At 60.5% G+C, this 115041-nt stretch carries 96 protein-coding genes, 3 tRNA genes and 1 other RNA gene (1 of these 100 only partly in view); 44 read left to right on the top strand and 56 right to left on the bottom strand.

The genetic code is table 11. From position 1 onward, the window contains the following. From FY528_RS07980 to FY528_RS07965, 4 genes are all read right to left on the bottom strand, one after another. A protein-coding gene (locus FY528_RS07980) for a TonB-dependent receptor domain-containing protein (RefSeq protein ID WP_262383944.1) crosses the window boundary here: on the bottom strand, positions 1 to 1215 show its start. Its footprint begins 1263 nt before the window's first position; 1215 of the gene's 2478 nt are visible here — the first part of the coding sequence; it begins with the start codon at positions 1213 to 1215; its stop codon lies beyond the left edge, outside the window. Further along, complete coding sequence (locus tag FY528_RS07975) at positions 1196 to 2563, bottom strand: HTTM domain-containing protein (RefSeq protein ID WP_149070465.1); 1368 nt, start codon at positions 2561 to 2563, stop codon at positions 1196 to 1198. Before FY528_RS07975 ends, FY528_RS07980 begins: the two co-directional genes overlap by 20 nt. Beyond that, complete coding sequence (locus tag FY528_RS07970) at positions 2563 to 3675, bottom strand: imelysin family protein (protein ID WP_187632050.1); 1113 nt, start codon at positions 3673 to 3675, stop codon at positions 2563 to 2565. Before FY528_RS07970 ends, FY528_RS07975 begins: the two co-directional genes overlap by 1 nt. Before the next feature lie 86 nt (positions 3676 to 3761). Further along, positions 3762 to 4913 (bottom strand): DUF4856 domain-containing protein, encoded by a 1152-nt coding sequence (locus FY528_RS07965; protein WP_149070463.1) that lies wholly within the window; start codon positions 4911 to 4913, stop codon positions 3762 to 3764. Positions 4914 to 5353: 440 nt separating this feature from the next. On the opposite strand from FY528_RS07965, the gene FY528_RS07960 reads away from it, so the two are divergent. Next, complete coding sequence (locus FY528_RS07960) at positions 5354 to 8413, top strand: sensor histidine kinase (RefSeq protein WP_149070462.1); 3060 nt, start codon at positions 5354 to 5356, stop codon at positions 8411 to 8413. Positions 8414 to 8422: 9 nt separating this feature from the next. On the opposite strand, the gene FY528_RS07955 is transcribed toward FY528_RS07960, so the two are convergent. Further along, positions 8423 to 9055: a response regulator transcription factor gene (locus FY528_RS07955; protein WP_149070461.1), complete on the bottom strand. Its 633-nt coding sequence runs from the start codon at positions 9053 to 9055 to the stop codon at positions 8423 to 8425. A 338-nt stretch (positions 9056 to 9393) separates the two neighbouring features. Between FY528_RS07955 and FY528_RS07945 the strand changes: the two genes are divergently transcribed. Then, a complete protein-coding gene (locus FY528_RS07945; RefSeq protein WP_187632049.1) occupies positions 9394 to 15378 on the top strand; it encodes an FG-GAP-like repeat-containing protein in 5985 nt (1994 codons plus the stop codon). 444 nt (positions 15379 to 15822) lie between these two features. On the opposite strand, the gene FY528_RS07940 is transcribed toward FY528_RS07945, so the two are convergent. The 4 genes from FY528_RS07940 to FY528_RS07925 form a co-directional block, all read right to left on the bottom strand. Continuing rightward, positions 15823 to 15894: transfer RNA gene (locus FY528_RS07940), tRNA-Arg, on the bottom strand. Positions 15895 to 16087: 193 nt separating this feature from the next. Further along, complete coding sequence (locus FY528_RS07935) at positions 16088 to 16915, bottom strand: transglutaminase-like domain-containing protein (protein WP_187632048.1); 828 nt, start codon at positions 16913 to 16915, stop codon at positions 16088 to 16090. A gap of 269 nt (positions 16916 to 17184) precedes the next feature. Further along, positions 17185 to 18390, bottom strand: a complete 1206-nt coding sequence (gene sucC, locus FY528_RS07930; protein ID WP_149070457.1) for an ADP-forming succinate--CoA ligase subunit beta — start codon at positions 18388 to 18390, stop codon at positions 17185 to 17187. A gap of 154 nt (positions 18391 to 18544) precedes the next feature. Beyond that, the gene (locus tag FY528_RS07925; protein WP_149070456.1) at positions 18545 to 19657 is read right to left on the bottom strand and encodes a glycoside hydrolase family 113; all 1113 of its coding nucleotides are present in this window, start codon (positions 19655 to 19657) and stop codon (positions 18545 to 18547) included. 145 nt (positions 19658 to 19802) lie between these two features. Here FY528_RS07925 and FY528_RS07920 point away from each other — a divergent pair, with 145 nt between their 5' ends. The 3 genes from FY528_RS07920 (at position 19803) to FY528_RS07910 (ending at position 23666) form a co-directional block, all read left to right on the top strand. Continuing rightward, on the top strand, positions 19803 to 20468 hold the full coding sequence (locus tag FY528_RS07920) for an ABC transporter ATP-binding protein (protein ID WP_149070455.1): 666 nt from the start codon (positions 19803 to 19805) through the stop codon (positions 20466 to 20468). A gap of 390 nt (positions 20469 to 20858) precedes the next feature. Continuing rightward, positions 20859 to 21635: a hypothetical protein gene (locus FY528_RS07915; protein WP_149070454.1), complete on the top strand. Its 777-nt coding sequence runs from the start codon at positions 20859 to 20861 to the stop codon at positions 21633 to 21635. A gap of 102 nt (positions 21636 to 21737) precedes the next feature. Beyond that, positions 21738 to 23666 (top strand): RecQ family ATP-dependent DNA helicase, encoded by a 1929-nt coding sequence (locus FY528_RS07910; RefSeq protein WP_149070453.1) that lies wholly within the window; start codon positions 21738 to 21740, stop codon positions 23664 to 23666. 138 nt (positions 23667 to 23804) lie between these two features. On the opposite strand, the gene FY528_RS07905 is transcribed toward FY528_RS07910, so the two are convergent. The 8 genes from FY528_RS07905 to FY528_RS07870 form a co-directional block, all read right to left on the bottom strand. Continuing rightward, complete coding sequence (locus FY528_RS07905; RefSeq protein ID WP_149070452.1) at positions 23805 to 24485, bottom strand: type 1 glutamine amidotransferase domain-containing protein; 681 nt, start codon at positions 24483 to 24485, stop codon at positions 23805 to 23807. A 64-nt stretch (positions 24486 to 24549) separates the two neighbouring features. Further along, on the bottom strand, positions 24550 to 25548 hold the full coding sequence (locus FY528_RS07900) for an NADP-dependent oxidoreductase (RefSeq protein WP_149070451.1): 999 nt from the start codon (positions 25546 to 25548) through the stop codon (positions 24550 to 24552). A gap of 130 nt (positions 25549 to 25678) precedes the next feature. Beyond that, on the bottom strand, positions 25679 to 26116 hold the full coding sequence (locus FY528_RS07895) for an organic hydroperoxide resistance protein (protein WP_197748849.1): 438 nt from the start codon (positions 26114 to 26116) through the stop codon (positions 25679 to 25681). 36 nt (positions 26117 to 26152) lie between these two features. Then, positions 26153 to 26605, bottom strand: a complete 453-nt coding sequence (locus FY528_RS07890) for a MarR family winged helix-turn-helix transcriptional regulator (RefSeq protein WP_149070450.1) — start codon at positions 26603 to 26605, stop codon at positions 26153 to 26155. A gap of 198 nt (positions 26606 to 26803) precedes the next feature. After that, the gene (locus FY528_RS07885) at positions 26804 to 27103 is read right to left on the bottom strand and encodes a rhodanese-like domain-containing protein (protein ID WP_149070449.1); all 300 of its coding nucleotides are present in this window, start codon (positions 27101 to 27103) and stop codon (positions 26804 to 26806) included. A 95-nt stretch (positions 27104 to 27198) separates the two neighbouring features. Beyond that, the gene (locus FY528_RS07880; protein ID WP_149070448.1) at positions 27199 to 29061 is read right to left on the bottom strand and encodes a T9SS type A sorting domain-containing protein; all 1863 of its coding nucleotides are present in this window, start codon (positions 29059 to 29061) and stop codon (positions 27199 to 27201) included. A gap of 213 nt (positions 29062 to 29274) precedes the next feature. Further along, positions 29275 to 30060 (bottom strand): PASTA domain-containing protein, encoded by a 786-nt coding sequence (locus tag FY528_RS07875; protein ID WP_149070447.1) that lies wholly within the window; start codon positions 30058 to 30060, stop codon positions 29275 to 29277. A 134-nt stretch (positions 30061 to 30194) separates the two neighbouring features. Beyond that, complete coding sequence (locus tag FY528_RS07870; protein WP_149070446.1) at positions 30195 to 32951, bottom strand: D-alanine--D-alanine ligase family protein; 2757 nt, start codon at positions 32949 to 32951, stop codon at positions 30195 to 30197. Between the two features lie 176 nt (positions 32952 to 33127). Here FY528_RS07870 and FY528_RS07865 point away from each other — a divergent pair, with 176 nt between their 5' ends. Next, complete coding sequence (locus tag FY528_RS07865; protein ID WP_149070445.1) at positions 33128 to 34312, top strand: phosphoglycerate kinase; 1185 nt, start codon at positions 33128 to 33130, stop codon at positions 34310 to 34312. Between the two features lie 134 nt (positions 34313 to 34446). Here FY528_RS07865 and FY528_RS07860 read toward each other — a convergent pair whose 3' ends face one another. The 3 genes from FY528_RS07860 to FY528_RS07850 form a co-directional block, all read right to left on the bottom strand. Continuing rightward, positions 34447 to 35049 (bottom strand): hypothetical protein, encoded by a 603-nt coding sequence (locus tag FY528_RS07860; RefSeq protein WP_168682832.1) that lies wholly within the window; start codon positions 35047 to 35049, stop codon positions 34447 to 34449. A gap of 75 nt (positions 35050 to 35124) precedes the next feature. Next, positions 35125 to 36321, bottom strand: a complete 1197-nt coding sequence (locus FY528_RS07855) for a site-2 protease family protein (protein ID WP_149070443.1) — start codon at positions 36319 to 36321, stop codon at positions 35125 to 35127. Beyond that, positions 36296 to 36949, bottom strand: coding sequence for an HAD family hydrolase (locus tag FY528_RS07850; protein WP_149070442.1), 654 nt, complete (start codon positions 36947 to 36949; stop codon positions 36296 to 36298). The genes FY528_RS07855 and FY528_RS07850 overlap by 26 nt, the downstream gene beginning before the upstream one ends. A 161-nt stretch (positions 36950 to 37110) precedes the next feature. Here FY528_RS07850 and FY528_RS07845 point away from each other — a divergent pair. Next, a tRNA-Ile gene (locus FY528_RS07845) sits at positions 37111 to 37184 on the top strand. Between the two features lie 68 nt (positions 37185 to 37252). Here FY528_RS07845 and FY528_RS07840 read toward each other — a convergent pair. The 11 genes from FY528_RS07840 to FY528_RS07790 all read right to left on the bottom strand — a co-directional run bounded on the left by FY528_RS07840 (position 37253) and on the right by FY528_RS07790 (position 46607). After that, positions 37253 to 39298, bottom strand: coding sequence for a HelD family protein (locus FY528_RS07840; protein ID WP_149070441.1), 2046 nt, complete (start codon positions 39296 to 39298; stop codon positions 37253 to 37255). 337 nt (positions 39299 to 39635) lie between these two features. Then, on the bottom strand, positions 39636 to 40058 hold the full coding sequence (locus FY528_RS07835) for a hypothetical protein (protein ID WP_232066297.1): 423 nt from the start codon (positions 40056 to 40058) through the stop codon (positions 39636 to 39638). Between the two features lie 51 nt (positions 40059 to 40109). After that, entirely contained in the window at positions 40110 to 40790 is a 681-nt protein-coding gene (locus tag FY528_RS07830; RefSeq protein WP_149070440.1) for a carboxypeptidase-like regulatory domain-containing protein, read from the bottom strand. A gap of 79 nt (positions 40791 to 40869) precedes the next feature. Beyond that, positions 40870 to 41316 (bottom strand): hypothetical protein, encoded by a 447-nt coding sequence (locus tag FY528_RS07825; protein ID WP_149070439.1) that lies wholly within the window; start codon positions 41314 to 41316, stop codon positions 40870 to 40872. Positions 41317 to 41404: 88 nt separating this feature from the next. After that, positions 41405 to 41785, bottom strand: a complete 381-nt coding sequence (locus FY528_RS07820) for a hypothetical protein (protein WP_149070438.1) — start codon at positions 41783 to 41785, stop codon at positions 41405 to 41407. Positions 41786 to 42210: 425 nt separating this feature from the next. Further along, positions 42211 to 42324 carry a helix-turn-helix domain-containing protein gene (locus FY528_RS07815; protein ID WP_149070437.1) on the bottom strand — a complete coding sequence of 38 codons (114 nt, stop codon included), beginning with the start codon at positions 42322 to 42324 and terminating at the stop codon, positions 42211 to 42213. Further along, entirely contained in the window at positions 42321 to 42935 is a 615-nt protein-coding gene (locus FY528_RS07810) for a Crp/Fnr family transcriptional regulator (protein ID WP_149070436.1), read from the bottom strand. Before FY528_RS07810 ends, FY528_RS07815 begins: the two co-directional genes overlap by 4 nt. A 364-nt stretch (positions 42936 to 43299) precedes the next feature. Beyond that, entirely contained in the window at positions 43300 to 43803 is a 504-nt protein-coding gene (locus FY528_RS07805) for a cupin domain-containing protein (protein WP_149070435.1), read from the bottom strand. A 41-nt stretch (positions 43804 to 43844) separates the two neighbouring features. Then, complete coding sequence (locus FY528_RS07800) at positions 43845 to 44900, bottom strand: LacI family DNA-binding transcriptional regulator (protein ID WP_149070434.1); 1056 nt, start codon at positions 44898 to 44900, stop codon at positions 43845 to 43847. A 381-nt stretch (positions 44901 to 45281) separates the two neighbouring features. Continuing rightward, complete coding sequence (locus FY528_RS07795) at positions 45282 to 46214, bottom strand: MBL fold metallo-hydrolase (protein WP_149070433.1); 933 nt, start codon at positions 46212 to 46214, stop codon at positions 45282 to 45284. 33 nt (positions 46215 to 46247) lie between these two features. Next, positions 46248 to 46607 carry a hypothetical protein gene (locus FY528_RS07790; RefSeq protein WP_222931794.1) on the bottom strand — a complete coding sequence of 120 codons (360 nt, stop codon included), beginning with the start codon at positions 46605 to 46607 and terminating at the stop codon, positions 46248 to 46250. Between the two features lie 651 nt (positions 46608 to 47258). Here FY528_RS07790 and FY528_RS07785 point away from each other — a divergent pair. Next, positions 47259 to 47555: a KGG domain-containing protein gene (locus tag FY528_RS07785; RefSeq protein ID WP_149070431.1), complete on the top strand. Its 297-nt coding sequence runs from the start codon at positions 47259 to 47261 to the stop codon at positions 47553 to 47555. 113 nt (positions 47556 to 47668) lie between these two features. On the opposite strand, the gene FY528_RS07780 is transcribed toward FY528_RS07785, so the two are convergent. The 3 genes from FY528_RS07780 to FY528_RS07770 form a co-directional block, all read right to left on the bottom strand. Further along, complete coding sequence (locus FY528_RS07780; protein ID WP_149070430.1) at positions 47669 to 48553, bottom strand: cyanophycinase; 885 nt, start codon at positions 48551 to 48553, stop codon at positions 47669 to 47671. Between the two features lie 286 nt (positions 48554 to 48839). Beyond that, positions 48840 to 49289, bottom strand: a complete 450-nt coding sequence (locus FY528_RS07775) for a carboxypeptidase regulatory-like domain-containing protein (RefSeq protein WP_149070429.1) — start codon at positions 49287 to 49289, stop codon at positions 48840 to 48842. Positions 49290 to 49331: 42 nt separating this feature from the next. Then, positions 49332 to 49784 carry a hypothetical protein gene (locus FY528_RS07770; RefSeq protein WP_149070428.1) on the bottom strand — a complete coding sequence of 151 codons (453 nt, stop codon included), beginning with the start codon at positions 49782 to 49784 and terminating at the stop codon, positions 49332 to 49334. Positions 49785 to 50119: 335 nt separating this feature from the next. Here FY528_RS07770 and FY528_RS07765 point away from each other — a divergent pair, with 335 nt between their 5' ends. After that, a complete protein-coding gene (locus FY528_RS07765; protein ID WP_149070427.1) occupies positions 50120 to 50857 on the top strand; it encodes a LytR/AlgR family response regulator transcription factor in 738 nt (245 codons plus the stop codon). Between the two features lie 13 nt (positions 50858 to 50870). Here the strand turns inward: FY528_RS07765 and FY528_RS07760 are convergent, their stop codons facing one another. Then, positions 50871 to 53186, bottom strand: a complete 2316-nt coding sequence (locus FY528_RS07760; protein ID WP_149070426.1) for a hybrid sensor histidine kinase/response regulator — start codon at positions 53184 to 53186, stop codon at positions 50871 to 50873. A 237-nt stretch (positions 53187 to 53423) separates the two neighbouring features. On the opposite strand from FY528_RS07760, the gene FY528_RS07755 reads away from it, so the two are divergent. From FY528_RS07755 to FY528_RS07710, 10 genes are all read left to right on the top strand, one after another. Then, complete coding sequence (locus FY528_RS07755) at positions 53424 to 54734, top strand: family 1 glycosylhydrolase (protein WP_149070425.1); 1311 nt, start codon at positions 53424 to 53426, stop codon at positions 54732 to 54734. 63 nt (positions 54735 to 54797) lie between these two features. After that, positions 54798 to 55535 (top strand): SDR family NAD(P)-dependent oxidoreductase, encoded by a 738-nt coding sequence (locus FY528_RS07750; protein ID WP_149070424.1) that lies wholly within the window; start codon positions 54798 to 54800, stop codon positions 55533 to 55535. 546 nt (positions 55536 to 56081) lie between these two features. Beyond that, entirely contained in the window at positions 56082 to 56690 is a 609-nt protein-coding gene (locus FY528_RS07745; RefSeq protein ID WP_149070423.1) for an acyltransferase, read from the top strand. Between the two features lie 66 nt (positions 56691 to 56756). After that, a complete protein-coding gene (paaZ, locus tag FY528_RS07740) occupies positions 56757 to 58808 on the top strand; it encodes a phenylacetic acid degradation bifunctional protein PaaZ (protein WP_149070422.1) in 2052 nt (683 codons plus the stop codon). Positions 58809 to 58863: 55 nt separating this feature from the next. Then, complete coding sequence (locus tag FY528_RS07735) at positions 58864 to 59541, top strand: response regulator transcription factor (RefSeq protein WP_149070421.1); 678 nt, start codon at positions 58864 to 58866, stop codon at positions 59539 to 59541. Between the two features lie 117 nt (positions 59542 to 59658). After that, entirely contained in the window at positions 59659 to 61059 is a 1401-nt protein-coding gene (locus FY528_RS07730) for a sensor histidine kinase (RefSeq protein ID WP_149070420.1), read from the top strand. A gap of 122 nt (positions 61060 to 61181) precedes the next feature. Next, the gene (locus FY528_RS07725; RefSeq protein ID WP_308418672.1) at positions 61182 to 62798 is read left to right on the top strand and encodes a SulP family inorganic anion transporter; all 1617 of its coding nucleotides are present in this window, start codon (positions 61182 to 61184) and stop codon (positions 62796 to 62798) included. Between the two features lie 54 nt (positions 62799 to 62852). Next, on the top strand, positions 62853 to 63617 hold the full coding sequence (locus FY528_RS07720) for a carbonic anhydrase (RefSeq protein WP_187632046.1): 765 nt from the start codon (positions 62853 to 62855) through the stop codon (positions 63615 to 63617). Between the two features lie 296 nt (positions 63618 to 63913). Next, complete coding sequence (locus FY528_RS07715) at positions 63914 to 64711, top strand: PhzF family phenazine biosynthesis protein (protein ID WP_149070419.1); 798 nt, start codon at positions 63914 to 63916, stop codon at positions 64709 to 64711. Positions 64712 to 64796: 85 nt separating this feature from the next. Next, positions 64797 to 65873 carry a tetratricopeptide repeat protein gene (locus FY528_RS07710; protein ID WP_149070418.1) on the top strand — a complete coding sequence of 359 codons (1077 nt, stop codon included), beginning with the start codon at positions 64797 to 64799 and terminating at the stop codon, positions 65871 to 65873. A 13-nt stretch (positions 65874 to 65886) separates the two neighbouring features. Here the strand turns inward: FY528_RS07710 and ruvC are convergent, their stop codons facing one another. Next, entirely contained in the window at positions 65887 to 66525 is a 639-nt protein-coding gene (ruvC, locus tag FY528_RS07705; protein WP_149070417.1) for a crossover junction endodeoxyribonuclease RuvC, read from the bottom strand. 91 nt (positions 66526 to 66616) lie between these two features. Between ruvC and FY528_RS07700 the strand changes: the two genes are divergently transcribed. The 5 genes from FY528_RS07700 (at position 66617) to FY528_RS07680 (ending at position 71797) form a co-directional block, all read left to right on the top strand. After that, a complete protein-coding gene (locus FY528_RS07700) occupies positions 66617 to 67648 on the top strand; it encodes a lysylphosphatidylglycerol synthase transmembrane domain-containing protein (RefSeq protein WP_262383943.1) in 1032 nt (343 codons plus the stop codon). Continuing rightward, positions 67645 to 68793, top strand: a complete 1149-nt coding sequence (locus FY528_RS07695) for a glycosyltransferase (protein WP_149070416.1) — start codon at positions 67645 to 67647, stop codon at positions 68791 to 68793. Before FY528_RS07700 ends, FY528_RS07695 begins: the two co-directional genes overlap by 4 nt. A gap of 184 nt (positions 68794 to 68977) precedes the next feature. Next, positions 68978 to 69235, top strand: a complete 258-nt coding sequence (locus FY528_RS07690) for a MarR family transcriptional regulator (RefSeq protein ID WP_149070415.1) — start codon at positions 68978 to 68980, stop codon at positions 69233 to 69235. A gap of 2 nt (positions 69236 to 69237) precedes the next feature. Further along, positions 69238 to 70419 (top strand): ABC transporter permease, encoded by a 1182-nt coding sequence (locus tag FY528_RS07685; RefSeq protein WP_149070414.1) that lies wholly within the window; start codon positions 69238 to 69240, stop codon positions 70417 to 70419. Between the two features lie 136 nt (positions 70420 to 70555). Next, positions 70556 to 71797: a PP2C family protein-serine/threonine phosphatase gene (locus FY528_RS07680; RefSeq protein ID WP_149070413.1), complete on the top strand. Its 1242-nt coding sequence runs from the start codon at positions 70556 to 70558 to the stop codon at positions 71795 to 71797. A 51-nt stretch (positions 71798 to 71848) separates the two neighbouring features. Here FY528_RS07680 and FY528_RS07675 read toward each other — a convergent pair whose 3' ends face one another. Further along, the gene (locus FY528_RS07675; RefSeq protein WP_222931793.1) at positions 71849 to 73306 is read right to left on the bottom strand and encodes an O-antigen ligase family protein; all 1458 of its coding nucleotides are present in this window, start codon (positions 73304 to 73306) and stop codon (positions 71849 to 71851) included. Further along, the gene (locus tag FY528_RS07670; RefSeq protein WP_187632045.1) at positions 73303 to 74376 is read right to left on the bottom strand and encodes a GumC domain-containing protein; all 1074 of its coding nucleotides are present in this window, start codon (positions 74374 to 74376) and stop codon (positions 73303 to 73305) included. The genes FY528_RS07675 and FY528_RS07670 overlap by 4 nt, the downstream gene beginning before the upstream one ends. Positions 74377 to 74502: 126 nt before the next feature. Here FY528_RS07670 and FY528_RS07665 point away from each other — a divergent pair, with 126 nt between their 5' ends. From FY528_RS07665 to FY528_RS07630, 8 genes are all read left to right on the top strand, one after another. After that, positions 74503 to 75963 (top strand): oligosaccharide flippase family protein, encoded by a 1461-nt coding sequence (locus tag FY528_RS07665; RefSeq protein ID WP_187632044.1) that lies wholly within the window; start codon positions 74503 to 74505, stop codon positions 75961 to 75963. A gap of 38 nt (positions 75964 to 76001) precedes the next feature. Continuing rightward, on the top strand, positions 76002 to 76934 hold the full coding sequence (locus tag FY528_RS07660) for an FkbM family methyltransferase (RefSeq protein ID WP_149070409.1): 933 nt from the start codon (positions 76002 to 76004) through the stop codon (positions 76932 to 76934). Positions 76935 to 76960: 26 nt separating this feature from the next. After that, the gene (locus tag FY528_RS07655; protein ID WP_149070408.1) at positions 76961 to 78106 is read left to right on the top strand and encodes a glycosyltransferase family 4 protein; all 1146 of its coding nucleotides are present in this window, start codon (positions 76961 to 76963) and stop codon (positions 78104 to 78106) included. Between the two features lie 129 nt (positions 78107 to 78235). Beyond that, the gene (locus tag FY528_RS07650; protein ID WP_149070407.1) at positions 78236 to 78853 is read left to right on the top strand and encodes a polysaccharide deacetylase family protein; all 618 of its coding nucleotides are present in this window, start codon (positions 78236 to 78238) and stop codon (positions 78851 to 78853) included. 8 nt (positions 78854 to 78861) lie between these two features. Beyond that, the gene (locus FY528_RS07645) at positions 78862 to 79971 is read left to right on the top strand and encodes a glycosyltransferase (RefSeq protein ID WP_149070406.1); all 1110 of its coding nucleotides are present in this window, start codon (positions 78862 to 78864) and stop codon (positions 79969 to 79971) included. A gap of 121 nt (positions 79972 to 80092) precedes the next feature. Next, positions 80093 to 80860, top strand: coding sequence for a TatD family hydrolase (locus FY528_RS07640; RefSeq protein ID WP_149070405.1), 768 nt, complete (start codon positions 80093 to 80095; stop codon positions 80858 to 80860). A 157-nt stretch (positions 80861 to 81017) separates the two neighbouring features. Further along, a complete protein-coding gene (locus FY528_RS07635) occupies positions 81018 to 82091 on the top strand; it encodes an asparaginase (protein WP_262383942.1) in 1074 nt (357 codons plus the stop codon). Positions 82092 to 82172: 81 nt separating this feature from the next. Continuing rightward, positions 82173 to 82260, top strand: a tRNA-Ser gene (locus tag FY528_RS07630). Between the two features lie 140 nt (positions 82261 to 82400). Here the strand turns inward: FY528_RS07630 and FY528_RS07625 are convergent. From FY528_RS07625 to FY528_RS07610, 4 genes are all read right to left on the bottom strand, one after another. Then, on the bottom strand, positions 82401 to 82943 hold the full coding sequence (locus FY528_RS07625; protein WP_149070404.1) for a GNAT family N-acetyltransferase: 543 nt from the start codon (positions 82941 to 82943) through the stop codon (positions 82401 to 82403). Positions 82944 to 83089: 146 nt separating this feature from the next. Continuing rightward, positions 83090 to 83425, bottom strand: coding sequence for a hypothetical protein (locus tag FY528_RS07620; RefSeq protein ID WP_149070403.1), 336 nt, complete (start codon positions 83423 to 83425; stop codon positions 83090 to 83092). A gap of 295 nt (positions 83426 to 83720) precedes the next feature. Then, positions 83721 to 84785 carry a S8/S53 family peptidase gene (locus FY528_RS07615; RefSeq protein ID WP_149070402.1) on the bottom strand — a complete coding sequence of 355 codons (1065 nt, stop codon included), beginning with the start codon at positions 84783 to 84785 and terminating at the stop codon, positions 83721 to 83723. A 476-nt stretch (positions 84786 to 85261) separates the two neighbouring features. Continuing rightward, positions 85262 to 86773 (bottom strand): S8 family peptidase, encoded by a 1512-nt coding sequence (locus tag FY528_RS07610; protein ID WP_149070401.1) that lies wholly within the window; start codon positions 86771 to 86773, stop codon positions 85262 to 85264. Positions 86774 to 87116: 343 nt separating this feature from the next. Between FY528_RS07610 and FY528_RS07605 the strand changes: the two genes are divergently transcribed. From FY528_RS07605 to FY528_RS07590, 4 genes are all read left to right on the top strand, one after another. After that, positions 87117 to 88298 (top strand): XdhC family protein, encoded by a 1182-nt coding sequence (locus tag FY528_RS07605; RefSeq protein WP_149070400.1) that lies wholly within the window; start codon positions 87117 to 87119, stop codon positions 88296 to 88298. Further along, positions 88279 to 88914: a nucleotidyltransferase family protein gene (locus tag FY528_RS07600; RefSeq protein WP_149070399.1), complete on the top strand. Its 636-nt coding sequence runs from the start codon at positions 88279 to 88281 to the stop codon at positions 88912 to 88914. The genes FY528_RS07605 and FY528_RS07600 overlap by 20 nt, the downstream gene beginning before the upstream one ends. 81 nt (positions 88915 to 88995) lie before the next feature. Next, positions 88996 to 90411: an MFS transporter gene (locus FY528_RS07595; protein ID WP_149070398.1), complete on the top strand. Its 1416-nt coding sequence runs from the start codon at positions 88996 to 88998 to the stop codon at positions 90409 to 90411. Positions 90412 to 90499: 88 nt separating this feature from the next. After that, entirely contained in the window at positions 90500 to 91009 is a 510-nt protein-coding gene (locus FY528_RS07590; RefSeq protein WP_187632043.1) for a DinB family protein, read from the top strand. 212 nt (positions 91010 to 91221) lie between these two features. Here the strand turns inward: FY528_RS07590 and FY528_RS07585 are convergent, their stop codons facing one another. The 3 genes from FY528_RS07585 to FY528_RS07575 form a co-directional block, all read right to left on the bottom strand. Beyond that, complete coding sequence (locus FY528_RS07585) at positions 91222 to 92898, bottom strand: amidohydrolase (protein WP_149070396.1); 1677 nt, start codon at positions 92896 to 92898, stop codon at positions 91222 to 91224. Between the two features lie 34 nt (positions 92899 to 92932). After that, positions 92933 to 93358, bottom strand: coding sequence for a hypothetical protein (locus FY528_RS07580; protein ID WP_149070395.1), 426 nt, complete (start codon positions 93356 to 93358; stop codon positions 92933 to 92935). An 83-nt stretch (positions 93359 to 93441) separates the two neighbouring features. Further along, positions 93442 to 94215 (bottom strand): AMP nucleosidase, encoded by a 774-nt coding sequence (locus FY528_RS07575; RefSeq protein WP_149070394.1) that lies wholly within the window; start codon positions 94213 to 94215, stop codon positions 93442 to 93444. 210 nt (positions 94216 to 94425) lie between these two features. On the opposite strand from FY528_RS07575, the gene FY528_RS07570 reads away from it, so the two are divergent. The 3 genes from FY528_RS07570 to FY528_RS07560 all read left to right on the top strand — a co-directional run bounded on the left by FY528_RS07570 (position 94426) and on the right by FY528_RS07560 (position 97241). Further along, positions 94426 to 94881, top strand: a complete 456-nt coding sequence (locus FY528_RS07570; RefSeq protein WP_149070393.1) for a type I restriction enzyme HsdR N-terminal domain-containing protein — start codon at positions 94426 to 94428, stop codon at positions 94879 to 94881. A 109-nt stretch (positions 94882 to 94990) separates the two neighbouring features. After that, the gene (locus tag FY528_RS07565; protein ID WP_149070392.1) at positions 94991 to 96838 is read left to right on the top strand and encodes a PAS domain-containing sensor histidine kinase; all 1848 of its coding nucleotides are present in this window, start codon (positions 94991 to 94993) and stop codon (positions 96836 to 96838) included. Between the two features lie 7 nt (positions 96839 to 96845). Continuing rightward, positions 96846 to 97241: a response regulator gene (locus FY528_RS07560; protein WP_168682874.1), complete on the top strand. Its 396-nt coding sequence runs from the start codon at positions 96846 to 96848 to the stop codon at positions 97239 to 97241. Here the strand turns inward: FY528_RS07560 and FY528_RS07555 are convergent. The 4 genes from FY528_RS07555 to FY528_RS07540 all read right to left on the bottom strand — a co-directional run bounded on the left by FY528_RS07555 (position 97207) and on the right by FY528_RS07540 (position 102101). Then, a complete protein-coding gene (locus tag FY528_RS07555) occupies positions 97207 to 99153 on the bottom strand; it encodes an LTA synthase family protein (RefSeq protein WP_149070390.1) in 1947 nt (648 codons plus the stop codon). The two genes, FY528_RS07560 and FY528_RS07555, sit on opposite strands and share 35 nt — an antisense overlap. 9 nt (positions 99154 to 99162) lie before the next feature. Further along, entirely contained in the window at positions 99163 to 99762 is a 600-nt protein-coding gene (locus FY528_RS07550; RefSeq protein WP_149070389.1) for an SMI1/KNR4 family protein, read from the bottom strand. A gap of 160 nt (positions 99763 to 99922) precedes the next feature. Next, complete coding sequence (gene ald, locus FY528_RS07545; RefSeq protein WP_149070388.1) at positions 99923 to 101050, bottom strand: alanine dehydrogenase; 1128 nt, start codon at positions 101048 to 101050, stop codon at positions 99923 to 99925. Between the two features lie 274 nt (positions 101051 to 101324). Further along, a complete protein-coding gene (locus FY528_RS07540) occupies positions 101325 to 102101 on the bottom strand; it encodes a DUF1573 domain-containing protein (protein WP_149070387.1) in 777 nt (258 codons plus the stop codon). Positions 102102 to 102303: 202 nt separating this feature from the next. Here FY528_RS07540 and FY528_RS07535 point away from each other — a divergent pair, with 202 nt between their 5' ends. Continuing rightward, on the top strand, positions 102304 to 104718 hold the full coding sequence (locus tag FY528_RS07535) for an alpha-ketoacid dehydrogenase subunit alpha/beta (RefSeq protein ID WP_149070386.1): 2415 nt from the start codon (positions 102304 to 102306) through the stop codon (positions 104716 to 104718). An 89-nt stretch (positions 104719 to 104807) separates the two neighbouring features. On the opposite strand, the gene FY528_RS07530 is transcribed toward FY528_RS07535, so the two are convergent. Further along, positions 104808 to 105386 (bottom strand): hypothetical protein, encoded by a 579-nt coding sequence (locus FY528_RS07530; RefSeq protein ID WP_149070385.1) that lies wholly within the window; start codon positions 105384 to 105386, stop codon positions 104808 to 104810. 98 nt (positions 105387 to 105484) lie between these two features. On the opposite strand from FY528_RS07530, the gene FY528_RS07525 reads away from it, so the two are divergent. Then, on the top strand, positions 105485 to 106489 hold the full coding sequence (locus FY528_RS07525) for an acyl-CoA synthetase family protein (protein ID WP_149070384.1): 1005 nt from the start codon (positions 105485 to 105487) through the stop codon (positions 106487 to 106489). 62 nt (positions 106490 to 106551) lie between these two features. Here FY528_RS07525 and FY528_RS07520 read toward each other — a convergent pair whose 3' ends face one another. The 3 genes from FY528_RS07520 to rnpB all read right to left on the bottom strand — a co-directional run bounded on the left by FY528_RS07520 (position 106552) and on the right by rnpB (position 109892). Beyond that, positions 106552 to 107808, bottom strand: coding sequence for a S8 family serine peptidase (locus FY528_RS07520; protein ID WP_149070383.1), 1257 nt, complete (start codon positions 107806 to 107808; stop codon positions 106552 to 106554). Positions 107809 to 108030: 222 nt separating this feature from the next. Next, positions 108031 to 109209, bottom strand: a complete 1179-nt coding sequence (locus tag FY528_RS07515) for a sigma-54-dependent transcriptional regulator (protein WP_149070382.1) — start codon at positions 109207 to 109209, stop codon at positions 108031 to 108033. Between the two features lie 230 nt (positions 109210 to 109439). Continuing rightward, an RNA gene (gene rnpB / locus FY528_RS07510) (RNase P RNA component class A) lies at positions 109440 to 109892 on the bottom strand. 410 nt (positions 109893 to 110302) lie between these two features. Here rnpB and FY528_RS07505 point away from each other — a divergent pair. The 3 genes from FY528_RS07505 to FY528_RS07495 all read left to right on the top strand — a co-directional run bounded on the left by FY528_RS07505 (position 110303) and on the right by FY528_RS07495 (position 111231). Continuing rightward, a complete protein-coding gene (locus FY528_RS07505) occupies positions 110303 to 110617 on the top strand; it encodes an HTH domain-containing protein (protein ID WP_149070381.1) in 315 nt (104 codons plus the stop codon). Positions 110618 to 110738: 121 nt separating this feature from the next. Continuing rightward, complete coding sequence (locus FY528_RS07500) at positions 110739 to 110945, top strand: hypothetical protein (RefSeq protein WP_149070380.1); 207 nt, start codon at positions 110739 to 110741, stop codon at positions 110943 to 110945. A 100-nt stretch (positions 110946 to 111045) separates the two neighbouring features. After that, entirely contained in the window at positions 111046 to 111231 is a 186-nt protein-coding gene (locus tag FY528_RS07495) for a class IIb bacteriocin, lactobin A/cerein 7B family (protein ID WP_149070379.1), read from the top strand. Positions 111232 to 111575: 344 nt separating this feature from the next. Here the strand turns inward: FY528_RS07495 and FY528_RS07490 are convergent, their stop codons facing one another. The 3 genes from FY528_RS07490 to FY528_RS07480 are packed head-to-tail and all read right to left on the bottom strand — an operon-like array spanning position 111576 to position 114342. After that, positions 111576 to 111974, bottom strand: coding sequence for a hypothetical protein (locus tag FY528_RS07490; protein WP_149070378.1), 399 nt, complete (start codon positions 111972 to 111974; stop codon positions 111576 to 111578). Between the two features lie 38 nt (positions 111975 to 112012). Continuing rightward, on the bottom strand, positions 112013 to 112438 hold the full coding sequence (locus FY528_RS07485) for a hypothetical protein (protein ID WP_149070377.1): 426 nt from the start codon (positions 112436 to 112438) through the stop codon (positions 112013 to 112015). A 38-nt stretch (positions 112439 to 112476) separates the two neighbouring features. Continuing rightward, positions 112477 to 114342, bottom strand: a complete 1866-nt coding sequence (locus tag FY528_RS07480) for a M1 family metallopeptidase (protein ID WP_149070376.1) — start codon at positions 114340 to 114342, stop codon at positions 112477 to 112479. Positions 114343 to 115041 lie beyond the last annotated feature (699 nt).

Below are 115041 nucleotides of genomic sequence, written 5' to 3'. Positions count from 1 at the left end.
GTCATCGGCGCGCTCCACAAAGTTGGGGCGGTAGCCCAGGGATTTGCGCGAAGCTAGTAGCCCAAACGTGGTCAGGTTGATGTTGGCCCGGGAACTCAGTTTCCAGTCGGCGGAGAGGTTGAAGAGGTTCCAGTCCACGTCAAACCAGTTGCGCGCCCGGTTACTCTGGCGGGCGTCGCGCGCGAACTGCCGGTCGCTGAGGCCCCCGGGCTGCTGGGCCAGGTAGTTCATGTGCGTGAACTGGGCGCCCAGCTTCAGGTTTTCCGTAAGCTGGTAGCGCACGTCGGCGTAGGCGGTTTTGCTGTCGAAATGGGAATTGGGGCGCCACCCGTCCCCGCGCTTATATTGGGCGAAGGCATAGTAGCTCAGCTTCTTCACCGTGCCGCTCACGCTGTTGAAGGAGTTGAAGAAGCCGTAGGAGCCCACCGTCTGCCGGGAGACCACGCTGATGGTTTTGTCGGGCTCGGGCTTGCGCAGCTCGAAGTTCAGCAAACCGCCAAACTGGGTGCCGTACTGCAAGGAAGCCGCCCCGCGCACCAGCTGAATGCGCTTAATGGCTTCGATGGGAGGCGTGTAGTAGCTTTCGGGGTAGCCCAGGGCGTCGGCGGATATGTCGTAGCCATTCTGGCGCACGTTGAAGTTGGCTGTGCGGTTGGGGTCGAGGCCGCGCCCGCCGATGCTGAGCTGCAGGCCGCCCTGGTCGCTTTCCCAGATGTTGAGGCCGGCCACCCGGGCGTACACCTGGCGGGCGTTGTTGGTGGCCAGGTTGGCCACCAGGTTGTCGGGCACAATCACCTCCGTTTTTTTGGCCGCGAAGATGGCCGTGCCTTCCACCTCACGCAGGCGCGTTTGCCCGAAGCGGGCCTGGGGGGCGGCTACCACCACCTCCCCAAGCTGCCGCTCCCGGCGCACCAGCTCAAATTCAAATGTGCCGCCGCTGGCGGGCAGCTCTACCTGAGTGCGCAGCGCTTCGTGGTCGATGGAGGAAAGCTGCAGCTGCTGGCGGCCAGGCGCCAGCCGGGAAAGGGTAAACAGGCCGGCGCTGTCGGTGCGGGCAATCTGGCGGGAGCCGCGCACGTACACCTCGCACCCCGCCACGGGGCGGTTGGTAGTGGCCTCGCGCACGCGCCCCTGCAGGGTAGCCTGCTGCGCCACGGCGGCGCTGGCCGTGAGCACGCATACGGCCAGCGCCGCGCTATAAACCGGTAATCTCATCATCGAAGGGTAAAATCCAGGACTTAGGCCGCCAGTCGTCGCGGATGCGGGCCAGGTCCACGGTGGGGTCAATAAACGCCTTGCCCAGCCGGCCGTTCAGGCTCACGTAGGCATCGGCATATACCTGCGGGGCATGCATGCCTTGGCGGGCGTAGTAGTCGTGCAGGTAGTGGGCAAACTGCACCAGCATATCGGGCTGGGTGCTCATCATCTTTTCCTGGAGCACGCTCAGGTGCTCGTAGTTGTTCACGAGCCGGGCTTGTTTGGTTTGGCCGTCGACTACTTTAAACTGCACCTGTCCCATCTTCTCCATGAGCATTACCCGCCAGGAAAACCGGTAGCCCTCCTCGGTCCAGAACAGCTCGTGGGGGTAGAGCAGGTAGCGGAAAGGCACCAGCAGCTGCACCAGGAAAAATGCGCCTAGGCCCAGGAGCAGCAGGCGGCGCACGGCCGGCCGGTAAACCAGCGGGGCCGCAGGGCGGGGGAAGGACGGAGCCTGGCCGAACAGGCGGCGCAGCTGCTGCAGCACCCGCTCGTGCCACTCAGCGGGAAAGAAAATCAGCGCGGCCACCATCATCACGTAGGGAAACATGCCAATAGGGAACAGCACCGCCGTGAGCACGTGAAACACCACCACGGTGGCGTAGGCCCAGGCCCGGGTACGGCGCCAGAGCAGGAAGAAGGGCACTGTGAGGTCGTAGAAGGCGCCGAACCAGCTAAAAGCGTAGGCCACCCAGACTTGCCCAAGCAGCGGCCCGATAAGGGGTAGGTCGTTTTTGGCCGGCAGCCAAATGCGCAAGGGCATAGCGTGTATCAGCCAGTCGGAATTGAGCTTGGCCAACCCGGCGTACACATACACGATGCCCATGAGCAGGCGCAGGGCATCCACCGTCCAGCGGGGCACCTGATTGCGCCAGCGGCTGGGGTGCCGGTGCGCGTCGAGGGAGAAGTAGCGACCGACTGGCAGCACTACTAGCAGCAGGGCCACCAAGCTCACGAAGTAGTAGTGGTTGAGGTAAGTGCTTTTATCCATGAGCTCGATGTAGGTGAAGCTCAGAAACAACCCCGCCGCCGCTGTGCGGTACCAGTAACCTAGGGCCACCAGCAGGGCGCACACGCCGCACACCGCAAACAGCCCATAGGTGTAGGGTCCCAGGGGCTTTATCCACTCAAAGCCGTAGTAGCTGAAGAAGAACTTCGGCTGCAGATACAGCTCGGCTATCCAGCCCTTGGCCCAGAAACGCACAACGCTGGCCAGTACCAGCAGGCCAAAAGCCAACCGGAACGTAGCCAGCGGAGCCGCTGGGGTAAGCGCGTGCAGGGAGTACGGCAGCCGTCGTGCGGGCATTAGTCGCCGTCGTTGTCGACGTACGTTACCGTGATGCCCAGGGCCGAGGTCATATCCACCTTGATCATGCGCACGGCTTTCTGCATCTCGTTGTAGGAAGCCACGGCGTCGGCATTCCGGGCCGTGAGGGCCGTGTACAGGTCGGGGCTCAGGGAGTACAGCTGCTGGTATGAAGCATCAAACTGGGTGCTGATCAGGCTGCTCAGTGCCTGACCCGTGCGGCTGTCTTTGGCGCCCAGGGCATCCAGGTAGCTTTTCAGGGAGGGCTGCCCGGCGCGGCCATTGAAGAATTTCTGCACCGCCGTGTGGGCCGTGAGGGCCAGCTGCAGGGGCAGGCCCCCGCGGAAGTAGTACGCTTCCATCTTGGCGGGTAGGGGAGTGCCCGTCATCACACCAGCCGGGATGCCCACTTTGCCGGCGCGCAGGTAGCGCTCAAAGTACTGGGAGTAAGCATTGATAACCCGCGAAAGCGAGGAGCTGGCATCGGTGCCGGTGTTGGCGATGAAGGTGTCGCGGTAAGAGCCGTTCCACTGGGTGTACACAGTGCCGAAGGTCTGCTCCATCTCGGTTACCACATCGGTAAGGTAGCGGCGGTGGTTAGCGGAGGTGGCAAACAGCTGGGCAATGGCCGCGTCGTCGGCCGCCGAGCCGTTGAGCAGGTAATCCAAGGCTGGGAAGCCCTGCTGGGGAATAGCCGTAGACAGCTCGAAGTTGTAGCTGCCCGTGCTGATATTGTTGTTGATACCGGTTACATCGGCCGGGTAAATGTTGAAGTGGTTGCGCAGGCTTGCTTGCTCGGCCGGGCCCACCTCAAACATTTCTACTTTCTGCCACTCCACATACGCCAGCTGCCAGGCGTCGCGCGCTTCCTGCAGGGTAGCTTGGGAAGGCGCCGCCGTAAAGGCCGTTGTTTTGGCTTTCAGCACCACCAGCTTGTCGTTTAAGCGCTGGTAGCCCGGCTTCATCAGGCTGTCGGCCCAGTACGTGAGCAGGGCCCGGCGGTCTACGGCGGCATCGGGCCCGGGCGTATCAGTACCCGCGTTCTTCTCGCAGCTGATCATACCGAGCGCGCCAAGCAGAAGCGCAAAAGCAAACAAAACGGACTTTTTCATTGACAAGGCTTTTTTCCGGCCAAGGTCAGGAAGTAAAAGTTGTCTTACTTCCTGACCTTGCGTTCCTGGCATAGCAGGGCCGAAAGTTACTGAATATTGAACTTGGCTTTGATGGCGTTGACGGCCGCGTCGGCCTGGGCGTTGGTCAGGCTCCAGGCACCCTGGCTGCCCGACATGAGCCCGGCGAGCAGGTTGTCGGAGAAGGCCGCGTCGGCGCCGTACTTGGTGCAGAACCGCAGGGAGTAAATAAAGCCGAGGCCTTCGCCCAGGGCATGCGCCTTCACATCCAGCGCCGAAGCAGCCTTCCAATTGTTCAGGTAAGACACCGCAGCCAGGGCAATAGTTTTCTCCAGCTCCGTGCGAATAATCTCGGCCTGGGCTTTCACGCCGGCTGCGTCGTTGTTTACAATTGCGGCGCGCCCTTTCAGGAAAGCCATGTACACGGCGGGCGAGGCCTGGCCGTTCTTTTCATTCAGGTAGCCAGCCAGGAAACGTTCCCGCGGAGTGGCGGCAATGTCCGTGGTCATAATGGCGTTTTTCGTTAGGAAGCCGTAGGCCAAGTCCCAGTTGTGCTCCAGCTCCGAGTAGGTTTTGCCGGCTACCACTTTGCTGTTATCAGCCTTCAGGGCGTTGTCCGTCAGCAACAGGTTGTTGATCTGGTCGAGCAGTACCGCCCCAATCAGGGCTTTCTGGATAACCTGGTTGACTTCGTACCCATTGGCATCCACGAGGTAGCGGCCCAGGCGGCCGGCGTTGCCGGGAGTAGCCACGTTGTTTACCGACTGGCTGGCCGTAGCCAGCTGGCTGATGCTTTGCTCAATGTAAGTGCGGGCAGCTTCGGCGTTTGTAGCGGGGAAGGAGGCTGCCGTGCTGCCGCGCAAAGACAGACCCGAGGTATTCAGCTCGGCGGTGGTAAAATAGCCGCCGGTGTTGGCATACAGGCCGCGCAGCTTGGCCTCGTCCAGGGTAGCGGGTACCGCCGGTGCTGCTACGGCTACCTGTGCCATGTACGTATTAAACTCCGTAAACATGTCCAGGCGCTGGTTGGCGGCCGTCAGGTCCACCGTCGACTGGCCGCTGGCGTCCTTAAATGACTCCGTATACTTAGAAGAGGCCGTCAGTGTGCTGGTGTCCATCTTGGCGCGCAGGGCCGGGGCCGTCTCGCTATCATCCTTATCACAGGACGTAAAACCGAAACTCAGGGCCAGGAGGGCAACAGCAGCAAATCTGAAAGTCATTGGAAAGAGGATTGGGTGAATAGGAGCACAAAAGTAGTCTGCTATTTGGAATCATTACAAACAGTTGATAAAATTATTTAGACTATTTCTGAAAAAGGTAACAGAGCGCATCGTTCTCCTGTGCGCGCGACGTCCTGTTTCTTCCGGGGCAAGAAGCAGAAAGCCGTCAGCTACTGCTAAACCCGCAGCCGGCCGAAAGAGTTAATCCGGCCGCCAGCTCCGTGGCCGGTACTGCTGGCGGTTTCTGCCGGCAGTACCGGCCACAACCATTCAGACAAAAAGCCATGGCGCCAAACAAGGGCCTGCTGATGAGCTTTTTTATCCAGGTAATGGCCGCTTTTCAGCTGGGTATAATACCTTAGTATTAAAATTTTATAATATTCACCAGTCTCCATATGACGACTCAGTCGGCTTGGCCTGTCAAGCGCTATTGGGCACCGATGGTCTGGCTCTGGGGCCTGTTGCTGTTCGCCGCGACCCCAGCGGTGCGGGCGGGCAGCCCCGACTGGCAGCGCGACCCAGTGCTTAGCCCCTTGCTGATTCAGCAAATGGTGACCGACCCGACGGGCCTGCGCTGGGTAGCCACCGACGAAGGCGTATATCGCTACGATGGCTACGGCTTGGTATCCCTGCAAAGCCTGGTGCGCCAGGGGCCGCGCCTGCGGGTGGAACTGGTGACGGTGCTGGCCCTCGACCGGAAAGGGCGCCTGTGGCTGGGCTCGGAGTCGGGGCTGTTTCGGTTTGACGCGCGCAGCGGGCAATTGATGCCCGTGCCGCTGCCCCTGGCTTTGGATGAGCGCCCCCGGGTGAAAGCCCTGCAGCACGACCCGCGCACCGACCGCCTCTGGGTGGGCTACGGTGCCGGAGCTGTGGCCGTGCTGGCCGCCGCTGCCCCGCTGCACCCGCTGTTTCCCGTCAGCCGGGTGGCCGATACCGACTTTTACTTCACCCTCGAAACCGGCGGCTCCGGCGCTTGGCTGGCCAACGATCAGGCCACGCTCTATCACCTCGATGCCCGAGGCGCGGTATGCCAACGCCTGCAGGCACCTGAGCTGCTGCTGCCAGTGGCGGGTACCCGGCCCCAGCGCTTCTACAGCCATCGGGCCCTCTACGCGCTGGACTCGGCCGGTGCTCTGCGCCCCGTGTGCCGCTGGCCCCGGGCGTTGCCCGAAGGCAGCGACCGGCCCTACGTGACCGACAGCACCCTTGACGTGCTGGCGCAGGGGCAGTGGGTGCACGTAAGTGGCGTGCGTGGCCCCCGCCCGCGCCTGCGGGTGACCCCCGCAGCCCTGAGCCCCGATGATAACAATACCCGCAATTATAGCCTCGACCGCGACGCCTATGGCAACTGGTGGAGCTTTGCCCGCACCTGGCGCGGCTGCTACCGCTACCGCCAGGCGCAGGCCCTGGTACAGCCCCTGGCCCGCGCCGGTGGTCAGCCGCTGAGCAGCACCCGTTTAATTGCCCGCCTGCCCGATGGCCGCCTGCTGGTCTCCACCTACGGCGGCGCTTTCACCCAGGCGGCCGATTCGCCGACTGCCCGGCTGCGGCCCTTCCCGCTGTGGCTGCGCCTGCCACCCCAGCCGCGGACATACGCGGCCGTCTTCGATGCCATACACTGTGACCCTTCCTCCCGCACGGCTGTGGTGGCCGATGAGCTATGGGGTGTGGCCCGGCTTGACCTCAAGACGGGGCTGGTGAGCAACCTGGCCGGTGGTCCGGTAAACCAGTGGAGCCGTCTCACCAACGGCCCCACCCGGGCCTACACTCTGCTGGCCGACCACGGCGGGCGCCTCTGGGCCGGCGGCCACACCGGCTTGTTCCTGCTCAGCCCCGACCGGCGCGCGCTTCGCCGTTACCAAAATAACCGCCCCGACTGGCCCCTGCACAAGCTCGACATCGTGGGCCTGGCCGAAGACCCCCGCGACCACGCGCTGTGGGTAGCCACCAACGGCGGCTTGTTCTGGTTGCCACCCAACCAGCCGGGGCACCTACGCGTGTTTGCCGTGGCCGCGAGCCCCGGGCGCCGTCTGCCCACCGATGCCCTTACCGCGGTGCGCTCGGCCGGGCCCGGCCAGGCTTGGGTGGGCACCCGCGACCAGGGCCTGCTGCTGGTTGATGCCCAGGCTGGCTTGGTGCGTCAGGTGAGTGTGAACGAGGGCCTGCCCAGCCATAGCCTGGCCTCGGTGCTGCCCGATGGGCGGGGTAACCTGTGGCTGGGCACCTACGCCGGCCTGGTGCGCTACACCCCGGGCACGGAACACTTGGCGGTTTTTGGCGAATCCGAAGGCCTGCATGACACGGAGCTAAACCGCTACTCCGGCCTGGCTGAGCCGGACGGCGCCCTATGGTTTGGCGGCACGGGAGGGGTCTTCCAGTGGCAGCCTGGCTTGATGACGGCGAGTCTGAAACGAAAGCCGCGGCTGCTGCTTACCGAGCTGGGTTTGCCCGCCGGCGCTTCCGTAAGCGTCCGGCCCCTGCCCGCCGGCCTGGTGCTGTCCCTGCAACTGGCCGCGGGGCCTAACGCTTTCGTAGAGCTGCGCCTGGCGCTGACTAATTTTTTTGCCCCTGATCAGGCCCGCTATAGTTACCGTCTGCTTGAGGCCGATAGCCGGCGGCGCACCGCCTGGCTCAACACCCCCCGGCGGCTAGTGCTGCGGGGGCTGGCCCCCGGCGACTATACCCTGGAAGTGCGGGCCGAAACGGCGCCGGGCCAGCCTGCCCTCAACCACCTGTACCTGCCCCTGCACGTGGCGGCCAGCTGGCAGCAGCAGCCGCTGGTATGGCTCCTGCTGGCCGGACTGCTGCTGGCCCTGGGCTATGGCACCTACTGGCTGCGCTTGCGCCGGGCGCTGCGCGACGCCCACCGGCGCGCCGAGCTGGCGGCCAACCTCCACGACGAAGTGGGGGCCTTGCTCACCCGCGTCACCATGCTGGCCGAGGTGCTGCGTGATCAGCACCTGCCCTCGGCGGCCTCCGCTACTGGCCCATACCCCGACTCCCGCACGACCTTTGACCGTCTGCTCTATAATAGTCGGGCCGCCGTGCAAACCATGCGCGATGTGGTCTGGGGTATTGATTCGCGAACCGACTCGATGGGTGCCCTGGTTGACCGTATGCGCGACCATCTCGACCAAACAGCCGCCGCCGCTGGCCTCACGGCCACGTTTGATTGCCAGGGGGCGAATAAGGGCCAGGCCTTGCCCACCCTGGTACGGCAGCACGTGTACCTGCTTTTTAAGGAGGCCGTGACCAACACCGCCCGGCACGCCCGAGCGGCCACCGGCATCAGGGTGCTGCTGCGCCGTGAGCGAAAGGAGTTGCTGTTGGAAGTGTGCGACGATGGCCAGCCCCATATCGCCGGGCCCCGCTGCTCAGTGGGTATGGGCCTGCGCAATATGCGGCAGCGGGCACAGGCCATCGGGGCCGATTTGCGAACGGGGCCGCGCCCCGATGGCCAGCCCGGTTACTACGTAGGTGTGCGGCTGCCAATAGCGTAAAGACCGTTGTTAGAGCAGGCCACGGGCCGCCCGGCTCAGCAGCTCGATCCGGCCGCTAACGTGCAGCTTGCGGTATACCGTTTTGACGTAGCTGCGCACGGTTTCGGGGCGAAGCTCCAGGCGCTGCGCAATTTCCTTATCGGCCAGGCCATCGACTATGGCTTCGAGCACCTGCTGCTCGCGGGCAGAAAGGCTGTTGGGATGGGTAGCCGCCACCGGCTTGAAGTGGTTGAGCACCCGGCGGGCCACGGCCGGGCTAAACGTGCCTCCCCCGGCTGCTACGTCCCGAATGGCCTGTTGCACCTCAGCCAAGGGCAGGTTTTTGAGCAAATAGCCGCTGGCCCCCCGGCTCAGCGCCAGGTAAATGCGGTCGAGGTCGTCGAACATCGTTTGCACGATGACCTCGGCCTGGGGCAGGCGCTCCTTAATGAGCGGCAGCGTATCCAACCCGCTCAGGCCCGGCAAACCCAGGTCGAGCAGCACCACATCGGGGGGGAGCGAATTGCTTAGCTCGGCCAGAAAGTCTTCGGACGACTCGCACACCAGTACGCAGCGCATGCCCGGCTGCTGGTCGAGGTAATGACTGAGCAGGAAGCGTACCTCGGGGTCATCTTCAATAATGGCAAGGGCAAGTGGGAGCATGAACGTGCAAAAAGATTTCCTAAGCTCGACGCTTTCATACTACCCGCAACGGGGGACAGTGTTTTGGAATAAACCGTTTTGTGCGGACAGATCAAACGATAAGTTGGTTTTGGCGGACCGTTAGGGGCAAGGCGCAGTACCACTCACGGCCGGTGAGCAGCCGCTACGCCCTGCCTTTTTTTGCTCCGCCGCGCGAAGTGGGTACCCCCAAATGAGGGTAGTGTCGGAATTGTGACGGCTGCGGGAAACAGGGAGCTTTGCCCACTACTGACCAGGCTGTCCGGCCCCTCCCGTGTTGTTGGGAACGGTAGGCTGCCCGCTTCTTTCTTTTCAGCCTGATGAAACAAACGTACCCGCTTGCCGCCGCTCTTCGACTTCTTATTTCATCTATAAAGACCCGCTTACGGCCTGCAATTCGCTCCGGGCGGGGGGCGCGGGGCCTGGGCCGGTACTGGATTGGAATTCTGCTGCTGAGCCTGCCGCTAATGGGGTGGGCGCAACCCACTATTACGGGCTTCACACCCACCAGCGGACCAGTGGGCACGAGTGTGACCGTGACGGGCACCAACCTGGCAGGGGCCACGGCCATAACGGTAAATGGCACGGCTGGCACCCTCGTAGGCGTGCCCACAGCCACAAGCCTGACCTTCACGGTGGGTGTAGGTAGCAGTACGGGCCTCCTTAGGGTGACTACACCGGGGGGTATGGGCACCAGCAGCACCAGTTTCACGGTCCAGCCCAACATCACGGGGCTGAGCCCCACGCGCAACCTGCGCAACGCACCGGCCGCCAGCAACGTGGCCGTAACCTTCAGCCAGCCTATGGCTAACACCACCGCTACCCAGCAGGCCGTGCGCGTATTCAGCCCGCAGCGGGGCGGCCTAATGTTTGGTGGCACCCGGGGAACGGCTACGGTAAGCGGCAGCACCATTACCCTTAACCCCACTACGGACTTCCAGCCCGGGGAAACGGTTTTCGTGACGACCACCACCGGCGCCGGTAGCTCCGCCGGTCCAACGCTGGGCACGCCCCACGTACACCAGTTTACAACGGCCGTCGGCGGCACAGGCCGGGGCAATTTTGCCCGCTTGCCCAGCGCCCCAGCCGCCGATGCGGGCATCAACCCCAGCAGCGTGGCCATCGGCGACGTGGACGGTGATGGCGACCTGGACTACGTGACGGCCAACAACAACAGCCTCAACATTGTCGGGGAGCATACCGTCAGCGTCCGCCTCAACAACGGCTCGGGTACCTTTGCGCCGCCCGCCCTCAACGCCAACGTGCCCGTGGGCAACAACCCGCGCGGCGTAGCCTTGGGCGACCTCGACGGCGATGGTGACCTGGATTTCGTAAGCGCCAACTACAGCGGCAATTCGGCCAGTGTGCGCTTTAACGACGGCGCAGGCAGGTTCACCGGTACGGGTACCATCACCATGGGTACCAACCCCTTCGGTCTGGCTCTGGGCGACCTTGACGGCGACGGGGACCTCGACCTGCTCTGCGCCAACGGCAACGGCGGCATGGTGAGCGTGCGCTTCAATAATGCCAGCGGTACTTTCGGTGGGACTACCGACGTCCTGGCCGGGTCCGCCCCGGTGGCCGTAGCCATCGGCGACGTAGACAGCGACGGCGACCTGGACTTCGTGGCGGCCAACTACGCCAGCAACGTGAGCTTGCGCCTCAACAACGGCAGCGGCGTATTTACCAACGGCGCTAATACGGCTGTGGGCTCCGGCGCCAACGGGGTGGCCCTGGGCGACGTGAACGGTGATGGGACCCTGGACTTGGTGACGGTGAACGTGCTCAGCGGCACCGTCAGCATTCGTCTGAATAATGGCAGCGGCATCTTCAGTGGCGGCTCCGACCCGAGCGTGGGCAGCACTCCGTACAGCGTAGCGCTGGGCGACGTGGACGCCGACGGGGACCTCGACATTGCCGTGACGAACTACGTGCCCACCGGCATCGTGACGTTGCTGCTCAACGACGGCGCCGGCATCTTCACGGCGCCCACTACCAACCCCACGCCGGCCGTGGGCGGCTCCCGCCCCAACAGTCTGGCCCTGGGCGACCTCGACGCCGACGGGGACCTCGACATCATCAACACCAACGCCAACAACAGCTATCTGAGCACCCTGCTCAATCAGGGGGCGCCTACCATCACCAGTTTCACGCCTACGGCCGGAGCAACGGGTACGACCATTAGCATTACGGGTACCAACCTGTTGGGGACGACGGCTATTACCTTCAGCGGTACGAGCGGCAACGTGGTGACCACGGGCTTCACCGTGGCATCTGCTACGAGCCTTACCGGCGTAGTGGTGCCAGCCGGGGCCGTAACGGGGCCCTTGACCGTGACGACGGCCGGAGGCACGAGCGTGGCCAGCTCCGGCAGCTTTACGGTGGTGCCGCCGTTGCTCATCAGCAGCACCAGCCCGGTGGCCAACGCCCGGGCCGCTACGGCAACCGGGCCGGTCGCCATAACCTTCAACCAGGCCCTGACGACGGGCAGCATGGGGGCGCTGCGGGTGTTTAGCGCCCAGCGCGGGGGACTGCGCACGACAGCCAGCGGCAGCACCACGGTGACTGGGGCAGTGCTGAGCTTCGCGCCCACGTATGCTTTCCGGCCGGGTGAGACGGTGCAGGCTACGGTACGTACCACGGCTACGGCGGCAGTGGGCGGCAGCCTGGCCACGGCGCGGGTGCTTCAGTTCACGGCGGCCGCGGGCCCGGGGCCAGGTACCTTCAGCGGTACCGCCAACCCGGCCGTGGCCAGTAACCCCGAGAGCGTGGCGGCGGCTGACGTGGATGGTGATGGCGACCTGGACATCCTCTCGGCCAGCAGCAGCGGCAATACGGTGAGCGTCCGCCTCAACGACGGTAGCAGCAACTTCACCGGCACCACCAACGTGCCCGTCGGCAGCAGCCCCTTGAGCGTGGTAGCAGCCGACGTGAATGGCGACGGTGCCCTGGATATCCTCTCGGCCAACCAACAAGCCAACAGCGTGAGCGTCCGCCTGAACGACGGCAGCGGCAACTTCTCGGGCACCACCAACGTGGCCGTGGGTAGCCAGCCCTACAGCGTGGCGGCGGCCGACGTGAACGGCGACGGGAACCTGGACATCCTCTCGGCCAACTTTAGCAGTAACTCGGTGAGCGTCCGCCTCAACGATGGTAGCGGCAACTTTACCGGCACCACCAACGTGGCCGTCGGCACCAACCCTATCAGCGTAGTAGCGGCCGACGTGGATAGAGACGGCGACCTGGATATCCTGGCCGCGAACTTTAGCAGTAACAACGTAAGTGTGTGCCTCAACAACGGCTCTGGTACGTTCTCGGGCACCATCAATTGGCTCATGGGCAGCTTACCTCGGAGCGTGGTAGCAGCCGACGTGGACGGCGACGGCGACCTGGACATGCTGACCGCCAACCGACAAGCCAACAGCGTAAGTGTGCGCCGCAACGACGGCTTCGGCGACTTCTCGGGCGGTACCAGCAACGTAACCGTGGGTAACCTGCCCTACAGTGTGGTGGCGGCCGACGTGAACGGTGACGGTGCCCTGGATATCCTCACGGCCAACCAACAAGCCAATAGCGTGAGCGTGCGCCTGAACGACGGCAGCGGTGCGTTCAGCGGCACAACGAACGTGAGTGTGGGCAACAGCCCCGTCAGCATAGTGGCGGCCGACGTGGACGGCGATAACGACCTGGATCTACTCACGGCAAGCTATGGAGCCGCTAATGTGAGCGTGCGCCTCAACCAGGTGCCTCTGCCGGTGCTCACGTCTGTCAGTCCGGGCATTGGCGTACCGGGCAGCGTGCTGACCCTGACAGGCGCTAACCTAACGGGCACGACCACCATCACCTTCGCTGGCAGCGCCGGCCCTAAAACCGTCAGCAGCGGCTTCACAGCAACGGCCACGAGCATCAGCGGCATTGTGGTGCCGGCCGGGGCCCGGAGCGGACCCATAACTGTGACGACGGTCAATGGTACGAGCGTCGTAGTAGGAACAGTGTTCTTTTCCCGAGCCAACACCCTGGTCGCGGGCACCAACCACACGGTAGCAGTCCGGGCCGACGGTACGCTCTGGGCCTGGGGCCGTAATGCTTTCGGCCAGCTAGGCAATAATACTACTACCGACAGCGCCGTGCCCGTGCAGGTAGGCACCGGCATCACCTGGGTAAGTGCCTCAGCGGGCCTCTACCACACGGTAGCAGTCCGGGCCGACGGTACGCTCTGGGCCTGGGGTCGTAATGCTTTCGGCCAGCTGGGCAATACTACGACCACCGACAGCCCCGTGCCCGTGCAGGTAGGCACCGGCACCACCTGGGTAAGCGCGGCAGCGAACAACCTGCACACGGTAGCGGTCCGGGCCGATGGTACGCTCTGGGCCTGGGGGCGCAACAATTCCGGTCAGTTGGGTAATAACAGCCTCACCGACAGCGCCGTGCCTGTGCAGGTGGGGACAGGGACCAACTGGGGAAGTGCGGCAGCCGGTAATGGTTACACGGTGGCGGTGCAGGCCGATGGCACCCTCTGGGCCTGGGGCTTCAATGGAACCGGCCAGCTGGGCAACAACAGCACCACCAACAGCCGGGTGCCCGTACAGGTAGGAGCAGCCACCACGTGGGGGAGTGCGGCAGCCGGCGACGCGCACACGGTGGGCGAGCAAAGCTGCCGCGCTGTCTGGGCCTGGGGCCGCAACAGCACGGGGCAGGTGGGCGACGGCACCAACACCCAGCGCAACAGCCCGGTGTTGGTGTACAGCCCCATCAGCCTGCTTACGTTTACGCCCGCCAGCGCTGCCCCGGGTGCCACGGTAGTTGTAACGGGCACCGGCCTGAGCGGCCTGACCTCGCTCACCGTGAACGGGGCCGATGCCTTCGCCAGCCTCAGCAGTAACACGGCCACGGGCTTCACCTTCGTGGTGCCAGCCGGGGCCACCGCTACGGGTATCACCATGGTGGGCAACGGCTGCGGCACAGCCAGCAGCACCGACTTTACCGTAATCGTGGCACCGACCCTTACGGCCGTTAGCCCGGCTGCCGAGCTGGTAGGTTTGCCTGTTACGCTCACGGGAACAGGCTTCATGTCAGGTAGTACCGTTACTATTGGTGGAGTTGCCGCCAGCGTTACCTATAATTCCCCCACCAGCCTCACGGCTGTAGTGCCGGCTGGGGCGGCCAGTGGCAGCAGCGCGGTAGTCGTCAGTACGCCCGGCGGTAGCAGCCCCAGCACCCCAGCTTTCACTGTTCTGACGGTGTACGATGCCTCGGTCGCCACCTGCCCCGCTACGCTGCCCTACCTGGCTACCGGCGACGGGCAGTGGCACTACCTGTTGGCCAGCAACGGTCAGGTGGTGGCGGCCCTGCAGGATACCCGCGCCGCGCTGGGCAGCGTCACGGTGAACTTTCGGGTAATCGGCCCGACCGGCCCCGTACGCCAGGACGGCCGGGGCCGTTATTACCTTGACCGGAACTTCAAGATCAGCGCCAGCGGTGGCAACGACTTCGTCGGGGCCACCGTGCCCGTGCGCTTCTTTGCCTTGGCGTCGGAATTGGCCCGCCTAGCTGCCGTCGACCTTGGGACTACCCTGGCTGCCCTCACCACCACCCAGTACAGCGGGCCCAACGAGGACTGCGACTTCGCCAATAACGACATAGTAAGCGGCGAGTTTCGCACTCTGGCTGCCCCGGGCAGTACCGTCGGCAATGGCGTGCCCTGGTTGGTGAGCGAAGTAGCCGTGGCCGACCACTTCTCCGAGTTTTACCTTACGGCCAGCTCCGGCACGCTGCCGGTGGAGCTGACCAGCTTCACGGCTCAGACCCAGGAAGCGGCGGTGCAATTGCGCTGGCGCACGGCGTCAGAAACCAATAGCCAGCGTTATGATATTGAGCGCAGCGACGATGGGAAACGGTTTGAGAAGATCGGGGAGCAGGCTGCCCAGGGCACCAAAACCAGCGCTACTACCTATGTCTACCACGATGCCCGCGCCCGCCTGCATGCCTTCGCTCATGACCGGTATTACCGCCTGCGGCAGGTGGATACCGATGGCGCGTTCAGCTACTCGCCCGTGCGGGTAGTTACGCTCGGCAGCGCGTCTGCGGGCCTGGCGCTGTTTCCCAATCCTACTCGTGCAGCCGTCACGCTCACGGGGGCGGTGCCCGGTGCGCCAGTGCGTGTTTCCGATTCCCTGGGCCGCACCGTAGCCACCGCCACCGCCGATGCTGCGGGTACGGCACACTTGGTACTGCCTGCCGGGCTGGCGGCAGGCGTATACTCAGTGCGTAGCGGCGGACCGGCGCAGCGGCTGCTGGTGGAATAGGAGAGGAGGTACGCTTTGTTGCTGTGGGCTGGGCTTTCTGGGCTCTTTCCGGTTTGCTGCCGGGGTGCGTGCCCACTACGTCGTTTTCATCATTTTGCTCTACCGCGCTTCGCTATGCTTTCCCGCTTTTTTCGCCCTTTTCGTTTCGGCTCTTTTTTGGGGTGCTAGTCTTACTGCTACTGTTGGCAGCGGGTCGGGCGGTACGTGGCCAGGCCTCCTGCCCGCCGCCCGCCGGCTCTACCGGCGCCCACTGTCCGGCTGGGTGAAGCTCGTGCTCTGGCTGGCCAGTATGGTGCTTGCCGATATTGTCTGCCGCCTGCTGTTTGGGAGTATACCGTGGTGGTAGGGTAGAAGCAACGCCGCTTTTTCACTTCATTTTTGCGAGTTGTTTCACCTTATAAAAGAAAACCCCGCCAGAACGATTCTGACGGGGTTTATTCTGTGTGGTCGCGCCAGGAATCGAACCTGGATCAAGAGCTTCGGAGACTCCTATACTATCCGTTGTACTACGCGACCGGTCGGGTAGGTTTGGGGTGGCAAAACTAAGCAGAAAACGCTCGGTGCACAACTTCAATCCCGAATTCCCCCGTTTCGCGCAACGATTGTTCAGCGAAGCTGTAATATCAGCCCGCGTAAATTTTTGACTGCTAGGGAGTAGGCAACCTATGCCGGGCAAAGAATTTATGCATTGTTGCTTACTGCCTGGGCGCTACTGGCCACCACCAGCCGTAGGATATTCGGCTTTGGCAGCCGGCAAGGCGGTCGGGACCGGTGGTGCGTAGAATGTGGCCAGGGAACGGGTATAGCGCATGGCAGCCAGCTTTTGCCGCTGGAAGGCCAGCAGCTTGCGGGCGCCCTCCGGTAGCAGCATCAGCCCCGTAGCCGCCGTTTTTACACCGAAGCGGTTGTCGAGTACTGTATCAAAGTAATACAGGTAGCGGTGCAGCCATTTAAAGTAGCTTTTAGCGGAGGTGTCGGCTGAACCAAGGATGGAGAGGCCTTTCGTGTTGGAAGCCAGGGCCTGCTGGAGTTCCACTGCGTTGACTGGCTGCCCGTTCAGCAGTGGGACGATGTCAAACTGGCTGTCGACCATAATCCACTTGCCTTGGTCTGGTAGCCAGGCCTCCGTGAGAGCGTGGCCCGCAGCCGATGGCCGAGTATCCGCATCCGAAGCTTTGAGAAATAAGGGCCGGGCCGGAATGCCTACTGCGTTCAGGGCCGTGGTCAGTACGGCGCCAAACTCGACGCATTGCACCGATTTACCCAGCATGGCGGCCCGCAGGATAGCAAAAGCGTCCCGGGTTTGCAAGTCCTGCCGACCATCGTGCTCTAACCGATTGTGTACCCAGCGCGAGAGGGCAGTTACCCGCTCCAAGTCAGTGGAAGCAGTACCCATGGCCTCGTCCAGCCCGTACATTTCCCGGAAACGAACCAAATACTCCGTGTCGGAAGTACTGTACTGAAAGGTATAGGCTGTAACGTCGGGGGGCTCTTCAAACTCCAGTGGGGTCGAGGCAACTTCGGCAGAGGCAAACAACTGAGCTTCAGCGGGGAAAGAAACAGCCGAAGTAGAGAAAGATAAAAGTATGGTATAAATCAAATTTTTCATAAGACTGCTCGGTGAAAACTCCTTAACGAAGACAATTCGTTCTGGGTTAACCTCTATTTTCTACTTTCGAGTCAAAAGTAGTCGGCAGTGCTATACGATGATATCACATAAACGGGTGATACTATTTCTCTATAGAATACAAAAGCCCTTCTGGTTCACCAGAAGGGCTTTTGCCTGACAAAAGATGGGAGCAGTTATTACGAAATTCCCTGCTCGGCCAGTACTTCTTTTACTTTCTGGGCCGCATCCTTCAGCAGCACGGCTGAATACACCTTCAGGCCCGACTCGTCGATGATACGGGCGCCTTCTTCGGCGTTGGTGCCCTGCAGACGGACGATGATTGGCACTTTGATGTCGCCGATGTTCTTGTAGGCTTCCACCACGCCATTGGCCACCCGGTCGCAGCGTACGATGCCCCCGAAGATGTTGATGAGGATGGCCTTCACATTCGGGTCTTTCAGAATGATGCGGAAGCCTGCTTCTACGGTTTGAGCATTGGCTCCACCCCCTACATCGAGGAAGTTGGCCGGCTCGCCGCCGCTGAGCTTGATGATGTCCATGGTGGCCATGGCCAGACCGGCGCCATTTACCATGCAGCCCACGTTGCCGTCGAGCTTCACGTAGTTCAGGTTCGAGGCCGAGGCTTCTACCTCCAGCGGGTCCTCTTCGTTGGTGTCGCGCAGCTCTACGAAGTCTTTATGACGGTAGAGGGCGTTTTCGTCGAGGGTCACTTTGGCGTCAACGGCGAGAATCTTATCGTCCGAGGTTTTCAGCACGGGGTTGATTTCGAACATGCTGGAGTCCGTCTCGTCGTAGGCTTTGTAGAGAGCCTGCACGAACTTCACCATTTCCTTCTGGGCTGCGCCGGTGAGGCCCAGGTTGAAGGCAATTTTGGCCGCCTGGAAAGGGCGCAGGCCCACGCGCGGGTCGATGGTTTCCTTGTGGATTTTCTCGGGGTGCGCCTCGGCTACCTCCTCAATGTCCATACCGCCCTCGGTGGTATAGATAATAACGTTCTTACCGGAGGTGCGGTCCAGCAGCACGCTCATGTAAAACTCTTTGGTTTCGGACGCGCCGGGGTAGTACACATCCTGGGCTACCAGCACCTTGTGCACTTTGCGACCTTCGGGACCGGTTTGCTTGGTTACCAGCTGCATGCCGATGATGTTGCCGGCAATTTCTTTCACCTGGTCCAGGTTTTTGGCGAGCTTCACTCCGCCCCCTTTGCCCCGGCCACCCGCGTGAATCTGGGCTTTGATAACGTGCCAGCCGGTACCGGTTTCGGCGGTCAGCTTTTTGGCGGCCTCTACGGCTTCCTCGGCCGTGTCGGCCGTGTAGCCTTCCTGCACGCGCACGCCGTAGCGCTTGAGAATTTCTTTACCCTGATACTCGTGGATGTTCATAGAGGGTCGTTTTGAGGGAAGATTCGGGTGGGTGTTTGCGGCTGCGAAAGTAGGCAATTATCGGTAGTGCCACCTTATGCCCGGCGAAGTAACCCCGCAAGTCAGCTGTTGTTCAACGGTCATAGATCAGGTAAATAGGCCTCAGGCTTGTCATTTACCGCCCAAACCACTCCGTCATAATCTGTTCGGCGGGCTTGTGCTGGGGTGTAAAATCGAGGTGGCGCCGGGCTGAGCGGTCGGGAGCCAGGCCGGGGTACCACTTCCACACGAACAAGCCCCGGAACCACTTCTCGGGCCAGAAGGTCTCAAACATAGCGGCGTAGCAGGCCGCCTGGGTGGCCTCGTCGGCCGTAGTCAGTACTGCCATCCGGTCGGGCCAGGCCCAGGGCTCAATGGCCGCGTCGGGGGTGGTTTTGTAGCCGATTTCGGTGAATACCACGGGTTTCTTATAGCGTTTCTGCACGGCACGTATGCGGCGAAACGGCTCCTGCCAGGCTTTCAGCAGGGCGGCTTTGTCGGGGCTTGCCGTTTTGCTGAGCGGGAAATACGCTTGAATCCCGATGAAATCGAGGGCATCCCAGAACTGAATCTGCTCAAACTCCCCGCTCCAGTTGGCCGCGTAGGTGAGGGGGCCGTGGTACACCTGCCGAACCCGGGCAATGAGGGCGCGCCACTCAGCTTCGTGGCCCGCCGTAGCGTGTTGCAGCTCGGTGCCGATGCACAGCGCGGCCATCTTATGCGCTTCGGCCAGCTGGGCGTAGTGGAGAATAAACACCGAATAGCTGGCAAACCATTGCTGCCAGCCTGCCTCCGTGGTCATGTTGATGTCGCCGGGCCAGGAGCCCGTGCCACCGCGCAGCCACAGGTGGGGCTTGAGCAGGGTTTGAATGCCGCGCTGCCGGGCTTGTTTGGCCGTTTGTACCAGGCCGGCATCACTCTCACCCCAATAGTGGCGGCTGCCCCGGCCCGTGTGCAGGCGCACCTCGGGCACGGCGGCCCCGGCCTGCCAGCCGAAGGGCGTCTGGGCTATCCACGTGACCCGGGCCTGTACCAGCGGCTCCATATCGGAGGAAGAGGCCGAGTCGCCAGCCACCCAGCTCACGCCGCGTAGGCGGCCGTCGGCGGGCGGTGGGCCAGCCGCAGTAGCTGCCGAGAGTTGTGGTCGTGGGGCAGGGGGCGTTTGGGCTGCCTGGCGCTGCCACACGGCTATTCCTACGCTCAGCAGCAAGGCCAGCAGCAGCCAGCGGCGGGCAGAAAGGAAAGGCATGGCAACGGGGAGTAACGGCATGGCCAAGCAAGATAGCCTACCAGCGAATATGAGTACTACATCTGCCCAACGGATGCACCCGCAACGGCCGACATTACGTAGATTTGTTTTCCGTACCCCGGCTCACCCTATTTGCTCCCTGATTTTGCTGCAAGCCATTAACGTTCGTAAAAGCTATAATACCCTGGAGGTCCTCAAGGGCATTGATCTGACGATTGAAAAGTCCGAAATCGTGTCCATCGTCGGGTCCTCGGGCGCGGGCAAAAGTACGCTGCTGCACATCCTGGGCACGCTCGATAATCCCGACTCCGGCGAGGTGCTGTTCGATGGCGAGTCCATCAACTCCCTGAGCCGGTCTAACTTGGCCAAGTTTCGCAACCGGCACATTGGCTTCATCTTCCAGTTTCATAACCTGCTGCCCGAGTTCACGGCCCTCGAAAACGTGTGCCTGCCCGCTTACCTGGCGGGTCGCTCGGAAAAAGAAACCCGGGTGCGGGCCCGCGAGTTGCTCGGCATGTTGAACCTGGAGCGGCGCGCCGACCACAAGCCCTCGGAAATGAGCGGGGGCGAGCAGCAGCGCACCGCCGTGGCCCGTGCCCTCATCAACTCCCCGGAAATCATCTTCGCCGACGAGCCCTCCGGCAACCTCGACTCGCAGAATGCCCAGGAACTGCACCAGATTTTCTTTCTGCTGCGCAAGGAGCTGGGTCAGACCTTCGTCATTGTCACGCACAACGACCAGCTGGCCGAAATGGCCGACCGCAAGATTGTGATGAAGGACGGGCACATCTGGGAAGGGCAGCTAGCGTAACTTCCACTAGTAGCCCCGCGTAAAAAGCGCACCTGGAAGGCAACTTTCGGGTGCGCTTTTCTTTTGACCCCTGGTAATGCGTCCGGATCGAGCCGGACCATTCTGCTACGGCTGCTGCCGCGTTTTCGAGACGTGGCAGCAGCCGTTCTTTTATCAGGCAAAACCGGGAAGCATAAGGAGCTTTTTGGGCTTCCAGTATGTTCAGGAAGCTATGTTTGTTTGCTAAAAATATTGGCTGAGTAATAATTTTAGATTTAAGTGTTGTAAGATGCTGATAATCAATGAAAAAAAATCATAAAAAACTGGCTGGTATTTGCACCTTTTATTGGGGCGAGGCGTTATCTTCACGTAACACAATACGGTACTAAAGGACATAAAAGGAAAGACGCCATGAGCGAAGCAACCAAGAACATCAAAGAGCCAGTTCGTAAGACTAAAGTTGAGAGCTTTGATATCTCGCGTTCTGACGAGACGCTCCATCTGGCGACGGACCTGGCTAAATTCATTAAAGACAACAAGCTCAGCACCACGGTGCAGGGCAAAGAGTTTGTGAACGTGGAAGGCTGGCAGTACGCCGGTTCGCGGCTGGGCATCGTGCCCATCGTCGACCACGTTATCAACGTCTCGACCGACACGGAAATCAAATACCAGGCAAAAGTGACGCTCTTCGATATGCGGAGCGGCCACACGGTAGGGGCTGGCTTTGCCATTTGCTCCAATAAAGAGCAGGGCAAGAAGTTCTACCAGGAGTTTGCCATCATGAGCATGGCCCAGACGCGCGCCATTGGTAAGGCCTACCGTAACATCCTGGCCTGGATTATCCGGGCGGCCGGTTACGAGCCCACGCCCGCCGAGGAAATGGACTACGGTGGAAACACCACCGTAGCTGAAGCGAAGCCTGCCGCCGCTGCGCCCGTAGCGCCCATGAAGGCCGTGCCCGCTGAGCCACTGGCTCCCGCCGCCGAAGCTTCGGTAGCGTACGCCTCGGCTCCGCAGAAAGAGGAAATCATCCGGTTGCTGAACCATCCAGTCATCACGCGTCAGGAAAAGACCAAGATGCTGCTCAACATCAACCGCCTCGACGAAGAGCGTGCCACGGGTGCCATTGCTAAGCTGAAGAAAGCTATTGAAGACCGTGAAAACGGTCAGGCTGCCACGGCGGCCTAATCTTCTCCACTTCTTGTTCGAAAGCCCGGTTCCATTAGGAGCCGGGCTTTTTTGTGCGCCGCTGCCTGGGTATTGGGTGCCCCCAGCTAGTACCTTTGCCTCATGTCTTCCCTGCCGGCAACCGACGATATCGAGCACGTACTGCGCCAGACGTGGGGGCACACGGCTTTCCGGCCCTTGCAGGAGGATATCATCCGGGCGGTGCTGGCGGGGCAGGATGTGCTGGCTTTGCTGCCCACCGGTGGGGGCAAGAGCATCTGCTTTCAGGTGCCGGCCCTGGCCCGCCCCGGGCTGTGCCTGGTCGTGTCGCCGCTCATTGCCCTGATGAAAGATCAGGTAGACAACCTGCGCAAGCGCGGCGTAAAGGCCGAGGCCGTGTACGCCGGCATGAGCCACCAGGAAATCGACCAGACCCTGGACAACTGCGTGTATGGCCCGGTGAAATTCCTGTATGTGTCGCCGGAGCGCCTTTTGACGGATATTTTCCGGGCCCGCGTGGCCAAGATGAAAGTCAGCCTGCTGGCCGTGGATGAGGCGCACTGCCTCTCGCAGTGGGGCTACGACTTCCGACCCCCATACCTCCGCATTGCCGAGCTGCGGGAGCTGCTGCCCGGCGTGCCGTGCATCGCCCTCACAGCTACCGCTACCGAGCAGGTGCGCCAGGATATTGTGGAGAAGCTGCGGTTTGGCACTACGCACCGGGTGTTTCAGCAAAGCTTTGCCCGACCCAACCTTTCGTATTCCGTCCTGAGTACCGAGGACAAGCTCAAACGACTGCTGGAAGTAGTGCGCGGGGTGGGGCCCGACAAAACCAGCATCGTATACGCCCGCACCCGCCGCCAGACCGAAGATGCCGCCGCTTACCTGCAGCAGCACCAGGTGCAGGCCGCGGCTTACCACGCCGGCCTGCCCGCCGAGCAGCGCACCCGCATTCAGCAAGACTGGATGCAAAACAAAATACGCTGCATCGTAGCCACCAACGCCTTTGGTATGGGCATCGACAAGCCGGACGTGCGGCTGGTAGTGCACCTGGATGCCCCCGACAACCTGGAAGCCTACTACCAGGAAGCCGGCCGCGCCGGCCGCGACGAGAAGTACGCCTTTGCCGTGCTGCTGCAAGGGCCTAACGATGCTGATGAGCTCCGCCGCCGCACCCGGCAGGCTTTTCCGGAGCTGGCAGTAGTACGCCGGGTGTATCAGGCCCTGGCTAATTTTTCCCGCACGGCCGTGGGGGGCGGGGAGCTGGTGGCCTTCGACTTCGACCTGCAGCAGTTTGCCGAAACCTACCGCATCAAAGCCCTGGATGCCCATAACAGCCTGCGCCTGCTGGAGCGGGAAGGCTTTGTGCAGGTGAATGAGGCCGTCAATAACCCGGCCCGCGTGCACATCCCCATCGACCACACCGACCTGTACCGATTTCAGGTCGCCAACGCCCAGCACGACCAGCTCATCAAAAGTCTGCTGCGGTTTCACGGCGGGGAGCTGTTTGCGGGCTTCCAGCGGATTTCGGAAAACAGCCTGGCCCAGCACCTGCGCCTGAGCGTAGTGGAGCTGCGCAAGATGCTGCTGTTTCTGCACCGCTCGGGCGTTATTCAGTTTCAGCCCCGTCACGAGTCGCCGCAGGCCCTGTTCACGACCCCCCGCTTCGATGCCGACAAGCTTCCCCTGGAACAAAAGCGCCTGCACCAGGCCCGGGAGCTGGCCCTGCACAAAACCGAAGCGGTGGTACGCTATGGCGCCGGGGGGCGCTGCCGCCAGCAGCTGCTGCTAGAGTACTTCGGCGAGCTAAGTGCCCCGGCTTGCGGAGTCTGCGACTTTTGTTTAGCCAAAAAGAAGGCTGCGCAAGCGCCTACGCCCGTGCCGGCTTTGCGCGAACAGGTGCTGGCCTTGCTGAATGCGGTGCCCCAAACCCCGCGCGAAATACTTACGCAGTTTCTGCCCGGCCAGGCTACAGCCGTTACCGAACTGCTGCGGGAACTAGTAGACCTGGGCGAGCTGCGCTACGCCCCCGACGGGCGGCTGCTAGTCTAACCGGGTGCGTAGGCCCGGAAAACGCTTGGTCAGGTTGGTGAGGTGTAGCCGGCTTTTATAGTATGTCCCAAAATAGCCGCCCCGGTTGCGCCCGAAACAGGGGCAACCGGGGCGGCTGGGCTATGAGCATGCTCGAAGCTACTTCTGCAGCAGCTTAAGCAGCTCTTCGGCGGCCGGCTCCGATGAAGCGGGGTTCTGCCCGGTAATCAGGTTATCGGCTTTCACAACGTACGGAGCCCAGTCGGGGCCTTTGGAGTAGTGGCCGCCGTTCTGCTTGAGCATATTCTCTACCAGAAAGGGCACCACGTTGGTCAGTTGCACGGCTTCCTCCTCGGTGTTGGTGAAGCCTGCCACATGCTTGCCTTTCACCAGCGGCTCTCCGCTAGCGTCTTTCACGTGGCGCAGCACGCCAGGGGCGTGGCACACGGCCGCTACGGGCTTACCAGCGGTGTAAAACGATTCGATCAGCTCAATCGACTTTTTATCTTCGGCCAGATCCCAGAGGGGGCCGTGCCCGCCGGGGTAGAAAACGGCATCGTAGTCGGCGGCCGAAATGGTGTGCAGGGGCACGGTGCTGGCCAGGGCCTGCTGGGCGGCGGAGTCGGCTTTGAAGCGCTTGGTGGCGTCGGTCTGGGCGCTGGGGTCGTCGCTTTTCGGGTCGAGGGGCGGCTGCCCGCCCTTGGGCGAGGCCAGCGTGAGCGTGGCACCAGCATCCCGGAATACATAGTACGGCGCTGCAAATTCTTCCAGCCAGAAGCCGGTTTTGTGACCTGTCTCGCCGAGCTGGTCGTGCGAAGTCAACACCATCAGAATGTTCATGGGAATGGGGTAAAAAAGGTGGGGTAGAAACCCGGGACAACCGAGAAGCGCCCGGGGAAGAACGTTAAGCGACTTTCACCACGGCTTTGCCGGTATTCTCGCCCGCAAACAAGCCCAGGAAAGCGGCCGGAATATTCTCAAAGCCTTCGACGACGGTTTCGTCGAACTGCAGCTTGCCTTGGTTGTACCATTCCGTCAGCTGGCGCACACCTTCGGGCCAGCGCGGCAGGTAGTCGCTCACGATAAAGCCCTGCAGGCGGGCGCTGGTTTTGAGAAGTTTGGCTTCGGGGCGGGGCCCTACCGGCTCAGTGGTGCTATTGTACAGCGAAATCTGGCCGCACAGCGCAATGCGCGCGTGCTTATTGAGCAGGTTGTAGACGGCGTCAGTAATAGCGCCGCCCACGTTGTCGAAGTAGCAGTCGACGCCGTTGGGGGCGGCGGCCGCCAGGGACGCGGCTACGTCCGCGGTTTTGTAGTTGAAGGCCTCATCAAAGCCTAGCTGCAGCAGGCGGGCTACTTTCTCATCGGAACCAGCCGTGCCAATCACCCGCGCGCCCTGGAGCTTGGCCAGCTGGCCCACCACCATGCCCACGGCCCCCGCTGCCCCCGAAACCACCACGGTTTCGCCGGGCTTGGGCTGGCAGATGTCGAGCAGCCCAAAGTAAGCCGTGAGGCCGGGCATGCCCAGTAAGCCCAGGTAGTAGCTGGCCGGGGCCTGGCTTCCGGCCGGAATCAGGCTGACGCTTTTTTCTGGGGCCACGCAGTACTCCTGCCAGGGCAGGTTGCCCACCACCAAACTGCCCACCGGTAGGGTAGTACTCTGCGATTCTACCACTTCGGCTACCACGCCGCCACTCAGGGGCTCGTTCACCGCAAAGGGCGCCACGTACGATTTGGCGCTGCTCATGCGGCCGCGCATGTACGGATCAACGGACACGTAGCGCGTTTTGAGCAGCACGGTACCGGGCTGCAGCGCGGGCAACTCCTGTTCCTCAAAGCGGAAGTGGGCGGCCGTCGGCTCCCCGTGGGGGCGGCTGGCCAGTACCAGGGTGTTGGTTTTCATCGGCATGTAGAAAAAACGACCCTGCCGTGTGTGAGGAAGGCCGTAGGCTGGAAAAAACAAGGACTGAATACGGATTCCGACAGCGCAGGCCAGCGGATCCGTACTCAGTCCTTGCGGAAGGTGCCAGCTTTTACGCGGGGTTGTTCGTGGCGTTGAGGGTTACTTCAATGTTGCCGCGCGTGGCGCGGGAGTAGGGGCAAATGCCGTGGGCGGCCTCCACCAGCTGCTGGGCCTGAGCCTGCTCTACGCCGGGAATGTTCACGTGCAAGTCGGCCGAGATGCCGTAGCCACCGTCTTCAGCCTGGCCAAACCCGATGAAGGCCTCCACCGTCACGTCGTTCAGGCGCACGCCGGCCTGGCGTGCGGCCACGCCAAGGGCGCCTTCAAAGCAGGCGGCGTAGCCTGCGGCAAACAGCTGCTCGGGGTTGGTGGCGCCAGTCTTGCCGGGGCCACCCATAGCTTTGGGCGTGCTGAGAGCAATGTTCAGCACATTGTCGTCGCTGGTAACCTGGCCGTCGCGGCCGCCTTTGGCTTTTGCCTGAGCAGTGAAGATTTTCTCGATTTTCATGAGCAGCGTTAAAAAAGAAAAGTGAAAATGGCTGTGCTAAGTCAGCCGGGTAAGTAAGGTGTTCAATTGGAGGCGTAGGGCCTCAAACTCGGGTATCGACAGTTGCATGCGCTCCAGCAACTGTTCCGGAATCTGGCAGGCCCGCTGCTGCAGCGTGTCGCCGGCGGGCAGAATGCTGATAATAACGGACCGCTCGTCGTGGGGGGCCCGGCGGCGGCTTACCCACTGCTTTTGCTCCATGCGCTTGAGCAGGGGCGTGAGCGTCCCGGAATCCAGCAGCAGCTTGTCACCCAGCTCCTTCACCGTCAGCTCCCGGTGTTCCCAGAGCAGCAGCAACACCAGGTATTGCGGGTAGGTGAGGTCAAGCTCCTGCAGGAAAGGCTGGTAGGCCTTCGTCAGCATTCGGGAAACGGCATACAGGGGAAAACACAGCTGGTTTTCCAGCTTAAGCAATTCGGCTTTATCGGTGGGAGAAAGGTGTGAGTCCATGGTTTGTACTGGATTAACGTAATTGATTGTACAATGTTTAATTGTGGGCAATCAAAATTTTATAGAATGAGTAAGCAATTGGGAATGAGAAAGTAAATTTTTGTCAGAATGTTCAAAGTTCGTTTAGCCTACAAAGGCAGCGGGACCCAGCCTGTGCTGAGTCCCGCCCGAAATGGCAAGCTAAAGCCGTGCAGGAGCTCAGGCCTGCTGATACGCCTGCATTCCTCCCAGCAGGTTGCGCACGTTGCTGAAGCCTTGCTGCGTCAGGAAAGCTTTGGCGGAAGCGGAGCGGCTGCCGCCTTTGCAGTGCACAATGATTTCCTGGTCTTTGAGTTCGTCCAGCTCGTCGAGCTTACCCGGCAGCTCGCCCAGTGGAATGTTGCGGCTGCCATCAATGCGTACTTCCTCGTTTTCCCAGGTTTCGCGCACGTCGATGATGATGGGACTTTCGCCGTTGGCCTGGCGCTGCTTTAGTTCAGTAGGGGTAATATCAGCCATAAGGTGGGCAAGGTGAGGATGAGGAAAAAAGGCGGGCCGGGTCCGGCCGTTGATAAAGCAAAGTTGGGTATTTCAGCAGATAAATGCGCAGGCCGTTAGCGGGCCACTACCAAGCGGCGGCTGGTCCGCCCGCCCCCGGGTAGCTCCAGCTGCACCAAGTAAACGCCAGCGGGTACGGAAGCGGGCAGGCGCAGCTCGGGCTGACCGGCTTCAGCGGCTGGCTGCTGCCATACCGTCCGCCCCAGGGCGTCGAGCACCGTAGCCCGGGTGTAGCGCCCCTGCACCCGCACCACACCCGAACTGGGATTTGGATACAGGGAAAGTGCCCCCGCCAATTCGGCCGGCTGGCTGGCAGTTACCGTGCCTGTCATCACGGGGCGCATCATGGGGGCACCGGCCGGGGTTGTGCTGGTGGTGGTCCAGGCGCCCCGGGCCTGGTAATACAGGTAGTCGGTGGGCACGGGGCTGTTCAGGTCGAGCCCAAACCGGATAAACTGGCCCGTGGATGGCTGGCCGTAGCCCACCAGGAACGAGCCGCTGACGGGTACCGGACTGGCAAAGCTTGCTTCTACAAAGCCAGTGGGGCCTGCGGTGGCCGGAATGGTGAAGGTAGCCGAGGCCTTGGCTTGTTCCTTGGGCTTGCCCGTAGCATCCAGCTCCCAGATGGCCACCGTAATTGTGCGCCCCGCGCTGCTCGGCAGCTCAGGGTAGAGCAGCACGCCTTTCACCTGGTCGGGCCGGTTCAGATCAATGCGGTAAGCAAAGTAGGAGGGGGAGCCCCCCGACAAAGCCGGTAGGTTCACGCTGGCTTCGGCGGTGCCGTCGTCGTAGGCATAGTAGTCAGCCAGCTCGGTCACGCGCGAGATGGTGTCGTTGGGCAGCGTGAGCGGGTTAGTTTCCTTGGCATCAAGGATAATGCGGTGCCGGATGCGCTGCGGCGTGCCAGTCAGGAGCTGGTTAGCCACGGTTCGCAGGTCCCCGGTAATAGGCAACTGCCGGGAGTTGGCATCAATGGAGCGGTTGCCCACCAGGTACGTCAGCTCGGCACCGCTGGGCAGGGCCTTGACCGTGCCCGCCCACTCAATAGGCGTGGGCTCCTGCCCGATGGAAAAGCTGTTGATGGTAGTGTACGTCTGGTCGTTAAGCTCCTCGGCGGGGTTGGGGGCGGCGGCCAGCTGCACGGCGGGCATGCTGGCGTAGCGCTTCAGCAGGGACGTGAGTGGGGCACTGGTCGCAAAATCCAGAAATGTGAGGTCCGAGGCCGAGCGGTTGCGGTCCAGCTTCACGTAGTCGATGCTCCAGGAGTCGCGGGTGAAGGCCAGGTTGCCCTGACTGTGAAGGCGGAACCGGAAACCCGCGTGCAGGTAGCGGCTTTCGTTTACCGGAAAAAGCTCCTGGGCAAAATCAGTGCGCTGGCCGGTGCTGCGCTGGGTCCAGATGGTTTGCCAGGTGCCGGCATCATTCAGAAACTCGAGGCGCAGGGCTACCGTGCGCGAGGAGCTGGCGGCCGAAGGCGCCCCCACAATACTGCCCGCCTGCCAGAAAAAGCTCAGGAATACCCCGGAACCGGTGTTCAGCCCGCTTAAATCGATGGGGAGGGAAGTGAGCGTGTCGGTGTCGCCGTAGAAAGAGGAGCTGCCGTACGACTGCCCGTTGGCCCGGAGCCCGTCAAACGTGGCGGCATTCCGGGAAGGGGGCGCTACTGCAAACCGGTTGCTGACGAAGGTGCCCCCTGCGGGTTCCCAGTGCTCGGGGTTGGGTACGCCCTCGGGCTGCTGGGCAAAATCATCGAAAAAGGGCAGGGAAAGGGCCGCCTTGCGGGCCAGCGCGGCTTGGTGCTTAGGCGGCGCTACGCGGCTGGGGTCGGCCGCCAGGGGGCTGACCTGCTGCGCCCACGCGCCCACCGTGGCCAGCATCAACCCGAGCAGAATACCGAAAAAAGTAAGAATACGCTTCATCGTGGGCAAGTTACTGGTTGAATAGTTGTCTTCTTTAATAGCTAAACGGATGCGGATGACCAAGCAGCTTCCCTGCTCCTGGCACTGGCTGCAAGGCGGTGTAAGCAACCATCAACCGTCCAACCGGCAAATCATTCTGGCCTGACAGCTGCTTCAACGAAAAAAGCCCGCAACCAGTGCGGCCGCGGGCTTTTTTCGGGAGGTTTCTTACTCTTACGGGACTTCCTTAATGGGCGCCTCACCAGCCACCCACAAGTCCACCAACTGACCCGTGCGGATGGTAGCACCCGGTGCCGATACCGGCCGTTGCCGCACAACGGTGCCTTCGGTCTGGCCTTCTTCGGGAGCTTGGTAGAATGTGGCTCCTACCAGCAGGCCCTGACCGGCCAGTAGTGTAGCGGCTTCATCGGCGGGCATATTCACGACGTTGGGTACTGGAAACTCCTGGTTGCCTTGCCCGTCGCCTACCACCAAATCTACCTTGGTGCCTTTGGCAATGGGGGCGCCAGGGGCTATTTCCTTGCCATTAACCAGTTGCTTAAGCACGGCATTCTGAGCAAGGTCCGGCACCAACTGAATTTGCCCCACGGTCAGGTCGTAGCTTTTCAGAATCATCTGGGCGTTTTTCACCGAGCCATCCGTGAGCTTGGGCATTTTGATGACGGGTGGGTTTTTCATGGCCACCGCAATGTAGATTTTGCGGCCCTGCTTTACCCGGTCGCCGGGGCGGGGCTCCTGCGTGAGCACCGTGCCGGGCCGCACCGAGGCGTCGTAGCTGCTGTCGTCCACGAAGTAGGCTAGGTTCCGCTCGTCGAGGTAGTCCTCCAGGGCTTCCTGGTTCATGCCCGTGATTTTGGGGACCACAATCGTTTCGCCGTGGTTGGTGGTGAAGGGCAGGTATACGTAGAAAAAGCCCAGCACCAGCACGGCTACCAGCGCCGCAATGGCGGCCAGGTGCTTCACCACATCCAGGGGCGTATCCGATTTAAAAAAAGACATTTGGTGGAGAACTTAGAGGATAGAGCTTAGATCTGAGAGTTCAGAACGGAGAAGCAAAGCTAGCGAGAAGGGAAAAGTCCTGGGCTAAGCTAGGGGAAAAGCCAATTACGAGGATATCGGGACGAGCCGGCGCTTTATGATTTGAGGGCTGATTTCTCAACTCGCTGCTTGCCAAACTCCAGAATCCGGTCGATGAACTCGTAGGGCGTGTAGCCGGCCAAAGCCGTCTGGTGGAAGATGCAGGTGGCGGGCGTCATGCCGGGCAAAGAGTTTACCTCGATGATGAGTACCTCCACGGCCCCGTTCTGGCGCACCCGCACAAAGGCATCAATGCGGGCGTAGCCCTGAATATTCAGGATTTCGGCCACCCGGCGCAGTTCCTTCTTCACCTCTTCCGACACGCGCTGGCGCTCCGTGAGGTCGGCGGCATAGCGGGCCGGGGTAATATTCTGGCCTTCGCCGGCCAGGAACTTCTCCTCCAGGCTCAGCACCTCGCCGGTGGCCAGGGCTTCCGATGCCTCAAAGACCTCAATCTGCAGCTGGCCATTTTCGTCCCAGTGGGTGAGCAGGCCCCCGGTCACTTCCAGGAAGTGCGCGGCCCCGTCGCGGCTGATGAGGGTTTCTACCAGGAAGGCATCTTTCTGCGGAAACTCTTCCTTGAAGCCCAGGCTGAGCGTGGTAGCCTCGGCAGGCATCAGGTCTTCCTGGTTGCGGAAAATCAGGCGGGTGAAGGCTTCCAGCTCCGCGCGGTTCTTGATTTTCTTTACGGCCGAGGAGCAGCCGTCGTCGGCGGGCTTGGCAATGAAGGGGTAGGGAAACTGCGTCTCCAGGCTGCGGTAGAAGCCTTCGGCATCGGCTTCCCACTCCAGGCGGTTGGCCATGCGGTGCTCGGCCACGCGCAGGCCCGCTTCTCGCAGGCGCTTGTTGGTTTCGAACTTGTTGATGGTAATGCTGGAGCTTTCCACGCCCGAGCCGTTGTAAGGCAAGCCAAATGTCTCCAATTCCCGCTGCAGGGCGCCATCCTCGCCGGGGCGGCCGTGCAGGGCAATAAACACCTCATCCACCATGCCCGCCAGCTCCTCAAACGACACGCGCCGGGGCTGGGCCGTGGGTTGCCCGGCGTAGGTGCTGGTGATGCCCTGGGCCTCGCGGCGGATGCGCTCCAAAATGGGGTGCAGGCCGTGGCCCGCTTCCATGTACTCCACTTTCTCGCGGATGTCGTCGGCGTTGTCCTTCAGCATCACGTTGATGGGCAGCACGTAGAGGCGGAATTCCTCGCTGTTGCCGGTCAGGAATACCGGCACCGGCTCGTACTTGATGCTGGAGCTGAGCTTTTCGTAGATATTCCGGCCGCTTTCCACCGAAATGTGCCGCTCCGAGGAGTAGCCACCCATAATCACGGCCACCTTCGTGCGGGTGCGCTCCTCCGAAGCCCGGGCTGCCACGGCGGCATCCAGCTGCGTGAGCAACCCAGCCAGCTTCACGGGCCGTAGCCCGCCGCGCCGCCGCGCCGCCAGGGAAGTGTGAATCAGGAACGTCAGGAACTGCGACGGGTTGAGGCCGATTTCGGCGGCCTGATGGAAGAAGAACGAGGCCGGCAGCATGCCCGAGGTGGTATTCGGGTCGTTCAGGAACAGCTGGCCATTGGGGCCAATGAACCCATCTAGGCGGGCGTACACCTGAAAGCCGAACGTGCGGAACATTTCCTCGCAGGCTTCCCGGATGCGCTGAATGTCGGCTTCGGGCAAGTCGATGGGCGTGATTTTGCGGGAGAGGCCGGGCAGGTATTTCGAGCGGTAGTCGAACATTTCCTCGCCCTTCACAATCTCCGTAGGCGGTAGCGCCAGCGGCTGACCGTTGGCATCTTCGACCACAATGCACGAAAACTCGCGGCCCTGCACGAAGCTTTCTACCAGCACCTGGGTTTCGCCCTCCACGCTGGTCAGGCGCACGGCTTCGGCCGTTTGCAGCCGCTCGTTCAGCACGTTCAGCAACTGCTCGGGCTGGTAGATGAGTTGCGTTTCAGGTTCCGGGTTTTGGGTTTCGGGTTGGTCGTGCGAACCTGAAACTTGAGACTCGAAACCCGAAACTACCACGGGCAGGCCGATACCGTCGCGGATGTCAACCAGCTGCTGCAGCCACACCATTTTCTGGGTGTCCGACAGGCCATGCCACTCCGTTTGGGTGACGGTTTTGCGGAACAGGCTGCGTTCTACGGCAGCCTGAAATTTGGTCACGTCGGCTTCGCGCAGAATGCTGATGCCGATGCTGCTGCCCTGGCGCGGGGCCTTAAACACCAGCGGCAGGCCTAGCTCGCGCACCAGGTAGTCCAGCGTTGCCTGGGCATCGGCGGCGTCCCATTCTTCGGCCGTAACAAGGCGGAAATCGGGCGTCGGGCGGTTCAGGGCTTTGAGTAGCTTTTTCTGGGCAGTCTTATCAATGCCGAAGGCTGAAGGGAGAATGCCGGAGCCCGAGTACGGAATGCCGTACCACTCCAGCAGCCCCTGGATAGCCCCATCCTCGCCGGCAGGGCCGTGCAAAGCCAGGAAGGCGAAGTCAACCAGGCTGGCCAGCTCCCGGGGCTCCACGCGGCGGCCTACTTCCGCGATGATGCGGTCCTGCTCGTCCAGGCTCAGCTCGCCCAGGCTTTCGAAGTACATCTGCACCGGCAGCACCGCGGGCGGCAGCGCCGACACGGGCGGGTAAAAGTCGCGAATGGTGCCTTTGTAGATGTACTCCCAGTTGAGCAGGATGAAGTTGCCGCGGCTGTCCACAAACACGGGCACGGCCTCAAACAGGGACTTATCCAGATTATCGTACACGGTGCGGCCGCCCGCGAAGCTGATTTCCCGCTCGCGCGACGGGCCACCGAAGAAGATGCCAATTTTCATATCAGGGGCAAAGGTAGTATTTCAAGAGGTGAGGAGGGAATAAGCCGCCTGATGAAAACAAGCACGCGAGATTCCTCGCTCCGCTCGGAATGACGTTCTACCTTCCTCATCCGTTCCTTTATCCTCTCATCCCCTCATTACCTATCTTCGCCCCAGCCAAACCCAATTCCTGTTCCATGAAAACCCTCGATCAGTACAACTTCGCCGGCAAGCGCGCCGTGGTGCGCGTAGATTTCAACGTGCCGCTCGACAAAAGCTTTGCCATTACCGACGATACCCGCATCCGGGCCGCTACGCCCACGATCAAGAAAATTCTGCAGGATGGCGGCTCCGTGGTGCTGCTCTCGCACCTGGGCCGGCCCAAAGGTGGCCCCGAGGATAAGTACTCGCTTAAGCACCTAGTAGCCCGCCTGGGTGAGGAATACGGCCAGGAAGTACAGTTTGCCACCGACGCACTCGACGCTGAAGCCCAGGCTCAGGCGCTGCAACCCGGCCAGATTCTGCTGGTGGAAAACGTGCGGTTCTACGCCGAAGAAGAAAAGGGCAACGCTGAATTCGCGGCTAAGCTGGCCAAGCTTGGCGACGTGTACGTGAACGATGCCTTTGGTGCCGCGCACCGCAAGCACGCCTCCACGGCCGTTATTGCCGAAAACTTCGCCCCCGAGGACCGCGTGGGCGGCTACCTGCTGCAGGGCGAGCTGGACAATGCCAAAAAAGTGCTGGAAGAAGCCGAGCGCCCTTTCACCGCCATCATGGGCGGAGCCAAGATTTCCGACAAAATCCTCATCATTGAGAAGCTGCTCGACAAAGTAGACAACCTGCTCATCGGCGGCGGCATGGCTTACACGTTTGCCAAGGCCCAGGGCGGCAGCATCGGCAACTCGCTGCTGGAAGCCGACAAAATGGACCTGGCCCTGGAGCTTATCGAGAAAGCCAAGGCCAAGGGCGTGAACCTGGTGCTGCCCACCGACAGTCTCATTGCCGACAAATTTGCCAACGACGCCGAAACCAAAGTGACGCCGAACAGCCAGATTCCCGACGGCTGGATGGGCCTCGACCTCGGACCGGATTCCATCCAGGCATTTTCCGACATCGTGCGCCAGTCGAAAACCATCCTCTGGAACGGACCCATGGGCGTGTTTGAAATGAGCAACTTCGCCAAGGGCACCGAATCGGTGGCCCAGGCCATTGCCGATGCCACCCAGCAGGGCGCCTTCAGCCTCATTGGCGGCGGCGACTCCGCGGCGGCCGTCAACCAGCTGGGCTTCTCGGAGCAGGTAAGCTACATCAGCACCGGCGGCGGCGCCCTGCTGGAGTACATGGAAGGCAAAGAGCTGCCCGGCGTAACGGCCCTGGGCTAGGTTAGAACTTAGAACCGAGAGCCAAGAAAAGAGCGGGGCTTATCGTTTGCTGGCGCGTTGCCAGAACGATAAGCCCCGCTCTTTTCTTGGCTCTCGGTTCTTGATCCTATGCTCTAAGCTCTCGGTTCTAAGTTCTAATTCAGATACGGCGTTTCCAGGTCCTGACCCATGAGCTTGAGCGGGTCCAGGGAAAGCCGGCCGGTAAGGCGGGTGCTGAGCGTGCGCAGCTCTTGCTCCGACAACACGTTGAGGTGGTGCAGCCAGTGGAGGCGGTGCAGCTGCAACTCAATCGGCCCCAAGGGATTCACCTGGGCGTATTCACTGCGCAGGTAGCCGTGGGCGCGGTGGCGTAGCTCGTCGGTGAAAGCCTCGAAAGCGGCCCGCTGGCTGGCTCTCAGCGGCATGGTGATGCGCAGGCGGTTGGTGTACAGGGTAGTGGTAGCGCCATACCAGCGGCGCAAGGCTACGATACTGCCCACCACCAAGCCAAAGGCCAGCATAGCTACCCAGGCCTCCGGGTCGTCGGCCATGTGCAGCGCCGCCGAGGCTAGGTGGTACCCAAGCCACACCAGTACCCAAACCCAGGAAAAAGACCAGGTGGGCTGCGTGTGCTCCACCGACACCGGCAGCAGCTCTTCGTAGGGAATTTCACTTTCCAGCCACGCTACACCGTTCCGCTTCCGCTGGCTGATGTATAAGCCGTGTTGCCGCAAAACCAGCAGGCTGGTTCCGCGCAAAAAGTGCGTTTGAGAAAATTGGAGAAACGTCATCGTGCGTGCCGGCCCGGTGCAACGCCCTGGCCAGCGGATCCATTAAGTAAAGCTAAACGGCGAAGGCGTAAAGCACAGCACAAAAATAAGCAGCATCAGCCAGCCCAGCACCTTGCGGGCGGTACTAAGTGGCTGTTCGTTGGGCGCCGGGGGGTGGTAGATGCCCGTTACCGTGCCCAGCAGCAAGCCAAACGCCAGCCAGCCCGGCTGCCCCTGCAGGGTGGGCAGGGCCGAGGCCACGGCTATCTGGGCGGCCCACACCGCCAGGGCCAGCATGGCGCCCCGCCGTGGAGTAGGCAGGGCCCGCCGAAACACCAGAAACAGGTAAAGCCCATAGGGCAGGCCCCAGTACAACCAGGTGCTGGAACTGGTGCTCAGGGAAAACAGGCCCAGGCCCGCGTAGAAAATGAAGGCGATGAACAGGGCCGCCGACAGCCGGTTGGCCCGCCGGAACCCCAGCAGCCCGTACAGGATGTGGCCGCCATCCAGTTGTCCTATGGGTACTAGGTTCAGGGCCGTGAAAAACAACGACAGCGCCCCGGCCATCAGCACGGGGTAGTGCATCAGCTCATTAGGATGCGGTAGCCGCGCGGGGTCAGCAAACAGGTATTCCAGGCCCTGATACAATAGAGGCTTGGCCAGCGTAATGGTTTCGCCGGACTGCTGGTACACGTAGCGGGCATATTCGGCACCGTAGACGCGGTACTCCGGGTGAATGGTGAAGATATACTCCAGCGGCGGCAGGTGCGTGAAGCCGTAAATAAGCACGGGTATGGCTACCAGAAACCCCGCTAGCGGCCCCGCTAGCCCTACATCGAAATACTCCCGCCGCGAGTAAATGCGGTCCTTAATGCGGATGACGGCGCCAAACGTGCCCAGCGTATTGAAAAAGCCCGTGAAAAACGGAATGTAGTAGGGCAGCGAAGCGCGGATCCGGTTGTGGCGGGCCGTGAAGTAGTGGCCAAACTCATGCACCGTGAGCACACCCAGGAAGGGCACCGAAAACCACAGCCCCTGCACAACCTCGGCAACCTGGAAACCCGGCTCAGCAAAAGTAAACCGGCCCGTTATCCATTCGGCCCCGGCCAGAGTAGTGGTAGCAAGGGTGACCAGAAACAAAACCAGGTGTAGCAGGTAACGCTGCCACCGGGGCCGCGCGGGTCGCTCGTAGCGCCGGAAAGCAACCGGACTTTCGGCTGCGGGGGCATCAAAATCAGGCGGAAGGGGAGTCGAAGGCACGAAGGGCAGGGGGGAGGGCGTCGGTGAGGGTGAGGGGCGGGGCCAGAAACAACGTACGTAGGCCGAGCCGCCGGGCTGTCTCAATGTGTTGAGAACTGTCTTCGATAAAAAGGGTTTCGTCGGCGCGCCAGTTCATTTCGCGCAGGGCATGCCGGAATATTTCTTCCCCCGGCTTGCGCAGGCCCACTTCCTGCGAGTAAAACACGCGGTCCAGACAATCGGCAATGCCGTGCTCCAGGCCGTACTGGGTTTTCAGCCGCCGGTTGATTTCCTCGATGTGAATCTGGTTGGTGTTCGAGAGCAGGGCCGTTTCGTGGCCCTGGGCGCGTAGCTCGGCAATGTAAGCCAGTCGCTCAGCCGGCACGTCCAGGAGCATAGCATTCCAGGCAGCGTCCAGCTCCTCATCAGTGGCCTGCAGTTCGTAGTGCGTGCGCAGCCCGGCCCGAAAGGCCTCCGGCGTAAGCCGGCCGGTTTCCATCAGGTCGAACAGCTCACTTTGCGCGGCCTGGGTGAAGGCAATGGTGCTGCCATGCTGGTGCAGGCGGGCCATGGCATCGAGGGTGCGCTGGTAGTCGATGTTGATAATAACGCCGCCGAAATCAAATAGCAGGTGGGGTTTCTTTGCCATGAAAGCAGGGGGTAACGTATTGGTGGTTTGCTAATTGCCTGATGAGTTGCGCATGCAGACCAGCGTCAGCGGAAGGCAGAAAGCCAGGGCCGTTGCAAATTCGCCCGCAAAAGTCGAAGTTTGCAGGGCTGAAACCAACCGCACGCGGTAGGTTTCGCACCGGGCCCATAGCTCAATCGGTTAGAGCAACTGACTCATAATCAGTAGGTCACTGGTTCGATTCCAGTTGGGCCCACGAAAACCCGCTTCACGTTATCGTGAAGCGGGTTTTTCTTTTACAGTCATGGGGTTCTGAGAAGTTTTTTAGGCCTGCAGAAAGGCGGGCTGCTCACCCGTGTATGTAAGAGTAAGCTGGTGCATGGCCCGGGTGCAGGCTACGTAGAGCATACTCCGATCCACCTCCGTCTTGTAATTCCGGGCCGAAGCAAAGGGCACGATTACTTCGTCGAATTCCAGCCCTTTCGCCAGGTGGGCCGTGGTGATGATGATGCCTTCCTTGAACTTGGTCGACTCATCCGTGAGCAAATACACATCTGGGGCCTGTAGCGCTTCGTAGGTCTGCTCGGCCTGCCGCAGGGTTTTGCAGATAATACCGAGGGAATGGCGGCCCGAAGTTTGGAAGTTTGCCAGCAGCTGCTGAATAGCCTGCAGCTCCTCTTCCTTAGTGCTAAAAGCCTTTATGGCGGGCTCTGGGCCGTGTCGTTCCAGGGGGAGGATGTTCGGGTTGGGGGTGATGCGCTGGGCGAAGGCGGTAATTTCGATAGTGGACCGGTAGCTGCGGTAAAGCTTCACCACATCGGCCTGCGGAAACACCCGCTCAATGGTCTCGGCTGAGGACGCACTGTACGGATTCACCGTCTGGCTGACGTCGCCCAGAATCGTTTTGCGGCAGTGGAACAGGCGCGACAGCACCGCGTACTGCACGGGCGTGTAGTCCTGCATTTCGTCTACCAGCAGGTGCTTCACGTGGCCGTAAGCCGAGGCGCCTTCCAGGCGGATGCGCAGGTAAATCAGGGCAAACACGTCGGCGTACTCTAGGGGCCGGTGGTGGTCCAGCTTCAGCAGCTCCGGCCGCCCAAGCCAGCGGTAAAAATCCCGGTACAGGTCCAGCACGTTGTTGAACTTGAACATGCGCGGAATACCTTCCCCAATGGTGGCTTTTTCTTGGCCTGTGAGCTTGCGCCCGGCTTTATCGCGCACGTAGGCCCGCACATCGTTAGCCACCAGCGCAAACCGGTTGAGCAAGGGCACCCGGTGGTAGGCGCGAAACTTCTGCTGGGTGAAGGCCGCCGGTACCACGGTGCGGCCCACGCGCAGGTCGGCCACGGCGAAATAAGTGTTTTCGATATGCAGTAGATACTGGTTGAGCTGGCTTAGAAACTCAAACGACGACTTGAACTGAATGCGTGCAATAAAAGCCGCGTCGTGCTGCTCCAGCAAAGCCGCTACCTGGTCGAAAAACGTCTGGAACTGATACCGGCCTTCGAGCAGGTCGGCGGCCAGCTCTTCCATGCCCATTTCCGGAATGTGCTCTTCGCCCAGCTCCGGCAGCACGTTAGAAATGTAGTCGGCAAAAACCTTGTTAGGCGAGATGATGAGAATATCCTTGGCCGAAATGGTTTCGCGGTAGCGGTAAAGCAGGAAGGCAATGCGGTGTAGGGCAATGGACGTTTTGCCCGACCCGGCCACGCCCTGAATAACCATCACCGTAGCTTCCTCGTTGCGGATCACCGCGTTCTGGTCGCGCTGGATGGTGGCGACGATGTTTTTCATCTTATCGTCGGAGGACTTGGCCAGCTCCTGCTGCAGCACGTCGTCGTGGATGTTTACGGCGCTGTCGAGCAGGAACTCCAGGCGCCCATCCCGGATTTTGTACTGCCGCTTCAGGCCGATGCGGCCGTGCACGGTGCCCGAGGGCGTGGCGTAGGAAGCTTCCCCCAGCTCAAAGTCGTAGAACAACGAAGAAATGGGCGCGCGCCAATCGTAAATCAGGTTCTGGCGCTGCTGCTCGTCGAAAAAGGAATGCACCCCGATGTACACCGGCGCAGCGGCCTGGTTCTGAGGCGCAAAATCGAGGCGGCCGAAGTACGGGGATTGAACCAGCTTAATGAGGCGGCGCTTGCGGGCCACGGCGCCTTCGCCCGTGAGGGCCATGCGGTTGATGGATTGGTCGGCGGCCACCATGTCGGCTTCGTCCATGCCCGACTGGTGCTCGTGGATGTACTGCTTTTTCTGGCGCAATTCCGTGGAAAACTGCCGGACGGCATCATCCACTCGCCGCACTGCCAGCGTGAGTTTCTCCTTGATTTCTTCCAGGTATTCTCTTTCTTCTTGCTCGGTGGCGTTCATCGGGGGCGGCGCTAGGAAAACGGACCCCAAAGGTGCCAGCAATTTCCGAGCTACCGAAGCAACGGGCGTATTTTGTCGGGTGTTGCCGGGGGCAGAAGCGGCCGGGCCAAGCTCAAGGCTTACGGGTGACACGCGGAGCGCGCGGCCGTTGAGCCCGCCCCTCCAAGCAAAAAGTCGCCCGGGAACCACGCGGCTCCCGGGCGACTTTCTGCTTGGATAATTCGGTAAACGGTGTGTAGCGGCGTGTTGGCAAAAATTACGTGCCAAAGGGTACCGTCCGGCGGGTAGGGCAGGCCGGGTAGTTACTGCTTTGGTAAGGCATGCAGCCCAGGTTTCGCTATTCCAGCTCCTCCATACTGTTTCGAAGCGCTTCGCGGGCCATAGCCAGACTGGTTTGCCGGGCATCGGCCACCAGATAAATGAACTTACTGCCATCCGCCGTTAGCTTAATCAAGTGCAGCTGCGTGGTAAGGCTGATCAGAATGTCGTCGATGCTTTCCGTGGTCAGCTGCAGGGCGGCCAGGGCCTTCTGCTTTTGGCGGACCACTTCCGCGTTGTAAGCGGCGGCGGTTTCGGGGTTGAGGCTGCCCGCAGTAGAATGGTGGGCCAGCGTGTCGCCGGTATCGGCCTGGACTATGGCTACGGCTACCAGCGCTGGCAGGCTCTTGAGCAAGCCTGCCAGCGCCTTTTGGGCTGCCGCAGCGGCCATAGTTGCGTTGCGGGTGGCGGCCACCTGTTTTCGATACGTGCGGGCTTTCACATCTGCGGAATTAGGGTCACCCATGCCGGGCCGGCGCAACAACTAGAGCGGTTAGAAAAACAGCCAGCGACGTGCTTTTTTGGTGGCTTTCTGCTCGGCTACCATGTCGCGGGGCAGCAGGGTAACGTCCTGCGTGCTGCTGCTGGCGACCTGAACTTCGTCGTTGGTGTAGCCGCCGTAGCCGTACACGAGGGTGTTGGTGCCGGCGGGCACGCGCAGGGCGTAGGCGCCTTCGGCGTTGGTGCTCACCCCACGCAGGCTCCCTTTTTGCAGGACCGTAGCGCCAATCAGGGGCCGGCCGTTCTCATCCAGGATGCGGCCACGCACCGTAATCATGCGGGGGGCATTGGCCGCTTCCAGGGTAGCTGGCGCGGCCAGGGTAGTTATATCCTCATCGGAGTTATTGGTGAGGTTGGTGCCGGCAAAAACGGCTCCGGCCAGCAGGGCGCCGCCCATAACCAGCGTGGCCGCCCGCTGGCGGAAGCGTTTGGGTTCGGTGCGCATCAGCTCAAACTGGCGCTGCACCCACCCAATGGGGCGCACCTGCTCGCCCTGCTGCTTCATCTCGTAGAAGCGGCGCAGCGTATCATCGGCGTGGTGGCTGTTGGATTTCAGATACGCATCCACTGCTTGCGTATGAGGTTGGGCGAGGTCACCACGTAGGTAGGCGTCGCGGTATACGGGGAGAATTTCGCCAGTGGCGGGGTCGAAAGGGTAGGCAGTCAGTTTCATTGCTTCAAAGAATAAAGGTGATGGAGGAGAAGTGCGAGAGAAGCATAAGCAGCGTCAGCTTATGCCGGAAGTAGGCCGATTATTCTCCGGCGCAGGCGCGTATCACTGCCCGGGCCAGAGCCAGGTTGGTGTCGCGGCTATCGACGGCGAGGTAGAGCAACTGACGGCCTCCGGGTAGCGGGCGCAACAAGTGCAGCTGCCCACTAAGCGTGATGAGGATGTCGTCAATCTGTTCGTTGGGCAGGCGCAGGGCATGCAGGGCTTGCTTGGTCTGGCGCACCACTTCCGCGTTATAGCCACAGATTTTGGTCACGTTGGCGTCGCGGGAGGTGGTGTAACTCGCCAGTGGCTGGCCCGAGCTTAGCCCGATGACGGCTGCAACCAATACTTCCGGCAAATCGGCCAGCACGCGCTTGAGCATGGCTTCGGCGGCGATGCGCTCGGGGCCGGCGGCCGCATCCGAAACGATGCGGTGGGTGACGCGGCCCGCACCAAATGGCAGACGTTGCAGGAAATCAAGTTTCATGGAGGCGAAGGCGCCCCGACCCACAATCATCAGCTTCGCTGCCAGTGGTGGCGCAGCCGGACGGGGTCCGAGGGTTTAGGCAGTGCGCTTAGTTGAGCTGGCTTACATGGTCGCGCAATACCTCGCGGGCAATAGCCAGGTTGGTGTCGCGGGAGTTCACCACCAGGTAAATGAATTTGGTGCCGTTATCCGTCAGCTTCAGCAAGTGCGACTGGTTGCTGAGGGAGATGAGGATGTCCTCAATTTTCTCGCCCTGCAGCTTCAGCGCCGACATGGCTTTCTGCTTCTGCTTCACCACTTCCGTGTTGTAAGCGGCGGCCGTATCGGGGTTGATGGCGGGAGAGTTGGAGTGGGATGCCAGGCTCATGCCGGAGGTAACGTCAACGACGGCTACTGCCATCAGGCCGGGCAGATCGGATAGGATGCCCTGCACTACTTTACCAGCAGGAGAATTGTCAGAGTACGCCATGGTAGGGGAAGGTTGAGTGGTGGAAAAATGAAAAAAATAGAGTTTAGGAAGGGCACGCTCTGCCAGGGCTTCTGGCGAGGCGTTTTTTTTGATCAGTACCGGTGATGATGGATTGCAGGTTTAAACGATCAGGGCTTTTTTAGGGCTTTTAGGGCGTTTAAATGCGCTTTATGTGCAGACTTAAGCCAGGGCTTAAGCGAAGGGGAGCAGGGTACTAGCTGAGTAATAAGGGGTAAAGTATTGTAGTATAATTAGTTTTTATAGGGTTATGTGAATCATTGATAAGTTCAATTCATCTGCTTTTCATGTTATCAAATAACCAAGGTATCATCCAGGAAAAAAATGACGCACATCATTTTTTCTGTTGATAAATCTCAATTTCTGAAGCTGTTCAGGGTCCAATGCGCGGGTTCGTACGGCCGGGGCTAATCGTACTGGGTGCTGATATCAACCAGTTTTTTCGGATGGACCAGGGTGATACTACTGCCCTTGGCGGCTATAATACCCTCTTCCTTTAGCTCCGAGAGCAGTCGGCTCACGGTTTCCTTGGCGGTGCCTCCAGGGAAGCTAAGTCTTCCCGGGAAATGGCAATTGTAAAGGGCTGGGAGGCATCCTGTTGGTAGGTGTCACGCAAGAGGAGCAAGGCCTCGGCCAGCCGCTCGCGCACGGGCTTATAAGCCATGGTTAGTGTGCGGTGGTCGGCCATGTTCAGGGCCTGAGAAAGCTGCTTCATGATAGCGCCCACAAACTGCACATTCGATTGCAGCAGCGTCAGGATGTCCTGGCGCGGAATCAGACACGCCACGCAATCCTCCAGGGCTACTGCCGAGGTTTGGTAGGTAGTTTCACCCAGCAGCGCGCATACGCCCACCACGTCGCCGGTATTGGCCAGCCGAATAATCTGCTCTTTGCCGTCGCCCGCTATTTTGGTGATTTTGACTTTTCCCTGATAGATGCAATGTAAGCCCTGGCATTGGCTGCCTTGGGTGTAAATCAACTGGCCTTTGAGGTAGAACTGGCTGACTTTACTGGTGGAAAGCAGCGCCAGTTGCTCGTGCTGGCAGGCGCTGAGAAGGCCTTGTTGCGCGCAGGGGCAAGAAGAGCAGTTCGGAACGCCATGTTTTTTGGGTAAATGGGAACCGTATCTCATACCATAACTACCGTCAACATCAACAACACTGTTCAGTTATAAGTAAAGCTAACCTTTCAGCGGACTTGTTGATTAGGCTCCTCAATAAAAATATTAATTATTTTAATTTGATGCCCATTTGTGGGCTTGGAGTGACCTTCGGTATGATTATTTTAATTATATTATTAGTTAGATACTATTCCCAATAAGTGGAAGCGGCCCCTGTCTTTTCCCAGGTTGGGCCAGTAATTTCGGGTAGGCGTTTACGGCCCTGGGCTATACAGGCCAGGAGCCGCTGGCAGCCGAAGGCTTCGTAGCAGCGCAGGGCTCCTGCCACGCCTGAGAGACGACGCAGCAGCCCGGTAACCCGAGAAAAGAGCCGGGCTCAGCGGCCGAAATCGTCCTGCAGCCGCACAATATCGTCTTCATCGGAGGGCCAGCCGGCCTGCGTGTGCTGCCAGATTTCGGCTACTATTCCCCAGGTGGCCAGCCCTACGAGGCGGTGCCGCTCACCCTGGCGCAGCAGGAGAGACTGACCCGGCCCGTACGTCTGGAGGGGGCCTTCTTCGTTGGTGGAACTGGTAGCTACTCCAACCGGGCCCTGCACCACCCGCCAGATTTCGGCCCGGCGGTGGTGGTACTGCCACGATAGGCGCTGGTGCGGGGCCACGAGCAGCAGCTTGGGGCTTAGCTTGCCGGAAATACGGAGTTCCTCCACGCTCATACCCGCGAAGTAGGCGTCGGCGAAGGGCTGGGCCTGGGCCTCGTCGAGCACGAAGAATCCGCCCCAGGGCCGGGTTTGATCCTGCTGGGTGATGCCAAAACCCTGCTCTCGGAGTTGGTGCTCAACTTGTTGAAATAATTCCTGCCGGGACAACGCCGTACGCATAAACCTGGGAAAGATGAAGAAGCGGGTGGGAGTGGCTTAGTCTACGGGGTGGGCTGGGGTTCCCGGGAGCGGTGCAGGGAGGAATCCCGGATAACCAGCTCGGGCTTAAGCACTAGGTGCGGCGGGGCATAGGCGGGGCCGCGCTTGAGTAGTTGTAGAAACAAGCGCACAGCCGTTTCGCCCATCTGCTCGGCCCGCTGGTCTACTACCGTGAGGCGGGGCTGGGTCATAGTCGTAAATGGCTCGTTGCTGAAGCAGGCCAGGGCAATGTCCTGGGGCACCCGCAGGTTTTTTTCCCGCAACACTTCCAGGGCTCCTACCGAGGGAATGGCGTAGGCCGCAAAAATACCGTTGAGGTCAGGCTCCAGGGCCAGCAGGTGCTGCATTCCCAGGCGGCCGGCGTCGTGTGTGAGCGAGGGTAGCGCGTACACGGCGTGCTCGTGGAAAGGCAGACCGTGCGCCTCCAGGGCAGCCTGGTAGCCCAGAAAGCGGTTACGGCTGGTGTTCAGGTGCTGAGGGCCGGCCAAGTGCGCAATGCGCGTGCAGCCCTGCTCAATGAGGTGCTTGGTAGCTTGGTAAGCCCCTTGGTAATCGTCCAGAATCACGGCCATGCTGTTGGGTAGCTCCGGCATCCGGTCGAAAAAGACCAAGGGAGTGCCTTGCTGCCGGACCTGCTCGAAGTGCTGGGTTTCCTTGAACGTTGTGGCTGATACCGACATCAGAATACCCTCTACCTGGGCGGCTAGCAGGGCATCGATGTTCTGCTGCTCGCGGCGGAAGTCCTCATTCGACTGACACATCATGAGCGTGAAGCCCTCCTGGGTGGCTACTTTCTCGATGCCATTCATCACGGCCGGAAAAAAATAACCGTTGATGTGGGGCACAATCACGCCCAGCGTTTTGCTGTGGCCTTTGCGCAACGCCGCCGCCAGCTGGTTGGGGCGGTAGTTGAGCTCCTGGGCCACCTGCCGGATTTTTTCCTTGGTAGTTTCGCTGATATCCTTGTGGTTGGCCAAGCCGCGGGAAACCGTGGAGGTCGACAGGCCTAGCTGCTGAGCAATATCGCGAATAGAGGTTTTATGCTTGGAAGGAGGCATACGGCAGCGCTGAGGAAAAGAAAGGAAGTACCTGTTGACCCCAAATGAACGCAACAGATGGTTACCAACAAGCGCCGGTGCCCGATTATCTGTTGCCGGGGCTCCCTGAGGCTGCCTGCTCCTTGGCGTCAGCTACAGCTTTGCCCGGTGGCCAAAGCGTACCCGAGGAGTCCCTCGTAAAGACGATGCCGGCATCAAGTCAGCCGCAGTTGCTGCAGCCAGCTTCTTGGAAAAGTCTCCCGCATGGGTAAGAAACATGCTCCGGGAAGGGGCTCCGGGCCGGCTCGGATAAGGAAGCAGGGGCCCCGGCAGCCAACCAAAAAAGCCGCCCACCTACAATGCGTAGGTGGGCGGCTAAGCCAGCCAAGCACTACCGGGCCACTAACGGCGACGCAGCAGATATACGCTGCCGGCCACCGCTAGGCCCACACCCAGCGCCAGGCCAACCGGAAAATGGACGGGGGGTACGTATGTTACCCCGGTTTCATCGGCCTCAGCTGGGGTGTTCACGTAGCGCCCGTGACGGGGAACGGCCTGCTCAGCAAAATGCTCGGCCAGGTTGACCAGTGCCTGCCGGAGTTCCGAGCCACGCATAGGAATACCATGCCCGGTGGCTGCTACCGTCGGCTGCAAGGCGGCTAGTAGGCTAACGGAGCGGCTAGCCTGCGGCCAATCAGGGGTGAAATAGGCGGGTGGACCGTGTACTTCCTGCTTCTGGGCCAGGGTAGCCAAACCCGATTCGGCCCGTACGGTGACAAAGGCGTCGCCGGCAACCAGCACGCGCGAAGCTTCCTGGAAGAACGAGACGTGCCCGGGCGAGTGGCCGGGAGTGGCTAGCCACCGCCACCCGGGTAAGTGCGGACAACTCCCGTCCGCCGGCAGGGTATGTACCCGCGGGCCCAGATCAAGAGGCTGCTTGGGGTAAAGAAAGGACATGGCCGCCATCAGGCCACCGCCGACGGTGGGGTCGGGCGGCGGATAGGCCGATAAGCCCTTGAGGTAAGGTAGCTCCAGGGCGTGAGCATACACCGGCACCTCGGGCCATACCTGGAGCAGGTGCCCCAGGGCGCCCACGTGGTCGAAATGGCCATGCGTAAGCAAAATAGCGGTGGGCGGTACGTCTGCCCCGAAAAGTAGCGCCGCCTCGTGTACCAACTTAGGCCCCGAGCCGGGCAGGCCGGCATCAATCAGAACCCAGGAAGTGGGACTGGTGCGCACGTAGTACAAATTGACAAACACGTTGCGCAGCCCCCAGAGGCCATCCACGACCGGGAAAAGCGCGGGCGTATTAGCCCGGTTGGCAGAAGCAGTCATAGCAAGCTTGCTGAGATGAAAGACTGGACAGGCTTACTGCCCACCGGTAGTGCTGCCCGTGCTGCCGCTGGTGCTACCAGCCGGGGTGGTAGTTTCCACGCTGCCATTGTTGTTGCCCCCAGATGAGCTGCCGGAGGTCATGCCCGTTTCCATCGTGCCCCCCGAGGAACCCTGTTGATCTTCGAGGGTGCCACTGCCCGATTCCATGCCCATACCTGTAGAGTCGGACGCAGTGCCGGAGCTGCCGTTGATATCGGCGCTGCCGTTACCGCCAACGTCTGCCGTGCCAGGGTTGGAGGAATTGTTGGATTCGGTGTTGTTGCAGGCGCTAAAGGTGAGCATGGAGCTCAGGAGTGCGGTGGCCAGCAGGAACTTTCGGAACTTGGTCATCATAATCAAAAACGTGAGGTGAAGGCAAACCGGAGCGGCCGCCGTTATTCTACGTTGGCTATACGAGCGTTTCTGCCGATGATTAGCCGGAATTGCGTGGTGGTAAACTGGTATTTTCGGGGAGAAAAACGGAGGTGGTATCCGGGTTTTTCGCAAAACCAGTGCGGTGCGAGGGGGAAGGTTCTGCGTGGTTGTGCCCGGCAGTACGCTGTGGGAGCCAGAGCGGTCTGGCGGAGAAACGGGCTAACCTGCCACGCAGGCTGAAGGCGGAGTGCTACCGCTACGGGAAGTCCCCAACCTATGAGCAGTGAATAAACGTCTCTGGTACTCCCTCCTGACAGCACGGAGCCAGGAGCTGTTCTGGAACCAGGAAAACCCGTTTGCACGGACGCGTACGCCATGCTTACGTCCGAAAAAATCAGCATCCCGAAGAACTATGACTGAGTCTGGCGGCAGCGTAGAACTACCGGCTTGATAAACGATAGCTGAACAGTAAGGGTCTTTCGCGTTTGGTGGGAAAAACCCCGACAGTAACATCCGGGAAAGTCGGTAATTTAGCTGAAATGGGCATTTTTTGCTTGGGCAACAGCAACCCATTTCCCCTAGAGTTCCGTTCCTTTAGCTATCTACTTCATCCTCTTTTTTACGATACTCATGGCTCTTACGCAAGGAACTCAGCGTGGTGGTGCAGCCACCGCCGCCAGCGGCCGCAAAGGCACGCAGTCTACTGCTCCTGAAACCAAGAAAACCAGTCTCCGGGGCTTTGCCTCGATGGACCCCGAAATGCAGCGTCGTATTGCCAGCGAAGGCGGCCGGGCTTCTCACCTGAGCGGCCGCGGTCATCAGTGGACGTCGGAAGAGGCGCGGGCCGCCGGCCGCAAAGGCGGACAGGCCAGCCGCACGCAGACTAACGAGGAAAAAGGCAAGACCAGCACCAGCCGCAGCCGCTAAGCCCGGATTGCCCTCGGGCGGATCGGACAACCACGGAATTGCGAAGTAAAAAGCCCCGGAGAAGCACTCCGGGGCTTTTTGCTGGGCAGCCGGCGCGAAAAATGGCTCAAGGCTTAGGCATAAAGGCGAGGGGCCGTGGGCAGCGAGTACCGTTCGCCGCGAGCCAGCAGGTGCAGCTGCACCCCGCGCATGGTAAAGGGCGTGCCGGGCGCTACCTCGTGGATGTTGGTGGAGCTACAGTTGCGCGCGTCCATGACGACCACCAAGCCGCTGCTGAGTACTTCCAGTTCCCGGCCTTCCGTAACCAGCACGGCTGTGTCTTCTTCCAGCCCCAGGCCTATGCACGCTGGGTTGGTAGCGAGGATCTGGGCCATGCGCACTATGCGGCCCCGCGCAATGAAGTGCGTATCCACGGCCACGTCGTGCAGCAGCTCCAGGCCGGTGGTAATGTGGATTTCTCCCTTCAGAAACCCGGCATCGTCCCGGCCCTGGTAAATCATAGGCGTGCTCATAGCGGTGGCCCCGGCGCTGGTGCCGGCCACCACCAGCCCCTCGTGGGCGTAGCGGGCCTGGATGCGGCGCTGCAGGGCCGTGCCGCCCAGCAGGGTAGTCAGGCGCAGTTGGTCGCCGCCGGTGAAGAGGATGCCGCCGGCCTTATCGACCAGCGCCAGTGTGCTTTCCTCGTTGGCCTCCGTACGAGTTGCTATGTTCTGCACCACCACCTTAGGCCCACTGAGCTTCCGGAAAGCCTCTACGTAGTCCTGGCCGGATTCTTCGGGCAGGCCGGAGGCCGTGGGAATAACAAGCAGCGGCCCCCGGTTGCCAATCTCCTGGGCCAGGCGCTCCAAAATGGCTTCCGGCGCGAAGTTCACGTTCTGTGCCGATTCGGTCTGTTCATCGGCAGGCTTGCCCTTGTCTTCGTGGCCGCCGATAAGCAGCAGTTTGCCCGTGGGAAGAGGGCAGGTTTGCGCCGAAGGGTGTTGTTTTTTGGAAGGCATAGGCAGTACGAGTAAGGCTGAATTAAAGAAAAGCAAGGCCGGCAAAGCCCTGCCAGCTTGCTGCTACGGGCACATACGAGCCCGCCTGCGCTAAGGTGACGCCCCGCCGCACCAATACCCCGTCGCCCGCTACGCAACACCCCCGGCGTTGCCATCGGGCCGGCGTCGTCTGCGGCGTAGTGCAGCAAACCGTTGGCTACTACCCGGGAACAACTCCACCCTATGAGCACAAAAAAACGCCCCGGCTGGCTAAGCGGGGCGTTTTACGAACGAAGCAGAGTCGGGCTTACTGGTTATCGGTGGGCCGAAGCACAAAGTAAATGTCGTTGGGCTGGTGGCCGGTGCTGAGCTGCATGCCCTGCTGGCGGCAGCCCTGGGCAGTGCAGATCAGCGAAACCGGCCCGTTCGTGGGCAGCAGCAGGGCAAAGTCGCCCTTTTCATTGGTACGGGCGCAGGCCTCGCCTCCCTCCAGCCAGATGGTGGCCCCAGCCAGCGGCTGTCCATCAGCCCCCACTACGCTGCCCGTGAGGGTAATGGGCGTTTCGAAGTAGGCTGTGGCCGCGCGCCGGGGCTGGGCGGCCCGCCGGAACACGTTGCGCGCGAGTTGCCGGATGCCAACGGGCTTGCTAACGATGGGGGTGGTGCTGACAGCAACCGGGCTACTGTTAGCGGTGGCCGAAGTCAGAACCAGCAATACGAGGGCAAGGGTACTGGTGAGGGCGCGAAGGAGTTGCATGGTAGGGGCGTAGAAAAACGGGGCAAGTAGACAGTAGGGGGCTTACTGGGCGCTCATTTCCAGCGTCAGCAGGTCGGCGGCGGGCTGGCGGTCTTCCAGCAGGCGGAAGCTGTTGTACTGGCCGGCGGAGAGAATGCGCAGCATGGCCAAGTCGTAGCGGTGCAGGACCTGGGCAATGCTGGGCGTGGCCAGCAGCGTTTCGTCGTCGGCCAGCAGGGGCGAAACCTCCGACTGCTCGGTGGCCTGCTGCAGCGCCTGCAGTTTCGCCAGCGTGACCTTGTGCACGGCCAGGGCCTGCTTGTGCGAAAGGCGCAGTACGTCGGTGAAGTAGGCTGTTACCTCCTGCGAGCGGTTGGCTACCTGCTTGGCGTAGGCGGCGGGAGCTGTGCATTCCTTGTCCTGCAGGCCTTTGCTGTGCTCTTTGGCTGGGCCGGCCGCTAGTACCGAACCACTCAGGAGAGAGAAACCAAGCAGGAAAGTGAAGATCTTTTTCATGGCGGCAGGGAAGTTAAAAAGCAGTAGGAGAGGAGGATTAGCGGGAAGACGATGTAAACATACCCGCTGCCCGGAGCCCGGGGCCGGCTTTTTGTCTTAACCCTGCCGGGCGCTGTGTGAACGGTGGCTTTTTCTGTCTGAATGAAAAAGGGTAACTGGCTGCCGCATACTTTCGCTGCTAGTCGAGCTTATGGCGGGCTTCATCGAATGAGCTGGGCTATTCCCGCAGGGAAAAGTACCTTCGAAATCCAAGGCGGTGGCAGCCCGCCCGCGCCCGGTGCGTGGCTTGGCTACCACCGCAGCCTTGGGTCCTGCTCTCGCCCACACCTCATTGCATGCCTAGTCCCGCACCACTCACCTGCGTCATTGTCGACGACAACGAAATCAACCGCCTCACCCTGGAACACTTGGTGGAGCTTACGCCCACCCTCACGCTGGCAGCCTCGCTGCCGGGCAGCGTGGAGGCCCTGCAGTACTTCAGCCAAGGCAACCGTGCCGATCTGCTGCTGCTCGATATCGAAATGCCTCAGCTCTCGGGCCTGGAGCTGGTGCGCCTGTTGCCCAAGCCGCCGCCCGCCATTGTGGTTGTAACCAGCCACCGCGACTTTGCCGTGGATGCTTTTGAGCTGCAGGTGGCCGACTACCTGGTGAAGCCGATTGGTTTGGGGCGCTTCAGCCAGGCTATAGCCCGCGTGCTGGAGCAGCGGCAGCTGGCCGAGCAGGCTGCTGCCGCCCCCGAGGGTGGCCCCGTTGAGCCCCACGGGTCGGAGCTGTTTGTGAAAGTGGGCCCGCGCATGCTGCGCCTCAATTTTGAGGACGTGCTCTACATCGAAGCCCTGTCTACCTATTCGGTGCTCGTGACGAAAACGCAAAAACACATTGTTTACCTTACCCTGAAAGCCATTACCGAGCGGCTGCCGTTTGCGCACTTTGCCCGCGTGCACCGCAGCTACATCGTCAACACCCGCCAGATTGAGGCTATCGAAGACAATATGCTTAAGCTGGGGCCCTACGAAGTGCCCGTAGGCAAGTCCTACCAGGAAGCTTTTTTCAAGCAGCTGCGTGGGCTTTAAAATAGCCCGGTACTTACGCAGCCGGCAGCTCGCGGGGCAGTTCCTGCAGGGCCCGCTGGAGCTTGGCAACCAAGCGGGCAACCAGGCGGCTGGGCTCGGCCTGGAGGGCGGTTTCCGGCTGCTCCAGCTGGCTTACCACCTCAGCCACATCAGGAATGCCGAGGGCCTCGAGGTTGGGCTTGATGTGGTGTACCAACGAGGCTACCTGCTCCCAGTTGCCGGCTGTAGCAGCGGCTTCCAGCTGCGCGAGCGAGGCCGGAATGTTGGCCAGAAACGAGCGGATAATTTTGATTACGAACGCTTCGCGGCCGTGCGCCAGGGCCCGCAGCTTCTCCAGGTTATAGGCGGCGGGCGGAGCGGCCTTTTCTAATAGCTGCTTCAGCTGCTGATAAAGCTTTTCTTCCTCAAAGGGCTTGGTCAGACAGGCATTCATGCCTGCCGCCAGGTACTGTTCATTGTCCGCCCGGAATGCGTTGGCCGTGAGGGCCAGAATTGGAACGTTGGCCTTCGCCGCGTCGGGCAGCTGCCGGATAGCAGCCGTGGCCTCCAGACCGCTCATTCCCGGCATCTGAATATCCATCAGGACGATGTCGTAAGCCCGCTGGCGGTACAAGTCCAGGCCAATCAGGCCATTTTCAGCCTCGTCCACGTGCATACCCCATTCCTCCAGCAGCAGACGCGCTACTTCGCGGTTGATTTCGTTGTCTTCGAAAAGCAATGCCCGCCGGCCTCGCAGAATGCCGCTGTCGAAGGCTACCGGCGCAACCGGGGCGGGGGCAGCATGGGCGCGGGGTAAAGTAAGTGTAAAGGAAAAGGTGCTGCCCCGGCCTACTTCACTCTGCAGGCGCAGCTTGCCTCCATACTGCTCCACCAGGGCCCGCGAAATACTCAAACCCAGCCCGGTACCGCCAAAGCGGCGCGTGGTATCGGCATACGCTTGGGTGAAGCCCTCAAAAATGCGCTCCTGCTGGGCGGCATCAATGCCGATACCGGTATCTTCCACCGTTACTTCCACGGTGAGGGAGGTGTCGGTGCTGGCTACCTCGCGCGCAATAACGATGATGCGGCCGCCGGGCTCGGTGAACTTGATGGCGTTGCTGACCAGGTTGAGCAGGATCTGGTTGAGGCGGTACGGGTCGCCCAGCACCCAGGGGTAGGAGCAGGAGTTACGAAGGGGAGTACCGGCCACCACGAGGCCTTTTTCGGTGGCTTGGTGAATAAGCGGCTGCAGAGCCTGGGCAAAAGAGTCGCAGAGGTTGAAGGGCGTTTGCTCCATTTCCAGCTTGCCGGAGGTGATTTTGGCCATGTCCAGCACATCGTTGATGATGGTGAGCAAGTGCTGGCCCGAGCTGCGGATGATGCCCAGCCACTCCCGCTGGCGGCTGTCGAGCTGGGTTTTACTCAGCTGGGCGGCCATACCCAATACCCCGTTCATGGGCGTACGGATTTCGTGGCTCATGTTGGCCAGGAAATTCTCGCGGGCTTTCACGGCCGCTTCAGCTTCTTCTTTCGCCCGCAGCATGGCCTGCTCGGCCTGTACCCGCGCCGTGATGTTGACCAGGTAGATGTTGGCAAACCCGGATTCGGGCAGGGGCACGACAAAGGAAGCAAAGTGGCCCCGCGCTATGGCCAGGTCCATTTTCTGCTCGGTGCCCTCGGCCAGGGCCGCGGCCGCTATTTGCCGGGCCGCCGCCAGCAACTGCTGCTGCTCTTCGGGGCAGAGGGCCGCGTACAGACTATCGGCCGACTGATTGGTATAAATAAGCTCTCCGTGTAAATCTACCCGCAGAATAGGGTTGGGATTCTGGCCCGGAATACTGGCTATGGATTGCAGCTGCTGGTGCAGACGCTGGCGCTCCGTAACGTCGCGCAGGCAAACCAGCAGGTGCTCCGGGGCACCGGGTGCCTCCTGCATGGGCAGAAAGTCGCGCTCCAGCAACCGGCCATCTTTAAGTTCCACCAGCTCATTGTAGGCCGGCTGCCTGTCGACCAGAAGTTGGTGCAGGCGCTCCGCAAATGCCTCCGGATGCGCCACGGCCTTGCGGAAGCGCTGCTGGATAGCCCGCGAAGAATGGCCTACCCACTGGCTGGCCGGAAGGGGCATGCCCCAAAGCTGGCAGGCCTGGTCGTTGATGAGCAGGAGGGTACCGGCCTCATCCAGTAAAGCTACTCCTTCCTGTAGTTGGTTGATCAGCAGGTGCAGACGAGTCTGCGCCGTGGCCGTGGCCGCCGAGCTTTCAAGTAGTTGCTGCTCCAGTTCCCGGATGCGCTGTTGAGCCCCGTCCAGGGTAGCGGGCAAGGAGGGGGATGAAAAAACAGGAGCAGCCATAGAAAACAACGCAGAATGGGGAACTTCACTAAAAGTACAGGAACTAGCCAGTACTTGCCGCGCAGCTTAGCCAAACAGCAGCGTTTGCCGGGTGAATGGGGTGTTTTTACGGCCGTAAGCGGGCCACGCAGCCGGGCAAGCAAAACCCGTCGGGGCAGATAGCGGTAAGTACTTTCAAGCTCAGCCAGAAATACGGGCCTATTTCCGCCCCGCCCGCCCGCTTCTCCAGCCCAGGATATGACGCCACAATTCCTTTTTGCTACCGGTATCGAAAACAGTAACCCTACCATTGCGGGAGGCACCGTGCGGGTAGATGAGCTGGCCAAGTGCCGGCACTATGAGTTCTGGCAAAAGGATTTCGACCTGGTGCAGGAGCTGGGCATTTCCTTTCTGCGCTACGGACCCCCCATTCATACCACTTGGCTGGGCCCCGGGCGCTACGACTGGACGTTTGCCGATGCCACCTTCGGCGACCTGCGCCGCCGCAACATTGCCCCCATCGTAGACCTCTGCCACTTCGGCGTGCCCGACTGGGTGGGTAACTTTCAGAATCCTGATTTTCCGGCGTTGTTTGCGCAATATGCCCGCGCCTTCGCCCTGCGCTTTCCCTGGGTGCAGCTCTACACGCCCGTCAACGAAATGTACATCTGCGCCGAGTTTTCGGCCCTGTATGGGTGGTGGAACGAGCAGCTGCAGTCAGACCGCGGGTTCGTGACGGCCCTTAAGTACATTGTGAAAGCCAACGTGCTGGCCATGCAGGCCATAGCAGAGGTGCGGCCCGATGCGCTGTTTATCCAGAGCGAGTCGTCGGAGTACTTTCACGCCGAAAACCCGGCCGCCATCCGCCCGGCAGAGCTGCTGAACGCCAAGCGTTTTCTGTCGCTGGACCTGAACTATGGTCGCCGCGTAGACTCGGAAATGTACGAGTACCTGCTCGATAATGGCATGACCCGGGACGAATACCATTTCTTTCTGGGCAACCACCTCCGGCACCAGTGCATTATGGGCAACGACTACTACCGCACCAATGAGCACCGGGTGCGGGCCGATGGCAGCACTACTGCCTCAGGGGAAATATTTGGCTACCACGTCATCACCAAGCAATACCACGACCGGTACCGCCTGCCCGTGATGCACACCGAAACCAACCTCTGGCAGGGGCCCTGCGGCGACGAAGCCGTGAACTGGCTCTGGAAGGAGTGGGCCAATGTGCTGCGGGTGCGCAACGACGGCGTACCCATCGTAGGCTTCACCTGGTATTCCCTCACCGATCAGGTTGACTGGGACACGGCCCTGCGCGAAAACAACGGCACCGTAAATCCGCTCGGTCTCTATGACCTGAACCGCAACATCCGGCCGGTGGGTGTGGCCTACAAGCAGCTTATCCACGACTGGCGCCAGGTGCTGCCGGCCCAGAGTGTGTGCCTGCAGGTACCTATTGTGCTGCCCCTGGAAAGCAACCAGCCCTGGGCCCGGCAAAAGCAGGACCAGGCCGAGCAAACCCGCCAGGACACCACCACCGCTTCCGCCAACACCACGGCAGTGTAAGCCCCTTACGCAATAAGCCCCGCGGTTAGGGCGCTATCCAATTCCCTTCACTGATTTTTTGTTATGCGCTTCGAGAACAAAGTAGTACTGATTACCGGTGCCACGGGCGGCATTGGGCTAGCCACCGCCAAACGTTTTGCCCGCGAGGGTGCCCGCGTGGTACTCGTGGGCCATCACCAGGAAGCTCTGGACGAAGCCGCCCCCGAAATACTGGCCGCCGGTGCCCCCGAAGTGTGGGGTAGCTGCTGCGACGTGGCCGTGGAGGCTCAGGTTCAGGCTACCGTGGCGGGCACGCTGGAACGGTTTGGCCGCCTCGACGCCATCGTGAATAATGCCGGGCTGATGGAGTTCAAGCCCCTCCAGGAACTTACGGGCGAAGACTGGTTGCGCGTTCTGGGTGTAGATCTGCTCGGGGCATTTTACTTTATCAAGCAGGGGTTTCTGCACCTGAAGCCCGGCAGCAGCATCGTCAACGTTTCCAGCATTCACGCGGTGGAAACGAGTCCGCTGGTAGCACCCTATGCCGCTGCCAAAGCGGCCGTAAACTCCCTGACCCGCTCGGCGGCCCTGGAAGGTAAGCCCAAAGGAATTCGGGTAAATGCCGTGCTGCCCGGAGCTATTGACACGCCTATGCTCTGGGAAAACCCCAACGTGAAAAGCGGCGCCGAAACCATAGACCCGGCCTACGTAGGGCAGCCCGAAGATGTAGCCTCCCTTATCGCCTACCTAGCCTCCGACGACGCAGCTTTCGTGCAGGGCGCCGAAATCCGGGTAGATGGCGGCCGCCTGGACCTGCTCTGAGCCAGTAGCCACCGCGTGGAGGAAAGCTGGTTCGTCGTTGGAGGTGGGCCAAACGGAAGCCGGCCGACTCGGGAGCTCCGAATCGGCCGGCTACACTGTTTTCGTTTGCCAGCAGCAGCCTTGCGGCGCGCAGCTCCCGAAAAAAACCAGATGGGGTGGGGTTACACCTGGCTAAACAGGACGTGGGAATTGATCATCGGGAAACCGGGGGGATTTGCTTCCCGATGACAATGCAATAGTACAACAATCGTTTGAAATTACAGTAAGTATTGCCTCACTTTTTTCTGTGAGTAATCACTCACCTTGATGTTGTTATTATATAATCAATTGATTTCATGAAGTTTATGATAATGTATATAATTTTGTCTTTAGTGTTTTTGATGTGAATCGGAACCTGCAAACGGTTGCGGAATCCTGAGTCGTTGTTTAACGAATAGGTCATCAAGCGCCAGCAATTCCCGACAACCAAGTACTTTCGAAGCAAAGCAGAAAGTCAGTTGGTGGTGTGCTGTTCAAGCGCCACCGCCAGCAAACCTAGGAGTATATATGATTTACGCATTTAACGGCTACATTCCGGTCGTCCACGAAACGGCTTTCGTGCACCCCCAGGCTACGGTTACCGGCAACGTTATCATCGGGCGCCAGGTGTACATTGGCCCGGGAGCGGCCATTCGCGGCGACTGGGGCCAGATTATCATTGAGGACAACTGCAATGTGCAGGAGAACTGCACCCTGCACATGTTCCCGGGAACCACGGTGCGGCTGCGCGAAATGGCCCACATAGGCCACGGAGCTATTATCCACGGGGCAACCATCGGCCGCAACGCACTCATTGGGATGAATGCCGTGGTGATGGACCGCGTGGAAATAGGGGACGAAAGCATTGTGGGGGCGCTGAGCTTTATCCGCGCCGATGAGGTAATTCCGCCCCGCAGCCTGGTAGTCGGCAACCCGCACAAGATCATCCGGCAGGTGAGCGACGACATGCTGGCTTGGAAAACCGAGGGCACCCAGATCTACATGCGGCTGCCTGGGGAGTGCCACGCCACCTTGCAGCCCTGTGAGCCCCTGCGCGAACTGCCCGCCGACCGGCCCGCGCAGGCTGCCGGCTATGCCACCTGGGCCGAAAGCAAAAACCAAGCAGCGGCTGAATAACTTTGCCATGGGCTATCCGGCTGCCGGTGCCCGCCAACTTCCCACCCATACTTCCCATTCCCCGGAATGATTCCCACCCTCGAAAATTACGCTTTAGGCCGCTGGATGGCGGGCACTGGCGAACAGCAGGAACTGCTTGATGCCTCCACCGGCGAAGTCATTGCCATTGCCAATGGTGAAGGCCTCGACTATGAGGCCATGTTTGATTATGCCCGCCGGACCGGCAACCGGGCCCTGCGGAAGATGACCTTCCACGAGCGCGGCCGCATGCTGAAGGCCCTGGCACTGCATCTGGACAGCAAAAAGGAAGAGTTCTATACCCTGAGCTACCGCAGCGGAGCCACCCGCGCCGACTCCTGGATTGATATCGAAGGCGGCATCGGTAACCTGTTTGCCAACGCCTCCCTGCGCCGCAAGTTCCCCGATAAACCGTTCTACGTGGAGTCGGACCCCATTGCCTTGTCGAAGGCCGGCAACTTTATGGGACACCACATCATGGTACCCAAGGAAGGAGTGGCCATTCACATCAACGCCTACAACTTCCCTATCTGGGGGATGTTGGAGAAAATAGCAGTGAATCTGCTGGCCGGCATGCCCGCCATTGTGAAGCCCGCTGTGCCCACGGCTTACCTCACTGAGGCTGTGGTGCGCGAGATTATTGCCTCTAAAATTCTTCCGGAAGGGGCGCTGCAGCTGGTATGCGGCTCCGGGCAGGGCATCCTCGACCACGTCACGTACCAGGATGTAGTCACGTTCACCGGCTCGGCCGAAACGGGGCGCAAGCTGAAGGGCCACCCCCGGATCCTGGCCGAGGCTGTGCCGTTCAATATGGAAGCGGATTCGCTGAACTCCGCCGTGCTGGGCCCCGATGCAGTGCCTGGCACCGTGGAGTTTGACTTGTTTATCAAGGAAGTGCGCAAGGAAATGACGGCCAAAGCCGGGCAGAAATGCACTGCTATTCGCCGCATCATCGTGCCGGAAAACCTGGTGGAAGATGTGCAGATTGCTCTGGGTAAGGCCTTGGCGCAAACCACCGTGGGGCACCCGCAGGCCGAGGGTGTGCGAATGGGCGCGCTGGCCGGTCGGGCACAGGTACAAAAGCTGCGCGAGCAGGTGCGGCACCTAGCCAAGAACACGCCCATCGTGTACGGCGACCTGGACAACGTAGCCGTGATTGGCGGAGACTGCAAAGTGGGCGCTTTCGTGTCGCCTATTGTCCTAATGAATCCCGAGCCTTTCCGCTTTACTGATACCCACGAAATAGAAGCATTCGGGCCGGTAGCCACAATTATGCCCTATAAGGATGTGGATGAGGCCATTGCCTTGTCGAACCTGGGCAAAGGCTCCTTGGTGTGCTCAGTGGCTACCAACAACCCGCGCACGGCCCAGGACTTTGTACTGGGTGCCGCCACGCACCACGGCCGTATTCTGGTACTCAACGGCGAAGTAGCCAAGGAGAGCACCGGGCACGGCTCCCCGCTGCCCTTACTGATTCACGGCGGACCGGGCCGGGCCGGCGGCGGACAGGAAATGGGTGGCCTGCGCGGGGTTGAGCACTTTATGCAGCGCGTAGCCATTCAGGGTTCCCCCAGCATGATTACGGCCATTACGGAGGTGTACCAGCCCAAAGCCCGCCAGATTGAGCGCGACAAGCACCCGTTCCAGCATTATTTTGAGGAGCTGGAGATTGGGCAGACGTACGTGACGCATAAGCACACCGTCACGGAAGCCGACATCAGCAACTTTGCCAACGTCTCGGGCGACAACTTCTACGCCCACGTGGATGCTACTTCGCTGGAAGGCACGCTCTTTACCGGGCGCGTGGCCCACGGCTACTACATTCTGAGTAAGGCGGCCGGCATGTTTGTGGACCCCCGCAAAGGTCCGGTGCTGCTCAACTACGGGCTGGACGAGTGCCGCTTTACCAAACCCGTGTATCCCGGCACCACCATTGGCGTGAAGCTAACGGTGAAGGAAAAAATAGGCCAGGAAAAGCGCGACGCCGACGACGTAGCCAAGGGCATTGTGCGCTGGCTGGTGGAAGTAACCGACCAGGAAAACGAAACCGTAGCCGTAGCCACCATCCTGACGATGGTTAAAAAACAGGACCAGTCGTAACCCTGGGGCAGAAGCCGTGGTTTGGGGTAGAAGCACACCTTACTTTTTTGCGTTGATGAAGATACTGCTGGTAGAAGATGAGCCCAAAGTGGCGGCCTTCCTGGAAAAGGGACTGAGTGAGCAAACCCACGCCGTGGACGTCGCTTATGACGGCCTGCAGGGCCTGCAGCAGGCTCTGGCCACCAGCTACGACCTGATTGTGCTGGACCAGATGCTGCCGGGCCTCAACGGCCTCGATGTGTGCCGCCGGATTCGGGCGCAGAACACCTCAGTGCCTATTCTCATGCTCACGGCCCTGGGCGAAACCGACGACAAAATCCGGGGCCTCGATGCCGGCGCCGATGATTACCTGGTAAAGCCTTTTGCTTTTCAGGAATTGCTGGCCCGGATGCGCGCCCTCACGCGGCGGCGCCAGGAAAACCCGGCCGGCGAAGCCCCCCTGCGCCTGGCCGACCTGAGCCTCGACCCCGTGCGCAAGCAGGTGACGCGGGCGGGCCAGCCTATTCAGCTTACGGCCCGGGAGTTTGCCCTCCTGCACTTTCTGCTGCGCAACCAGGGCCGGGTAGTGTCGCGGGTGGATATCCTGGAGCAGGTGTGGGAAACCTCCTTCGACACGGGTTCCAACGTCATCGACGTGTACATCAACTTTCTGCGCAAAAAAATCGACAAGGACTTCACTCCCAAGCTGATTCATACCCTGGTGGGCATGGGCTACGTGATGAAAGAAGACTGATTAGTTGTATGAATGGCTGAGTGGTTGACTTGCTGAAGGGTACATAGTCGTTGGCCGAAACCTGCGAGTCAACCATCCAGCCATCCATTTCCTCATGCTTGAAAGCCACGTACTCTCATGACGATACGGATGCGGCTGGCGCTGCAGTTTGGAATAATCCTGGCCGTGACGCTGATGCTGTTTTCGGCGGTGGTGTACTATTTCAGCTACCGTACCGGGCGTGCGGCCTTCACCAACAGCCTGTTTGCGCGGGCCCTGGTAGTGGGCCACGTGTATGCCGACGGTGCCAACCGCACCGACGAAGCCAGCCGGGTCTCGTACCGACGCTACCTGCGCCAGTTTTACCGCACCCTGCCCGAGGAAGAAGTGCGCGTCTACGATGAAAACTTCCGGTTGGTATTTCGCGAGGGGGCTTCACCCCGGGGAGTGGTTCCGCCGGCGCGCCTGCGGTCCGTACAGCAGTCGGGGCAGGAAGTGTGGCTGGAGCCCAACTACTACCAGATGGTAGGCCGGCGCTACCACGACCGGCAGCGGCAGCGTACGTTCATCATCATTGCCTCTTCGGTTGATACTGACCATGCCGAGCAACTCCAAAGTCTGCGCGTAATTCTGGCCGGGGGGTTGTTGGTAGCGCTGGTGCTGGTAGGCATTGGCGGCTGGTTTTTCGCGGGACAGGCATTGCGGCCCATGCAGCGCATGGTGCAGGAAGTAGATGGTATTACCGGGTCCGATCTGCACCGCCGGCTCACGCAGGACAAGGAAGGGCAGGACGAGGTGTCGCACCTGGCGCAACGCTTCAACCGCTTGCTCGACCGGCTGGAAACGGCGTTTGTGGGCCAGCGCACGTTTGTGCGGGATGCTTCGCACGAGCTGCGCACCCCGCTCACCTCGCTTATCGGGGAGCTGGAAGTGGCTCTGCTGCAGGAGCGCCCGGCCGCCGAATACCGCCGCGTGCTGCAAAGCACCCTGGATGCCGCCCGCCTGCTCAAGGACCTAACCAACGGCCTGCTGCAAATAGCCCGCGCCTCCAACGACCCTTCCCAGATAGCCCGCACCACCGTGCGCCTTGATGAGCTGCTGCTGCAGGCCCACGAAGAAATGCAGCGCCGCCACCCCACCAGCCGCATCGACCTGGAGTTCCCCGAATCTGCAGGCCCGGCTACTGCGCCTTATCTGGTGTGGGGTAACGAGGCCTTGTTGCTTTCAGCCATGCTCAACGTGCTGGAAAATGCCTGTAAGTTTTCGGGCGAGGCCGGTCACCCGGTGGTAGCCAGCCTAAGCACGCAAGCCGGCCGGGTAAGCCTGCAGGTGCACGACCAAGGCGTGGGTATGAGCGAAGCCGACCGGCAGCAGGTATTCGTGCCATTTTTTCGGGCCGAGTCGGTCCGCACGGTGCCTGGGCACGGCATTGGGTTACCGCTCACAGCCAAGATTATGGACCTGCACGGCGGCGCCATTCAGGTGCAGAGCGAGTTGGGAAAAGGTACCCGGGTTCGGCTGGAGCTGCCACTAGCCTAGAAAGCAGCGTCATTTAATGCATTTTTAATTCTCTTTTAACTACGACTTAACGCCGGAGCGGTACCCTTGTATTTATTCCTGTCAGAAAATCCACGTTTGGGTTTCCCTTCTGCTACTTATACATGGTTTCCTCCACTATCTCGCCCGCCCCGCCCACGGCAGCCTCGCCGATGGCGAGTCCGCCCCGTTCCCCGTTTAGCTCAATCTCCAGCGATGCTCCGGCTGGGTTGGTGGTCTTCCTGGTAGCACTGCCCCTGTGTTTGGGTATTGCCCTGGCCTCGGGAGCACCGCTGCTTTCGGGCATCATTGCCGGCATGGTGGGTGGGCTGGTTGTGGCCTGGATTAGTGGTTCGCAGCTAAGCGTGAGCGGCCCGGCCGCGGGCCTTACCGCCATCATCGTCACGGCTATCCAAACGCTGGGCTCCTTTGAGGCGCTGTTGGCTTCCGTGGTTGTAGCCGGCTGCATTCAGATCTTGCTGGGCGTGCTACGGGCCGGGTTTATTGCGCTATACTTCCCCTCGTCCGTTATCCGGGGCATGCTGGCTGCCATTGGCCTCATTCTGATTCTCAAGCAGATACCCCACTTTCTTGGGGCCGACGCCGACTATTTCGAGGACATGACGTTCCTGCAGTTTGATGGCCAGAACACCTTCTCTGCCATTCAACACGCACTGCAGGCCATCAGCCCCGGCTCGGCCCTGATTGGGGTAATTTCGCTTAGCCTGCTGCTTCTTTGGGACAACGTACTGGCCAAAAAAGTAAAGGCCCTGCGGCTGGTGCCGGCGGCGCTGGTGGTGGTGGTGCTGTCCATTGGCCTGAATGCCCTGTTCGACTCCGCCGCCCCAACCCTGCGCATCCGGCCGGAGCACCTGGTGCAGCTGCCCATCATCAACTCCTTCACCGATTTCCTGGCTACCTTCACCATGCCCGATTGGTCGGCTTTTTCGCGACCGGTGGTGTATCAGGTGGCTTTTACTATTGCCATTGTGGCCTCGCTGGAGAGCTTGCTCAGCGTAGAAGCCGTCGATAAACTCGACCCGCACAAACGGGTGACCCCGCCCAACCGTGAGCTAATTGCCCAAGGCATCGGCAACACGGTGAGCGGCTTGTTAGGCGGCCTGCCCCTCACGGCCGTTATCGTACGCAGCTCAGCCAACATCAATGCCGGAGGCCAGACGCGCATGTCATCATTTCTGCATGGCTTGCTGCTGCTGGTGAGCCTGCTGTTTTTGGGTTCCGTACTCAACTACATTCCCCTGGCCGCGCTGGCGGCCGTCCTGCTGGTGGTGGGCTTCCGGCTCACCCGTCCGGCGCTGTACCGCGCGCAGTTTAAGCTGGGCTGGCAGCAGTTTCTCCCGTTTGTGGTTACGGTGCTGGCTATTCTGTTTACTGACCTGCTCAAAGGTGTAACCGTGGGGCTGGTCGTGGGTATTTTCTTTGTATTGAAGGCCAACTACGAGCAGGCGTTCTTTCTGCGCGGGGCGGGCGCTGCACCGCACGCGGCCGACACTATTTACCTGAAACTGGCTGAGCAGGTGTCTTTTCTGAACAAAGCCAGCATTGTGAAGGTATTGCTGGAGCTGCCCGAAAACTCCCACGTGGTTATCGACGGCTCATCTTCCGCCTCCATCGATTATGACGTGTTGGAAGCAATTGAGAACTTTCGCACTTCTGCGCCCGACCGGGGCATCCGTCTGGAGCTGATAGCCGTACCTCAGGTGGGCGTCATGGGCCACTAGTGCATGGCTCCAGCACAGCCCCGCGCTTCTCACTATCATTTCTTTTCTTCCCAAATGAAAGGCATCGAATCCATCCTGGACAATAACCGCAAGTGGGTAAAAACCATGCGCGCCTCCGATCCGGACTTTTTTAACCGCCTGGCTAACGGCCAGAAACCCCGCTACCTGTTCATTGGCTGCTCCGACTCCCGCGTGCCCGGCAGCGCCATCACCGGCACCGGCCCGGGCGAGATGTTCACCCACCGCAACATCGCCAACATGGTAGTCAACACCGATTTTAACCTGCTTTCGGTTCTGCAGTACGCAGTTGAAGTACTGGGCGTGCAGGATATTATGGTGGTGGGGCACTACGGCTGCGGTGGTGTGGCCGCGGCGGCCAGCAACAAGCAATACGGCCTGATCGACAACTGGCTGACGAACATCCGCGACGTTATCCGGGTGCACGAGACCGAGTTGCTGCGTATTTCCGATGAAGATGCCCGGCTGCGCCGCTTGGTAGAGCTGAACGTAGTCGAGCAAGTACGAAACCTGGCTAAAACCAGCATCATTCAGAACGCCCGCAAGCGAAAAAACCCGCCCCGTCTGCACGGCTTGGTTTACGATATCAAAGAAGGCCTGCTGAAAGACCTACAGGTAGAGGACGACCTGATCCAGGAGCTCGAGCATATTTACGGCACTAAAACCGATGCCGAGCACGCCCAGGACGAGCATGAGCAGTACGCTGAGCGGGTGTTGGAAGAGCAGGTGGATAAGCGGCTGACCGACGAAATAGCGGCGGCTATCAAGCCGGCCAACCAGAAAGTGAAAGTCGAGAAATAGGAGAAGGAGAGCTCCGAAAAAGCCCTGGCTGATTTTCTACCTGCAACACAGGAAAGAAATCGGCCAGGGCTTTTTGCTGCAGTTCTGTGTAGCGTCCCCCAAAGACATCCACCCTTGGCTGCCCGCACTCCTAATATCAGGCTTTAGCAGGCCTACTGCCGAAAAAGGGGGGCAGTAAAGCAGTAAAGAGGAAGACACAAAGAAGGCTTGGCAAGGCCAACTAACTTAAACTAGCAAGAAGCCGTAGCTTCGCCCACCCGGCTATGTCCGGAGTAGTGGAGCTTCTCTCTTTGTCTATGGCACTTCCAATTTATCAGGTCGACGCGTTTACGTCCACCATGTTTGCCGGCAATCCGGCCGCTGTTTGCCCCTTGCCCGCCTGGCTGCCTGCCGATACCATGCGCGCCATTGCCGCCGAGAATAACCTGGCCGAAACAGCTTTCTTCGTGGCCCGGGGTGGGCAGGAGTTCGATATCCGGTGGTTTACGCCGGCCGTGGAAGTAGAGCTCTGCGGCCACGCTACTTTGGCCTCAGCCCACGTGCTTTACCAGCACCTAGGGTTTGAGGGCACCGAAATTGTGTTTCACAGCCAGAGTGGCCCCTTGCGCGTGAGCAAGGCCGAGGGCGGCCGCCTGACCCTAGACTTTCCGGCGCGCCCCCCGCACCCGCTGGCTACCCCCCCCGACGGCCTGCTGGATGGCTTAAGGGCTACTCCGCTTCAACTCCTGGCGGGTCCCGACCTGGTGTGCGTATTCAGCACCGAGGCGGAGGTGCGGGCCTTGCAACCCGACATGGCCCACTTGGTAAAGGTAGAGTACCGCGCCGTCATTGCCACGGCCCCGGGCTCAGATGGAGTGGACTTTGTGTCCCGCTTTTTTGGCCCCCGCGTGGGCGTGCCCGAAGACCCCGTGACGGGTTCGGCGCATACCACGCTGGTGCCCTACTGGGCCGCCCGCCTCGGCAAAGCCCACCTGCACGCCCGCCAGGTTTCGGCCCGCAGCGGTGACCTGTGGTGCGAGCTGCGCGGGGACCGGGTGCTGATGAGCGGCCACGCCGTCACGTATCTGCGTGGGGAAATAGAAGTTAGCGCTTAGTAGATTGATGCCTTGGTTCTAGGCCGAATAGCTGTATAATGTAAATGCAATTCTCAGTTTCTGCCTTATTCATCCATTTTATACGATGCGAAAATTATCCTTTACTCTGGCCTTGCTGCTAGGCCTTAGCGTGGCCTCCCATACGGGGTTAGCCCAGGGTGTTGCTTCGGCCAAAACCTTAGTAAAAGAAGGTATAGCGCTGTATGATCAAGGCAACTACCAAGAGGCAATCAGGCGCTATGAGCAGGCCATCAAGCTTGAGCCTGGCAACTACACGGCCCGCTATGAGCTGGCAATGACCTACAATACGCTGGGGCAGCATAAGGAGTCAGCGGCCCTGTGCAAAGAGCTATTAAAAGATGACCCCGAGCCAAGCGCCGCAGTATACGGAACGTATGGCAACGCTTTGGATGGACTCAAAAAGCCCAAAGATGCGGTGAAGATCTACCAGGAAGGCTTGAAGCGCTACCCCGATGATGGCTCGTTGTACTTCAACCTGGGCGTGACGCAGGCAAGTAGCCTGGAGCAGCCGGCCGAGGCCATGGCCAGCATGCAGCAGGCCGTACGCTGCCGCCCCGAGCATACCAACTCACTTAATGCCGTTTCCCTACTCACGCTGCAGCTAGACAACCGGGTGCCTGCTTTGCTGGAAATGCTGCGCTTGTTACAGTTGGAACCGACGGGTAAGCGGGCCGAAGCCACTATTGCCCGCTTTGACAATGCCCTGGGGCTTGGCGTAAAGAAAACCGGCGACAAAGCGGTGACAATAAATCTGTCAAGCAACGTAGTGGGCAACGTTAGCAAAGAAAATATCCCGGACAATTTCGCCGGCCCGGATATGCTGCTGACGATGAGCGGCGCCCTCGACCACAGCAAGGAAAACAGCAAGAAAACAGCCCCGGTGCTTTTTGCCGACAAACTCGCGTTGCTGGTCAGCGTGCTGGAAGAGAATCATCCCGAAAAACAAACAGGGTTTGCCTGGCAGTACTTTGTTCCCTACTTCGTCGAAATGAAAAAGCAAGGGCACCTGCCCGCACTGGCTTACAGCGTGCAGGCATCCCGGGCAGAGGCTACCCCCGAAATCAGGGAATGGCTGGCTGCGCATGCAGCCGAAGTGCAGGCGCTGAACAAGTGGTCGGCGGCGTATATCTGGCCGAAGTAAGCCCGTTCTTTCTCTACGCAGCGGGCTTCTTGCGGGCGGCGGCCAGCTTTTTACCGGCCACCGGGGCCGCGAGCTTGTCGGGATTATCGGCCAGGAACTTGCCCCAGCTTTTGCCGCCGGCTTTCACGTTGTTGCCTTTCTGGTAGTGGTGGCAGAGGGCCACGCCCAGGGCATCGGTAGCATCCAGAAACTTAGAGGCCTCTTCAATGGGCGGCAGCCGCAGCGTTTGACGCAGCATGTGGGCCACTTGCTCCTTGGTGGCATTGCCCGAGCCCGTTACGGCCTGCTTGACCTTGGTAGGGGCATATTCCACGTACGGAATCTGGCGCGACAGGCAGGCGGCAATGGCTACGCCCTGGGCCCGACCCAGCTTGAGCATACTCTGCACGTTTACGCCAAAGAACGGCGCCTCAATGGCCAGCTCATCGGGCAGAAACTCGTCGATCAGCTCCAGCATTCGCTCAAAAATCCGCTTGAGCTTGAGGGCGTGGTTGCTGCCGATCTTCTTCATGTCGATGACGTCGTAGCGCAGCACGGTTACCTGCTGGCCGCGCACTTCAATCACGGCGTAGCCCATAATCTGGGTGCCGGGGTCTACGCCCATGATGACTTTGGGCAGGAGCTCAGAAGCAGAGGCGAGGGGCAGAATCATAGGGAAAACAAGGGAGAGGCACCGCTATCTGGCGCGTTGTTGCGGCCGGCTGGATAACTTGCCAACTCAGTATAGGAAATTCGCCGCCATTTTGCCCCCCGACCACCTACAAAACTACGCACGAAAGCCCGAAGAACCCACAAGTCGCCGACGCGTCTGGGTAATCCTGGGCAAGCTGCTCATTACCGGGCTCACGCTGGCCTTGCTGTACCACTCCGTGGTGGCCGATGCGGCTACGGCCGCGGCCTGGCGCCAGCTGCTGCAGTCGGCCCTGACGGGGGAGGGGAGGGTACCCGTAATGGTGGCTCTGGCCCTAGTCCCCGTAAACTGGGGGCTGGAGGCCTGGAAGTGGTGGCGGCTGGCCCGGCACCTCGAACCTGTGTCGTTCCGGCGGGCGTTCCGGGCGGTGCTGGTTGGCCTTACGCTGGGCTTTGTCACGCCCAACCGAGTAGGCGACTACGCCGGCCGCATCATTGAGCTCAAAAGCCGCCGCCTCGATGCCCTGGGCGCCGTATTTCTGGGGCGCTATTGCCAGCTGGTCGCCACCGTGGTGGCAGGCTCGCTGGGGCTGCTGTACTTCCTGTTCACGTTCTACCTGCCTGGTTTTCCGGCTACCAAGCTAGGCCTGGTAGTGGCGGCCTTGTTTCTAAATCTGGCCATGCTCGTGCCGCTGTACCGGAGCCGACTGTTGCTGTCCCTGTTCACCATAGTGCGGCCTTTGCGGCGCTTCCGGCGCTACGTGGCCGTGATGCCCACGTACCCGGCGCGCCTGCTGTCGGCGGTTCTGGCCGGGGCAGGCCTCCGCTACGCCGTGTTCTGCCTGCAGTTTGGCCTGCTGCTTTACGCGTATGGTGCCCGGCCCGCGGTAGGCCCCGCGCTGGCGGCTATTGCCGGCACGTTGCTGCTGAAGTCTTTGGTACCCTCGCTCAATGCCTTGGCCGATGTGGGGGTACGGGAGTTATCGGCCACGCATTTGTTTGGGCTGTTGGGCGAGCCGGTGCTGCCGGTGCTCAGCGCCAGCCTGAGTTTGTGGGTTATCAATATTGCCCTGCCCAGTGCTGCCGGGCTGTTGTTTGTGATGCGCCTAAAGGTTTTTCGGAAGCGTAAACCGACTGCTTCATGATGAGCCTGCTCACGATGCTGGGGGTGGGGGTTGCGGCCGCTTATTTGGAGCAAATGGTCCGCTTCCGGCGGGCCTGGCAGCGCCTGTCAGTTAGCAGGGCTGCCCCGCCCGCAGCAGCCAGCGCGCCCCCGGCTTTTTCCGTGCTCATAGCAGCCCGCAACGAAGCTGCCAACCTGCCCAACCTGCTCGCCGACCTAGTCCAGCAGCACCCCGTGCCCGGAGGATTTGAGGTGTTGATTGTGGACGACCACTCCACCGATGCCACGGCGGCCTTAGTAACGCAGGCAGCAGCTACCGTGCCGTTTTCGCTGCGTTTGCTGCGCCTTGCCGACGACCCCGCCAATCCTTCCGGCAAGAAGGCCGCCATTACGGCTGCCATTGCGGCTGCGCAGGCTCCCTGGTTGCTGCTCACCGATGCCGACTGCCGCGTGTCGCCCGGCTGGGTAAGTGCCTTTGCCGCCGAAGTCGAGGTCCGGCCAGAGGTGCAGTTTATCAGCGGGCCGGTGCTGCTTACCGGGGCTGGCTGGTTGGCTACGCTGCAGGGGCTGGAACTGGCCGGGCTGGTGGGTGTGGGTGCTGCCTCTATCCAACTGAATGCGCCCACCATGTGCAACGGGGCGAATCTGGCGTACCGGCGGGGCGCATTTGAGGCTGTGCGGGGCTTTGCCGGCAACGAAGCCATTGCCAGCGGCGACGACGAGTTTCTGCTGCACAAGCTGCACCAGCAGTTTCCGGCCGGCATCCGGTTTCTCAAAACGCCCGAGGCCATTGTCCGGACAGCGGTGCAGCCTACATTGCCGGACCTGCTGCGGCAGCGGGTGCGCTGGGCTAGCAAGTGGAAGCACTACCAAACGGCCGCGCCCCGGCAGCTGGCCGTGATGGTGCTGCTGGCTAATCTGCTTTTCCCGCTGGGGGCCTTACAGTGGTGGTGGCGCCCACAGGATGGCCTCTGGATTCTGGGCACGTGGTTGCTTAAGCTGCTGGGCGACGTTGTGTTTCTGAGCCCGGTGCTGCGGTTTCTGGGCCGACCCCGGTGGCTGGGGTGGGTGCCCGTGCTGCAGCTGGCCTACGGGCCCTACGCCTTACTGGTGGGGTTGTTGGGGTTGCGCGGGGGCTACGAGTGGAAAGGGCGGGAGGTGAAGTAAACGCACTAACTCAGGCGCTTTTTTCTGTTTCAGAAGAATTTTAGGGAGCAGCCCGGTTACTAGCTAGGCCGCCGCGAGGAGAAACTACCCTCGCCGAAGTCGGCCCAGGCATAGCTGCTCCCTTATCTTGGCAGTGAATGACCGCCCAGTGCCCTATCTTTGTTTTCGCCCTTGCCTTCCTGCCGTGACTGACGCCGAATTCGACCTGCTCGACGAACTGTACTTCGTTTCCTCCTTCAACGACCTGGCCCAACGCACTGCCCTGCCCCCCGCGGAGCTTGATAAACAGCTGCGTAACCTGCTGGAGCAGGGCCTCGTGCGCCTCTACTGGCCCGATGCCGACACGGAACTGGCCTTCGAACCATCGTCGTTCGGCGCTATCAGCCGCGACTCCTTCTACCTGGCCTCCAAGGAAGGCTTGCTGCAACATAATACCCAGTAAGGATGGCTTCTCCTGCCTTGGTTCAGGCCGCTGCGCCGGTCCGCTCGCCGGGCTACTACGTGCGGAAACGGCTGCTGCAGAACCGGCCGGCCATGGCTGGGCTGCTGTTTATTGGCTTGTGCACCCTGGTAGCCGTGTTGGGCTACTGGATTTTGCCCGACAACTCGCCCTCGGCCAACAATAGCGTGGTGCAGCTGCAAAAGGAAGCGCCCGGCTTTCAGGCCACCTTGCTGCGCCTGCCCGTTGCCGACTCCTCGCGGGCGGCTTCTTCGGATAACCTCTTTCGGATCTGGTGGCAGGGGCAGGCCCCGCGCTTCCAGGAGGTGCCCATTGGCAGCTACCGGTTTCAGGGCGACTCCCTGCTAACCATGCCTTACCAAAACCACTCGGCCCTGGCCGATCAGGCCCAGCGGTACTCGCTGGCGGCGATGGTGGGGCAGGCGGGGCCAGCGGCTGAGCTGCGCCGTCGGGTAGAGCAGGAGCACATCATCCGGCGTACTTACTGGCTCGGCACCGATAAGGCGGGCCGGGATGAGCTCAGCCGCCTACTGCTGGGAACCCGGGTAAGCTTGGGCATTGGCTTGGTAGCCGTGCTGATTTCCCTGGCTCTGGGCATGCTCATCGGGGCGGTGGCCGGCTACGTAGGCGGCTGGGTAGATAGTGTGCTGCTGGGCCTGATGACGGTGGTGTGGAGCATACCGGGCATCATGCTCGTCATTGCTATTTCCCTGGCCCTCGACAGTAAAGGCGTCTGGACGTCTTTTGTGGCTGTGGGCCTCACCATGTGGGTAGATGTGGCCCGCGTGGTGCGCGGACAGATGCTGAGCTTGCGCGAAAAAACCTTTGTGGAGGCCGGCCGGGTGCTGGGCCTGCCCCAGAGCCGCCTGATTGCCCACCACCTGCTGCCCAACATGACGGGGCCGCTGATCGTCATTGCGACCAGCAACTTCGCGTCGGCCATTTTGCTGGAAGCGGGCCTGAGCTTTCTGGGGCTGGGCGTGCAACCCCCGGCGCCTTCCTGGGGCCTGATGGTAAACGAAGGTTTTCAGCTGCTGGGCACCAGCGCGGGCCTGTGGCTGACGCTCTTGCCCGGCCTGGCCATCAGCTTGCTGGTACTCAGCTTTAACCTGCTGGGCAACGGCCTGCGCGATGCTTACGACCCCAAAACCCCGCTGAATTCGTAGGAGAGTGTTTACTTGCGGGCCGCACCAGGAGCTGGCTGCTTCCCCTGCTGCTTGCGGAATGGGTTGTACTTTTGTCCTTTCGGACCGTGCTTCTGTATCTGCTCGTTCTTTTCCGCCGCCTTGTATTCTTCTGTATATGCCCGCCTCCGAACGCCTTATTTCCCTCGAAAAGCGGTTCTTTCTCAAGGAACGGGAATTGAATGCCCTGCTGGAAATTACCCAGGCCATCAACCTCGACTCCCCGGAGAATTCCCTGTACAAAATCTTTCAGTTCACGTTGCTGGGGCAGTTGAATATCCGGCGGCTGGTACTGTACGTGCGCGAAGAAGACCAGTGGCAGTGTGTGCTTTCCTTCGGGGCCGGGCTGCCCGATTTTCGGCGCATCCCGCTTCCGGAAGTGGCCCGGCAGAAGTGCACGCAGCTGGCTTGCCCGGTGCGCAGTCTGGAACTGGGACCGGAGTGGGACTTGCTCGAAACCATTATTCCGGTGGTGCAAAACGCCGAAGTGCTGGCCTATATTTTCATTGGCAATGTGCACGAAGACTACGAGCACGGGGAAGCCACCAAGTTTCTGGAAACGCTTAGCAACATCCTGCTATCAGCCATCCAGACGCGGCGCCTGGCCCGCCAGCGCGTAGCCGATGCCGCCATCCGCAAGGAAATTGAAATTGCCCAGGAAGTGCAGAGCATGCTCTTTCCGCAGAAGCTGCCCAACGATGCTTCCGTGGCTGTGCACGCCAGCTATGTACCTCACACAGCCGTAGGCGGCGACTACTACGACGTCGTGAGCCTCGACGCGGACCGGTTTCTGTTTTGCGTAGCCGACGTGTCGGGCAAGGGCGTGGCAGCATCCCTGCTGATGTCGAACTTTCAGGCGGGCCTGCGCACCCTGGTGCGGCAGCAGGTAGAGCTGGCCACCATCGTACACGAGCTCAACCACCTGATCTTCCGCAACTCCGGCGGCGATAAGTTTATTACGGTGTTCTTTGGGGTGTACGACCGCCGCACTCGCTATCTGCAGTACGTCAACGCCGGGCACAACGACCCCATTCTGGTCCCCGACTCCGGCCCCGTGAAGCTCCTGAAGGAAGGCACCATCATGCTGGGCGTGATGGATGATCTGCCGATGATGACGGTAGGCGAAACCATTGTGCCTCCACGCACCCTGCTGCTGAACTACACCGACGGCCTCACCGAAGTATTCAACGAGGCACAGGATGAGTTTGGGGAAGAAGGTGTAGTAGCCGCCTTGCGCCGGGGCCGCTACCTCCCGCTCACGCGCCTGCACACCGAGCTGCTGGCCGAAATCAAGGCCTTCAACGCCAAAGGCAGCCATTTCTCCGACGACATCACCATTCTGAGCTGCCGGTTTAAATAAGTTGCTAGTTGCTGGCTGCTTGTTATTCACTGAATAACAAGCAGCCAGCAACTAGCAACTTTCCTTCTCGGGAATGGTCACGTCCAGCCGCATCAGAGCGGCCAGGGCGATGAAGAAGAAGGAGCCAATTTTGTCGACTTCCACCAGTTCATTAAGCAGTAGGTGGAAAACGATGATAAAGAACGATAAGCCGGCCGCCAGCACCAGCCGCCGATGCTCAGGGCGGGCACTGCGGTGGTAGAGGCGCTCCACCAGCAGCAGGGCTGTGCCTACCACCAGCGCAAACAGGGCGCACCCCGGCACGCCCTGTTCCGCCAACAGCAGCAGAAAGTAGTTGTGGGTAGTAGAACGCTCGGGGTTGTCGCTCACGTACGTGCGGAACCCTTTGATAGTATAGCGCTTGTATTCAGGGTAAAACGTGCTGGGGCCGCTGCCCAGCCAGGGTTTCTCGTGAGCCATGCGCGCCGCGGCTATCCAACGGTACAGCCGCTCCATGCCCGATACGTCCTTGAGCTCATACGTCGCCTCCAGGTGTTTCTCAAAGTTTTGGCCGTTGAAGACCGTTTGCTCGAAATCGGGGGCGTAGCGCATAAAATTGCTTTGATAAGCAAAATAGCTTCCCGCCGCCACCGCCGCTACGGCAATGCCCATCAGCAGCCGCCGCGTCTGGCGCCAGCGCAGCACCAGGTAAAACCCGGCTGCGGCCGGCAACGACAGAAAAGAGGCCCGGGTATAGGACGTAATCAAGCCAAAAAACAGCAGCACAATGGCCACCTGCCAGGCCCGGCGCGTGCGCCCGGGCAGAGCGGCCTGGGCCCCGTACAGGGCGTAGGGCAGGAGCAGCGCCAGCACAGTAGCGTAGGCCACGTGGTTGCGATAAAAGGGCTGCAGCGCCGGGTGAATGGAGGCAAACCCGAAGCCTGTGCCTGCGTGCCGTACTACGGTATAGACCACCGTGAGGCACGCACTAAGGGTGTAAATGCCGCTCAACTGCCAGAGCTTGGCAGGTTTCCGTAGCAGCAGCAGGGTGCCCAGCACAAAGGGAATCAGGTACCAGAGCTTGGCCAGCAGAAACTTCACCGACTTGACCGTGTCGACGGAGGTGAGGGTGCTGGCCCCGGCCCAGAGCAGTTGCAGCAATAGCAGCGCCAGCAGGGGGTGCTGCCATTCCCGCGTGGTTAGCTCCTGCTGGCGGAAAAGTAGGGCCAAGGCCACGCAGGCCATGAGCACCAGCATCAGGGGCTCCGAGGGCACATCCATGGCCAGACCGCCGGGCAGCTGAAACTCGTGCGCAAACCCAAGCGTGAACAGAAACAGGTAAAAAACCAGCCGCCAGTCGAGCAGGATGATGGTAAGGGCCAGGATGCCCAGGCCCGGCAGCAGCCCCCGAATGTCCCCGCGCAGCAGCCACCATGCCCCACCACCTACCAGCGTGAGTACGAAGGTGCCAAACACCAGAAACTCCGGGGCCGGAGCCCACCGCGGCAGGGTCAGGCGCGGCGGGGTCATGCCGCCTGTGCTACGGCCCGGGGTGCGCGGTACCATTCCAGCGCGGCAATCAGCACCACCGACAAGCCCAGCGTAATGGCCACGCCGCCCAGCACAATCAGCCAGCGGATAGGGCGGGCTTTCTTGGTAGCGGGGTAGGCGGGCTGCACCACATATAAAGAAGAAATCCGGCTTTTGAGGGCTACGTCGGCGGCTTCATATTCGCCGTAGGCGTTAGCCATGCGGTTGGAAAGGTCCTTAAGCCGGGTTTCCAGCATCTGCACCGAGTCCAGCCCCTGCGCGTAGCCTTCCAGGTTGAAGCGGTTGCCGCTGTTGGTTTCCGTGAGTCCGCGCAAAGCCCGCCGCAGGCCGGCAATGGTAGCTGACGATGCACCGCTGCCTTCGGCCTGGCGCAGAGCAGCTTCCACCCGAATGACTTCCCGGGCCAGGTAGCGCGACTCTTCCTCCAGCCCGTAAATGCCGTAGTGGCGGCGCGCCTTCAGCATCTGCTGCTGGGTGCGGCGAAACGACTCATTCAGGTATTGGTAGCGGGTGCGGTACAGGTCCAGCACTTTGCGGCGGTTATCCACGGTAAGCTGCTGGTTGATGGAGTCAATCAGGCCAACCATGGTATTGGCAATGCGCGCGGCCAGGTGCTTGTCGGTGTCCAGAAAAGTCAGCTCAATGGCGTCGCGCTCATTGTGCACGATGGACAGGTTGGAGTTGAACTCAAAGAGCACGTAGTTATCGGCCTCGTCGTTGCCGGGCGTGCCGGCGCGGTAGTGCTTGTATAGGTCGAACCGGCGGATCAGCGCTTCCGCCACGGGCTGCGACTGGCCGATGGTAATCACCCGGTCCAGGTCTTCGCCCCGGCCACCGGGGTCGAGGCGGCCCCCTTCGGCCAGGGTTCGGTCGGGGTCAATGGCCTGCGGATTGCTGGGAATAAACACCGCCGTAGACGCATACTCGTTGGGTAGCAGCAAGGCCACAATAGCGCTTACCACCAAGGCCAGTAAACCCGCTCCGAGCAACCACAATTTCCACCGATACAGGAGCGGCCACAAGCCAAACAAGGAATACCGAGACAGCATAATAATATGTAAGCAGTGACTGGCGCACGACCGGCGCTGCGGCACGCAAAACCGGACAAATATAGAAGAAAAATCCCCTGGCCGGGTTGCTGCATGGGCAAAGGAGCGGAGGTACTTTTCGTAGCTTTGCCCGCTTCTCCTCATTATCTACCCCCATCCGGTATCAAACGGTTTTTCGGAAATATCAGCCTCGTGGTACTGCTCAACCTGCTCGTTAAGCCGGGTTGGGTAGTGGTAGAAAACCTGGTGCAGGACCGACTAGGCCACGCGGCCTACGGCACGTTTGCCGCGCTGCTGGCCCTGACTACCGTGCTGGCCCTGCTTTCCGACCTGGGCCTGACGCACTCCACCGTGAAGCGCCTGGCCTCGGAGCCTGCCTACCTGGGGGAGGCGTTTCCTACGGTGCTGCCTTTGCGGCTGGGGCTCAACCTGCTGGCCCTGGTGATCATGGAAGGGGTAGGCCTGGCCTTAGGCTACCGGGGCGAGGCCCTGGGGCTGTTGGCGGCCATCGGCGGGAGTTTGCTGCTCACGCAGTACGCCCAGTTCCTGCGCGGCCCCCTGCAGGCGCAGCAGCGCTTTAATACCGATGCCCTGCTCTCGGTACTGGAAAAGGCTTTGCTGCTGGGGGTGGTGCTGGCTTTGCTGCCACTGGGCCTCTCGCTGGAGCGGTACGTGGGCGCGCGGCTAACGGTGGCAGCGTTTACGGCTGTCCTTATTTACGGGCTGCTTATGCGCCTGTACGGCTGGGTCCGGTACCGCTGGCAGTGGTCCGTTGCCCGGGCGGCCCTGGTTGATAGTCTGCCCTTTGCGCTCATTACTTTGCTCTACGGCGTGAATGAGCGCATCGACATGATTATGCTGGAGCGGCTGGCATCTCCTACGGAGGCGGGCTACTACGCCGGGGCCTACCGCTGGGTTGATGCCGTGATGATGTATATCTGGACCATCATGCCCTTGTTCTTTGCCCGGTTTGCCGCCGCCATCGACGACCCCCAGGAGCAGGCCGCTTTGCTGCAGTTCGGGCAGCGCGTGGTGGCGGTGCCCATGCTGCTGGTGTGCGCTTTTGGTTTGTTTCAAGGGAAAGCCTTGTTCTGGCAGTTCCAGCACAGTGCTCCGGCCGAGGTGCAGCGCATGGCCTTGTGCGTGGGTATCCTGTTCCTGAATGTATTGGTGCATTCCTTGTTTGCCGTGTACGGGGCGCTGCTCAACAGTACCAACCACGTGCGGGCCGTAAGCCGGCTGGTGGTAGCCAGCATTGTGCTCAACGTGGGGCTGAACGTGGTGCTGCTGCCGCGGTTTGGAGCCGTAGCGGCGGCGGTAGACACCTTGCTGAGCGCCCTGCTGGTTTCGGGTGGGTACCTATGGCTGCTGTGGCGCCGCACCAAGGTGGCCGTGCCCTGGGGCTTGCTAGGTCGGCTGCTAGCGGCCTTTGCCCTGCTGTGCCTGGGTTGGTACGGACTCCAGCAGCTAGACCTGCCTATGTCGTGGCTTACGGAAAGTGCACTGATGGGGGTGGCGCTGGCGGGTTTGGTTGTACTTTTGGGCATTGTGCGCGTGGCGGAGCTGCGGCGGCTATGGCCCCGGTAGCGGCTGCGTAGCCCAAAGCCCGCTTCTATTCCCGTTTCTTGACTACCACTTCCTCTTCCGCCACGCTGCTGCGTCGCCTGGATAAAATCGAGCAGCTGGCCCAGGCCGGCCGGTTGCGCCGCTTGTGGCACGCGCCGGCCCGCTACCTGTGGGCCCTGGGTTTTCGCACGTTTGTGTATGCCCGCACCCACCGGGGCAAAGTGTGCCAGACGCCTACCTTCTTTGGGGTGCCCATGACGGTGGTGCTGCCCGCCGGCACCGACATCTACCTGCTGGGGGCCAAGTCCCACGGCTCGGAGCTGCGGCTGGCGCGGTTTCTTATCCGGGAACTGCAGCCCGGACAGCACTTTGTGGATGTAGGCGCCCACTTCGGGTATTTCACGCTGCTGGCCGCGCAGCTGGTAGGGGCCGCTGGGAGCGTGCGGGGCTTTGAGGCCGGCAGCCATACCTACGCCGTGCTTCAAGATAATGTGGCGGGCCAGGCCAATGTGCAGATCTTTCACCGGGCCGTATCAGATAAGGCCGAGCCAGTATCTTTTTATGAGTTTCCAGTCCAGTATAATGAGTTCAACTCCATGCACGTGGGCCAGTTTGAGCAGGAAACGTGGTTTGGAAGCTTCAAGCCCGCTTGTACCACGGTAGAAGCGGTTTCCCTGGATGAAGCCGTATACGCGGCTGGACCAGCGCCGCACATTATCAAGATTGACGTGGAGGGCGCCGAAGCTCAGGTGATTCGGGGGGCTGAGCATTTGCTGCGCCAGCAGGCTCCGCTCGTTATTCTGGAGTACCTGGCCCCAGCCCGGCACAACGCCAGCCATCGGGAAGCCGCAGCTTTATTGGCTGAACTGGGCTACCACCCGCACCGCCTCGATGATGCCGGCCGCCTGCAGCCCTGCCCCGACTTGGAAGCCTTCCTGCTCGAGCAGCAGCTTGACTCCGATAATTTCGTATTCAAGAAAACGTCGGCCTGATTTAACCGGCCCTGCGCTGCGCATTTGTGGAAATAGCCATCAACACCCGCTTCCTGCTGCCCGGCGACAAGCTCGAGGGCATTGGGCGTTTCACGTATGAGACGCTCCGGCGGCTGGTGCAGCAGCACCCCGAGCATACGTTTCACTTTCTCTTCGACCGGCCCTTCGACGAGCGGTATCTTTTTGGGGCCAATGTGGTGCCGCACGTGCTGTATCCGCCGGCTCGCCACCCGCTGCTGTGGCTCACGTGGTTTGAGGGCGCGGTAGCGGCTTGGCTGCTGCGGCACCGGCCAGCCGTGCTGCTCAGCCCCGACGGCTACACCACCCTGGCCACCCGGGTACCGCGCGTAACCGTCATCCACGACCTGGCTTTTGAGCATTTTCCGCAGGATATTGACCGCCTGACCCGGCGCTATTATCAGTACTTCACGCCGCGCTTTGCCCGGGCCTCGGCGCGGGTGGTGGCCGTGTCGGAAGCCACGCGCCAGGATATCATGAGCACCTACGGGCTGTCGGGGGAGAGAATTCGGGTGGTGCCCAATGCGGCCGATGCCCACTTTCAGCCCCAACTGGCGCCCGAGCAGCAGGCCACGCGGGAACGGTACAGCGCCGGCAAGCCTTACTTCTTGTTCGTGGGCGCCCTGCAGCCACGCAAAAACCTGGTAAACCTGCTGCGGGCCTTTGATGAGTTCAAGCAGCGTACCGGCGCGCCCACCAAGCTGCTGGTGGTTGGCCGCACCGCCTGGCAGGCCGGCCCCATCTTCGAAGTGTACCGCCACTTAGAGCACCGCCGCGATGTGCACCTGACCGGCCGCGTCACCGACGCCGAGCTGACGCAGCTGTACGCCGCCGCGCGGGCCACCGTGTATGTGCCGTATTTCGAGGGTTTCGGCATTCCCGTCATCGAGGCCCAGGCCTGCGGCTGCCCGGTCATCACCTCCAATTGCAGCTCTCTGCCGGAGGTTGCCGGGGGCGCGGCCCGCCTTGTCGACCCTTTCTCGGTAGCTTCCATTGCCGAGGCGCTGGGCGAGCTGCACGACGACGCGCCCCGTTGCGCTGCTTTGGCGGCGTTGGGCCTGCAAAACGCCGCCCGCTACTCCTGGGACCACAGTGCCCGGCTCTTGTGGCAGGCGGTGGCGGAAGTGGTGGAGCCTGAAAGTCCTAGTGTCTAAGAAAGGCTGAGTACCTTCCGGGTCTTGATGGGGTAGTTTGCCCCCTGAAGCAGCCGGCAGCCCAGGGTAACCGGCCGTGCTTTTTTGTTTGCTATTGACTTTCAGCTTGCCCGTATGCGCCTGTACCGAATGCCTGAACCCTTGCGCCGCTTGTTACCGGAATGCTGGTGGCAGATGCCCGCTACGGGCCGCACCCTATACCTGACCTTCGACGACGGACCCATTCCGGAAGAAACGCCCTTCGTCCTCGAACAGCTGGCTCGCTTCGATGCCAAAGCCACGTTCTTCTGCGTGGGCGACAATATAGTGCGCCACCCGGCCATAGCGCGGGCAGTGCTGGCGGCGGGCCACCGCCTGGCCAATCATACCCACCACCACCTCAGCGGCTGGACAACCCCACGAGCCGAGTACCTGGCAGATGTAGCCCGCTGCCAGGAGGCCCTGCTGGACGTGCTACCGGAACCTGAAGTCCGGCCCTTGCTGCGGCCGCCCTACGGGCGTATTACGCTGCCGCTGGCGCGCATTCTGAACGAACAGTACCAGCTGATTATGTGGGACGTGCTTACCTGCGACTACGACCACACTCTGGCGCCCGAGGACTGCCTGCAAACGGCCATTGGTTATTCCCGGCCCGGTTCTATTGTGGTGTTTCATGATAGCCTGAAAGCCAGCCGCAACCTGCGCTACGTGCTGCCGCGCTACCTGGAGCATTTCGCCGAGCAGGGCTTCACCTTCGCTGCTATCTAAGCCTGCGCATGATGCTTACCGCTGCCCTGTTGTGCTTCGTGGCGTTGTGGTTTGCCATGCTGGGCACTGCTACTGTACTGTTTGCCCGCCGCCACGAGCCGCGGGCCGCACCCGTCCCGCAGCCGCTCCCCCGCGTAAGCATTCTGCTGGCCGCCCGCAACGAAGAAGTGGCCATTGAGCGGTGTCTGGCTTCCATCCGGGAGTTGGCGTACCCAGCGCCGCTGCTGGAAGTATTACTGGGCGATGATGCCTCCACCGACAATACCGTGGCTATTGCGCAGGCCGTGATGCAGGACTACGCGGGTAGCTTTCGGGTGGTATCTATTCAGACCAATAAAGGACAGGCCCGCGGCAAAGCCAACGTGCTGGCCCATCTGGCCCGGGCCGCTACTTCCGATGTATTCTGCATCACGGACGCCGATATTGCCGTGCCCCGTACCTGGGTTTCGGGGTTGCTGGGGCGGGTGCAGGGTTCCGTGGGCATTGTTACGGGCATCACCGTAGTGCAGGGGCCGCGCCTGTTCGACCAGCTGCAGCGGCTCGATTGGCTTTTGTCCTTATCCTTGGTGCAGGTGGTGTCGGACTGGGGCAAGCCCGTAACGGCTATGGGCAACAATATGCTCGTAACGCGCCAGGCGTATGAGGCCACCGGCGGCTACGAGGCGCTGCCTTTCTCCGTCACGGAAGACTATGCGTTGTTCCGGGCAGTGCTGGGGCGGGGCTTCACGTTCCGAAACGTGTTTTCCCCGGAAGTGCTGGCTGAGTCCCTGCCTATTGGTACGTTGGGGCAGCTGTTGCACCAGCGGCGGCGCTGGCTGCGGGGCGTCGAGGCGCTGCCCTGGGGGCTGCAAGCGGCTTTACTGGTGTATTCTGGAATCTATCCGGCCATGCTTGGATTGGCCTTCACCAGCGGGCCTTTGGCGGCGCTGGCCGTGTTGGGGGCCAAAATGGTAGCGCAGGGAGTTCTGACGGCCCTTTGCTTTTACCGAGTTGGGCTTCGGCCGCCCTTGCGTCTGTTGCCCTTGTTTGAGCTTTACACCGTTGGGCTTACGCTGGGGCTGGTAGGCTTCCGGGTGCTGCCGCTACGCTTTACCTGGAAGGGCCGCCAGTATGCCTGATTATGAGGGCTGCTGTTTGCTAGGTGCTGGTTTGGGCGTCGATAAGCCAGCAGCTGCACCAGTACCTTTGTGAGCAATTGTAAGCCAGAAACCAGAAACTAAAAACAGAAACTCCTATACAATGCACCTCACCGATTCGCACGCCCACGTTTATTCCGAGCAGTTCAAAGAAGACCGCGACGCCATGCTGCAACGCGCCTTCGAAGCGGGGGTGCAAACCATCGTCATGCCCAATATCGACCATACCAGCATCGACGTGATGCTCGAAACGGAGCTGCAGCATCCCCGGCAGTGCTTTGCCATGATGGGGCTGCATCCGTGCTCAGTGGGCCGGCACTTTGAGAAAGAGCTGTACGAAGTCGAGACTTGGTTGGGGCAGCGGCCCTTTGCGGCGGTAGGGGAGTGTGGCATCGATTTGCACTGGGACAAAACCACGCTGCCCTGGCAGCAGGAAGCCCTGCGGGTGCAGATTGCGCTGGCCAAAAAGCACGACTTGCCGCTGGTGCTGCACACGCGCGAAGCCTTCCAGGAAACCGCAGAGCTCATTGAAACGGCCCAGGATGGCACCTTGCGGGGCGTTTTTCACTGTTTCTCGGGCTCCCGTGCCGAGGCGGAGCACGTCATCGGGCTGGGGTTCAAACTAGGCATAGGCGGAGTAGCGACCTTTAAAAACGGCGGCCTCGACCAAGTACTGCCGGGTCTGGCGCTGGAGCACCTGCTGCTCGAAACCGACTGCCCCTACCTGTCGCCGGTGCCGTACCGGGGCAAGCGCAACGAGCCGGCGTATTTGCCGCTGGTAGCCCACCGCGTGGCCGAGCTGCTGGGCAAAGACCTGGAGGAAGTAGCCGAGGCGACCACGCGCACGGCCCAGGAGCTGTTTCGGCTCTAGCAAAAGTTGCCGGCGGGGTGGGAAAACCGTGGTTAAACCCTTAGCTTGCTCAGGCGCCGGCCTCACCCACCGGCGTGTGTGCCTCGTTTCCTTACCACCCAACCGCGCTGTGCTTCGCCCTCAACCGGGGCGAAACCAGCACCACCTTTCCTCACCCTTGACTCAGTTACTGGATATCAACATCGCCGCCCCGGCTGCCCCGGAAGCGTCGCTGCTGCTCATTTACACGGGCGGTACCATTGGCATGGCCTACAACCGCCGCGGCGAAATGGTCCCGATGGAATTCAGCAGCATGTTGCAGCTGATGCCGGAGCTCCTGCAGTTCAACGTGCGCCTCACCGTGCGCAGCCTCGCCCAGCCCATCGACTCCTCGAATGTGATGCCCGCCGACTGGTTTACGTTGGTAGATATCATTCGGGAAAGCTACGAGGAGTACGACGGGTTTGTCGTTCTGCACGGCACCGATACCATGGCCTACTCGGCGTCGGCCCTAAGCTTTCTGCTCGAAAACCTCACCAAGCCCGTCATTTTCACCGGCGCCCAGCTGCCCGTGGGTAAGGTGCGCACCGATGCCCGCAAGAACTTGCTGACGGCTTTGGAGCTGGCCGCCGCCCGCGACCGGGAAACGGGGCGCGCCTGCGTGCCCGAAGTCAGCATCTTCTTTCACAACGTGCTGCTGCGCGGCAACCGGGCCAAGAAAGTGGAAAGCGGCCACTTCAACGCCTTCAAAAGTGAAAACTACCCGCCCCTGGTCCGGGCCGGCATCGACCTGGAGTATAACGACGCCTTTATCCGCAACGCCGTGCCCCCAGGCCCCCCGCTTTTCCACCGGGAACTGGACGACCGGGTGACTATTCTGAAGCTCTACCCCGGCATTGCGGAACGCATGGTGCGCGGCATTCTGGAGGTAGATGACCTGCGGGGCTGCGTGCTCGAAACGTACGGGGCCGGCAACGCCCCCACCGCCGCGTGGTTTACCCGCGCCCTCCGCGACTCCACCGACCGGGGCCTCCACATTCTCAACGTCAGTCAGTGCGACGAAGGCCACGTGCAGCAGGGCCGCTACGAAACCAGCGCCCACCTCCGTGACTTGGGCGTCATCGGGGGGGAGGACATTACCACCGAAGCGGCCATCACCAAGCTCATGTACGTGCTGGCTCACCCGCTCACGGCCGCCGATACCGCGGCAGGCCTGGCCCGCGACCTGCGGGGAGAAATTACGCCCGCTTAAAGCGCGGCCAGCTCGGAGAATTACGCTCCGGCTTGCGTTTCCGGAAAATCGGGTGTTATTTTGCGCCACTTCCCAACACCCAGAGAGGTGTCCGAGTGGTTGAAGGAGCACGCCTGGAAAGTGTGTATGGGTCTAAAGCTCATCGTGGGTTCGAATCCCATCCTCTCTGCAATAAACCCCGCTTGCAAGCTGCCAGCGGGGTTTTTCGTTTCATAGCCGGGATGTAGCCGTATCGTTTTAAGCGTTTTACACCCAACTGGCAGTCAACCGTGTGGACACGGCTTCTATTGATAAGCCGTTGAGAAGTATTTACTTGGCATGCGCCGCCCAAGTCTGCTTTGTCAGCTCATACACAAAGTTGAGCTTGGGCAACTCGCCGTAGTACGTTACCTCCTGTTCGGCTACTTTGATAGCGCCTAGCCGCTGAATGGCAATCTGCGAACGTACATTGCCGGCCCCGATGTGGAAGCGCACGGTTTCCACAAACTGGAACACGTAATCCAGCAGCAGGGCTTTGGCCGCCCGGTTGATGCCTTTTCCCCAGGAGCCGGTGCCGTAGAACGTGTAGCCAATGAGGATGCTGTTGTCCTGTGGATTGTAGTCGTAGAGACGGGTACTCCCCAGTGTAGCCCCTGTAGCTTTGTCCACCACTTTGAATGCTCCTTCGCTTTGCATAGCGCCTGCAAAGAAGGTGGTAAACACTGCCCGCTGCCAACGGTCCTGGTTTGGATGTTGCTCCCAGATTTTGGGGTCGGCGGCCACGAAGTATAGCGCGTCAAAATCAGACGGCTGCAGGGGAAGCAGCCTGATAGCGTCGTTTTCCAGAACGGGCTGCAGGGAGAAAGGGCACATACTGGGTCGAAAACTAAGTGCAATGGGCAAAAACAGTCTGCCGGGGAGCAGGAATTGAGGACAAAAGCGGCAGATACGGGCCAAGAACGCAGTACGGCCCCGTTCTCGGTTGAAAGCGGGGCCGTGACAGGTAGTAAAGCTTAAGATTAATCGGCCAAAGCTATGAAGCGCTGTTGCAAGGCTTGGGGTGCTGTTTTCTCCCATTCTTCCAGGCGGGCCAGCTGCAGGGGAGAGAGGCCATCATGAAATTGCTTTTGCAGAGCCGTGAGCGTAGGGCCTTTGGGAGTAGCTAGGGCGCGGCGCAAAAGCTGGGCCTGATGCGGCTGGAGCTGAAGCGTGTTCGACAGACTGCGCACTAAGTCGGACGGAGCCACGTCGGCGGTTGCCGGGGGCGTAGTAGTCGTCTGCGCTACGGCTGAGAAGCTGCTGAGCGTCACGGCAGCTACAACAAGCAGGAAACGGAGTGCAATAGGGGTATTCATAGGAGCAGTGCGGAAAAGTGGAAGAGTGCGGAAGCTGGGGCAAACGGCGGGCCGTTGGGGCTACGCCCGTAAATGTGCCTATTGAAGGTCGGTACTTGGATGAAAAATAGACCAATACCCGCCAGTGGGCGACCAACGGCCCCTGGTGCCCGACAAAATATATTTCGAGCGAAATATAGAAATTAGGTGGACTTGGCGTACCACCTGCTGTTCCGGCCCGGCAGGTCAGGCGCCAAAAAAGTGCGCCCTCCTGAAACAGGGGGCGCACCACTCACTTGCTACTAGAAAAGGCCATTTATTGCCGCAGTGCCGGCGCCGACTCCAGCACGGCTAGGTCGGTTTGGGGCGTAATAGCCAGCACGTTCGGCAGGTCGGCCGGTATGTGGATTAGTCGCTTGTTGCCATTAGGCTGCATGTGTTTGGCCGGTGCCGTAATAGTTACGCCATGCTTGCTGGCATAGTTCATCACTTTGCTGATGGCTACGAGCAGGGTCTGAATTTCCTCGGGATTACGCTCCCAGGCTTCATCCGTCTGCACGGCGGCGCTGCTTGGGTCGTTGCGGAACTTGGCGTTACGCGGCACTACGGTGGCCAAGTCCAGGCTGACGATGTTGGCGCGTTGCGTTGCGGCGTAGTACAGGCCTTGCAGCATCCAGCCCAGGGAACCAGTGCCTTTGTCGCCCAGTACTTTCACAACCAGCACGCGGGCTTCAGGGGAGTTGGCGTCATAGGACCGCTGGGGAGCGGCGTGTACTTCCTCGCCTGGGACGAAAGAAGCAGAACCTACCACATGGTTTTTAAATGCGGGAAGGAGTTGATTTCCCCGGCCCAGAACGGCAACTAATGCACCTTTGCCAACAGAGCCGGCGCGGGCGGCGGCCCCAGCTTTGATGTTAGCCGTGGCCTTGGCTCCTGGCAGGGAGGTACCGTACGCGCTAGAACCAAGCTGAAGGGCGGTGTAGCCTATTTTGGCGCGAGCGGCCTGGGGCTTGGGCGCTTGGTAGCTAAAGTCATGTATTACGGCGCGAATACCCGGGATGTGGCTGGCTTTGGCCAGGAAGGCAGGGTCGTCGGACGTAGCCAGGGCCAGCCCCACTTCCGGCATGGTCCCGGTGATAGTGCCATTCGCCAGCCAGGCCTGATCCGTCAGGTCACCGGGCAGCTGGTCTGTAGTAGCTACTAGCAGGTAGTGTTGCGGCAGGCGGGTGGCGGGCTCCAGGCTCGGGTCCGGAACGGCCTGCGTTACGGAGCGGCTACGCTGGGCGGCATTGGTAATAGAATCTTCGGTAGAGCACCCACTCAGCAGCAGTACTCCCAGGCCCAACATCGAAAAATTACGAACTGTGAAAAAGGAAGCCATAACGGTGAAGGTTTAGTGCAGTACTAATAAATAATAAAATATTTCAATTAGCAAGTAAAGTGCAATAAAAGATAAAATTATGTACATTCGCGAGTTGGGTGCTGAATATTGCGCCCTCGGACCTGAATCCGACTCAGCCGACGTCTCCTGTTGCAAATATTTTTCTATTAGATATCAGTATATTATAATATTAAAGAGTAGAGTTCCGGGCCGACAGGGAGGGAGCAGAATACTGTTGAGTTAGCCGTTTCCTGCTTGAGAAATACGCGGCCTAACGTTCCCGTCGTCCAGCAAAAAGTAAATTCTTCGGAGGCTAAAGTCGGTTTGCTGAGATAGGGCCTTCTGAACTGCTAAGCGTTATTCTGGTCGTGTGCCAGCCCAGTGGCAGGCGTAACCCAGCCAAGCTGCAACGGCCAGAACGCACAACGGCCGGCTCCCAGGAAGGAAGCCGGCCGTTGTAAGGGGGCGCAGAGGATTTACGGCACCTGCGTTACGGCGCGCCGGGCATTAACGCGACCATAGCCGTAGTAGGGGTCACGGCCGGGCTTACCGAGGTCATCGGCTGAAGCACGCAACGTCGCCAACACCTTGGCTGGGTCCATTCTACCCCCGTTCTTGCCCACGACCAACGCGGCTACCCCGGCGGCGTGCGGGCCCGCCATGCTGGTGCCGGCCGACCAAGTATAGCGGCCCAGGCTGGTGCAACTGAATACCATATCGAAGGCGAAGGTGTACTGGCGTACGCCCGCCACAGTGCTGATATCCAGACCAGGGTAGGCTGAGTCGCCGCCGGGAGCAGCAAAGTCTACGTCGGAAGTGCCGTAGTTAGTGTAAGTAGCTACGCCATCGAGGTTGGTGCCAAGAGGGTTAAGGGCCCAGCCAGTGGGTGCCGTGGCCGAGATGGAAATAACGTTGGCAGCACCCGAGGGAATGTGGACTAGGTCCTGGTCGCGCTGGCCGTTGTTGGCATCATTGCCGGAGGAGGCAATAACCGTGGTGCCCTGCCGGGTGGCGTAGGTGGTGGCTTTGCCGATGGCCACCAGCAGTTCCTGAATTTCCTTGGTTTCGTTTACCCAGGTATCGTCCGTGGCGTCGTCGGGGGTGCCGTTGTCGTCGCGGAACTTGCTGTTGCGGGGAATGGCGGCGCCCAGGCTCATATTGATAACATCGGCCTGCTGCGCTACGGCGTAATAAATGCCCTGAATCATCCAGGAGAATGACCCGGAGCCCGAATCACGCAGGACTTTTACCAGCAGCAGCTGGGCATCCGGCGCTACGCCAATGACGCCCAGCCCGTTGTCGGCGGCGGCAATGGTGCCTGCCGTATGGGAGCCGTGGCTGAACGTACTGCGAGCAAACTGCGCCGGCTCCCCGGGAACAAACGAGCGGCTACCTACGATGTTGGGTTTCAGATCGGGGTGGGTGAGGTCGAAGCCGCCGTCCAGAACGGCTACCAGTGCCCCGGCCCCGCGGGCCCCGGTGTTCCAGGCCTCGGGCGCCTCAATGGCGGTGTGGCCCCACTGCAGCGGGAAAAACCGCTCGTTGTCGCCGGCGCTGCCGGGGTTGGTGTTATCGGCTTCGGCAATGGCCTCCACGCTCCGCGCCGCCTCGGGGTTGAAGCCCTGGAAGCTAAAATCGTGGATGACGGAGCGTACCCCGCTGATGCGGGCAGCTTTGGCGGCGAAGTCGGGGTCGGAAGACGTAGCCAGGGCCAGGCCCGTGCCGGGCAGCTCGTCGGTGAGGGTGCCGTTGGCCGCCTGGGTCTGGGTGGCGAGGGCCGCGGGTAGCTCGTTGGTGCTGGAGATGATGATGTACTGATGGGCGCGGCGTACCAGGCTGTTGCCCTCCGTTGCAACGGCGCTGCTAGCCGCTACCGACTGCGGGGCAGCCTCAGTCAGGCGAATGTCTTCTTTGCTGCAGCTGGCCAGTAAGCCAAGCCCAAGGCTCAGCAGCGAAAAGGCGCGGGGAGTAGAAAAGGATTTGTTCATAAACGGGGGTGGGGTGGTGAAAACGAACTTTTAAAAGAAAGGCCAAAAAAGCAGTCGAATGGCAACGGAAGCGCCGGATAGCAGGCTGGTTCTGACGACAAGCCTCGTTAAGCGCCGAAATCGGCAATCGGGATTTGCCTGGTCTGGTTGTGGGGAAAGCAGCATGCGCCGTAGATTAGTTCAACGAGTTGCCCGCCTCTCGCGTACCCTGCTACCGGGTCGGCTGCCTTTTTCACCCGGTTGTCCAAAGCCCTATTTGCCCCAAAATCCCCCGTAACTTCCCCCGTGGCCAGATCGGTCGGTCGGCCCGTGGGGGGCGTGTCGCGCACAGATTCCCCTAATTATGAACGAACTTCAACGCCTGCTCCACGCCTACGACGCGCACCGCGCGGCCGGGCAGGCCTGCGCCCTGGCCTCGGTCGTAGATGTAGCCGGCTCCGCCTACCGCCGCCCCGGGGCCCGTATGCTGGTTACCGATCAGGGGGAACTGACCGGCGCCATCAGCGGCGGCTGTCTGGAGGGCGACGCCCGCCAGCGGGCCCGCCGCGTCATTCAGTCGGGCCGCCCTGCCATTGTCACCTACGACTCCACCGACCCCGACGATGACCTGCAGTTTGGGGCGGCCCTGGGCTGCCAGGGCGTGGTGCAGATTCTGCTGGAGCCGCTCGATTTCCAGAACCCCTATAACCCGCTGGAACTTTTGCGCCGCTGGACCCAGCTAGGGGAGCAAAGTGCCGTGCTGGCGACGGTATTCAGTGCTGCCAACACTGCGGTGCAGGTGGGAGAGCGGCTGCTGCTCACCACCGGAGGCACTGTCCTAGGCAACTTTTCGGAAGAAGCCGAAAGCTACCCGCAGCTGCTGGCCGATGCCCGGGCGGCCCTGGCCGCGGGCCAGCCAGCCACGCGGCACTACGCCGCCGGACCAGCGGCCATGCGCGTGAGCCTGGAAATTCTGCGTCCGCCTGTCCGCCTGGCCGTGTACGGGGCTGGCAACGATGTGCAGCCCCTGGTAAAGCTGGCCAGCAGCCTGGGCTGGCGGGTGGAGGTAGTTGATGGGCGGCCGGCCCAGGCCCAGCCCGGTCGTTTTCCCGAAGCCCACCAAGTGCGGGTAGTGCCCCTGGCCCAGCTGGCCATCCAGGCGCCCGAGGCAGACTTTTCCCTGCTTATGACCCACAACTATTACTACGACCTGGCCGTGCTGCAGCACTTGCTGACTGCGCCCACGCGCTACATTGGGTTGCTGGGCCCCCGCAAAAAATACGAGCGGCTGCTGGAGGACCTGCGCCAGCACACCCCGGATGCTGCCGAGCGGCTGCAGGGCCGCCTCTACAGCCCCGTGGGTTTGAATCTGGGCGCCGAAACCCCGGAGGAAATTGCGCTATCGGTGGTGGCGGAAATGCAGGCCGTGCTGGCCGGGCGGCCCGCCGGGTTCCTGCGCGACTCGCCCCATCCCATACATCCGCCGCTGCACGCAAACGTCCCGCTGGTAACTGATAATCGGGTAGATGCCAGCTGCAGTCTCTAGCAAAAAGCCGGATAGGTTACCGCCAGCCATTCTGCTGCTGGCTGCGGGGGCCTCTACGCGCCTGGGCCGCCCCAAGCAGCTGCTGGCTTACCAAGGAAAAACCCTGCTCCGGCGGGCCGCCGAAACGGCGGTAGCAGCGGCCGATGGCAGCCCGGTGCTCGTGGTAACCGGGGCCATCCACGCGCCCCTGCTACCGAAGTTGCTAAACCTTCCGGTACACGTGCACCACTGCCCCGAGTGGGCGGCTGGCATGGGTGCTTCGCTGAAGGCCGGCCTGCACTGCCTGGAGGCTATGCACCCGCTGGTAGCCGGCGTCACGGTGATGCTCTGCGACCAACCCCACGTGACGCCGGACCTTCTGCACCAGCTGGGGCGAGCGGCGGCGCAAAACAGTCGCCCGATGGCCGCCGCCGAATATGCAGGGGTACTTGGCGCGCCGGCCTTTTTTAGTCAGGCGGTGCTGGGTTTCTTACGGCAGATTGCGGATAGAGCCGGGGCGGGCCAGCTGTTGCGCCAGCACCGGGAAAGGGTGGTGCCGGTGCCTTTCCCGGCCGGTTTGCTGGACGTGGATACGGAGGAGCAGTACGCCGCCTTGCTAAGTCAGCCCCCAGAATAGCGGCCCGGCGGTGCAGTCATACTAACCTCCACCGGTAATTCCCGTTATCTTGCCCGGCTCCTGACTTCCTAGCCGCCTTGTATGACTACTGCTGCCCCAGCTGCCCCCGACGCGGGCTTCCAAAACATTCCCAAAGACGATAAGCGCATTACCCGAGGCTGGACGTTCTACGACTGGGCCAACTCGGTGTATCCGCTGGTCATTACCTCGTCCATTTTTCCTATTTACTGGGGCAGCGTAACCAAAGAGCTGAGCCCGGAAACCGACGTAGTAAGCTTCTTGGGCTATCAGGTGCCCGGCTCCTCGCTGCTGACGTATGCCATATCGGCCGCCTTCCTGCTCATTGCCCTAGTAAGCCCCTTCCTCACTTCCCTGGCCGATTACTCGGGGCGCAAGAAGCTGTTTATGCAGTTTTTCTGCTACCTCGGGGCCGCTTCCTGCGCCGCGCTCTACCTGTTCGACAAGACCACGCTGGTCATGTCCACGTTCATCTTTATTGCCGCTACGGTGGGCTTTTCCGGCTCCATCGTGTTCTACAATAGCTATTTGCCGGTTATCAGCTCCGAGGAGAAGTTTGACTCTCTCTCGGCCCGGGGCTTTTCCATGGGCTACATTGGTTCGGTGCTGCTGCTGGTCATCTGCCTGGGGCTGATTATGGGCCACGAAACGTTTGGGCTGGAAACCGGTCAGGCCACCCGCATCGGCTTCCTGCTGACGGGCGTGTGGTGGGCCGGCTTCGCCCAGATTCCCTTTGCCACCCTGCCCAAGGACCCTGGCCGCGCCGCCGGGGCGGCTACTTCCGACTCGGGCTGGCTGCTGAATGGCTTCCGCGAGCTGGGTAAGGTCGTAGCGCAGCTCAAACACCTGCCCAACCTGAAACGCTTCCTGCTGGCGTATTTTACTTACAATATGGGCGTACAGACGGTCATGTACGTGGCCACCATCTTTGGCGACAAAGAGCTGCACCTGGAAAGCACTGCCCTGATTACGACTATTCTGCTGCTGCAACTAGTTGGTATCCTGGGTGCCTGGCTATTTGCCAAGCTCTCGGAGCGCATCGGCAACACCCGGGCCCTGAGCTGGTCGGTGTTTATCTGGATGCTGATTTGCGTGGCGGGCTACTACGTGCAGGCGGGCTGGAGCTTCTACGCGCTGGCGGCCGTTATCGGCCTCACCATGGGCGCTATTCAAAGCCTTTCGCGCAGCACGTATTCCAAGATTATTCCCGAAAATACGCCCAATACAGCCGCCTTCTTCAGCTTTTTCGACGTGACCGAGAAGCTCAGCATTGTGATTGGCACGGCCGTGTTCGGGGTCATTGCCCAGCTGACGGGTTCCATGCGCAACAGCATTCTCTCGCTCATTGTGTTCTTCGTGCTGGGGCTGGTGTTTCTGCTCACGCTCCGCGGCAAAAAGCTGCGTGATGAGCCCACTGCCGGGGCCGAAGCCAGTGGCCCGCCGCCCGCTACGCCCGACGTAGCACTGCCTACCGCCTAAACAAGTCCGGCGACTTTCGCTACTTGCACGAGCATCGGGACGCCCGATGCTCGTGCTATTTTACACCCCCAATTCATTCCCACCAACCATGCACACGTCTTCCTTTCAGCAAAACATCCTGGCGGAGCTACACCACGAGCTGGCCGGCACCCGCACTATTCTGGAACGGGTGCCCTTCGAGCAAGCCGAGTATCGCCCTCATCCTAAGAGCATGAGCCTGTGGCAACTGGCTACTCACGTAGTCAACTTGCTGGCCTTTAAGAGCTTGTTTGTGACGCATGACTCCCGGGACTTCCTCGACCCCAATGCGCCCAAGCCCGGTCCCACGCCCACCAGTAAAGAAGAGCTGCTAGCCCGCTTCGATCAGTACAGTGCCCTACTGCGGGAGCAGTTGCAAGCCACCACCGACGAGAACCTGACCCATAACTTCCGGCTGCACCGGGGCGAACAAACTATCTTCGAGCAGTCGAAGGTGGCCGCCATCCGCCTTATGGGCCTCAACCACAGCATTCACCACCGTGGCCAGCTCACCGTGTACCTGCGCCTGCTCGACATTCCCGTGCCCGGTCTCTACGGTCCCTCCGCCGACGAGAAATAACCGTCCTTCATGTACTCATGATTAGGTCATTGCGAGGCCGAGTCGAAGCAGTCCGTCCTCTGAGAGGCACTAAGATGTAGTAAATGAAAAGCCCTTTCCAGCGCGTGCGGGAAAGGGCTTTCTGCTGAGTATGGGGCTGATTTTATTTAGGGTAGATGCTGGTCGCCATAACCCGAGCATTAGCACCTCTGCCCATATTCCTTATGCGCACATTATTTCTTCTCGAACACCTTCTCGCCGGCTATCCACGTCTGCCGCACTTTGGCGGTGCGCAGCTGCTCCTTGGGAGCTTTCAGCAGATCCGTATCCAGCACCACAAAGTCGGCGGCCATACCGGGGCGGATGCTGCCTTTCTGCTTTTCCTCGAAGGCCGCGTGGGCGGCCCAGGTGGTCATGCCGCGCAGGGCGTTGGGGCGGCTCAGGGCATTTTCGGGCTGGAAGCCAGCGGCCGGGTAGTTCTTGGCATCCTGCCGGGCCACGGCCGAGTGAAAGCCGAATAGGGGGTTGATATCCTCCACCGGGAAGTCGGAGCCCAGGGCTACCTGGCCGTATTGCTTGCGCAGCTCCTCGTAGGCGTAGGCCGTTTTCAGGCGCTGTGCACCCAGCCGTTCCCCGGCCCAATACATGTCGGACGTAGCGTGGGTGAGCTGCACCGAGGGCACAATGCCAAACTGCCCGAACTTCGGCATATCGGCCGGGGTAATGACCTGGGCGTGCTCAATGCGCCAGCGCCGGTCCCGTTGGCCTTTCAGCGCTTCGCCATAGATGTTGAGAATGATGCGGTTGGCCGAGTCGCCGATGGCGTGGGTATTCATTTGAAACTTGCTGGCCGCAATTTCATTAGCCAGGGCGCGGTATTCCTTTTCGGTAGATAGCAGAAAGCCGGTTTCCTTGGGCCGGTCGGCGTAGGGCTTTACCAGGCAGGCGCCGCGGGAGCCCAGCGCCCCGTCGGCGTACACCTTGAAAGACGCTACCGTGAGGCGGTCCTGGAACACGGGGCCGTTCCGGAAGTAGAAGTCCTTATTGGCCTTCGTCGGGTTCAGCATAGCGTAGAGCCGCAGCTTGAGCTTGCCCTGCTGCTGCAGGGCGGCCATCTGGTCGATGTTGGACTTATCGAGGCCGGCGTCGGCGAGGCTGGTGAGGCCCACGGCCAGGCAGCGCTGTTGGGCTTCGAGCAGCAGAGAGGAGGCTTCGGCGGGCGTGGGCTCGGGAATCTTCGCTGACACCAGATCCACGGCATTATCGACCAGTAGCCCCGTGAGCTTGCCGGCGGCATCTTTCGTCAGCACCCCGCCGCTGATGGGCGTACGGGCCGTAATACCGGCCAGGTCCAGGGCTTTCTGGTTGACGAGGGCCGCGTGCCCGTCTACCCGAATGATAAACACTGGTACGTTCGGGAACAGGGCATCCAGGGTGTCTTTGGTGGGAAACTCCTTGGTAGGCCAGTCGTTCTGGTCCCAACCGCGCCCGGTCAGCCAGGCGGCCTGCGGGTACTGGAGACGGTGCGCCCGCAGCCGCTGCACAACTTCCCCCCACGATTCGGTGCCCACCAGATCGGCGTCGCGCAGGCCCAGGGCGTAGCGGTAGAAGTGGCAGTGCGCGTCGTAGAAACCAGGGTAGATGAACTGTCCCTGGGCATCTACTTCCTGGGCAGCCTGGTACTTGCCCCGAAGTTCCTCGGCAGTGCCCACGGCCACAAATTTACCGTCTTTCACCGCAAATGCCCGCGCCTGACTGAACGCCGAATCGACGGTGTAGATGGTCGCGTTGTAGACGAGCACATCGGCGGGGTGGCGGGCGCCCGACTGGCAGGCACTGAGCAACACCGGGAGGGCGGCCAGCAGAGGACGCACGCGCCCGGCAAGGCAGCGAAACAGGAAAAATGTCATGCGGCGAAAGTACGCAACCTGCCCCGATGTGCTGCTATCGGCCCGTGCGGCAGCGGCGCAGCCAGCGCAGGGCCGTAGCCTCATCGGTAAAGCGCTGCAGCTGATAAGGCGTACCGTTGATGGCGGCCAGGGGCGGAATGGCGTGGTTGGTGAGCACCCCGGCCAGCTGGTGCGGGGCCATTAGGAAGGCGAGGTACACGGTGTCTCCCAGGCGCGGGTACAGCTTGGGCAGAAAGGTTTCAATCATCCAAAGCACGGTGGCCGCATCGGCCGGGGCCTGCCAGCGCACCGTGTCTACCAGCCAGAACCGGCACTCATACGCCTCCGCCACCTCCAGCAGCCGATGGTAGCCCTGGTTGAGCTCAAACGGCATGATGGAGCGCTGCCATTGCCCCACCAGCACCCGCCGCCGGGCGTGGTAGGTGATGGCGAAGTAGGCGGGCGAGGTAATCGGGGGCATGGGTTGGGAAGGCAGCGGGCCAAAACGCAACGGGGCGCCGGCTTCCAAAGAAACCAGCGCCCCGCAAATAGCATTTTTTTCGGCTACTCGAACCGCATGTGCTTCACCGATTCGCCCGAGTTCTTCAGCTCCAGCAAGGAGTCGATGCCGATCTGCAGGTGGGTAGTCACGTAGTCGGAGGTTACCTTCTTGTCGCTCTCGGCCGTTTTCACGCCTTCGGGCGTCATGGGGTTGTCGCTGACCAGCAGCAGGGCGCCGTGCGGAATTTCATTTACAAACCCCACAGTGAAGATCGTAGCCGTTTCCATATCCACGGCCATAGCCCGGATCTGGCGCAGGTACTCCTTGAAGTTTTCGTCGTGCTCCCACACCCGGCGGTTGGTGGTGTACACCGTGCCGGTCCAGTAGTCCTTCTCGTGCTTCTTGATCATGGAAGACACGGCGCGCTGCAGGCGGAAGGAGGGCAGCGCCGGAATTTCGGCCGGCAGGTAGTCATCGGAAGTGCCCTCCCCGCGAATGGCCGCAATGGGTAGGATCAGGTCGCCGAGCTTGGTTTTGTTTTTCAAGCCGCCGCACTTGCCCAGGAATAGCGCTGCCTTGGGCTTCACGGCCGAAATCAGGTCCATAACGGTGGCCGCCATGGGGGAGCCCATGCCGAAGTTGATGATGGTGATGCCGTTGGCCGTAGCCGTTTGCATGGGCTTGTCGAGGCCGCGCACTTCTACGTCGAACTGCTCGGCAAACATGTGCACGTAGTTGATGAAGTTGGTCAGCAGGATGTACTGCCCAAACTCTTTCAGGGGCACGCCCGTGTAGCGGGGCAGCCAGTTTTCTACGATGTCGGCTTTGGTTTTCATATGATTTGGGGTCTTAGGGGCTTAGGGTCTCGGGGACTTGGGTTGAGATAGTAGCAATAGGTCCGATGATTACGAGCATCGTCGTTCCGTAGGTAAGTTTCTCGGCGCCAGGTTCCGTAAATAAAAAACCGCCGGAACCCTGGGAAAGGGGTACGACGGTACGGAGCGAAAAGCGGGAGCAAACTGCCCGGGGCCGTACCTTTGGAGGTGATGCAAGCCTTGAACCTGCCGCCTTTCGACTACAAACTTACCCAATCGGGCGAAAATTTGCTAATCTGGGACGTACTCCGCCGCCGCCACGTGGTGCTCACGCCCGAAGAATGGGTGCGCCAGCACGTGGTGCACTACCTGATCGGGCACCGCGGCTACCCCAAAGGCCTGCTCAGCCTGGAGCGGGGCCACACCTACAACCAGCGCCGCAAACGCACCGACCTGGTGGCCCTGGATGCCACGGGCCGACCCCTACTGCTGGTAGAATGCAAGGCCCCCTCGGTCCCAATTACCGCCGCTGTGGCCCACCAGGCAGCCACTTACAACCAAACGATTGGGGCGCCGTTGCTGCTGCTTACCAATGGGTTGCAGCATTTCTGCTGGCAGGTAGATCCGATAAGCCGGACCAATACCCAGCTGGCGGAAGTACCAGCGTATAGCGGCTTGGTGCAATAAATAATAGCAAGATGTCCGGAAACTCTTTACTTTAAGCCAGCTTCATCCGGATTACGTTGGCTTTTGCCGGGCCGGCCATGCGTTGCAGCTTTGTAAGCGCTTCTACTTTATGCTTCCCTCAGACCGTATTCCGGCCCACGTTTTTTTTGAGCAGCACCCCGACGCCGTGTTCACCCTGAATGCGGCGGGCGAAATCGTGCGGGCCAATGGCCCGTTTGCTGAGTTGCTGGGTTGCCCGGCTGCCCAGGTAGCAGGCCGTAGCTTCTGGGCCTGCCTGCAGCCCGGGGAAAGAGAGCGGGCTGGGCAAGGCTTTGAGCAGGCCCTGGCCGGGGAAACCTGTGTGCTGGACCTAGCCTTGGGCGGGGCCGTAAGCCGGCGTATGACGTGCACGCTGTTTCCGCTGCTGATCAACGAGCAGGTGCAGGGCGTTCAGGGCATCCTGCAGGACGTGGGCCCGCCGAACTACACGGAGAAGGGGCGGGAGCCGGAACACATGTTGTCCGTCATCTTCAACACCATTGCCGACGTGGTATTTGTGCTGGAAGTGGGGGAGGCGGGCAGTTTTCGATTTTCTTTTGCCAATCGGGCTTTCACCCAGACAACGGGCATACCCCTGGAACAGATACTGGGCAAACGCATTGAGGAGGTAATCCCGGAGCCCTCGCTGTCCATGTATCAGGAAAAGTACCGGCTGGCCGTAGCCACCCAGCAGCGCCTTGGCTGGCTGGATACCACAGTGTTTCCGGCGGGCCGCGTCACGGGCCAAGTCAGCATTACGCCCGTGGTCGAAGCCGATGGCAGCTGCCGGCAGCTGGTAGGCATCGTGCACGATCAAACCTCGGTCCTGCAGGCGGCCGAGGCGCTGACGGTTAGCAACGAGCGGTACAAATACGCCATCCGGGCCACTACCGACGCCATTTACGACTGGAATATTCCCGAAAATACCCTCTTCTGGGGAGAAGGATTCGAGGCCTTGTTCGGGCACATGCTGGTGCAGAACGTCTCGAACCTGGATTTGTGGGCCGAGTTTATTCACCCCGATGATTCGCAGCAAACGGTCTATAGCCTAATGCAGGCCGTAGAAGCCCCGCACGTGCGCTACTGGCAGGGGGAATACCGCTTTCGGCGCGCCGATAACACCTGGGCCACGGTATTTGACCGCGGCTACGTGCTGCGCGACGCTGCCGGGCAGCCCCTGCGCATGATTGGGGCCATGCAGGATATTTCGGAGCGCAAGGAAGCCGAGGAGCGACAGCGCCGTATGGCCCAGGAAGTTTTCAAGCAGAACGCCGATTTGCAGCAGTTTGCCTACATCGTCTCGCACAACCTGCGGGCTCCTCTGGCCAATGCGCTGGGGTTTGCCGACTTGCTACTGCGTACCGGAAAAGACACGGAAGTGTTCGACAATTCCCTTAAAAACCTGCACGCCAGCCTCCGGGAGCTCGACGCGGTGCTGTCGGACGTGAGTACCGTGCTGGCGGTGCGCGACCGGCAGGAAGTGCCCCAACGGGAGCCAGTGCACCTGGCCGGCGTTTGCCAGCGGGTGGCCCAAAGCCTTATCGACTCGCTGCGGGAGGCCGATGCCACCATTTCCTGCCAGCTGCCGGATGACCTGCAAGTATGCGGGAACCGGGCCTACTTCCACAGCATCTTTTACAATCTGTTTTCCAACACCATTAAATTCCGCGCCGAAGACCGTCCCTTGTCAGTGGTAGTCACCGGCACGCAAACACCGGGGCAGGGCAGCACCATCACGGTTTCCGACAACGGGTCCGGCTTCGATACGGCCCGCGCCGGAACGGATGTATTTCAATTGTACAAGCGTTTTCACCCGGTCAAACGGGGCCGCGGCATCGGCCTGTTTTTGGTAAAATCCCACGTAGAAGCCATGGGCGGCACGGTCACCGTCGAGAGTCAGGTAAATGTAGGAACCCGGTTTATATTGCACTTCAGCTAAGATGCGCATGAAAACCTTCCTCATCGACGACGACGACTTAGGCAACTACCTCACCGAAACCCTGTTGCGGCTGGAAGGCTTCTGCGATGATATCCTCACGTTTCAGCTGGCCGAAGATGCCCTGCAGGCGCTGTTGCAGGCCCGCGGCAGCGAAATACCCCAAATTATATTCCTGGACCTGAACATGCCGCTCATGAATGGCTGGCAGTTTCTGGAAGCGCTGGCGCCTTACCAGGGCCAGCTGCTGGGCCGCTGCCACATCTACATTCTTACCTCCTCGCTGGCTCTCACCGACATGGAAAAAGCCAAAACCTACGACCTGGTGGCCGGCCTCATCCACAAGCCCATCGACAGCGACGAAATCCGCGCTATCCGCTCCCACCTGGAGGAGCAAAAAGCCTAGCGCGGGCGCGGGCTGGCTTGGGGTAAAGCCGATTTTGTACTAGCCCATTCACGTAGAACTGCACGCAGGCCCGCAGCTCCTGGCCGTACTGGCGTAGCTTTTGGGTGTCAGGGACGGCCACCGGGTGAGTGGGCAGCTGGTGCCGCTGGTAGGCATACTGGCGCACCTGGTCGTCGGCGGTAAGCTCCGTCACGTAGTCGTGGTGCACGAGATAGTACGAGCCATTGCTCAAAAACAGCGCACGGCCCGTACTGGCACTATCGAAAGCCGAATAGCCAAAGGGCAGCAGCTGTCGCGGAGCCCGGATGCCCAGCCAGTCCAGCACCGTGGCCTGCACGTCGGCCTGCTGGGTGATGCGCGGACTGGTGGGCGCCGACAGGGCCTGCCCGGGCCGGAACAGCAGCAGGGGCGTTTTGTAGGCACCCAGTAGGTTTTGGTAGCCCCGACGGTCGGTCTGGGAGGTGTGGTCGGCCAGCAGCACAAAGAGGGTACGGCTATACCAGGGCTGACGAGCAGCTGTTTTAAAGAACTGCCGCAGGGCGAAGTCGGAGTAGGCTACGGCGCGGTGAATGGGCAGGGTGCCGCCGGGAAAGCGGCCAGCGTAGCGGGCCGGTACCGTGAAGGGCTCATGGGCCGAAAGCGTGAACAGGGTGCTGAAAAACGGCTCGGGCTGGCGGCTTAGCTCCCGGCAGAAGTACTGCAGGTAAGGCTCGTCAAAGATTCCCCAGTGCCCATCAAAGTCCGGGCTGTTTCGGCTGCCGGGGTATTCATTCAGCCCGTAATAGCGCTGGATACCAGCTACCCCCGCAAAGGTGTTGAAGCCCATGGAGCCATTTTCAGCCCCGTGAAACACGGAGGTGGTATAGCCCTGCTGGCCTAGTATTTCTCCCAGGCCATGCAGTTCGTTGGTTTGAAAGTTGGAGGTAATAAACGGTCCTTCCAGTAAGGACGGAAGGCCCGCCAGCACCGCCGGCAGGGCCTCGATGGAGCGGCGCCCGTTGGCGTAATGGTCGCGGAACAGTAGGCCGCCGTGGGTAGCCAGCGAATCGAAAAAAGGCGTGTAGCCCTGCCCGCTGTTTTCTACTCCGGTGTACTCCGAGGCAAAGCTTTCCAGCAGCAGGATGACCACGTTGTCGCGGCGAGCCGGCGGCGGGTGAGTGGCAACCCGGCGAGCTGCCAGGGCCTGCTGCAACTCCTCGTCAGAGGCAAAGTAGGCTTTGGGCTCGATGGTCGTATAGCCCAGGCTTTTCAGGAAAGTAAATGTGCTGTTCAGTGCCAGGTGGCCCAGGATGGCGGGTTGCTGAGCAAATGCCGCTCCCGTGCGCAGGGGCTTCAGCTGTAAGCCACCCCGGATGCCGACCACCGCCAGGCCGGCGACCAGCAGGGCTTCTACTCCCCAGCGCAGCCATACCCTTCGCGTTTGGCCAGCCTGATGCATAGCCGTGGTTTTGGGCATGGGGTAGAAATACCAGAGCGCGCCCAGCAGCAGGAAAAAGGGCACAAACAGGTACCAGTAATTGGCAAGCAGCTGCCCGGCCTGGCGCTGCACATCGTCCCCAATCGTCGTCAGCTCGTTGGAGGTGCGCCGCCCGATAAACTTGAAGTACTCCCAATCCGCCAGATTCACCATCAGCCCCAGGGCATTCAGCACCAGGTACAGCAGGCGCAGGAACTGCTGCCAGCCCCGCGCTAGGCTCGGAACCAGGCTCAGCACTACCCACGGCAGGTTCAGCAACAGCAAGGCTGATACATCGAAGCGGAAGCCATGCCAGAAGGCCAGCAAGACCTGAGCGGGAGCAGCCGCTTGGAACACCGCTTGGTTCGCCAGATAAAACCCCACGCGCAGTAGCAGGTAGGCCCCGAGCAGCAGGGCAAAACGGCGGAGCAGCAGGCGCAGGTGTTCCGAAAGCATCAGCAAGCATTATTCAGTGGGGCGAAATCGGATGCGCTGCCCGTCGGGCAGGTCTTTGATTTGGCGGTAAAAGCTGGCCAGCCACTGCAGCCGGTCGGCGGCGGGGCGCGCGGCTAGCTGCGGCTTTTCCGAGGCGGTATGAATGCAGACGGGTGGGCTGACGCTCAACAGCTGGCCGGGCGCCAGCACGCCACCGCGCCGTTGAAAGTCGCGCAACAAATCGAGGCCCAAGGCATCAACCGGAAATTTCTCGGCCCCAAACAGGAAGTGCTTGAAGTCCACTTCCAGGTCGGCCAGCTCCCCGGTTTCGGTATCCAGGAACAGCACCGCGTCGCCGCGGAGCAGGAACTGATTGCCCACGCTGTCCTGGGCAAACGGCACATCAGTTTCCAATACGGTGTCGTAGGTGCGCCAGAAGGCGTTTTCACCCTGCCAGGCTTCGGCCAGGGCGTGCCAGGCGGGCGCGCTCACGCAGCCCCGGATGTGCAGGCCGCCGAAGTAGGCTACCACCCCGTTCTGCTCGCGCAAAAAGGCCTGCAGGTAGGAGGGGAGGCGGGCAAAGCTCAGCAGGTCGGTTAGCTCCCCGCCGGTATACAGAATGCCTTTCATAGGGAAGGATGCGAAGCTCCAGCTTCACGCAGCGCCAGGCGGCCCGTGGGCCTGCTTCGCCGCAGTTCGTTCAACAAGGCGCAAAGCTGGAGCTGAACACCACAGAAAAAGCCTTCCCGACCCACGGCCGGAAAGGCTTTCCACTTAGTCGATGAGAAACTTACGCAACGGCTTCTTCCATCACCGAGTCTACCGATTCCAGGGGCAGGCCCCAGGCCTCGGCTACTCCTTTGTACACCACCTTGCCGTGCACCACGTTCAGGCCCAGGCGCAGGGCTTCGTCGCGGCGGCAGGCTTCCTGCCAGCCCAGGTTAGCCAGCTTCACGGCGTAGGGCAGCGTGGCGTTGGTGAGGGCCAGCGTAGAGGTGTAGGGCACGGCACCGGGCATGTTGGCCACGCAGTAGTGCACGATGTCGTCGATGATGAAAGTGGGGTTTTCGTGGGTGGTGGGCTTGCAGGTTTCGATGCAGCCACCCTGGTCCACGGCCACGTCTACCAGCACGGTACCCGGGCGCATGGTCTTGAGCATGTCGCGGGTGATGAGGTGCGGGGCCTTGGCGCCGGGAATCAATACGGCCCCAATGATGAGGTCAGCGGTTTTAATGGCTTCGCGGATGTTGTACTCGTTGGAGTACTGCGTTACCACGTTCTTGGGCATGAAGTCGTCCAGCTCGCGCAGGCGGTTCAGGCTGATGTCCATTACGGTTACTTTCGCGCCCAGACCAGCGGCAATTTTAGCGGCCTGCGTACCCACGATGCCGGCACCCAGCACCAGCACTTCGGCGGGCTTCACACCGGGCACGCCGCCCAGCAGAATGCCCCGGCCTTTCAGAGGCTTCTCCAGGTACTTGGCACCTTCCTGAGGAGCCATACGGCCAGCCACTTCGCTCATGGGAATGAGCAGGGGCAGGGCGCGGGTGGGCAGCTCCACGGTTTCGTAGGCCAGGCACACGGCTTTGCGCTCAATCATGGCGTGGGTCAGCTCCTCGCCCGAGGCAAAGTGGAAGTAGGTGAACAGCAGCTGGTTTTCCTTGATGAGCGGGTACTCCGAAGCAATGGGCTCCTTTACCTTCACAATCATTTCCGCCTGGCCGTACACGTCTTCAATCGTGGGCAGGATGGTGGCGCCGGCCTGCTGGTACTCAGCGTCCGTGAAGCCGCTGCCGTTGCCGGCCGTCGCCTGGACAAACACCTCGTGGCCGTGCTTGCGGAATTCCGCAACGCCAGCGGGCGTCAGGCCCACGCGGTTTTCATTGTTTTTAATCTCTTTCGGAACGCCGATGATCATCGCAGAAAACGAAGTAAGGGTGGGTGGAGAAATGTGCTCGGTAAAGCGGGGGCAAAGATAAGGTGATGAGGGGAACTTGTCACTGCGAACCTATGGCACATCAACCAACGGTCGAGACAATTCAACCTAGCCAGAGCACTATGCCAGAGAATAAGAAAAGCCCCAGCCTTCATTGCTGACGGGCCGGGGCTTTTCCGTGGAAAGTACGGGAGGTAGTAATCAGGGCAAACAGCGCGTCCGGCCGCCTGCTGATGAGACGTTAATAAATGTTGTCCTACTTAAAAGGTACAGCTGCTTCGCCTTCCTTCAGCATGTTGGCGGCCTGCAGGCTTTTTACCACGTTGGCTTTCAGCGTGAGGCGGGCGTCGCCGCTGAGGTCGTTGGAAGCAATAACCACTTCATCCGTCATGGCACCCAGTTTCCGTTGCGAGTAAATCAGCTCGATGACGGCACTCTGCCCGGGCTTTATGGGCGCCGGTACGCTCTTGATGCCCACGCAGTAGCAGCCCGAGGAAAGGGCCCCCAGTACTAGGTCCGATTTGCCCGTGTTGCGCACCGTGAAACGCGCCGTGAGTTGCTGACCGGCCTCCATTTTGCCAAAATCATGTACGGCCCGGTCGAGCACCAGGCGCGGCGACTGCGCCAGCTGGGCCGGGGTCAGGTTCTTTTTCAGCTCGTCCTTGGTCAGCACTGTGCCTTTAATGGTTAGCACCTTGCTGGCTTCGGTGGCATTACTCGTGACGGTGATGGTTTTGTTGAAAACCCCGGGCCGGCCGGCGCTGCTATACACGGCTTTGATGACGCCGGATTTGCCGGGCAGCACGGGAGTTTGCGTCCATTCCGGCGTGGTGCAGCCGCAGCTGGCCTGCACATGGGCCACCACAATGGGCTGGTTGCCTGTGTTTTTAAAGCGAAACTCGTGGGTTGCCATGGTGCCCTCGGGCACGTTGCCAAAGTCGTGGAGCTCTTTGTCGAACGTTAGTACGCCTTGCGCATGCGCCCCAACAGCCAGTAGCAAGGCCAGCACCAGCAGGTAAGTAGTCTTGAGCATAACGAAACGAAATAGCGTAGGGAGGCCAACCAGCCCCGCCTCAGCTCAAAGATAGCCAAAATCCCGCCTTGGTCGTACAAAACGGCCGCCGCCGGGCTGTGTACACGGCTGCGCCCAAATCCGTACTTTTGAGGCGTCATGCCGGTTGCACACCCACTTGCCCGGTTTTCCTGCCCCTCTATTCCCCGCCCGCCCAGTTCGTATGCCTACTCCCGAATCTGCCGAAATCACCACTGCTGTGCTGACTAAAGAAGAACTGCTCCGCGACTACCGCCTGGGGTGTGAAAGTCGTCAGGCCTCGCTTGCGGGCCGCAAGGAAGTGTTCATGGGCAAAGCCAAGTTCGGCATCTTCGGCGACGGCAAGGAGCTGCCCCAGCTGGCCATGGCCCGCGCCTTCCGCCCCGGCGACTGGCGCTCCGGCTACTACCGCGACCAAACCTTCATGTTCGCCATCGGGGAGCTGACGCTGCAGCAGTACTTCGCCCAGCTCTACGCCCACCCCGATGCTGATGCTGAGCCCTCCACGGCGGGCCGCGCCATGAATGGCCACTTCGGCACCCGGTTGCTGGATGAAGATGGCCACTTTAAAAACCAGGCGGAAACCAAGAACTCCTCGGCCGATATTTCGCCCACTGGCGGGCAGATGCCGCGCCTCGTGGGCCTGGCGTATGCCTCCAAGCTCTACCGCCAGAACGCGGAGCTGCAGCAGTACAGCCAGTTTTCGGTGAACGGCAACGAGGTGGCCTTCGGCACCATCGGCAATGCCAGTACGTCGGAGGGCATGTTCTTCGAAGCGCTGAATGCCGCCGGCGTCCTGCAGATTCCGATGCTCGTCAGCGTGTGGGACGACCACTACGGCATTTCCGTGCCCGCCGAGTACCAGACGACCAAGCAAAGCATTTCCGAAATCCTGAAAGGGCTGCAGCGCGAAGGCGAGGGCCAGCAGGGGTTCGAGATTTTCGTGGTAAAAGGCTGGGACTACCCGGCCCTGGTGGAAACCTACCAGCGCGCGGCCGAGCTCTGCCGCACCCAGCACGTGCCCGTACTCATTCACGTGACGGAAGTAACCCAGCCCCAGGGCCACAGCACCAGCGGCTCGCACGAGCGTTACAAGTCGAAAGACCGGCTTTCCTGGGAAGAGGAGCACGACTGCCTCCGCAAGATGCGCGAGTGGCTGCTCGTGGAAGGTTACGCCTCGGAAGAAGAGCTCAGCCAGATTGAAACCGACGCCAAGGAAACCGTACGCCTGGCCCGCACCGCCGCCTGGACAGATTTCTTCAACCCCATCAAGCAGGAGCGCGACGAGGCCGTAGCGCTGCTCAACAAGCTGGTGGCCGAAACCGGTACCGAAAATACCATGCACGAGCTGGTAGAGCAGCTGCAGCAAAACAGCACACCCATCCGCGCCGATATGGTGCGCACCGTGCGCCGCGCCCTACGCCAGGTGCGTGGCCTGCGCAGCGCCGCCCGCCGTGAGTTGCTGAACTGGCTGGAGCAGGCCCAGGCCGAAAACGCCGAGCGGTACAACTCCTATCTGTTCAGCCAGAGCGAGGAGGCCGTGCTGAATATTGAGGAAGTTAAGGTTGAATTTGCACCCAATGCCCCGCTGGTTGACGGCCGCGAAGTGCTGCAGGCCTGCTTTGAAGCCAACTTCCGCCGCGACCCGCGCATCTTCGCTATCGGGGAAGATGTGGGCCGCATCGGCGACGTAAACCAGGCCTTTGCGGGTTTGCAGGAAAAGTTTGGCGAGCTGCGCGTAACCGATACCGGCATCCGGGAATGCACCATTGTGGGGCAGGGGATAGGCGCCGCCCTGCGGGGGCTGCGGCCCATCACCGAAATCCAGTACCTCGACTACCTGCTCTACGCCATCCAGATTCTGAGCGACGACGTGGCCTGCCTGCAGTACCGCACCAAGGGCGGCCAGAAAGCCCCGCTCATCATTCGCACCCGGGGCCACCGGCTGGAAGGTATCTGGCACAGCGGCTCGCCCATCCAAATGATTCTGGGTGCTATCCGCGGTATGCACCTGTGCGTGCCGCGCAACATGACGCAGGCCGCTGGCTTTTACAACACGCTGCTGCGCTCCGATGAGCCCGCCATTGTTATTGAGTGCCTGAACGGGTACCGCCTCAAGGAGCGCATTCCGCAGAACGTAGGCGAGTTTACCTTGCCCCTGGGTCAGCCCGAAATTCTGCAGGAAGGCCACGATGTGACGGTGGTAACCTACGGCTCTATGTGCCGCATTGTGCTAGATGCTGCCAAGCAGCTGGCCGACATAGGCATATCGGTGGAAGTAATTGACGTGCAAACGCTCCTGCCCTTCGACGTGGACCATATTATTGCCGATAGCCTGCGCAAAACCAGCCGTGTACTCTTTGCCGATGAAGATGTGCCGGGCGGTGCCACGGCCTATATGCTGCAGCAGGTACTCGACGAGCAGCAGGCTTACCGCTTCCTCGATGCCCAGCCCCGTTGCCTGGCTGCCCAGGCGCACCGCCCGCCCTACGGCTCCGACGGTGACTACTTCTCGAAGCCCAACGCGGAAGACGTATTCGATGCCGTGTACGAACTGATGCAGGAAGCCGATGCCAAGCGCTTCCCCGCAATTTATTAGCGGCCTTACGTCCTGTTACACGCACGGCCCCGCCCTATTGACTGCGAAAGTCAATAGGGCGGGGCCGTGCGTGTAACAGGACGTAGTGACTAGGGCAGCGTGATGGGATTGGTCGTGATAACGTTGCTTTCGTTCAGGCCCCGGTCGGTAATGTTTATTTCGAGGCGGATAACGTCACCCTTGCGTACGGTTGGGCCGTCCAAGGTGCCATCAATTGGGATGCCGTACAAAATCGCAATAGTGTAGCGTAGATCACCCCGGATAGGAGCTGCCTTATCCGAAGGAGCCAAGTGGTCGAAGCGGCCATCGAAGCCAGGCTCCACATTCAGCGACCGAAATACCCCGTCGGTATCGCGCCGGAAGATCTTGATAAAGTAGTTGTTGAAATACCGGTTGACCGAGCCATCCGGGTTGAATTGTTGAAAAGGAGGCTGTTTGATATCCAGCGAGTCAAGTCCCAGGTCGCCGGTGCCGTCCTTGAAAGCTAGCGTAAGCAAAATAGCTGCCTGTGTGCCGTCGGAAGTTGCCGTCGCCACTGCCGATTTAAACTCGATGCTGGGCTTATCCGGATATTCGGGTGGGGACACGCAGGACACTACCGAGGCGCTGAGCAGCAGCGTCAGCAGTAGTTGCGCTACAACAAGCCGAACCGTACGGGTGAACATCATATGCAGAAAAAGGCCGTGAGTGAGGGGCAAAAGGTACGGATTCTCAACGAAGCCTACGGACCTTTGTTGTGCCATCCATCAAACCCATACCAGGTGCAATGAGTTTCCGCGACGAGTACCTCCGTGAGCTGCCCACCCTCACTCCGGCCACGGCCGAAGCCGCCGCCCTGCGTCTGTTTCGACACCAAGCGCATCATTGTCCCATCTACGCCGAATACCTCACGCAGCTGGGTTGCCAGCGGGAGCACGTAGCCCAGCTGGAAGAAATACCGTTTCTGCCCATTGAGTTCTTTAAAACGCATCGGGTGCAAACCGAGCCGGCTGCCTGGCAACCCCAGGAAGTATTTTTAAGCAGCGGCACCACCCGGCAGCAGCGCAGCCAGCACCTGGTGCGCGACCCGGCCTTGTACCGGACCCACGCTGCCCGCATTTTTGAGCACTACTATGGTGCCCTTGGCGGCTGGACGGTGCTGGCCCTCTTGCCCTCCTATCTGGAGCAGGGTCAGTCGTCGTTGGTGGCTATGGTCGATTATTTCGCCCGGGAATCGGGCCAGCAGCAGCCGGCTTTTTTCTTGCACGACCAGGCCGCGCTGCTCGAAGCCATTCGGGTTGCCCGGCAGGTGCCGGGGCGGCGCGTGCTGCTCCTGGGCGTGAGCTATGCCCTGCTCGACTTTGCCACGACCTATGCCGGTAACCCGGTGCTGCAGGAACTTACGGTGCTCGAAACCGGCGGGATGAAGGGCCGGCGACGGGAAATGATCAGGGAAGAGCTGCACCAGGAGCTACAGGCGGCCTTTGGGCCCGCGGGCATTCATTCCGAATACGGCATGACGGAAATGCTGAGCCAGGCCTACAGCTTCGGGGATGGGCGTTTTCACACGCCTCCGCAGCTGCGTATTCTGCTACGCGACCCTACCGACCCCTTCTCCGTGGATACCACGCGGGCCAGTGGGGCAATCAACGTCATTGACTTGGCCAACGTTGATAGCTGCGCCTTCATCGAAACCAAGGATCTGGCCCGGCTATACCCCGATGGGAGCTTCGAAGTATTAGGTCGGCTGGATAATTCCGACGTGCGCGGCTGCAACCAGTTGGCGGGGTAGAAACGCAACGAGCGGCCTCTGAGGAGGCCGCTCGTCGGAAATAAGCAAGATAAGCGGGGTAATTATAAATGAGCAATAGCGTCAGCAGTACCGTCGGGGTCCGACTTCACGGTGCCGCTGCGTGTAAAGGCCTTGCCGCGGAGCAAGAGCACACCCGCCATGTGTGGGGCTGCCATAGAGGTGCCGCTCATTAGGGCGTAGCCGCCGCCTTTGTAGGTAGAGTTCACCGCTACGCCGGGCATGCAGTAGTCCACGGTAGGATTGCCAAAGCACGAGAAGGAAGCCCACGTATCCAGGTTATTCATGGCCGTCACGGTAAACACGTTGGCGTGGTTGACGCGGGAAGGGGAATGCAGCGTGGCGCTCTTGGCATCATTACCCGCCGACACGGCAAACAAAATGCCCTTGTTGGCGGCCCGCACCACGGCTGCATCAAGCGACAGGGAAGTACCCCCACTAATGCTCATGTTTACTACGTCCCCAGCCTTGGCCGTAGCGGCCACATAGTCGAGGCCCGCAATAACGACGGAAGAGGAGGAACTGCCAGTAGCGTCCATCACCTTTACGGCTACAATAGTAGCGCCGGCGGCTACGCCCACTACGCCCAGGGTGTTGTTCTTGGCAGCAATAGTGCCGGCTACGTGGGTGCCGTGGCCGTTGAGGTCATTGGCACTGGTGGCATCGGCGCCCAGCGGATAAAACGTTCGGCTACGGGTGCGGTCAACGGTCAGATCAGGGTGCGTCAGTTCCACTCCGGTATCCAGAATCCAGACGGTTTTGCCTACGCCGCTGGCCGTGCCTACGCGCTTGATGCCGTAGGGAATGGTTTGGGTAGAAGCAGTCGTCGTCGTGGTGGTCGTTGTCGTCTGCTCAATGGTCATCACCTGGTCGGGCTCCACGTAGTCTACCCGGGCATCCTGGGCCAGGTCGGCGGCCTCAGCCGCGGTCAGATCAGCTGCAAACCCGCGCAATACCTGGCTGTAGGTGCGGCCTACTTTTTCGGCCCGCAGCCCGCGCTGCCGCAGCAGCCCCTGGGCTACACCGCGCACTTTCTCACCCCGTTCCGCGTAACGGGCCTCGGTGATTTCGGCCTCATTCGCAGCAATATCGTTCAGCGCATCACTTCCGTCTTTCAGCACCACAATGTACTTCCCGGCAACGGCCTGACCGGCTACTTTGCTCGCTGAGCTGATTGGGCTGGCGGGGCGAGGGTCGTTGGGGGTAATGGAGTCTTTGGCGCAGCTGGCCAGCAAGGAAGAACCTAAAACGGCGGCACCTAACCAGGCACTGAAACGGAAATTCTGAACGAGATTCACCATGCGTAATCAACAGGGGTTACGTGAGATAAAAGACTGCTCAGGGGCGGTCTGGAGGCCGGAAACCAGCTTATCCGTTTGATAAGTGTATGACCGGTTGCTTGCTTACCAGACAATAGCTACTTCGCTATAGTTCACATTTTTTTCAAAAACCGGCAACCAAACAAAAAAGCCGCTCGTATAGGAGCGGCTTTTTTTGCGAAAATGGCAAAATTATGTTGGCGGCTATTTCCCGGCAAAGGCGCGGGCATCAGCCTCCGTAATCGTGTCGTCGCTCATAATGACGAGGCGCTCTACCACGTTGCGCAACTCGCGGATGTTGCCGCGCCAGTCGAGGCTTTGTAGGTAGCCCAAAGCCGCGTCGTCAATCTTCTTGGGCTTGTTCCCGTAGTCCTGGGCAATGTCCTGCAGAAATTTCTGAATGAGGGCCGGAATGTCTTCGCGCCGGTCGTTGAGGGCAGGCACTTGGATCAGGATAACCGAGAGGCGGTGGTAGAGGTCTTCCCGGAAGTTGCGGTCGGCTATTTCCTGGAGCAGGTCTTTGTTGGTGGCGGCCAGCACGCGCACGTTCACCGAAATTTCCTTTTCGCCGCCCACGCGGGTAATCTTGTTTTCCTGCAGAGCCCGGAGCACCTTGGCCTGCGCTGAGAGGCTCATGTCGCCGATTTCGTCGAGGAACAAGGTGCCGCCGTCAGCCTGTTCGAACTTGCCGATGCGCTGCTTGACGGCCGAGGTAAAGGAGCCTTTTTCGTGGCCAAACAGCTCCGACTCAATCAGCTCGGACGGAATAGCGGCGCAGTTTACTTCTACCAACGGGCCGCTGGCGCGGTTGCTGAGCTCGTGGAGCTGGCGGGCGACCATTTCCTTGCCGGCTCCGTTGGGGCCTGTTATGAGCACGCGGGCATCGGTGGGGGCTACCTTCTCAATGGCCTTGCGCACGGCACCCAGGGCCGCCGAGTCGCCCACCATTTCCGAGTTTTTGGCCAGCTTTTTCTTCAGAGTTTTGTTTTCCGTGGCTAGCTTGGTGGTTTCGGTGGCCAGCTTGGTGCGGTCCAGGGCGTTGCGCACCGTCACGAGCAGGCGGTTCAGGTCTGGTGGCTTCTGCAGGAAATCGTAGGCGCCTTTTTTGGTGGCATCCACGGCCATTTCCACGTTGCCATGAGCTGAGACCATAATAAAGGCGGCTTCCGGCGCCACAATACGGGCCCTTTCCAACACCTCAATACCATCCATCTTGGGCATCTTCACGTCGCAGAGCACTACGTCGTACTTGTCTTTGATGAGCATATCCAGGCCGGTAGGGCCATCTTCGGCCTGGCTTACCTGGTAGTTCTCATACTCCAGAATTTCTTTCAGGGTGTTCCGGATAGCGCGTTCGTCGTCAATAATCAGGATGCGGGGCATGGGCTGAGAAAAGGCAGGGGAGAAAAATCAAAGAAACGAAAAGCCGGCCGCAAATAGGCGGGCCGGAATGGGAAAACCTCGTTGCCGCCAACTTGGGTTACTTGTCGAGGATAAGCTGGCAACTCAGCTGCTTTTCCTGCGTACGCTTGGCGGCGGGCAAAGGTAGTGGCCATGTGCGCCGGACAGGCAAAAACGGCCGCCGCACCCGAAGATACGACGGCCGCCTGGTAGCCGGTGATGAGTCTGTAAGCCGGGTTTTGTCCGCTGCCGAAGCCGCGGCCCCACCATTTATCTAGGCCAGTCCTCGCGGAAAGGCTCCATCAACCTACCCGCTGACGCCGGACGAGCCGCCCGGTGCCCGCCCCCGAAAGGGCTGGCGTGCCAGCTTATTTGGTCTTTCAACCCCTGAGGTTTACCCAGCCGGCATGGTTGCCCAGCCGCTGGTGCGCTCTTACCGCACCTTTTCACCCTTACCTTTTTTTGAGCTGATAGCTAGCTGCTATTAGTCTTCGCAGAACGAAAGCTAACAGCCAAAAAACGGCGGTAATTTTCTGTGGCACTAGCTGTCCTAGGAGGCTTTACGCCGCCTAGTCCTTCCCGTTAGGAAGCAGGGTGCTCTGCGTTGCCCGGACTTTCCTCGTCGCCTTACTTGCGTTTGGCGCCGCGGTGGGGCGACCCATCACTGCCAGCAAAGGTACGTAGCCTTTGCCGGGCTACCGCATCCGGCACCCGGTATTCGCGGAAGCAGGCCTCGGCAAGCCAGCGGCGGCTTGAGCCGAAGGGGCCAGTGTGGGTGACCAACACAAAGTTGCGCGGTGAGCAGCCTGGCCAAGCATTTTGCTAGTGGCTTATTGATGCGGTAAGAGTCAGATAGCCTGGGGTATAGGCTTATTGGGCAGACGGCAGTGCATTAAAAAGCTTTAATCCTTTGCATTTAACCTATATAAAGTATTTCCTTGTGAAGGCAGGGCGTGTGGGACAGCGCAGTAGGGGGCGGGTTTGATGAGTGGGAAGGGAATGAGGTTAGAGCAGGCAGAAAACAAAAAGCAGAAGGTCTGAAACTGAACTGAAGACAGCACTAATTCAGCGACACATGAATTTCAGAAAGTACATCGAGAGAATTAAACATCTTGATTATCTAATAGGCAAAGAGGCTACCGGCACGCCCGTAGAGCTGGCGCAGCGTCTGGAGATAAGCCGTTCACAGCTGTATAATATTCTGGACTACTTACGGGACGAAGGCCTAACCATTGATTTTTCTCGGAAGCGCAACAGCTTCTACTACGCCGATAAGGCCAAGCTTAAAATAGAGTTTTCGCTGAAGGTTCTGCGGGATGATGATAGCCAAAATATTGTTGGTGGATTTTATAAAAATTATTTTCCGATTCAATTTTATTGGACGGAGTGAGGCTTCTTTTGTGCTATAGCAGCTGGGGTAACACCTACGCTGCTGGCTTACAAACGTGACCTCAAGGCGTAGCTGGCTGCCTACAAATGCCCGCGCATAGTATCTCTCTTACCAACAACACATGAACAACTTTTCTGCACAACTGGAAGAATTCGGCGTGATTTCAATGAACGCTGAGGACATGCAACAGGTAGAAGGCGGCCTGTTTCCCATTGTGGTTCTGGGCGTGGTTATCACCGCTGAAGCAGCTGGCTGGATTGCCGCTGGCACCGTAGCTGCTGGCCTGTTCGGGGCTGGTGTGTACGTAGGCTACACCACCGCTAAGTAGTCGGGTTGCGGTCTTCGGGGTACAGGGCTAGCACGTTGTGCAGTGCCGTTGATGTTCTCCGAGCCAGTCAGATGTTTCCTAACCACAAAATAATAAACGTATGAACGCTCAGTTGTTGAAACTGGACGAGTTCAACCTGGTTGAACTGTCCCACGACGAAAATGCCGAAATCGAAGGTGGCTTTCTGGTTCAGTTCCTGGCAATCGGTGCAGCTATGGCTGCGGGGGTTGCTATTTACGAGGCCGGCAAATACACCGGTGAGTTCATCTACCACGTAACGCACTAATTTAATTCCCGAATTATGAAAATGGCCGACACGGAATTGCTGGAGAAATTTGCTTATCTATTGCAAAATAAATACGCAAAACCTTTTCTTATTTTTTTCTCGGCTTATTTCATTTTTAGGTTCGGGAAATGCGTAGGTGAATTTATTTACTATGTAACCAGGTAAATTCACCTTTCAAGCAAAAAGGGGCCGCATGAATAGTCTATTCATGCGGCCCTTTTACGTTTTGCAATTACTGTATATGGCAACAGCCGTTTGGCAACCAGTGCGACCCGCAGTTAGTGGCTCCCCGAGTAATAGTAGCAGGAAAAGAAACTGCTAAGATCTGACCTTAGCTTGGTGTCCTAATAGTAAGATTTGATGCTCAGAAGGTTCGGTACGCTCATCCTGTTAGGCGCCAGGAAAAAGTAGCCGCACACCACCGGTAAAACAATGGCCACGGCCAGATCCAGGGCATGTACTGCTCCTAGTACGTAGCGTTGCTGACTGACTATCGAAAGCAGCAGCCCCAAGAAATAGGGGAGAATAACGGAGTAAATCAAGTAAACAAAGGGTGGGGCCAGCGCGTGTAGCTTGCCTCTGATTTTCCAACGAAGCAAAGGCAAGAGCAGGCCGAGAGCAGCCAAGCCTACGCCCCCGCTAACCTCGACAGGGCTGAGCGGCCAACTTCCATAAGTCGCATATACTGCCAGGAACCAAACCAAAAGGCTGGGTAAAAACACAAACAGCAGGAGTATGCCCATAGCGGTACGCTTCTGGTTTTATACGTATGACTTATAGCTTAAGGGCGCTTTGGTAAAGGACGAGGCTTCACAAAATAGCTGTCCAACTTCTTAATTTCTGCCTGAGTGTTTCGGGAAACGATGCGTTGGCAAATATGAAGATCTTGGCCTGAATTGGTGTAGAGGACATAAGTGCTACCCGCAACTAGGCGAATGCCGCAACTACTGCCAGTATGCAGCGTTAGGGTGTCAGCAGGCTGCCCGCGCCATGTTTTTAAGGGAACAAACCTGTAAGTGGCGCTGAAAGAAGTCGATGAATCGTTAACCTGACTGACTTGAACTAGCTTTCCGAGGAAAATCAAAGAATTTATCTTAACTGCACTGTTGAATTCGCGGGCCTGAATGCTGCATTTGCAGCCTATAGCTTCTCCTGATGCCAGTAGCAACAGCGTAGAGACCAGCAAAAAAGTAGTTAACAGGCGCATGCTTGGAATAGGCGGGATAGAGTTGAAAACGCACTGACTTACTTCCCTTCCCACACATTATCCTTCGGGTAGCTGTCGGGCACTAGCGTAGCGCCGAGCTTCACCTGCTTCACGGCTTTGGTGGTGGCTAGGGGCACCGTCACGGTGCGGGCGCCTGTTTCCCAGACTTCGATGGTGCGGTGCAGTTGCTGGGTGGAGTTGTCCTGATACATTACCGTGAGGTACACGGGCACGGGCTTGGTGCCTTTGGCTTCCACGGTCACGTCGTAGCCCGTGGCGGTTTTGGCCACGTTCTGAATGCCCAAGTCGGGGTAGCCACCGTCGAAAAACCAGCGCTGCCAGAACCAGTTGAGGTTGCGGCCCGCCCCGGCGTTCATCGAGTTGAAGAAGTCGTAGGGCATGGGGTGCTTGCCATTCCAGTTGCGGATGTAAGTGTGTAGGGCCTTCGTGAACAGCTCGTCACCCAGCAAGTCCTTCACGTAGAGGTAGCCGAACGCGGGCTTGGGGTAGGAATTCAGGAAGAAAGGCAGTCCGTTCTGCTGAGTCGTCAACGTCATGATGGGCAGGTCCGACTCGGTGGCGGCGTTCTGGGCGTAGGGGGCAATGCCATAATCGTCGTCCAGCGTGGGGTCAATCTGCTTGGAAATCAGCCATTCGCCAATGGTGGCCCAGCCCTCATCCATCCAGCCGTACTTGGTTTCGTTGATGCCCATGTAGAACGGGAACATCGTGTGGAAAATCTCGTGGTCGGTGAGCGTAATGGCGTCCTGGCGGGTTTCGACGGGGTTGTCGTTCACCATCATGGGGTACTCCATCTGGTCGAGGCCGTCGAAGATGGTTTCGTGGGAGTAGGGGAAGGGCCACTTAGGGAAATTGTAACTCATGGCCTCCACCGTTTTGCGGGCGAAGTGAATCACCTCCTCGTAGTCCTTATGCTTGGTGTTGTACACCGCATCCACGCGGGTGCGGCGCTTGGTGGCGGGGTCCACCACCAGGCTGCTCGACTGCCACACGTAGTGGTCGGCGGTGGCAAACACGAAGTCTGTCACATTTTTGGCCTCAAAGTGCCAGGTGTTCTGGGCGTTCGGGGCGGTTATGTCCTGTTTCTTGAGGTCGGCTTCGGTGATGATGCTGGTAATGGCGTCCTTCTTTTCCGCGTCGCGCAGGCGCTTCACGTACTTTTTGCCCAGCACCGCGTCGGCGTTGGTTAGGTCGCCGGTGGCCCACACCACGAAGTTGCGGGGCACGGTAATGTCGGCCGAGAAGTTGGCGAAGTCGTTATAAAATTCCTGGGAGCCGATGTAGGGGTGGCGGTTCCAGCCGTCGATGTCGTCGTACACGGCCACGCGCGGGAAAAAGTAGGCCACGAAGTCGGCGCCGGGCTCAATTTCCCCGGTACGCATGTGGGAGCCTTTGTTGAGCGTGTAGCTGTACGTCACGCTGATCTGGGCCGTCTGCTTCGCGCCCAGGGTGCGCGGCAGGGGCACGAACATGTTGGTGGCGTCGGGCTGCAGCTTGGCCACGTCCACGGCCTGCCCGTTAATGCTCAGGGCCTCAATTTTCATTCCCTCCGTAAGGTCTTCGGGGCTGATGCGGCCGGCCCGGGGCGCTCCTTGCTGGTAGTAGTTGGGGTAGATTTTAAACAGCAACTGCCGGAGCGAATCGGGGCTTTGGTTGTGGTAGGCAATTTGCGCGGTGCCCGCCACGCGCCGGCTGGCCGGGTCGAAGTTGACTTTGAGGGTGTAGTCGGCCGAGTTCTGCCAGTAGTTGGGGCCAGGCTGGCCGTTTTCGGCGCGGGTGCCTTTGGCGTAGGTAGCTTGCAGGTTGCGTGGCACCGGCAGCGGCTGCTGGGCCAACGCGGAGAAGGAAAGGAGGGAAGCGGCGAAAAGTAAGGGGAGTTTCATGCGGCGGATTGAGTTGCTGCCGCAAAGTACCCGTATGGCCCGGAATGGTTGCGCTGGGGCTTGGCTTGAAATCAGTAACTGATGAAAACTTTGCCGGTGGAAAGTAAGCCAGGGTAATTTTTTAAGCTGTCGAGTAAGGCTTGGCTCCGTAGTGATTCGACTAGCTGGTAATTTTGGATACTGTCCTTGGTGAAAAACGTCAGTGAACCGCCTTGCATAATGAACACGTCGTGGTCGAACACCTGATTGCCGCTCCACTTGGCCTGGAGGATGCGAAGGTTATAGAAATAGTATAAACCTGAACACGGACTCAGTTGAACCAACGGCTCTATGCCTAGAACGGAGGCAAATGGTTTGCGAAGCAGTGGTACAGAATAGGTAGCTCGAAATTGCGCTGCAAACTGCGAAAGTAAGTTGCTCTGACACAAGCAGGAGTCAGTAACGAACACATATTCCTGGCGTGCCTTATTGCGGAAGTGTTTGCTTCCCGCTATAACAGGGACCTGGGAAGCTTTTTTGACGGCATAAAGTGAATTGCTGGAACATGCCGTTCCGAAGCCACAAATCAGGCTGCCGACTAGAGAGTGTGGACAGTCAGCGCATCCAATCCAGGGCGGCGAGCAGGTGAGCGACGGCTAAAAAAGAGGCGGCGGTTTTCTCGTAGCGGGTGGCCAAGCCTCGCGCTTCTTTGAGCCGGCC

The organism is Hymenobacter lutimineralis (genome assembly GCF_008271285.1).
Classification (GTDB): Bacteria; Bacteroidota; Bacteroidia; order Cytophagales; family Hymenobacteraceae; genus Hymenobacter; species Hymenobacter lutimineralis.
The sequence above is the reverse complement of the archived record's forward strand: the minus strand, read 5'-3'. Positions and strand labels throughout refer to the sequence as shown.

What these genes read in the sequence shown, in the direction of transcription:
- FY528_RS07975 (WP_149070465.1), bottom strand. Translation starts at nt 2,563, where the DNA reads ATGCCCGCACGACGGCTGCCGTACTCCCTGCACGCGCTTACCCCAGCG.
- FY528_RS07970 (WP_187632050.1), bottom strand. Translation starts at nt 3,675, where the DNA reads ATGAAAAAGTCCGTTTTGTTTGCTTTTGCGCTTCTGCTTGGCGCGCTC.
- FY528_RS07965 (WP_149070463.1), bottom strand. Translation starts at nt 4,913, where the DNA reads ATGACTTTCAGATTTGCTGCTGTTGCCCTCCTGGCCCTGAGTTTCGGT.
- FY528_RS07960 (WP_149070462.1), top strand. Translation starts at nt 5,354, where the DNA reads ATGGTCTGGCTCTGGGGCCTGTTGCTGTTCGCCGCGACCCCAGCGGTG.
- FY528_RS07955 (WP_149070461.1), bottom strand. Translation starts at nt 9,055, where the DNA reads ATGCTCCCACTTGCCCTTGCCATTATTGAAGATGACCCCGAGGTACGC.
- FY528_RS07945 (WP_187632049.1), top strand. Translation starts at nt 9,394, where the DNA reads ATGAAACAAACGTACCCGCTTGCCGCCGCTCTTCGACTTCTTATTTCA.
- sucC (WP_149070457.1), bottom strand. Translation starts at nt 18,390, where the DNA reads ATGAACATCCACGAGTATCAGGGTAAAGAAATTCTCAAGCGCTACGGC.
- FY528_RS07925 (WP_149070456.1), bottom strand. Translation starts at nt 19,657, where the DNA reads ATGCCTTTCCTTTCTGCCCGCCGCTGGCTGCTGCTGGCCTTGCTGCTG.
- FY528_RS07915 (WP_149070454.1), top strand. Translation starts at nt 20,859, where the DNA reads ATGAGCGAAGCAACCAAGAACATCAAAGAGCCAGTTCGTAAGACTAAA.
- FY528_RS07910 (WP_149070453.1), top strand. Translation starts at nt 21,738, where the DNA reads ATGTCTTCCCTGCCGGCAACCGACGATATCGAGCACGTACTGCGCCAG.
- FY528_RS07905 (WP_149070452.1), bottom strand. Translation starts at nt 24,485, where the DNA reads ATGAACATTCTGATGGTGTTGACTTCGCACGACCAGCTCGGCGAGACA.
- FY528_RS07900 (WP_149070451.1), bottom strand. Translation starts at nt 25,548, where the DNA reads ATGAAAACCAACACCCTGGTACTGGCCAGCCGCCCCCACGGGGAGCCG.
- FY528_RS07895 (WP_197748849.1), bottom strand. Translation starts at nt 26,116, where the DNA reads ATGAAAATCGAGAAAATCTTCACTGCTCAGGCAAAAGCCAAAGGCGGC.
- FY528_RS07890 (WP_149070450.1), bottom strand. Translation starts at nt 26,605, where the DNA reads ATGGACTCACACCTTTCTCCCACCGATAAAGCCGAATTGCTTAAGCTG.
- FY528_RS07885 (WP_149070449.1), bottom strand. Translation starts at nt 27,103, where the DNA reads ATGGCTGATATTACCCCTACTGAACTAAAGCAGCGCCAGGCCAACGGC.
- FY528_RS07880 (WP_149070448.1), bottom strand. Translation starts at nt 29,061, where the DNA reads ATGAAGCGTATTCTTACTTTTTTCGGTATTCTGCTCGGGTTGATGCTG.
- FY528_RS07875 (WP_149070447.1), bottom strand. Translation starts at nt 30,060, where the DNA reads ATGTCTTTTTTTAAATCGGATACGCCCCTGGATGTGGTGAAGCACCTG.
- FY528_RS07870 (WP_149070446.1), bottom strand. Translation starts at nt 32,951, where the DNA reads ATGAAAATTGGCATCTTCTTCGGTGGCCCGTCGCGCGAGCGGGAAATC.
- FY528_RS07865 (WP_149070445.1), top strand. Translation starts at nt 33,128, where the DNA reads ATGAAAACCCTCGATCAGTACAACTTCGCCGGCAAGCGCGCCGTGGTG.
- FY528_RS07850 (WP_149070442.1), bottom strand. Translation starts at nt 36,949, where the DNA reads ATGGCAAAGAAACCCCACCTGCTATTTGATTTCGGCGGCGTTATTATC.
- FY528_RS07840 (WP_149070441.1), bottom strand. Translation starts at nt 39,298, where the DNA reads ATGAACGCCACCGAGCAAGAAGAAAGAGAATACCTGGAAGAAATCAAG.
- FY528_RS07830 (WP_149070440.1), bottom strand. Translation starts at nt 40,790, where the DNA reads ATGAAACTGACTGCCTACCCTTTCGACCCCGCCACTGGCGAAATTCTC.
- FY528_RS07825 (WP_149070439.1), bottom strand. Translation starts at nt 41,316, where the DNA reads ATGAAACTTGATTTCCTGCAACGTCTGCCATTTGGTGCGGGCCGCGTC.
- FY528_RS07820 (WP_149070438.1), bottom strand. Translation starts at nt 41,785, where the DNA reads ATGGCGTACTCTGACAATTCTCCTGCTGGTAAAGTAGTGCAGGGCATC.
- FY528_RS07810 (WP_149070436.1), bottom strand. Translation starts at nt 42,935, where the DNA reads ATGAGATACGGTTCCCATTTACCCAAAAAACATGGCGTTCCGAACTGC.
- FY528_RS07805 (WP_149070435.1), bottom strand. Translation starts at nt 43,803, where the DNA reads ATGCGTACGGCGTTGTCCCGGCAGGAATTATTTCAACAAGTTGAGCAC.
- FY528_RS07800 (WP_149070434.1), bottom strand. Translation starts at nt 44,900, where the DNA reads ATGCCTCCTTCCAAGCATAAAACCTCTATTCGCGATATTGCTCAGCAG.
- FY528_RS07795 (WP_149070433.1), bottom strand. Translation starts at nt 46,214, where the DNA reads ATGACTGCTTCTGCCAACCGGGCTAATACGCCCGCGCTTTTCCCGGTC.
- FY528_RS07790 (WP_222931794.1), bottom strand. Translation starts at nt 46,607, where the DNA reads ATGATGACCAAGTTCCGAAAGTTCCTGCTGGCCACCGCACTCCTGAGC.
- FY528_RS07785 (WP_149070431.1), top strand. Translation starts at nt 47,259, where the DNA reads ATGGCTCTTACGCAAGGAACTCAGCGTGGTGGTGCAGCCACCGCCGCC.
- FY528_RS07780 (WP_149070430.1), bottom strand. Translation starts at nt 48,553, where the DNA reads ATGCCTTCCAAAAAACAACACCCTTCGGCGCAAACCTGCCCTCTTCCC.
- FY528_RS07775 (WP_149070429.1), bottom strand. Translation starts at nt 49,289, where the DNA reads ATGCAACTCCTTCGCGCCCTCACCAGTACCCTTGCCCTCGTATTGCTG.
- FY528_RS07770 (WP_149070428.1), bottom strand. Translation starts at nt 49,784, where the DNA reads ATGAAAAAGATCTTCACTTTCCTGCTTGGTTTCTCTCTCCTGAGTGGT.
- FY528_RS07765 (WP_149070427.1), top strand. Translation starts at nt 50,120, where the DNA reads ATGCCTAGTCCCGCACCACTCACCTGCGTCATTGTCGACGACAACGAA.
- FY528_RS07760 (WP_149070426.1), bottom strand. Translation starts at nt 53,186, where the DNA reads ATGGCTGCTCCTGTTTTTTCATCCCCCTCCTTGCCCGCTACCCTGGAC.
- FY528_RS07755 (WP_149070425.1), top strand. Translation starts at nt 53,424, where the DNA reads ATGACGCCACAATTCCTTTTTGCTACCGGTATCGAAAACAGTAACCCT.
- FY528_RS07750 (WP_149070424.1), top strand. Translation starts at nt 54,798, where the DNA reads ATGCGCTTCGAGAACAAAGTAGTACTGATTACCGGTGCCACGGGCGGC.
- FY528_RS07745 (WP_149070423.1), top strand. Translation starts at nt 56,082, where the DNA reads ATGATTTACGCATTTAACGGCTACATTCCGGTCGTCCACGAAACGGCT.
- paaZ (WP_149070422.1), top strand. Translation starts at nt 56,757, where the DNA reads ATGATTCCCACCCTCGAAAATTACGCTTTAGGCCGCTGGATGGCGGGC.
- FY528_RS07735 (WP_149070421.1), top strand. Translation starts at nt 58,864, where the DNA reads ATGAAGATACTGCTGGTAGAAGATGAGCCCAAAGTGGCGGCCTTCCTG.
- FY528_RS07730 (WP_149070420.1), top strand. Translation starts at nt 59,659, where the DNA reads ATGACGATACGGATGCGGCTGGCGCTGCAGTTTGGAATAATCCTGGCC.
- FY528_RS07725 (WP_308418672.1), top strand. Translation starts at nt 61,182, where the DNA reads ATGGTTTCCTCCACTATCTCGCCCGCCCCGCCCACGGCAGCCTCGCCG.
- FY528_RS07720 (WP_187632046.1), top strand. Translation starts at nt 62,853, where the DNA reads ATGAAAGGCATCGAATCCATCCTGGACAATAACCGCAAGTGGGTAAAA.
- FY528_RS07715 (WP_149070419.1), top strand. Translation starts at nt 63,914, where the DNA reads ATGGCACTTCCAATTTATCAGGTCGACGCGTTTACGTCCACCATGTTT.
- FY528_RS07710 (WP_149070418.1), top strand. Translation starts at nt 64,797, where the DNA reads ATGCGAAAATTATCCTTTACTCTGGCCTTGCTGCTAGGCCTTAGCGTG.
- ruvC (WP_149070417.1), bottom strand. Translation starts at nt 66,525, where the DNA reads ATGATTCTGCCCCTCGCCTCTGCTTCTGAGCTCCTGCCCAAAGTCATC.
- FY528_RS07695 (WP_149070416.1), top strand. Translation starts at nt 67,645, where the DNA reads ATGATGAGCCTGCTCACGATGCTGGGGGTGGGGGTTGCGGCCGCTTAT.
- FY528_RS07685 (WP_149070414.1), top strand. Translation starts at nt 69,238, where the DNA reads ATGGCTTCTCCTGCCTTGGTTCAGGCCGCTGCGCCGGTCCGCTCGCCG.
- FY528_RS07680 (WP_149070413.1), top strand. Translation starts at nt 70,556, where the DNA reads ATGCCCGCCTCCGAACGCCTTATTTCCCTCGAAAAGCGGTTCTTTCTC.
- FY528_RS07675 (WP_222931793.1), bottom strand. Translation starts at nt 73,306, where the DNA reads ATGACCCCGCCGCGCCTGACCCTGCCGCGGTGGGCTCCGGCCCCGGAG.
- FY528_RS07670 (WP_187632045.1), bottom strand. Translation starts at nt 74,376, where the DNA reads ATGCTGTCTCGGTATTCCTTGTTTGGCTTGTGGCCGCTCCTGTATCGG.
- FY528_RS07650 (WP_149070407.1), top strand. Translation starts at nt 78,236, where the DNA reads ATGCCTGAACCCTTGCGCCGCTTGTTACCGGAATGCTGGTGGCAGATG.
- FY528_RS07645 (WP_149070406.1), top strand. Translation starts at nt 78,862, where the DNA reads ATGATGCTTACCGCTGCCCTGTTGTGCTTCGTGGCGTTGTGGTTTGCC.
- FY528_RS07640 (WP_149070405.1), top strand. Translation starts at nt 80,093, where the DNA reads ATGCACCTCACCGATTCGCACGCCCACGTTTATTCCGAGCAGTTCAAA.
- FY528_RS07625 (WP_149070404.1), bottom strand. Translation starts at nt 82,943, where the DNA reads ATGTGCCCTTTCTCCCTGCAGCCCGTTCTGGAAAACGACGCTATCAGG.
- FY528_RS07620 (WP_149070403.1), bottom strand. Translation starts at nt 83,425, where the DNA reads ATGAATACCCCTATTGCACTCCGTTTCCTGCTTGTTGTAGCTGCCGTG.
- FY528_RS07615 (WP_149070402.1), bottom strand. Translation starts at nt 84,785, where the DNA reads ATGGCTTCCTTTTTCACAGTTCGTAATTTTTCGATGTTGGGCCTGGGA.
- FY528_RS07610 (WP_149070401.1), bottom strand. Translation starts at nt 86,773, where the DNA reads ATGAACAAATCCTTTTCTACTCCCCGCGCCTTTTCGCTGCTGAGCCTT.
- FY528_RS07605 (WP_149070400.1), top strand. Translation starts at nt 87,117, where the DNA reads ATGAACGAACTTCAACGCCTGCTCCACGCCTACGACGCGCACCGCGCG.
- FY528_RS07600 (WP_149070399.1), top strand. Translation starts at nt 88,279, where the DNA reads ATGCCAGCTGCAGTCTCTAGCAAAAAGCCGGATAGGTTACCGCCAGCC.
- FY528_RS07595 (WP_149070398.1), top strand. Translation starts at nt 88,996, where the DNA reads ATGACTACTGCTGCCCCAGCTGCCCCCGACGCGGGCTTCCAAAACATT.
- FY528_RS07590 (WP_187632043.1), top strand. Translation starts at nt 90,500, where the DNA reads ATGCACACGTCTTCCTTTCAGCAAAACATCCTGGCGGAGCTACACCAC.
- FY528_RS07585 (WP_149070396.1), bottom strand. Translation starts at nt 92,898, where the DNA reads ATGACATTTTTCCTGTTTCGCTGCCTTGCCGGGCGCGTGCGTCCTCTG.
- FY528_RS07580 (WP_149070395.1), bottom strand. Translation starts at nt 93,358, where the DNA reads ATGCCCCCGATTACCTCGCCCGCCTACTTCGCCATCACCTACCACGCC.
- FY528_RS07575 (WP_149070394.1), bottom strand. Translation starts at nt 94,215, where the DNA reads ATGAAAACCAAAGCCGACATCGTAGAAAACTGGCTGCCCCGCTACACG.
- FY528_RS07570 (WP_149070393.1), top strand. Translation starts at nt 94,426, where the DNA reads ATGCAAGCCTTGAACCTGCCGCCTTTCGACTACAAACTTACCCAATCG.
- FY528_RS07565 (WP_149070392.1), top strand. Translation starts at nt 94,991, where the DNA reads ATGCTTCCCTCAGACCGTATTCCGGCCCACGTTTTTTTTGAGCAGCAC.
- FY528_RS07560 (WP_168682874.1), top strand. Translation starts at nt 96,846, where the DNA reads ATGAAAACCTTCCTCATCGACGACGACGACTTAGGCAACTACCTCACC.
- FY528_RS07555 (WP_149070390.1), bottom strand. Translation starts at nt 99,153, where the DNA reads ATGCTTTCGGAACACCTGCGCCTGCTGCTCCGCCGTTTTGCCCTGCTG.
- FY528_RS07550 (WP_149070389.1), bottom strand. Translation starts at nt 99,762, where the DNA reads ATGAAAGGCATTCTGTATACCGGCGGGGAGCTAACCGACCTGCTGAGC.
- ald (WP_149070388.1), bottom strand. Translation starts at nt 101,050, where the DNA reads ATGATCATCGGCGTTCCGAAAGAGATTAAAAACAATGAAAACCGCGTG.
- FY528_RS07540 (WP_149070387.1), bottom strand. Translation starts at nt 102,101, where the DNA reads ATGCTCAAGACTACTTACCTGCTGGTGCTGGCCTTGCTACTGGCTGTT.
- FY528_RS07535 (WP_149070386.1), top strand. Translation starts at nt 102,304, where the DNA reads ATGCCTACTCCCGAATCTGCCGAAATCACCACTGCTGTGCTGACTAAA.
- FY528_RS07530 (WP_149070385.1), bottom strand. Translation starts at nt 105,386, where the DNA reads ATGATGTTCACCCGTACGGTTCGGCTTGTTGTAGCGCAACTACTGCTG.
- FY528_RS07525 (WP_149070384.1), top strand. Translation starts at nt 105,485, where the DNA reads ATGAGTTTCCGCGACGAGTACCTCCGTGAGCTGCCCACCCTCACTCCG.
- FY528_RS07520 (WP_149070383.1), bottom strand. Translation starts at nt 107,808, where the DNA reads ATGGTGAATCTCGTTCAGAATTTCCGTTTCAGTGCCTGGTTAGGTGCC.
- FY528_RS07515 (WP_149070382.1), bottom strand. Translation starts at nt 109,209, where the DNA reads ATGCCCCGCATCCTGATTATTGACGACGAACGCGCTATCCGGAACACC.
- FY528_RS07505 (WP_149070381.1), top strand. Translation starts at nt 110,303, where the DNA reads ATGAATTTCAGAAAGTACATCGAGAGAATTAAACATCTTGATTATCTA.
- FY528_RS07500 (WP_149070380.1), top strand. Translation starts at nt 110,739, where the DNA reads ATGAACAACTTTTCTGCACAACTGGAAGAATTCGGCGTGATTTCAATG.
- FY528_RS07495 (WP_149070379.1), top strand. Translation starts at nt 111,046, where the DNA reads ATGAACGCTCAGTTGTTGAAACTGGACGAGTTCAACCTGGTTGAACTG.
- FY528_RS07490 (WP_149070378.1), bottom strand. Translation starts at nt 111,974, where the DNA reads ATGGGCATACTCCTGCTGTTTGTGTTTTTACCCAGCCTTTTGGTTTGG.
- FY528_RS07485 (WP_149070377.1), bottom strand. Translation starts at nt 112,438, where the DNA reads ATGCGCCTGTTAACTACTTTTTTGCTGGTCTCTACGCTGTTGCTACTG.
- FY528_RS07480 (WP_149070376.1), bottom strand. Translation starts at nt 114,342, where the DNA reads ATGAAACTCCCCTTACTTTTCGCCGCTTCCCTCCTTTCCTTCTCCGCG.